This window comes from Bradyrhizobium sp. P3_C3 (genome assembly GCF_056402655.1).
Genome location: NZ_JBFUGY010000028.1, coordinates 1 through 112,095 on the forward strand (window position 1 = coordinate 1; position 112,095 = coordinate 112,095).

103 protein-coding genes, 1 tRNA gene and 1 pseudogene (1 of these 105 only partly in view) are annotated in these 112,095 nt (G+C 65.1%); 54 read left to right on the forward strand and 51 right to left on the reverse strand.

Annotated elements, in window-relative coordinates; genetic code table 11:
* On the forward strand, positions 1-283 hold a 283-nt coding region (locus tag AC1DW2_RS27515), incomplete at its 5' end, for a hypothetical protein (protein ID WP_477007576.1).
* A gap of 21 nt (positions 284-304) precedes the next feature.
* Complete coding sequence (locus tag AC1DW2_RS27520) at positions 305-1,843, forward strand: peroxidase family protein (RefSeq protein ID WP_477007577.1); 1,539 nt, start codon at positions 305-307, stop codon at positions 1,841-1,843.
* A 95-nt stretch (positions 1,844-1,938) separates the two neighbouring features.
* Here AC1DW2_RS27520 and AC1DW2_RS27525 read toward each other — a convergent pair whose 3' ends face one another.
* Together AC1DW2_RS27525 and AC1DW2_RS27530 are read right to left on the reverse strand one after the other, a co-directional pair.
* Positions 1,939-2,457: a hypothetical protein gene (locus AC1DW2_RS27525; RefSeq protein WP_477007578.1), complete on the reverse strand. Its 519-nt coding sequence runs from the start codon at positions 2,455-2,457 to the stop codon at positions 1,939-1,941.
* Positions 2,458-2,495: 38 nt separating this feature from the next.
* On the reverse strand, positions 2,496-4,043 hold the full coding sequence (locus AC1DW2_RS27530) for an acetolactate synthase large subunit (protein ID WP_477007579.1): 1,548 nt from the start codon (positions 4,041-4,043) through the stop codon (positions 2,496-2,498).
* A gap of 269 nt (positions 4,044-4,312) precedes the next feature.
* Between AC1DW2_RS27530 and AC1DW2_RS27535 the strand changes: the two genes are divergently transcribed.
* A complete protein-coding gene (locus AC1DW2_RS27535; RefSeq protein ID WP_063985416.1) occupies positions 4,313-4,891 on the forward strand; it encodes a L,D-transpeptidase in 579 nt (192 codons plus the stop codon).
* A gap of 84 nt (positions 4,892-4,975) precedes the next feature.
* Positions 4,976-5,791: a DUF2927 domain-containing protein gene (locus AC1DW2_RS27540; RefSeq protein ID WP_477007580.1), complete on the forward strand. Its 816-nt coding sequence runs from the start codon at positions 4,976-4,978 to the stop codon at positions 5,789-5,791.
* Between the two features lie 185 nt (positions 5,792-5,976).
* Here AC1DW2_RS27540 and AC1DW2_RS27545 read toward each other — a convergent pair whose 3' ends face one another.
* Complete coding sequence (locus AC1DW2_RS27545; protein WP_477007581.1) at positions 5,977-7,104, reverse strand: threonine synthase; 1,128 nt, start codon at positions 7,102-7,104, stop codon at positions 5,977-5,979.
* A gap of 383 nt (positions 7,105-7,487) precedes the next feature.
* Between AC1DW2_RS27545 and AC1DW2_RS27550 the strand changes: the two genes are divergently transcribed.
* The 3 genes from AC1DW2_RS27550 to upp are packed head-to-tail and all read left to right on the forward strand — an operon-like array spanning position 7,488 to position 10,677.
* Positions 7,488-8,744 (forward strand): GTP cyclohydrolase II, encoded by a 1,257-nt coding sequence (locus tag AC1DW2_RS27550; RefSeq protein ID WP_477007582.1) that lies wholly within the window; start codon positions 7,488-7,490, stop codon positions 8,742-8,744.
* Positions 8,745-8,751: 7 nt separating this feature from the next.
* Positions 8,752-9,990, forward strand: a complete 1,239-nt coding sequence (locus AC1DW2_RS27555) for a URC4/urg3 family protein (RefSeq protein ID WP_477007583.1) — start codon at positions 8,752-8,754, stop codon at positions 9,988-9,990.
* A 57-nt stretch (positions 9,991-10,047) separates the two neighbouring features.
* Complete coding sequence (gene upp, locus AC1DW2_RS27560) at positions 10,048-10,677, forward strand: uracil phosphoribosyltransferase (protein ID WP_014492299.1); 630 nt, start codon at positions 10,048-10,050, stop codon at positions 10,675-10,677.
* Positions 10,678-10,742: 65 nt separating this feature from the next.
* Here the strand turns inward: upp and AC1DW2_RS27565 are convergent, their stop codons facing one another.
* Together AC1DW2_RS27565 and AC1DW2_RS27570 are read right to left on the reverse strand one after the other, a co-directional pair.
* Positions 10,743-11,855 (reverse strand): M48 family metallopeptidase, encoded by a 1,113-nt coding sequence (locus tag AC1DW2_RS27565; RefSeq protein ID WP_477007584.1) that lies wholly within the window; start codon positions 11,853-11,855, stop codon positions 10,743-10,745.
* A gap of 3 nt (positions 11,856-11,858) precedes the next feature.
* The gene (locus AC1DW2_RS27570; RefSeq protein WP_477007651.1) at positions 11,859-13,004 is read right to left on the reverse strand and encodes a YjgN family protein; all 1,146 of its coding nucleotides are present in this window, start codon (positions 13,002-13,004) and stop codon (positions 11,859-11,861) included.
* Between the two features lie 399 nt (positions 13,005-13,403).
* Between AC1DW2_RS27570 and AC1DW2_RS27575 the strand changes: the two genes are divergently transcribed.
* Positions 13,404-14,669 (forward strand): cytochrome P450, encoded by a 1,266-nt coding sequence (locus AC1DW2_RS27575; protein WP_063985422.1) that lies wholly within the window; start codon positions 13,404-13,406, stop codon positions 14,667-14,669.
* Positions 14,670-14,723: 54 nt separating this feature from the next.
* Entirely contained in the window at positions 14,724-15,998 is a 1,275-nt protein-coding gene (locus tag AC1DW2_RS27580; protein WP_477007585.1) for a cytochrome P450, read from the forward strand.
* Positions 15,999-16,232: 234 nt separating this feature from the next.
* Here the strand turns inward: AC1DW2_RS27580 and AC1DW2_RS27585 are convergent, their stop codons facing one another.
* Positions 16,233-17,153 carry a LysR substrate-binding domain-containing protein gene (locus AC1DW2_RS27585; protein ID WP_063985424.1) on the reverse strand — a complete coding sequence of 307 codons (921 nt, stop codon included), beginning with the start codon at positions 17,151-17,153 and terminating at the stop codon, positions 16,233-16,235.
* Between the two features lie 125 nt (positions 17,154-17,278).
* On the opposite strand from AC1DW2_RS27585, the gene AC1DW2_RS27590 reads away from it, so the two are divergent.
* The 4 genes from AC1DW2_RS27590 (at position 17,279) to mdlC (ending at position 22,220) form a co-directional block, all read left to right on the forward strand.
* Positions 17,279-18,448, forward strand: a complete 1,170-nt coding sequence (locus AC1DW2_RS27590; RefSeq protein ID WP_071909679.1) for an acyl-CoA dehydrogenase family protein — start codon at positions 17,279-17,281, stop codon at positions 18,446-18,448.
* A 9-nt stretch (positions 18,449-18,457) separates the two neighbouring features.
* Complete coding sequence (locus tag AC1DW2_RS27595) at positions 18,458-19,561, forward strand: CaiB/BaiF CoA transferase family protein (RefSeq protein ID WP_477007586.1); 1,104 nt, start codon at positions 18,458-18,460, stop codon at positions 19,559-19,561.
* Between the two features lie 15 nt (positions 19,562-19,576).
* Positions 19,577-20,428, forward strand: coding sequence for an HTD2 family dehydratase (locus AC1DW2_RS27600; RefSeq protein WP_477007587.1), 852 nt, complete (start codon positions 19,577-19,579; stop codon positions 20,426-20,428).
* A 169-nt stretch (positions 20,429-20,597) separates the two neighbouring features.
* On the forward strand, positions 20,598-22,220 hold the full coding sequence (mdlC, locus tag AC1DW2_RS27605; protein ID WP_477007588.1) for a benzoylformate decarboxylase: 1,623 nt from the start codon (positions 20,598-20,600) through the stop codon (positions 22,218-22,220).
* Between the two features lie 57 nt (positions 22,221-22,277).
* Here mdlC and AC1DW2_RS27610 read toward each other — a convergent pair whose 3' ends face one another.
* A complete protein-coding gene (locus AC1DW2_RS27610; RefSeq protein ID WP_477007589.1) occupies positions 22,278-23,054 on the reverse strand; it encodes an SDR family NAD(P)-dependent oxidoreductase in 777 nt (258 codons plus the stop codon).
* Between the two features lie 75 nt (positions 23,055-23,129).
* Between AC1DW2_RS27610 and AC1DW2_RS27615 the strand changes: the two genes are divergently transcribed.
* Positions 23,130-23,591, forward strand: coding sequence for a MarR family winged helix-turn-helix transcriptional regulator (locus AC1DW2_RS27615; protein WP_477007590.1), 462 nt, complete (start codon positions 23,130-23,132; stop codon positions 23,589-23,591).
* Positions 23,592-23,730: 139 nt separating this feature from the next.
* Here AC1DW2_RS27615 and AC1DW2_RS27620 read toward each other — a convergent pair whose 3' ends face one another.
* Positions 23,731-24,525, reverse strand: coding sequence for an SDR family oxidoreductase (locus AC1DW2_RS27620; RefSeq protein ID WP_063985431.1), 795 nt, complete (start codon positions 24,523-24,525; stop codon positions 23,731-23,733).
* Positions 24,526-24,618: 93 nt separating this feature from the next.
* Positions 24,619-25,314, reverse strand: coding sequence for a PAQR family membrane homeostasis protein TrhA (gene trhA, locus AC1DW2_RS27625; RefSeq protein WP_028151267.1), 696 nt, complete (start codon positions 25,312-25,314; stop codon positions 24,619-24,621).
* A 180-nt stretch (positions 25,315-25,494) separates the two neighbouring features.
* On the opposite strand from trhA, the gene AC1DW2_RS27630 reads away from it, so the two are divergent.
* The 3 genes from AC1DW2_RS27630 to AC1DW2_RS27640 all read left to right on the forward strand — a co-directional run bounded on the left by AC1DW2_RS27630 (position 25,495) and on the right by AC1DW2_RS27640 (position 29,224).
* Entirely contained in the window at positions 25,495-26,964 is a 1,470-nt protein-coding gene (locus tag AC1DW2_RS27630; RefSeq protein ID WP_477007591.1) for a YcjX family GTP-binding protein, read from the forward strand.
* Positions 26,961-27,986: a YcjF family protein gene (locus AC1DW2_RS27635; RefSeq protein WP_354121216.1), complete on the forward strand. Its 1,026-nt coding sequence runs from the start codon at positions 26,961-26,963 to the stop codon at positions 27,984-27,986. The genes AC1DW2_RS27630 and AC1DW2_RS27635 overlap by 4 nt, the downstream gene beginning before the upstream one ends.
* Positions 27,987-29,020: 1,034 nt before the next feature.
* A complete protein-coding gene (locus AC1DW2_RS27640) occupies positions 29,021-29,224 on the forward strand; it encodes a hypothetical protein (RefSeq protein WP_063985435.1) in 204 nt (67 codons plus the stop codon).
* A gap of 12 nt (positions 29,225-29,236) precedes the next feature.
* On the opposite strand, the gene AC1DW2_RS27645 is transcribed toward AC1DW2_RS27640, so the two are convergent.
* Complete coding sequence (locus tag AC1DW2_RS27645; RefSeq protein ID WP_063985436.1) at positions 29,237-29,479, reverse strand: hypothetical protein; 243 nt, start codon at positions 29,477-29,479, stop codon at positions 29,237-29,239.
* Between the two features lie 287 nt (positions 29,480-29,766).
* Positions 29,767-31,296 (reverse strand): glycosyltransferase family 39 protein, encoded by a 1,530-nt coding sequence (locus AC1DW2_RS27650; protein ID WP_477007592.1) that lies wholly within the window; start codon positions 31,294-31,296, stop codon positions 29,767-29,769.
* A 417-nt stretch (positions 31,297-31,713) separates the two neighbouring features.
* Here AC1DW2_RS27650 and AC1DW2_RS27655 point away from each other — a divergent pair, with 417 nt between their 5' ends.
* The 4 genes from AC1DW2_RS27655 to AC1DW2_RS27670 all read left to right on the forward strand — a co-directional run bounded on the left by AC1DW2_RS27655 (position 31,714) and on the right by AC1DW2_RS27670 (position 35,591).
* Positions 31,714-33,444 carry an adenylate/guanylate cyclase domain-containing protein gene (locus tag AC1DW2_RS27655; protein WP_477007593.1) on the forward strand — a complete coding sequence of 577 codons (1,731 nt, stop codon included), beginning with the start codon at positions 31,714-31,716 and terminating at the stop codon, positions 33,442-33,444.
* Positions 33,445-33,661: 217 nt separating this feature from the next.
* Positions 33,662-34,861 (forward strand): SorA family sulfite dehydrogenase catalytic subunit, encoded by a 1,200-nt coding sequence (gene sorA / locus AC1DW2_RS27660; protein WP_477007594.1) that lies wholly within the window; start codon positions 33,662-33,664, stop codon positions 34,859-34,861.
* Between the two features lie 12 nt (positions 34,862-34,873).
* Positions 34,874-35,182, forward strand: a complete 309-nt coding sequence (sorB, locus tag AC1DW2_RS27665) for a SorB family sulfite dehydrogenase c-type cytochrome subunit (protein ID WP_028151514.1) — start codon at positions 34,874-34,876, stop codon at positions 35,180-35,182.
* A gap of 208 nt (positions 35,183-35,390) precedes the next feature.
* A complete protein-coding gene (locus AC1DW2_RS27670; RefSeq protein WP_008134691.1) occupies positions 35,391-35,591 on the forward strand; it encodes a cold-shock protein in 201 nt (66 codons plus the stop codon).
* A gap of 170 nt (positions 35,592-35,761) precedes the next feature.
* Here AC1DW2_RS27670 and AC1DW2_RS27675 read toward each other — a convergent pair whose 3' ends face one another.
* On the reverse strand, positions 35,762-36,223 hold the full coding sequence (locus tag AC1DW2_RS27675; protein WP_038954741.1) for an Lrp/AsnC ligand binding domain-containing protein: 462 nt from the start codon (positions 36,221-36,223) through the stop codon (positions 35,762-35,764).
* Between the two features lie 114 nt (positions 36,224-36,337).
* Here AC1DW2_RS27675 and putA point away from each other — a divergent pair, with 114 nt between their 5' ends.
* From putA to AC1DW2_RS27690, 3 genes are all read left to right on the forward strand, one after another.
* Complete coding sequence (gene putA, locus AC1DW2_RS27680; RefSeq protein ID WP_477007595.1) at positions 36,338-39,337, forward strand: bifunctional proline dehydrogenase/L-glutamate gamma-semialdehyde dehydrogenase PutA; 3,000 nt, start codon at positions 36,338-36,340, stop codon at positions 39,335-39,337.
* Between the two features lie 116 nt (positions 39,338-39,453).
* Positions 39,454-40,659: a CaiB/BaiF CoA transferase family protein gene (locus AC1DW2_RS27685; RefSeq protein WP_477007596.1), complete on the forward strand. Its 1,206-nt coding sequence runs from the start codon at positions 39,454-39,456 to the stop codon at positions 40,657-40,659.
* Positions 40,660-40,999: 340 nt separating this feature from the next.
* Complete coding sequence (locus AC1DW2_RS27690; RefSeq protein ID WP_477007597.1) at positions 41,000-41,647, forward strand: glutathione S-transferase family protein; 648 nt, start codon at positions 41,000-41,002, stop codon at positions 41,645-41,647.
* 11 nt (positions 41,648-41,658) lie between these two features.
* Here AC1DW2_RS27690 and AC1DW2_RS27695 read toward each other — a convergent pair whose 3' ends face one another.
* The 6 genes from AC1DW2_RS27695 to AC1DW2_RS27720 form a co-directional block, all read right to left on the reverse strand.
* The gene (locus AC1DW2_RS27695) at positions 41,659-41,826 is read right to left on the reverse strand and encodes a hypothetical protein (RefSeq protein WP_014492272.1); all 168 of its coding nucleotides are present in this window, start codon (positions 41,824-41,826) and stop codon (positions 41,659-41,661) included.
* Positions 41,827-41,906: 80 nt separating this feature from the next.
* Entirely contained in the window at positions 41,907-43,457 is a 1,551-nt protein-coding gene (locus AC1DW2_RS27700; RefSeq protein ID WP_477007598.1) for a hypothetical protein, read from the reverse strand.
* A 93-nt stretch (positions 43,458-43,550) separates the two neighbouring features.
* Positions 43,551-44,510: a hypothetical protein gene (locus AC1DW2_RS27705; RefSeq protein ID WP_477007599.1), complete on the reverse strand. Its 960-nt coding sequence runs from the start codon at positions 44,508-44,510 to the stop codon at positions 43,551-43,553.
* 351 nt (positions 44,511-44,861) lie between these two features.
* Positions 44,862-45,359, reverse strand: coding sequence for a TPM domain-containing protein (locus AC1DW2_RS27710; protein WP_477007600.1), 498 nt, complete (start codon positions 45,357-45,359; stop codon positions 44,862-44,864).
* A 5-nt stretch (positions 45,360-45,364) separates the two neighbouring features.
* Positions 45,365-46,261, reverse strand: a complete 897-nt coding sequence (locus tag AC1DW2_RS27715; protein ID WP_477007601.1) for a TPM domain-containing protein — start codon at positions 46,259-46,261, stop codon at positions 45,365-45,367.
* Between the two features lie 138 nt (positions 46,262-46,399).
* A complete protein-coding gene (locus AC1DW2_RS27720) occupies positions 46,400-47,008 on the reverse strand; it encodes a LemA family protein (RefSeq protein WP_063985447.1) in 609 nt (202 codons plus the stop codon).
* A gap of 171 nt (positions 47,009-47,179) precedes the next feature.
* Here AC1DW2_RS27720 and AC1DW2_RS27725 point away from each other — a divergent pair, with 171 nt between their 5' ends.
* The 3 genes from AC1DW2_RS27725 to AC1DW2_RS27735 are packed head-to-tail and all read left to right on the forward strand — an operon-like array spanning position 47,180 to position 50,390.
* A complete protein-coding gene (locus AC1DW2_RS27725) occupies positions 47,180-48,034 on the forward strand; it encodes an enoyl-CoA hydratase (protein ID WP_477007602.1) in 855 nt (284 codons plus the stop codon).
* A 4-nt stretch (positions 48,035-48,038) separates the two neighbouring features.
* Positions 48,039-49,178: an acyl-CoA dehydrogenase family protein gene (locus AC1DW2_RS27730; protein WP_477007603.1), complete on the forward strand. Its 1,140-nt coding sequence runs from the start codon at positions 48,039-48,041 to the stop codon at positions 49,176-49,178.
* Between the two features lie 15 nt (positions 49,179-49,193).
* A complete protein-coding gene (locus tag AC1DW2_RS27735; RefSeq protein WP_477007604.1) occupies positions 49,194-50,390 on the forward strand; it encodes an acyl-CoA dehydrogenase family protein in 1,197 nt (398 codons plus the stop codon).
* 238 nt (positions 50,391-50,628) lie between these two features.
* On the opposite strand, the gene AC1DW2_RS27740 is transcribed toward AC1DW2_RS27735, so the two are convergent.
* From AC1DW2_RS27740 to AC1DW2_RS27750, 3 genes are all read right to left on the reverse strand, one after another.
* Positions 50,629-52,953, reverse strand: coding sequence for a xanthine dehydrogenase family protein molybdopterin-binding subunit (locus AC1DW2_RS27740; RefSeq protein WP_477007605.1), 2,325 nt, complete (start codon positions 52,951-52,953; stop codon positions 50,629-50,631).
* Positions 52,954-53,180: 227 nt separating this feature from the next.
* The gene (locus AC1DW2_RS27745) at positions 53,181-54,059 is read right to left on the reverse strand and encodes a dihydrodipicolinate synthase family protein (RefSeq protein WP_477007606.1); all 879 of its coding nucleotides are present in this window, start codon (positions 54,057-54,059) and stop codon (positions 53,181-53,183) included.
* Positions 54,060-54,123: 64 nt separating this feature from the next.
* On the reverse strand, positions 54,124-55,089 hold the full coding sequence (locus AC1DW2_RS27750; RefSeq protein ID WP_477007607.1) for a VOC family protein: 966 nt from the start codon (positions 55,087-55,089) through the stop codon (positions 54,124-54,126).
* A 200-nt stretch (positions 55,090-55,289) separates the two neighbouring features.
* Here AC1DW2_RS27750 and AC1DW2_RS27755 point away from each other — a divergent pair, with 200 nt between their 5' ends.
* Together AC1DW2_RS27755 and AC1DW2_RS27760 are read left to right on the forward strand one after the other, a co-directional pair.
* Complete coding sequence (locus tag AC1DW2_RS27755) at positions 55,290-56,156, forward strand: S1C family serine protease (RefSeq protein WP_477007608.1); 867 nt, start codon at positions 55,290-55,292, stop codon at positions 56,154-56,156.
* Positions 56,153-56,524: a response regulator transcription factor gene (locus AC1DW2_RS27760; RefSeq protein ID WP_477007609.1), complete on the forward strand. Its 372-nt coding sequence runs from the start codon at positions 56,153-56,155 to the stop codon at positions 56,522-56,524. The genes AC1DW2_RS27755 and AC1DW2_RS27760 overlap by 4 nt, the downstream gene beginning before the upstream one ends.
* 12 nt (positions 56,525-56,536) lie before the next feature.
* Here the strand turns inward: AC1DW2_RS27760 and AC1DW2_RS27765 are convergent, their stop codons facing one another.
* The 4 genes from AC1DW2_RS27765 to AC1DW2_RS27780 form a co-directional block, all read right to left on the reverse strand.
* Positions 56,537-57,613, reverse strand: a complete 1,077-nt coding sequence (locus tag AC1DW2_RS27765; RefSeq protein WP_477007610.1) for a sensor histidine kinase — start codon at positions 57,611-57,613, stop codon at positions 56,537-56,539.
* Positions 57,600-58,292, reverse strand: a complete 693-nt coding sequence (locus tag AC1DW2_RS27770; protein ID WP_014492257.1) for a response regulator transcription factor — start codon at positions 58,290-58,292, stop codon at positions 57,600-57,602. Before AC1DW2_RS27770 ends, AC1DW2_RS27765 begins: the two co-directional genes overlap by 14 nt.
* A gap of 100 nt (positions 58,293-58,392) precedes the next feature.
* Positions 58,393-58,971, reverse strand: coding sequence for a hypothetical protein (locus AC1DW2_RS27775; RefSeq protein WP_477007611.1), 579 nt, complete (start codon positions 58,969-58,971; stop codon positions 58,393-58,395).
* A 339-nt stretch (positions 58,972-59,310) separates the two neighbouring features.
* Complete coding sequence (locus AC1DW2_RS27780) at positions 59,311-61,647, reverse strand: Tex family protein (RefSeq protein ID WP_477007612.1); 2,337 nt, start codon at positions 61,645-61,647, stop codon at positions 59,311-59,313.
* A gap of 248 nt (positions 61,648-61,895) precedes the next feature.
* Between AC1DW2_RS27780 and atzD the strand changes: the two genes are divergently transcribed.
* Positions 61,896-63,014 carry a cyanuric acid amidohydrolase gene (atzD, locus tag AC1DW2_RS27785; protein WP_477007613.1) on the forward strand — a complete coding sequence of 373 codons (1,119 nt, stop codon included), beginning with the start codon at positions 61,896-61,898 and terminating at the stop codon, positions 63,012-63,014.
* A gap of 112 nt (positions 63,015-63,126) precedes the next feature.
* Complete coding sequence (locus AC1DW2_RS27790) at positions 63,127-64,596, forward strand: amidase (RefSeq protein ID WP_477007614.1); 1,470 nt, start codon at positions 63,127-63,129, stop codon at positions 64,594-64,596.
* 38 nt (positions 64,597-64,634) lie between these two features.
* Here the strand turns inward: AC1DW2_RS27790 and AC1DW2_RS27795 are convergent, their stop codons facing one another.
* The gene (locus AC1DW2_RS27795) at positions 64,635-64,952 is read right to left on the reverse strand and encodes a hypothetical protein (protein ID WP_028151536.1); all 318 of its coding nucleotides are present in this window, start codon (positions 64,950-64,952) and stop codon (positions 64,635-64,637) included.
* 161 nt (positions 64,953-65,113) lie between these two features.
* Here AC1DW2_RS27795 and AC1DW2_RS27800 point away from each other — a divergent pair, with 161 nt between their 5' ends.
* Both AC1DW2_RS27800 and AC1DW2_RS27805 read left to right on the forward strand, forming a co-directional pair.
* Complete coding sequence (locus AC1DW2_RS27800) at positions 65,114-66,022, forward strand: PaaI family thioesterase (RefSeq protein ID WP_477007615.1); 909 nt, start codon at positions 65,114-65,116, stop codon at positions 66,020-66,022.
* Between the two features lie 68 nt (positions 66,023-66,090).
* The gene (locus AC1DW2_RS27805; protein WP_038942774.1) at positions 66,091-66,456 is read left to right on the forward strand and encodes a hypothetical protein; all 366 of its coding nucleotides are present in this window, start codon (positions 66,091-66,093) and stop codon (positions 66,454-66,456) included.
* Here AC1DW2_RS27805 and poxB read toward each other — a convergent pair.
* From poxB to AC1DW2_RS27820, 3 genes are all read right to left on the reverse strand, one after another.
* Positions 66,453-68,189 (reverse strand): ubiquinone-dependent pyruvate dehydrogenase, encoded by a 1,737-nt coding sequence (gene poxB, locus AC1DW2_RS27810; protein WP_477007616.1) that lies wholly within the window; start codon positions 68,187-68,189, stop codon positions 66,453-66,455. The two genes, AC1DW2_RS27805 and poxB, sit on opposite strands and share 4 nt — an antisense overlap.
* A gap of 80 nt (positions 68,190-68,269) precedes the next feature.
* The gene (locus AC1DW2_RS27815) at positions 68,270-68,902 is read right to left on the reverse strand and encodes a 2-dehydro-3-deoxy-6-phosphogalactonate aldolase (RefSeq protein ID WP_477007617.1); all 633 of its coding nucleotides are present in this window, start codon (positions 68,900-68,902) and stop codon (positions 68,270-68,272) included.
* Positions 68,903-68,915: 13 nt separating this feature from the next.
* Positions 68,916-69,830 carry a 2-dehydro-3-deoxygalactonokinase gene (locus AC1DW2_RS27820; RefSeq protein WP_477007618.1) on the reverse strand — a complete coding sequence of 305 codons (915 nt, stop codon included), beginning with the start codon at positions 69,828-69,830 and terminating at the stop codon, positions 68,916-68,918.
* 240 nt (positions 69,831-70,070) lie between these two features.
* Between AC1DW2_RS27820 and AC1DW2_RS27825 the strand changes: the two genes are divergently transcribed.
* Together AC1DW2_RS27825 and AC1DW2_RS27830 are read left to right on the forward strand one after the other, a co-directional pair.
* On the forward strand, positions 70,071-71,168 hold the full coding sequence (locus AC1DW2_RS27825) for an LLM class flavin-dependent oxidoreductase (protein ID WP_063985464.1): 1,098 nt from the start codon (positions 70,071-70,073) through the stop codon (positions 71,166-71,168).
* 56 nt (positions 71,169-71,224) lie between these two features.
* Positions 71,225-71,779, forward strand: coding sequence for a flavin reductase family protein (locus tag AC1DW2_RS27830; RefSeq protein ID WP_477007619.1), 555 nt, complete (start codon positions 71,225-71,227; stop codon positions 71,777-71,779).
* A gap of 202 nt (positions 71,780-71,981) precedes the next feature.
* Here AC1DW2_RS27830 and AC1DW2_RS27835 read toward each other — a convergent pair whose 3' ends face one another.
* The 3 genes from AC1DW2_RS27835 to AC1DW2_RS27845 form a co-directional block, all read right to left on the reverse strand.
* Entirely contained in the window at positions 71,982-73,835 is a 1,854-nt protein-coding gene (locus AC1DW2_RS27835) for a sigma-54-dependent Fis family transcriptional regulator (protein WP_477007620.1), read from the reverse strand.
* Positions 73,836-73,930: 95 nt separating this feature from the next.
* Entirely contained in the window at positions 73,931-77,233 is a 3,303-nt protein-coding gene (locus AC1DW2_RS27840) for an acetyl-CoA carboxylase family protein (protein WP_477007621.1), read from the reverse strand.
* 194 nt (positions 77,234-77,427) lie between these two features.
* Entirely contained in the window at positions 77,428-79,110 is a 1,683-nt protein-coding gene (locus AC1DW2_RS27845) for a methyl-accepting chemotaxis protein (RefSeq protein ID WP_477007622.1), read from the reverse strand.
* A 122-nt stretch (positions 79,111-79,232) separates the two neighbouring features.
* Between AC1DW2_RS27845 and AC1DW2_RS27850 the strand changes: the two genes are divergently transcribed.
* Together AC1DW2_RS27850 and AC1DW2_RS27855 are read left to right on the forward strand one after the other, a co-directional pair.
* Positions 79,233-79,907 carry a hypothetical protein gene (locus AC1DW2_RS27850; protein WP_477007623.1) on the forward strand — a complete coding sequence of 225 codons (675 nt, stop codon included), beginning with the start codon at positions 79,233-79,235 and terminating at the stop codon, positions 79,905-79,907.
* 11 nt (positions 79,908-79,918) lie between these two features.
* Complete coding sequence (locus AC1DW2_RS27855; RefSeq protein WP_477007624.1) at positions 79,919-80,392, forward strand: hypothetical protein; 474 nt, start codon at positions 79,919-79,921, stop codon at positions 80,390-80,392.
* 142 nt (positions 80,393-80,534) lie between these two features.
* Here the strand turns inward: AC1DW2_RS27855 and AC1DW2_RS27860 are convergent, their stop codons facing one another.
* Positions 80,535-81,134 (reverse strand): TetR/AcrR family transcriptional regulator, encoded by a 600-nt coding sequence (locus tag AC1DW2_RS27860; RefSeq protein ID WP_477007625.1) that lies wholly within the window; start codon positions 81,132-81,134, stop codon positions 80,535-80,537.
* A 171-nt stretch (positions 81,135-81,305) separates the two neighbouring features.
* Between AC1DW2_RS27860 and AC1DW2_RS27865 the strand changes: the two genes are divergently transcribed.
* On the forward strand, positions 81,306-81,683 hold the full coding sequence (locus AC1DW2_RS27865; protein WP_477007626.1) for a tautomerase family protein: 378 nt from the start codon (positions 81,306-81,308) through the stop codon (positions 81,681-81,683).
* Between the two features lie 117 nt (positions 81,684-81,800).
* Positions 81,801-82,196 carry a GFA family protein gene (locus tag AC1DW2_RS27870; protein WP_071917132.1) on the forward strand — a complete coding sequence of 132 codons (396 nt, stop codon included), beginning with the start codon at positions 81,801-81,803 and terminating at the stop codon, positions 82,194-82,196.
* Between the two features lie 48 nt (positions 82,197-82,244).
* Here the strand turns inward: AC1DW2_RS27870 and AC1DW2_RS27875 are convergent, their stop codons facing one another.
* Entirely contained in the window at positions 82,245-83,174 is a 930-nt protein-coding gene (locus AC1DW2_RS27875) for a CobW family GTP-binding protein (RefSeq protein ID WP_477007627.1), read from the reverse strand.
* 4 nt (positions 83,175-83,178) lie between these two features.
* Positions 83,179-84,669 (reverse strand): amidohydrolase family protein, encoded by a 1,491-nt coding sequence (locus AC1DW2_RS27880; RefSeq protein WP_477007628.1) that lies wholly within the window; start codon positions 84,667-84,669, stop codon positions 83,179-83,181.
* Between the two features lie 324 nt (positions 84,670-84,993).
* Between AC1DW2_RS27880 and AC1DW2_RS27885 the strand changes: the two genes are divergently transcribed.
* Complete coding sequence (locus AC1DW2_RS27885) at positions 84,994-85,950, forward strand: tetratricopeptide repeat protein (protein ID WP_477007629.1); 957 nt, start codon at positions 84,994-84,996, stop codon at positions 85,948-85,950.
* A gap of 80 nt (positions 85,951-86,030) precedes the next feature.
* Here AC1DW2_RS27885 and AC1DW2_RS27890 read toward each other — a convergent pair whose 3' ends face one another.
* The 4 genes from AC1DW2_RS27890 to AC1DW2_RS27905 all read right to left on the reverse strand — a co-directional run bounded on the left by AC1DW2_RS27890 (position 86,031) and on the right by AC1DW2_RS27905 (position 87,828).
* The gene (locus AC1DW2_RS27890; protein ID WP_071909631.1) at positions 86,031-86,564 is read right to left on the reverse strand and encodes a 2'-5' RNA ligase family protein; all 534 of its coding nucleotides are present in this window, start codon (positions 86,562-86,564) and stop codon (positions 86,031-86,033) included.
* A 62-nt stretch (positions 86,565-86,626) separates the two neighbouring features.
* Positions 86,627-86,701 (reverse strand) — tRNA-Glu (locus AC1DW2_RS27895).
* A 141-nt stretch (positions 86,702-86,842) separates the two neighbouring features.
* Positions 86,843-87,385: a DUF2846 domain-containing protein gene (locus AC1DW2_RS27900; RefSeq protein WP_477007630.1), complete on the reverse strand. Its 543-nt coding sequence runs from the start codon at positions 87,383-87,385 to the stop codon at positions 86,843-86,845.
* A gap of 98 nt (positions 87,386-87,483) precedes the next feature.
* Positions 87,484-87,828: a hypothetical protein gene (locus AC1DW2_RS27905; RefSeq protein WP_477007631.1), complete on the reverse strand. Its 345-nt coding sequence runs from the start codon at positions 87,826-87,828 to the stop codon at positions 87,484-87,486.
* On the opposite strand from AC1DW2_RS27905, the gene AC1DW2_RS27910 reads away from it, so the two are divergent.
* The 4 genes from AC1DW2_RS27910 to AC1DW2_RS27925 all read left to right on the forward strand — a co-directional run bounded on the left by AC1DW2_RS27910 (position 87,827) and on the right by AC1DW2_RS27925 (position 91,362).
* Positions 87,827-88,834 (forward strand): RluA family pseudouridine synthase, encoded by a 1,008-nt coding sequence (locus tag AC1DW2_RS27910; protein WP_477007632.1) that lies wholly within the window; start codon positions 87,827-87,829, stop codon positions 88,832-88,834. The genes AC1DW2_RS27905 and AC1DW2_RS27910 overlap by 2 nt on opposite strands.
* A 216-nt stretch (positions 88,835-89,050) precedes the next feature.
* Entirely contained in the window at positions 89,051-89,950 is a 900-nt protein-coding gene (gene rpoH / locus AC1DW2_RS27915; RefSeq protein WP_014492123.1) for an RNA polymerase sigma factor RpoH, read from the forward strand.
* Between the two features lie 389 nt (positions 89,951-90,339).
* Positions 90,340-90,681, forward strand: coding sequence for a hypothetical protein (locus tag AC1DW2_RS27920; protein ID WP_063985480.1), 342 nt, complete (start codon positions 90,340-90,342; stop codon positions 90,679-90,681).
* 288 nt (positions 90,682-90,969) lie between these two features.
* Positions 90,970-91,362, forward strand: coding sequence for a hypothetical protein (locus tag AC1DW2_RS27925; protein ID WP_028150707.1), 393 nt, complete (start codon positions 90,970-90,972; stop codon positions 91,360-91,362).
* Between the two features lie 111 nt (positions 91,363-91,473).
* Here AC1DW2_RS27925 and AC1DW2_RS27930 read toward each other — a convergent pair whose 3' ends face one another.
* The 4 genes from AC1DW2_RS27930 to AC1DW2_RS27945 form a co-directional block, all read right to left on the reverse strand.
* Positions 91,474-92,100 carry a peptidoglycan recognition protein family protein gene (locus AC1DW2_RS27930; protein ID WP_354121172.1) on the reverse strand — a complete coding sequence of 209 codons (627 nt, stop codon included), beginning with the start codon at positions 92,098-92,100 and terminating at the stop codon, positions 91,474-91,476.
* A gap of 34 nt (positions 92,101-92,134) precedes the next feature.
* On the reverse strand, positions 92,135-93,346 hold the full coding sequence (locus tag AC1DW2_RS27935) for a GGDEF domain-containing protein (RefSeq protein ID WP_477007633.1): 1,212 nt from the start codon (positions 93,344-93,346) through the stop codon (positions 92,135-92,137).
* 643 nt (positions 93,347-93,989) lie between these two features.
* Positions 93,990-94,601: a LysE family translocator gene (locus AC1DW2_RS27940; protein WP_063985483.1), complete on the reverse strand. Its 612-nt coding sequence runs from the start codon at positions 94,599-94,601 to the stop codon at positions 93,990-93,992.
* A gap of 55 nt (positions 94,602-94,656) precedes the next feature.
* A complete protein-coding gene (locus AC1DW2_RS27945; RefSeq protein ID WP_477007652.1) occupies positions 94,657-95,031 on the reverse strand; it encodes a response regulator in 375 nt (124 codons plus the stop codon).
* A 120-nt stretch (positions 95,032-95,151) separates the two neighbouring features.
* Between AC1DW2_RS27945 and AC1DW2_RS27950 the strand changes: the two are divergent.
* Positions 95,152-95,976: pseudogene (locus AC1DW2_RS27950) on the forward strand (SDR family NAD(P)-dependent oxidoreductase); the annotation flags it as partial.
* Between the two features lie 117 nt (positions 95,977-96,093).
* On the opposite strand, the gene AC1DW2_RS27955 reads toward AC1DW2_RS27950, so the two are convergent.
* Positions 96,094-96,900: a lytic murein transglycosylase gene (locus tag AC1DW2_RS27955; protein ID WP_477007634.1), complete on the reverse strand. Its 807-nt coding sequence runs from the start codon at positions 96,898-96,900 to the stop codon at positions 96,094-96,096.
* Between the two features lie 167 nt (positions 96,901-97,067).
* Between AC1DW2_RS27955 and AC1DW2_RS27960 the strand changes: the two genes are divergently transcribed.
* From AC1DW2_RS27960 to AC1DW2_RS27970, 3 genes are all read left to right on the forward strand, one after another.
* Positions 97,068-98,000: an OmpA family protein gene (locus AC1DW2_RS27960; RefSeq protein WP_477007635.1), complete on the forward strand. Its 933-nt coding sequence runs from the start codon at positions 97,068-97,070 to the stop codon at positions 97,998-98,000.
* Between the two features lie 114 nt (positions 98,001-98,114).
* Positions 98,115-98,390 (forward strand): hypothetical protein, encoded by a 276-nt coding sequence (locus AC1DW2_RS27965; RefSeq protein WP_477007636.1) that lies wholly within the window; start codon positions 98,115-98,117, stop codon positions 98,388-98,390.
* Positions 98,391-98,634: 244 nt separating this feature from the next.
* Positions 98,635-98,871: a hypothetical protein gene (locus tag AC1DW2_RS27970; protein ID WP_028150700.1), complete on the forward strand. Its 237-nt coding sequence runs from the start codon at positions 98,635-98,637 to the stop codon at positions 98,869-98,871.
* Between the two features lie 109 nt (positions 98,872-98,980).
* Here AC1DW2_RS27970 and rpoD read toward each other — a convergent pair whose 3' ends face one another.
* Both rpoD and dnaG read right to left on the reverse strand, forming a co-directional pair.
* Positions 98,981-101,140, reverse strand: coding sequence for an RNA polymerase sigma factor RpoD (rpoD, locus tag AC1DW2_RS27975; protein ID WP_038942760.1), 2,160 nt, complete (start codon positions 101,138-101,140; stop codon positions 98,981-98,983).
* 379 nt (positions 101,141-101,519) lie between these two features.
* Positions 101,520-103,538: a DNA primase gene (dnaG, locus tag AC1DW2_RS27980; protein WP_477007637.1), complete on the reverse strand. Its 2,019-nt coding sequence runs from the start codon at positions 103,536-103,538 to the stop codon at positions 101,520-101,522.
* Positions 103,539-103,741: 203 nt separating this feature from the next.
* Between dnaG and AC1DW2_RS27985 the strand changes: the two genes are divergently transcribed.
* Complete coding sequence (locus tag AC1DW2_RS27985) at positions 103,742-104,305, forward strand: chlorite dismutase family protein (protein ID WP_028150697.1); 564 nt, start codon at positions 103,742-103,744, stop codon at positions 104,303-104,305.
* A 76-nt stretch (positions 104,306-104,381) separates the two neighbouring features.
* Here the strand turns inward: AC1DW2_RS27985 and AC1DW2_RS27990 are convergent, their stop codons facing one another.
* The gene (locus AC1DW2_RS27990) at positions 104,382-104,780 is read right to left on the reverse strand and encodes a gamma-glutamylcyclotransferase family protein (RefSeq protein ID WP_028150696.1); all 399 of its coding nucleotides are present in this window, start codon (positions 104,778-104,780) and stop codon (positions 104,382-104,384) included.
* A 205-nt stretch (positions 104,781-104,985) separates the two neighbouring features.
* On the opposite strand from AC1DW2_RS27990, the gene AC1DW2_RS27995 reads away from it, so the two are divergent.
* Entirely contained in the window at positions 104,986-105,789 is an 804-nt protein-coding gene (locus AC1DW2_RS27995) for an N-formylglutamate amidohydrolase (protein ID WP_477007638.1), read from the forward strand.
* Between the two features lie 80 nt (positions 105,790-105,869).
* On the opposite strand, the gene AC1DW2_RS28000 is transcribed toward AC1DW2_RS27995, so the two are convergent.
* The 4 genes from AC1DW2_RS28000 to AC1DW2_RS28015 form a co-directional block, all read right to left on the reverse strand.
* Positions 105,870-106,853 carry a DUF3592 domain-containing protein gene (locus AC1DW2_RS28000; RefSeq protein ID WP_477007639.1) on the reverse strand — a complete coding sequence of 328 codons (984 nt, stop codon included), beginning with the start codon at positions 106,851-106,853 and terminating at the stop codon, positions 105,870-105,872.
* A gap of 84 nt (positions 106,854-106,937) precedes the next feature.
* Positions 106,938-107,558 carry a LysE family translocator gene (locus AC1DW2_RS28005; RefSeq protein WP_080586526.1) on the reverse strand — a complete coding sequence of 207 codons (621 nt, stop codon included), beginning with the start codon at positions 107,556-107,558 and terminating at the stop codon, positions 106,938-106,940.
* 45 nt (positions 107,559-107,603) lie between these two features.
* On the reverse strand, positions 107,604-108,140 hold the full coding sequence (locus AC1DW2_RS28010) for a hypothetical protein (RefSeq protein ID WP_477007640.1): 537 nt from the start codon (positions 108,138-108,140) through the stop codon (positions 107,604-107,606).
* Positions 108,141-108,142: 2 nt separating this feature from the next.
* Positions 108,143-109,591 carry an LVIVD repeat-containing protein gene (locus tag AC1DW2_RS28015; RefSeq protein ID WP_477007641.1) on the reverse strand — a complete coding sequence of 483 codons (1,449 nt, stop codon included), beginning with the start codon at positions 109,589-109,591 and terminating at the stop codon, positions 108,143-108,145.
* A gap of 116 nt (positions 109,592-109,707) precedes the next feature.
* Here AC1DW2_RS28015 and AC1DW2_RS28020 point away from each other — a divergent pair, with 116 nt between their 5' ends.
* From AC1DW2_RS28020 to AC1DW2_RS28035, 4 genes are all read left to right on the forward strand, one after another.
* Positions 109,708-110,022, forward strand: coding sequence for an ArsR/SmtB family transcription factor (locus AC1DW2_RS28020; RefSeq protein WP_008544842.1), 315 nt, complete (start codon positions 109,708-109,710; stop codon positions 110,020-110,022).
* Positions 110,015-110,485 (forward strand): SRPBCC family protein, encoded by a 471-nt coding sequence (locus AC1DW2_RS28025; protein ID WP_477007642.1) that lies wholly within the window; start codon positions 110,015-110,017, stop codon positions 110,483-110,485. The genes AC1DW2_RS28020 and AC1DW2_RS28025 overlap by 8 nt, the downstream gene beginning before the upstream one ends.
* Positions 110,482-110,994 (forward strand): SRPBCC family protein, encoded by a 513-nt coding sequence (locus AC1DW2_RS28030; RefSeq protein WP_477007643.1) that lies wholly within the window; start codon positions 110,482-110,484, stop codon positions 110,992-110,994. Before AC1DW2_RS28025 ends, AC1DW2_RS28030 begins: the two co-directional genes overlap by 4 nt.
* A 592-nt stretch (positions 110,995-111,586) precedes the next feature.
* Positions 111,587-112,095: the 5' portion of a transglutaminase-like domain-containing protein gene (locus AC1DW2_RS28035; protein WP_354244414.1), read on the forward strand. It continues 298 nt past the right edge of the window; 509 of the gene's 807 nt are visible here — the first part of the coding sequence; its start codon is at positions 111,587-111,589; its stop codon lies beyond the right edge, outside the window.

Below are 112,095 nucleotides of genomic sequence, written 5' to 3' on the forward strand. Positions count from 1 at the left end.
CCGCGACACTTATTGCGTGAAGACGATCCACTTCGCCGACAGTCCGGCCAAGTCACTTGCGCGAAGCCGCTCGCGCATGCCGATGACGAGAATGTTATCCGTCATCGCTCCGGGAAAAATTTGCAAAGCGCGGCCGCAGCTTGCTCGTAACGCTCCCTTTCGGAACAACATCGATGTCGCGCAGTGTGTGAAGCAGATCGCTTGTGGCACCCAATCGCCTGATCTAGCGTCGCATGCATATTCTGTTGCGAACAACTTTAGCTTTATTCGTTGCACGTCGTGACTTTTCAGGGAGGTGTTTTCAATGAGCAGCCGCCACAGCATTGTTCCGCGCGGTCTGAACGCAACGCGTTCGCCGCTTTCCCAGGGCCGCTTCGGACGCATGTTCCGCAAGCTCACGCCGGCGAAATTCGGTCCGAACGACGCCGACAATGTCGCGAACCTTTCGGCGCTGGCCGACAAGATGGTCGCCGACTTCGATGGTCCGAAGGACGGGCCGGACGCGGAGGAGAGCGGCATTCCCGCGCTCTACACCTATTTCGGCCAGTTCATCGACCACGACATCACCTTTGATCCGGTCAGCTCGCTGACCAAGCAGCAGGATCCCGACGGGCTCGTCGACTTCCGCACGCCGTCGCTCGATCTGGACAATCTCTACGGCCGTGGTCCGAACGATCAGCCCTACATGTATGAAGGCATCAAGTTCCGGCTCGGCGAGAAGCTGACCGGCGCGGGCGTACCCGATGCCAGCGACCTGCCGCGCTTCAAGGGCCGCGCCCTGATCGGCGACCCCCGCAACGACGAGAACAGCATCGTCTCGCAGTTCCAGGCCTTGATGCTGCGCTTTCACAACCGCATGGTCGACGACAACGACAGCCTGTCGTTCGAAGAGGTGCAGCAGCGTGTCCGATTCCATTATCAATACGTCGTGCTGAACGACTTCCTGCCGCGCATCGTCCACGCCAGCGTGCTGGACGAGCTGAAGACCGCGGGCCAGTACGACCGCAGCAAGCTCGCCCACTACCACTGGAAGACTTATCCGTTCATGCCGGTCGAGTTCTCGGTTGCGGCCTACCGTCTCGGCCATTCCATGATCCGCCCCGGCTATCGGCTGAACGATGCGGACAACATGCTGTTGCAGATCTTCCCCGACCCCCACAATCCCGACAAGAACGCGCTGACCGGCTTCCGCGCCATGGGCCCGGGACGCGCCATGGATTGGGGCCGCTTCATCGATCTGGACACGCGTCCCTACGGCGTCGAGGACGACGACACCAACCCCGACAACAAGAAGCGGCTGCAGTTCGCCTATCGCATCGACGCCTCGCTGGTCGATCCGCTGCGCAAGCTGCCGCCGGAGGTCGCATCCAATCCGTCGTCGCTGGCGCTGCGCAATCTCGAGCGCAGCTGGCGGCTCGGCCTGCCCTCAGGCCAGGCCGTCGCCAAGGCGATGAACCTGACGCCGCTGACGGATGATCAGATCATCGTCGGCAAGGCCGTCGACGAACCCGGCGCGGGCGATCCGCAAACTGGGATCGCGACCATCGCGAACGGGGTGTTTGCCAGCAATTGCCCGCTCTGGACCTACATCCTGGCCGAGGCGCGGCAATTCCAGACCGCCGTGACGATCCCGGCCACCGGCGCGCCGGCAACCGGAATCAACACGCCGCAGCTCGGCCCCGTCGGCGGTCGCATCGTCGCCGAGGTCTTCCTCGGCATGATGTTCGGCGACCATTCCTCCGTGCTGTCGCTCGACCCGCAATGGACGCCGGTGACCGGCTCCAGCTTCGCGCTGAAGGACCTCGTCGCCTACGCGCTCGGCCAGGGCGATCCGCTGCACTGAGCTTGATACGATGAGGCTGGACTGACGCTTAGAAAAAGGTGCGTTCCCTCCCTGCAAGGGGGGAGGGAACGGAGAGAGCGGTGCTCGTGACCGCTCTAATGCGCAGTCCCTAGACCGCTCTCCTCCAGCCGCGCCGCAAACCATAGCGACAGCGGCTGATCGACCAGGCCGCTGACATAGACTTCCGAAATCGTCACATGCTGCCTGTCCAGCACCAGCAGCAAGCCGATCCAGTACGCGAACCAGACATGCGCGTCGGTCAGCGCCATCAGCTTGTGCTGGTCGTGGTCGAGCGAGGTGTGATTGCTCGCCTTGCGGATCTCGACGGCGAGCAGATTGTTCGGGATCTCGCGCTGATGCACGACAACATCGGGGTAGATCGACTTTCCCAGATGATCGTCGGTGGAGACGATGGTGCCGTGCGGCAGATGCAGCGTGCGCTCGCCGAGGCGGTCGTAGTTGCAATCGACTGACCAGCCGGAGAATTGCCGCTCCAGATAGACGGCGAAGCGGTGCGTCACCGCCCGCTCGCCGACGTCCTTCTCGAACAAGAATCCTTCGTGGGCGTAGAAGTCCCGGAGCGCCGCGATCACCTTGTTCAGCTCGGTCTGCATCTTGCCCCCCAGCCCTCGGCGCTCCCTGATGCTGCGCCCTACATCTGGACTTCGATCAGCCGCGGCCCGGGCTCGGCGACGGCTTCGGCCAGAGCCTTGTTGAACTCTTCGGCATTGGTGACGGCGCGGCCGGGCACGCCCATGCCCTTCGCCAGCGCGACGAAGTCCAGTGTCGGACGGTCGAGCCGCAGCATGTCGTTGGCACGCTGGCCGGGCTCGCCGGCACCGACATTGTCGAACTCGCCGCGCAGGATCTGGTAGATGCGGTTGGCGAACACGATGGTGACGATGTTGAGGTTCTCGCGGGCCTGCGTCCACAGCGACTGGATCGTGTACATCGCGCTGCCGTCGCCGACCATGGTGATCACCTTGCGGTCCGGACATGCGATCGCGGCGCCGATCGAAAGCGGCGTGGAGAAACCGATCGAGCCGCCCATGTTCTGGAGCCAGTCGTGCGGAGCGGCCGCCGCCGTCGGCGGGAAGAAGCCGCGGCCGGTGGTCAGGGATTCGTCGACCATGATCGCGTTCTCGGGGATGGCGCATGCGATCGCCTGCGCAATCGAGGCGAAGGTCAGCGCGCCGGTCGGCTTCACCAGCTCAGCCAGGGCCTGCGGCTTGACGTCCTTCGCGCTCGCCTTCACCGCGCCGGCCAGTGCTTCGAGCGCCGCGACCGAATTCTCGCCCCAGGAGGTCATGCGATGCACCTCGCAGCCCTCGGGCTTGAGCATGCTCGGCTTGTTCGGATAGGCGAAGAACGCCACCGGATCATCGGACTCGACCAGCACGATGTGCCGGAACTTCGCCAGCATCGGCAGCGCGTTCTCGATCACGTAATGAATGCGGTCGATCGAATAGCGGCCGCGGCCGCGCGCCATCTTGGGACGGAAGGTCGGGCCCATCACCGTGCAGCCGGTCTTGCCGGCGATACGCTCGGCCAGCGCCAAGCCCTGTTCGCTCAGCGCGCTGCCGGTCATCAGCAGCAGCGTACCCTCGCCGTCGCCGTGCAGGATCTTCGCGGCCCGCTCGACCGCCTGTGGCGAATAGCCCACGCGCTGCTGCTCGGCCGGTACCTCGGCGATGCCATCGGCCTCGTTCCAGGCGGTGTCGGCGGGCAGGATCAGGGTCGCGATCTGTGGCGGTGCGCTCTTGGCGGCGGCGATCGCCGCGGCGCCGTCAGCTGCAACCGATTTGGAGTCCGGCGAGGTGCGGACCCAGGACGACATCGGCCGGGCCAGGCCCTCGATGTCGGAGGTCAGCGGCGCGTTGTAGTCGATGTGGTAGACCGCATGCTGGCCGACGATGTTGACGATGCCGGAATTCGCCTTCTTGGCGTTGTGCAGATTGGCCAGGCCATTGGCCAGGCCGGGGCCGAGATGGAGCAGCGTCGAAGCCGGCGTGCCCTTCATGCGGAAATAGCCGTCGGCGGCCCCCGTCACCACGCCTTCGAACAGGCCGAGCACGCAGCGCATGCCCGGTACGCGATCGAGCGCCGCGACAAAATGCATCTCGGAGGTGCCTGGGTTGGTGAAGCAGACATCCACCCCACCCTTGACCATCGTCCGCACCAGGCTTTCCGCACCGTTCATCCCAAAGCTCCCTGCAACCGGCAATATTCAAATGTCCCCTCGATCAATCATTGTTCGCCGCCTCCGTCAAAGCAATAGCCGGCGTCGCTGGCCTGCCCCGCGCGACGATGCGCTTGTTTGGCTAATGCTTTCAGGCAAATTAGCGTGGTTGCCGGTTTGGTAACGCCAAACGTTAAGGATGATCTCCCTCACGGGCCCGTGGCTTGCGAAATGCCCGCAAATATGGCCTGTGACTTCAGTTGAATCCGATTTTTTTGCTGGGGGAAACAATGATCCGATTTTTTGCCGCGCCGATTGCCGCCATCGCACTGCTGTCGGCCACCGCCGGCGGCGCATTCGCCGAGGGGTTCGACTCGCGCGAGATCATGGGCTTCGGCCCGAGCTTCTTCCGCGGCGGCTCTAGCCCGATCCCCCGCACCACCATCATGTACAACGGCAATTACGCCCCCGGCACGATCGTGGTGAACACGAGCGAGCGCCGCCTGTATCTGGTGCTCCAGAACGGCCAGGCGCTGCGCTACGGCATCGGCGTCGGCCGCGACGGCTTCCGCTGGGGCGGAGTGCACAGGATCACCGCCAAGAAGGAATGGCCGGACTGGACGCCGCCGTCGCAGATGCTGGCCCGCCGGCCCGACCTGCCGCGCCACATGAAGGGCGGCATCGAGAATCCGCTCGGCGCGCGCGCGATGTATCTGGGCTCGACGCTCTACCGCATCCACGGCTCCAACGAGCCGGAGACGATCGGCCAGGCCGTGTCCTCGGGCTGCTTCCGCATGACCAACGAGGACGTCAGCGATCTCTACAGCCGCGTCTCGGTCGGCACCAAGGTGGTCGTGCTCAACAACTAGCCGTCGGCGAACTGCGGGAACCCGCAGGGCGCGTGAATATGCGGTCTTGTGCGTCGCTGCCGAATACGGCAGCGTCGGGACGCAATGAGCGCATTGGCCCCGCCTTCGTCAGGCTTTCGCATCGCCCTGCTGGCGCTCGCCACTTTCGCGTTCGCCCCTGACACCGCTACCATCGCCGTCGCGGGCGAWTTGCCCGCGATCGCCTCGCGCCAGCGCGCCGAGAAGAAGAGCTTCACCGACGGCGAGATCGTCGAAGGCTTTCTGAAGACGGCGTTCGGCGCCGAATACCACCTCGCCGGCCGCGTCGACCGCATCCGGAAATTCGACGGGCCGGTGCGCGTCTACGCCGAGAGCGAGCGCGCCGACCGCAAGACGCAGCTCGCCAAGGTCGTGGCCGACATCGGCAGGCGCGTGCAGCATCTCGACATCGCCATGATCGACACCAGCGAAGCCGCGAACGTGCGGGTGAAGCTGGTTCGCGACCGCGACCTGTTTCGGACGATTTCCAGCTTCTACGGCGCGGAGAAGGCGCGCGAGATCCGCACCTCGCTCGATCCGCAATGCCTGTCCGGCTTCCGCAAGAACGACAATTTCGAGATCGAGCATTCCGACGTGATCCTCACCGTCGACAACGGCGATTTCACCTTCCTCGATTGCGCCTATGAGGAACTGCTGCAATCGCTCGGCCCTATCAACGACACCGCGAGCGTGCCGTGGACCATGTTCAACGACAATGTGTCGATGGGCTATTTCGACGTCTACGACCAGTACATCCTCAACCTGCTCTACGATCCCCGCATCAAACCCGGCATGACCGTGCAGGAGGTCAGGGCGGTGCTGCCCCAGGTGCTCGCCGATGTGCGCGCCTGGGTGAAGCGGGTGAATGATCTGAAGGAGTGAGGTGCCGTTACCCTCCCCTGGAGGGGGAGGGTCGGCTCGCAGCGCGTCAGCGATGCGAGACGGGGTGGGGTGAAAGTCTCTCCACCGAAGCGCTGCCCGTGTGGAGAGATCACCCCACCTCGCTCGCGCTGCGCGCGATCGACCCTCCTCCTCCAGGGGCGGGTAAGCGCGCGCCTCCTCCGCCTCTACTGCACGAGATCGGCGACGGTGGTCGCGGCTTTCAGGCCGGTGCCGGTGAGGACCGCGACCGTGGTCTCGTTCGCCTTGATCGATCCGGCGCCGGAGAGTTTCTCAAGCGCAGCGGCCGCGCTGGCGCTGGTCGGTTCGGCAAACAATCCCTGCCGCGCAAGACGCCGCAACGCGGCGACGATCTCGTCCTCGGTCAGCGCAACGGTGCCGCCGCCGCTCTCGCGCAAGCTCCCGATGATCTCGCGCAGGCGCAGCGGATTCTTGATGGCGGTGCCTTCGGCGACGGTCTTGTTCACCTCGCGGGCGACGGGCGTGTCGACACCCGCCTTGAAGCTGGCATCGATCGGCGAGCAGTTTAGCGGCTGCGCCGCGAACAAGCGCGGCAGCTTCGCGATCTGCCCGGCTTTCAGCAGCTCGCGGAAACCGAAGGCGCAACCGAGCAGGCTGCTGCCGGCGCCAACGGGTACGATGATGTTGTCGGGCGCGCGAAAACCGAGGTCTTCCCAGATTTCATAGGCGAGCGACTTGGTGCCTTCGAGGAAGAACGGCTGCCAGTTGTGGCTGGCATAGAAAGTCTGGCTCGACTGCCGGATGGCCTCGGCCTCCGACTCCTCGCGCGGGCCCTCGACGAGTTGCACCGCGGCGCCATAGGCGCGCACCTGCGCGATCTTGGCCGGCGACGTCGACGCTGGCGCCAGGATCTTCACGCGCATCCCGCCGGCGGCACCTAACCCCGCCATCGACGAGCCGCCATTGCCGGAGGAGTCCTCCAGGATCGCGTCGACGCCGATCTGCCGCAGGAACGACAGCATCACCGCAGAGCCCCTGTCCTTGAAGCTGCCGGTCGGGTTGAACCATTCGAGCTTGAAGAACGGACGCAGATCGCCCCAGTCCTGCTGGACCAGCGGTGTGCAGCCTTCGCCGAGCGTGATCGGCTTTTTGATCTCGACCGGCAGCGCCGCCCGGTAGCGCCAGAGCGAGCGCGTGGCGCCGTCAATGTCCGCGCGCGATATGCTTGGTCCCGGCGTCACCAGCAGCGGCGTGCGCTCATCCGAGCACCAGCGCGGCTGGTCCAGCGGATAGAGCTGTCCGTTGCGGGGGTCGATGTAGCTGGCGGTGGGCATGGCAGTCTCCAGGCGAGAGGCGACCTATTTGTCCGATTATGTGGGTCCGGTCCAGCCCAAGGCACCGCGGTGGCGCAACCGCCGCGCCGCCCTCTTGAAAACATGAAAAATATAACTACTTCAAATCCTTAGACCTATCGCGCGGATCGAATAGCAAGGTTCGGCCGGGGCGAAGGAGCGGCATCCAGGCGAGCCGGACCTGCCCGTCGGTGACGGGAATTTGGCCAGGGTCGCCTGCCCGGCGCGGAACCATTAACTTGTCTGTCGTCGCCAGCCGCTACAATATGTTGGATTGAGCTTGCATCGCCGGTGTTCGGCACCGGCAACGCAGGTGAGCCAGGCCCGTCCGAGCGGCGGGCCGTCGGCTTTTTGGGAGCCTGGACATGAGCCGCGCGAACCGTACCGATCACATCCGCCTTACCTCCCATCCGGAGCCGGGCAAAAAGGCCGCGTTTCCGATTCACTGGGGCGCAGCCGACGCGCGCGCCCGGGGGCCGATCATCGGCACGGTATCGCGCGCTGGGGATCGCAACGTGATCGGCAGCCATGGCGGCTCCTACGCGATGTACCGGGCGCTCGCGGTGTCCGCAGGCGCGCTCGATCCGATCCGCCGGCCCGACCTCACCAACACCTTTCCGGCCGCGACCATCGGGCCGTTCGAGCAATGGCGCGATGCCGACAAGATCGTCGCGCTCGATCCCTGGGGGCATCTCGTCGCGGAGAATTTCGGCAAGGACATCGCCGAAGGCGTCGACATCCGCCCGAGTATCGCGGTGACGCGGGCGCGGCTCGACTTGCCTGAGATCCGTGAAGCGCTGGCCGCAAAACGGCTGCGCGCCGACGGCGAGGTCGTGCATGCCAATGGCAGCGTGTCGGTGGTGAAGATCGCGATCGATCCGGTCTGGTACCTGCCGGGCCTTGCGACGCGCTTCGGCACCGGCGAGACCGAGCTGCGGCGCACGCTGTTCGAGCAGACCGCCGGCATGTTCCCCGAGTTGGTCACCCGACCGGACATGAAGGTGTTTCTGCCGCCGATCGGCGGCACCACCGTCTACATGTTCGGCGATGTAACAAAACTGCCGGACCACCGCACCAAGATCACTTGCCGCGTGCATGACGAGTGCAACGGCTCCGACGTGTTCGGCTCCGACATCTGCACCTGCCGGCCCTATCTCATTCACGGCATCGAGGAATCCGCGCGCGGCGCGCAGGAAGGCGGGCTCGGGCTCGTCATCTACAACCGCAAGGAAGGCCGCGCGCTCGGCGAGGTCACCAAATTCCTGGTCTACAATGCCCGCAAGCGCCAGGAGGACGGCGATGCGGCCGCCGCCTATTTCGAGCGCACCGAATGCGTCGCCGGCGTCCAGGACGCGCGCTTCCAGCAATTGATGCCGGATACGATCCACTGGCTCGGCCTGAAGCGCATCGACCGTTTCCTGTCGATGAGCGACATGAAATACGACGCGCTGACCTCGCAAGGCATCGACATCGTCGAGCGCGTGCCGATCCCGCTGGAGCTGATCCCGGCCGACGCCCATGTCGAGATCGCCGCGAAGAAGGCCGCCGGCTACTACACCACCGACATCGCGCCGGAGAAGGACGTGGACGGCGTGGTCGGGCGCTCGCTGGAAAAGTACTGATCGCGCGATGGCGGAGGCTTTGGAACAACAAGCCCGCTCCCTGCTCAGCGCAGGAGCGGTTCGCGCGCGTGCCGCAAAAATGCTCGAGATCGGCCTCGCCGGCGGGCTCCGGCACTTCACGATCGACCTTGACCGCATGGACGGCGTCGCGGAGGCCGTGATCGCGGTCACGCGCAAGGCCTATCCGACGCTGGAGATTCCCTTCCATGCCCGCTGGCGGCATTTCGTGCTCGGCGGCGTCGATCGCTGGGCGAGGCTTGCCAACGTCGCATCGTGGCCGGATCGCGCGGCACGTGCGCGCGCCGAGTTCGACCTCGCCATTGTCAGCGTGCTGCTCGACGCAGGTGCGGGAGCCACGTGGCGCTATCGCGACGCCGGGACCGGCGAAAGTATCGGCCGATCGGAGGGGCTTGCCATCGCAAGCCTCGACATGTTTGCAGGCGGCCTATTCTCCGGCGATGCGCGCGCGCCGTTCAGGGCCGATGCAGACGTGCTAGCGAAACTACCGCTCGCCTCCCTCACCTCCGCCTTTCAGGTGAGCGATGCCAATCCGCTGCTCGGTCTCGACGGACGCACTGATCTGCTGCGGCGTCTGGGCAAGCTGGTTGCCGAGCGCGCGGACGTTTTCGGCCTGCACGATACGCCACGGCCAGGGGGCCTGTTCGATCACATCGCGGCGCAGGCTGTGGGCGGCGCGGTCGCCGCGCCCGCCATCCTGTCCGCAGTGCTGAACCAGCTTGGACCGATCTGGCCGTCACGGCTCGAGCTCGCCGGGATTCCGCTCGGTGATTGCTGGCGTCATCCTGCCATCGAGGCGGACGACGCAACGGCGGGCCTCGTCCCCCTGCACAAGCTGTCGCAATGGCTGAGCTATTCGCTGATCGAACCGCTGCAGCGCGCCGGCTTCGACGTCACCGACATCGACGGCCTGACCGGACTTGCCGAATACCGCAATGGCGGCCTGTTCGTCGATCACGAGGTGCTGCGCCTGCGCGATCCCGCCGATGCCGAGCGTGCGCATGCGGTGGATTCCCTGCTCGTCGTGGAGTGGCGCGCGCTCACCGTCGCGCTGCTCGACCGGCTTGCGAGCAGCATCCGCGCCAAGCTCGGCCGCACGCCCGAGACCTTGCCCCTCGCGAGCATTCTCGAAGGTGGCAGCTGGGCTGCCGGCCGCGCCATCGCCTTCGCGCGCCGGCCCGACGGCGCACCGCCGCTCAAGGTGATCAGCGACGGCACGGTTTTTTAATCCATTCGTCCGCAGCGTAGTCCATTGCGTATCGATGAATTTCAGGAGCATCCCATCATGGAAGGCGTCACGATCGTCGATCATCCACTGGTGCAGCACAAGCTGACGCTGGTGCGGGACAAGTCTATCTCGACCAAGTCCTTCCGCGAGCTGATCAAGGAGATCGGCATGCTGCTGTGCTACGAGATCACGCGGGATCTGCCGCTCGCCGATACCGTCATCGAGACGCCGCTGGCGACGATGCATTCGGCCAAGATCGCCGGCAAGAAGCTGGTGTTCGTGCCGATGCTGCGGGCCGGCACCACCTTCGTCGACGGCATGATGGATCTGGTGCCGACCGCGCGCGTCGCCCATATCGGCCTCTACCGCGAGCCGCACAGTTTTGCCGCGGTCGAGTATTTCTTCAAATCGCCGTCCGACCTCAGCGAGCGCCTGGCGATCGTGGTGACCCCGGTGGTCGCCACCGCCAACACGGCCGTCGCCGCGATCGACCGGCTGAAGGAGCGCGGCGCCAGGGATATCCGCCTCGCCTGCCTGATCGCGGCCCCTGAGGGGCTCGAACGGCTGCGCGGACTGCATCCCGACGTTCCGATCTGGACGGCTGCAGTGGACGAAGGTCTCGACGAGAACGGCTTTATCCTGCCGGGCCTCGGCGATGCCGGCGACCGCGCTTACGGGACGCGGTAGGCGAAAGCTCTTTTTTTGACGCGTTTTCTTCACGCGAACCGGTCGCCACTTCGCTCGAAAACGCTCTAGATCTTCCCGCTGCCGCAAATCAGCTTGAGCGACTGCCATTCCTTGTCCGTCAGCAGCGGCGGGCCGCTGGCGGGACGATCTTCCTTCGTCATGCGCGCGAGGCGGTCTTCGGTGAGCGGGTGGCTCGCCAGGATCGTGGTGAGGCCGGAGCCGCCTTCCTTGCCGGTGATGCGGAACATCAATTCGGCCGCGGGCTTCGGCGAGCGGCCGAGCTTGTGCATGATCTCGATCGCAAACGTATCGGCAGCGGTTTCGGCCTCGCGCGAATAGGAGGCTTCGACCACGCTGCGCGAGGCGAAGATCACGGCGCTCGAGCCGGTGACGTCGCCGAACAACAGGCCGATCAGGAACGATGTGCCGCCGTTGTAGATCAGCCCGCGCATGTTGTCGTAATGCTTGAGATGGCCGAGCTCGTGGGCAAGGATGCCGGCGAGCTCGTCGGGGTTTTCGGCCTTGTCGACCAGGCCCCTCAGTACGTACACCTTGCCGCCGGGCAGCGCGAATGCATTCGGCACCGAGGTCGGCAGCACGCCGGCCGTCATAGAATCGCCGTCGAGGCCGGCGGCATCGCGCAGACGATTGACCAGTTTTGTGAACGCGGCCTTGCCCGCGGGGTCTTCGCACGCTTTGCGGCCGAAGATGGTTTTCACCTGGACTTCGGAGGCGTCGCCGATGCGCCGTTCGATCGGCTTGGGCACCAGCGGCGCGAGCCGGTCGGCAGCGAGCGGCACACCGAACAGCACGACGCAAACGATGGAGACGGCGGCGGCCACCGACCAGCCGACGATTTTTGCGACACCACGGCGCGACGTCTGGTGCTCGTCGAGACGCATGCAGCGGGCGGTCACGTCGGCGGCGAGCGCGGCGTCGCGAATTTCAAGCCGCGCCAGCGGCGGCGCGGATGTCGAGGCCAGGCGCAATATCCCGGCCGGACTGTCGGCGCGGCGAATGTCGGCATAGGTCCAGCGAACCGGCGCTCCGCCCTCCTCGACGATATCGAGCGCATCCCCGAGCGCCAGCGACACCTCCCGCCTGCGGCTCGACACGCCGTCGAAGAAGATCGTCGGCTTGGCGGACTGCGCCGGAACCTCGGTGGACAACTCACTCACAGATCAGAATCCCGCGACATCGAGCCCGTCGGCAAAGCCTTCGCCGAGCGCGCTGGCAAGCTCACCGCTACCGCGTACATCCGCCGCGGCCCCGATGTTGTGCACCTCGACGGTTTCCAGCACCTTGGCCCAGAGATCGCGCTGCAGATAGACCCGCATGACGATGTTGATCGCCAGCGCCACGGCGAAATAGCCGATGACCATCATGACCAGCATCGGGATGCTCTTGCCGGCATTTCCGGGGCCGAAGACCTGATCAGCCGGAACGCCACTCAGCTGGACGACGAGTAAGGCGCCACCGCCCATATAGGCGGCGAAAACGGCCGAAAGCAGCATCCACCAGCCGATCACTTTCCAGTACAGGCCGTAGAACGCGTTGTGCGGCAACTCCGAGGACAGGCTGACACCGCCGATGCGGATGCCGTCGAGCCACCAGCGCCATTCCCGCGCCTTGAACTCGGCATAGAAGAACGGGGCGAGCGGGAAGATCACGATTGCGATCGGGCTCAAGAGCCACAGCCACCAGCCGCGCTTGAAGAAGGTCCAGCCGTCGCCTTCGAAATCGCCGGAGAGATCGCCGTAATGGGTGTGCCGCATCTTGTAGCGTTCGAGCGACGCCTCGCGCCAGGGCAGCGCCAGGCCGAGGGTGAGGAACACCAGCAGGCCCCACGCCATGKCGCGGAACGAATAGGCCCAGCCCGAACCGTCCATCCAGAACCGGACGCCGCGCCAGACCGTGCGCGTCAGGCGATAGCGCCGCGCGCGAAAAATCGCGAACTGGCCGAAGGCATAGAAGCTGATGAACAGCGGCGTCGAGGCAAAGCCCTGCCAGCGCTCGAACTCGATGCCAATGAGAAAATAAGCGAGGTAGATCGGCACCAGGATCGCGAGCGCGAACAGGAAGCCGACCAGCAGCTCCTTGGCTCGCCCGGTGTATTCGGCCGCATCGCCGTCGACCGCGGTGTTCGTCCACAAATGACGGCGGATGTCGGTGACCAGCCAGAACCGATAGAAGCCGAAGGTGACGAGCTCAAGCATGGCACCCTTGGTGACCAATTTGCGGAACTCGGAGCGGTTGCCGGTGAAGTCGACCCGCGTGGGCGGTAGCGGCGGGGGTAAGGGTTCGGAGCCGATGGGGGCCCATTGCATGTCGTTCACGGCGGCAACCTCGGGGTGCGGACCTGATACGGTCAAACTATAGATCAGAGATTTGGTCGATCCCCAAGATGGCTGGGTTCGATTTACCTCGATTTCTCGCATGATTCCGCAGGCGCGGGGGTGCGGGAGATCACGTTGACACATCTGCGTGACGGTTGCTGATCCGTAGCCCGGATGGAGCGGAGCGTAATCCGGGACAGCGCCAATGGCGGCCCGAATCCCGGATTTCGCTCCGCTCCATCCGGGCTACGCGTCTAGCCACCTCTCGCAAAGGTTGGATGTGGCAAAAGTCTCCCTTGCTCCGACGCAGACAACCGGCTGTAATTGCAAATCAAATACCGCAGCGCAGAATTCAACGAGAACGCGCGGTTCATGTCAGGGAGAGCGGTCATGCATGGGACCATCGAGAGCGCGGCGAAGCTCGACGAGCTACGCGCGCGCGCCACGTCACTGCCGCTGGAGCAGTTCGATCCGGGCGATCCCGAGTTGTTCAGGACCGATACGTTCTGGCCCTATTTCGATCGGCTGCGCCGTGAAGATCCCGTGCACTATTGCAAGGACTCGATGTTCGGGCCGTACTGGTCGGTGACGCGCTACAACGACATCATGGAGATCGAGACCAACCATTCGGTGTTCTCCTCGGCCTCCGCGCTCGGCGGCATCACCATCCGCGACATCGACCCGGACCTGCGCCGCGAGAGTTTCATCTCGATGGATCCGCCGCGCCACGCGGCGCAGCGCAAGACCGTGGCGCCGATGTTCACCCCGACGCATCTGGACAATCTCGCGCTCAGCATCCGCGAGCGCTCCGCCGAGTGCCTCGACAATCTGCCCGTGGGCCAGGTGTTCGACTGGGTCGACAAGGTCTCGATCGAGCTCACCACGCAGATGCTGGCGGTGCTATTCGACTTCCCCTGGGAAGACCGCCGCAAGCTGACGCGCTGGTCCGATATCGCCACCACCATTCCCGGCCCCGACGGCCTCGTCGCGACCGAAGACGAACGCCAGGCCGAGCTGACGGAATGCGCGGGCTATTTCGCGCGGCTGTGGAAGGAGCGCATCGAGCAGCCGCCGAAGAGCGACCTGCTCTCGATGATGGCGCACGGCGCCGCGACGCGCGACATGGATGCAAAAAACTTCCTCGGCAATCTCATCCTTTTGATCGTCGGCGGCAACGACACCACCCGCAACACGATGTCGGGATCGATCTACGCGCTGAGCCAGCATCCGGAGCAGTATCGCAAGCTGCGCGAGAACCCCGGCCTGCTCGACAGTTTCGTGCCGGAGGTGATCCGCTGGCAGACGCCACTGGCGCATATGCGGCGCACCGCACTTGCCGACTTCGAGTTCCGCGGCAAGCAGATCAAGCAAGGTGACAAGGTCGTGATGTGGTACGTCTCGGGCAACCGCGACGAGGAAGCGATCGAAAAGCCCTACGATTTCATCATCGACCGCGCCCGCCCGCGCACGCATCTGTCCTTCGGCTTCGGCATTCACCGTTGCGTCGGCTTGCGGCTTGCCGAACTTCAGCTCAAGATTATCTGGGAAGAGATCCTCAAGCGCTTCGACCATATCGACGTGGTCGGCGAACCCAAACGGGTCTATTCGAGTTTCGTAAAGGGACTTGAAACCTTGCCGGTGAAGATCACGGCGTGAGATCACTCCCTCTCCCCGCTTGCGGGGAGAAAGAGAAACACTGGAGCTACGACCATGAACATCCAGACTCCGGTCAAAACCGACAACGCCGAACGCATGCGCAGGGCCCGCGAGGAGGCCTATGCGACGCCGCTGGCGCAATTCCACCCCGGCGCACCCAGGCTGTTCCAGGACGACACCCTCTGGCCGTGGTTCGAGCGGTTGCGCAAGGAAGAGCCGGTGCATTACTGCACCAATGCGCCGATCGAGCCGTACTGGTCGGTGGTGAAGTACAACGACATCATGCATGTCGACACCAGTCACGGCATCTTCTCCTCGGACTCGACGCTCGGCGGCATCGGGATCCGCGACGTGCCGCAGGGCTATGACTGGCCGAGCTTCATCGCGATGGACCAGCCGCAGCATTCGGCGCAGCGCAAGACGGTGTCGCCGATGTTCACGCCGACGCATCTGGACGAGCTGGCAAAACTGATCCGCCAGCGCTCGCAGACCGTGCTCGACAATCTGCCCCGCAACGAGACCTTCAATTTCGTCGAACGCGTCTCGATCGAGCTGACGACGCAGATGCTGGCGACCCTGTTCGACTTCCCCTGGGAAGAACGCCGCAAGCTGACGCGCTGGTCTGATGTCGCGACCGCGCTGCCCAAGAGCGGCATCGTCGCCTCCGCCGAAGAGCGCCGCCGCGAGATGGACGAATGCTACGCCTACATGTCCAAGCTCTGGAACGAGCGCGTCAACTCCGCGCCGCGCAACGATTTGCTGTCGCTGATGGCCCATAACGACGCGACGCGCTTCATGGACCCCGACAATCTCATGGGCAACATCATCCTGCTCATCGTCGGCGGCAACGACACCACGCGCAACACCATGAGCGGCTCGGTGCTGGCGCTGAGCGAGAACCCGGACCAGTTCGACAAGCTGCGCGCCAATCCGGAGCTGATCGACTCCATGGTGCCCGAGGTGATCCGCTGGCAGACGCCGCTGGCGCATATGCGGCGTACCGCGCTACAGGACACCGAAATCGGCGGCAAGCATATCAAGAAGGGCGACCGCGTCGTGATGTGGTACGTCTCGGGCAACCGCGACGAGGAGATGTTCGAGAAGCCGAACGACTTCATCATCGACCGCCCGCGGCCGCGCACCCACCTCTCCTTCGGCTTCGGCATCCACCGCTGCGTCGGCATGCGCCTCGCCGAATTGCAGCTGCGGATCGTGTGGGAGGAGATGCTGAAGCGCTTCGACCGCATCGAGGTGGTCGGCGAGCCCAAGCGGATCTATTCGAGCTTCATCAAGGGGTATGAGTCGTTGCCGGTGCGGATACCGGGGTAGGCCCCATTGTCATGCCCCGCGAAGGCGGGGCATCCAGTACGCCGCGGCCTCTCGGCTCGAGCACTGCAGCCTCTGGAATACTGGATCGCCCGCCTTCGCGGGCGATGACACTGAGGGTGAGGCTGGGAGCGCACGCTCACGCATCGTCCAGCCCAGCTATAAAATTCCGGCATGACAGGTCGCGCCAGATGCGAAGGCAAGTTGGCGCGCGGCTGTTCTAGGACACGCGTGCATCTAACTCAACTTGATGTCCCACAGGCCTTCCTTGCGGCAGGCCGCGACTTCCTCGCGCAATAGCGTCGTGATGGCGAGCGACGCCGTCGAGGCCGGACGGTCGATCGGAGAGGCGAAAATGAGCTCGCGCGTCATCGGCTTGGATACGGGCGCGGTCTCCAGCCGCCCGTCGGCGACCTCGCCGTGGACCGACGAGGGCGGCAGCAGCGCGAAGCCGAGGCCTTCCTCGACGAGGCTCGTCAGCACGCGGAACGAATCCGCCTCGAGCTGGACGTTGAGCTTGATCTTGCGCTGGGCGGCGGCGTGCTCGATCAGCGCGCGGAGACCGTGGGAATGACTGGGCAGCACCAGCCGCTGCCGCAGCAGCCAGCCGACATCGACGCTCTTCTTGCGCGCGAGGCCGCAGCCGCGCGGACCAACTGCGACGATATTGTCGCGGCCGAGGCTCTCCACGTTGAGATGCAGATCGGCGGAGCGGCCGTAGAGAATGGCCAGATCCATCTCGCCGCGATGCAGCCATTCGACGAGATGGCCGCTGTAGCTCTCGACGATGCGCAGCGAAATGCCGGGAAACTTTTCGACGCAGCGCCGCGCGAAGCGCGCCGACAGCACGCAGCTCACGGTCGGAACCAGTCCGAGCACGACCTGACCCGACGGCGGCCCCTTGGTCGACTGGATATCGTCGCGGATCTGGTCGATCTGCCGCACGATGCCGGAGGTGCGTGCCAGCAGGAGACGGCCGGCTTCCGTCAGCACCATGCCGCGTCCGTTGCGGGTGAACAATTCGGTGCGCAGCTCGTGTTCCAGCAGCTTGATCTGCCTAGAGAGCGCCGGCTGCGCCACGCGCAACGTGTCGGAGGCCTTGGAGAGGCTGCCGAGCTCCGCCACGCAACTGAAGGTCCTGAGCTGCCGGAAATCCATGCTTGCCAATCCTCGAAGGCTACTTCATACGCTATAGCAAATGAGCATAGGGGGCTGGCGATGTTTTCACAACGCCAGGGGATCGGCCGGCGTTATCTTGACTGCCGCTATCGATGGAAAACGCCATGAGTGAAGAACACCACACCGAAGATCACGCCGACATCCGCGAGGCCGTCGCAAAGCTCTGCGCGCAGTTTCCCGGCGAATACTGGCGCAAGCTCGACCGCGAGATGGCCTATCCCAAGGCGTTCGTCGACGCGCTGACGCAGGCCGGCTATCTCTCGGTGCTGATCCCCGAGGAATATGGCGGCGCGGGCCTGAAGCTTTCCGCCGCGGCGGCGATCCTCGAAGAGATCCAGCGTGCCGGCTGCAACGGCGGCGGCTGCCATGCCCAGATGTACACGATGGGCACCGTGCTGCGGCACGGCAATGACGAGCAGAAAGCAAAGTACCTGCCGAAGATCGCCAGCGGCGAATTGCGGCTTCAGGCGTTCGGCGTCACCGAGCCGACCAGCGGCACCGACACCTCCTCGCTGAAGACCTTTGCGCGCAAGGAAGGCAACGACAGCTACATCGTCAACGGCCAGAAGATCTGGACCAGCCGGGCCGAGCATTCCGACCTGATGGTGCTGCTGGCGCGCACCACGCCGAAGGAGCAGAGCAAGAAGCGCACGGATGGTCTCTCGGTGTTCATCGTCGATATGCGCGAGGCCAAGAACAAGGGCCTCGAGATCCGCCCGATCCGCACCATGATGAACCACGCCACCACCGAAGTGTTCTTTACCGACATGAAGGTGCCGGCGGAGAATCTGATCGGCGAGGAAGGCAAGGGGTTCCGCTACATCCTCTCCGGCATGAATGCTGAGCGCATCCTGATCGCGGCTGAATGCGTCGGCGACGCCAAATGGTTCATTGCCAAGGCCACGAACTACGCCAAGGAGCGCGCGGTGTTCGGCCGGCCGATCGGCCAGAATCAAGGCATTCAGTTCCCGATCGCCAAGGCCTACGCCTCGATGCGCGCGGCAGAACTCATGGTGAAGGAAGCCACGCGCAAATACGAAGCCGGGCTCGACTGCGGCGCGGAGGCCAACATGGCCAAGATGCTCGCCGCGGATGCGTCGTGGGAAGCGGCAAACGCCTGCATCCAGACCCATGGCGGCTTCGGCTTCGCCGAGGAGTACGACGTCGAGCGCAAGTTCCGYGAGACGCGGCTCTACCAGGTGGCGCCGATCTCGACCAACCTGGTGCTGTCCTACGTCGCCGAGCACGTGCTCGGCATGCCCCGCTCGTACTGAGGCCGCATCATGGGAGCATTGGACGGGATCAGGGTGATTGCGGTCGAGCAGGCGGTCGCAGCGCCGTTCTGCTCGTCGCGGCTGGCGGATGCCGGCGCGGAGGTGATCAAGATCGAGCGGCCCGAGGGCGATTTCGCTCGCGGCTATGACGCGGCGGCCAAGGGCCAGAGTAGCTATTTTGTGTGGCTCAACCGCGGCAAGCAATCGGCGGTGGTCGATCTCGCAACGAAAGAAGGCTGCGCCGAGCTCGAGAAGCTGATCGCAAGCGCGGACGTGCTGATCCAGAACCTCAAGCCGGGCTCGATGGACAAGCTCGGCTTTTCACGCGAACGGCTGCTGAAGGACTATCCGAAGCTGATCTCGTGCACGATCACCGGCTATGGCGACGAAGGCCCCTACGCCCACCGCAAGGCCTATGACCTGCTGATCCAGGCCGAGAGCGGCCTCGCCTCGATCACCGGCAACCCTGACGGCGCCTCGCGCGTCGGCATGTCCATCGTCGATGTCGCGACCGGCGCGACTGCGCATGCGGCGATCCTGGAAGCGCTGATCGCGCGCGGGCGCACCGGCAAGGGCTGTGACATCCGCATCTCCATGTTCGACGTGATGGCGGACTGGTGCACCGTGCCGCTGCTCAATTCCGAAGCCGGCAATCCGCCGAAGCGGATGGGCCTGCGCCATCCCTCGATCGCGCCCTACGGCGTGTTCACCTCGAAGGACGGCAAGGACATCCTGATCTCGATCCAGAGCGAGCGCGAGTGGAAGACGCTGTGCATCAAGGTGCTCGACCAGCCCGATTTGCCGGCCGATCCGCGCGTCGCCAACATGGTCGAGCGCGTGCGCAATCGCGACTTCACCGACAAAACGGTCGCAGATATCTTCGGCAAGATGACGCGCGACGAGCTGTTGAAGCGGCTGTCGGATGCCGACATCGCCTTTGCCGAGGTCAACACCATGGCCGACCTCACCAATCATCCGCATCTGCGCCGCATCGAGGTCGACACGCCGCAGGGACGTGTCAGCTATCCCGCGCCGGCGCCGATCATCGTCGGCGAGACCCGCAGCTATGGCGCCGTGCCAGGCATCGGCGAGCGGCCGGCCAAGAAGTCATAACAAGAGCGAGGCGTCATGACCGAGAAGCTCGACATCGATCATCTCAGGCAATGGATCGGCCGCAGCACCGAGGCCACCGACATCGTCACCGCGCAGCTCGTCAAGGGCCTGCGCGCGACGCTGTTCCAGGAGGTCGGCGAGCCCAAAAAGGGTGACGCCGCGCCGTTCACGGTACACTGGTGCCTGGCGCAGCCGGTGTTTCCGATGTCGATGCTCGGCCCCGACGGCCATCCGACCCGCGGCGGTTTCCTGCCGCCGGTGCCGTTGCCGCGCCGAATGTGGGCCGGCGGCGAGATCGAATTCCTGCAGCCCTTGCGTGTCGGCGATGAATCGACGCGGACCTCGCGCATCGCCGATGTCCAGGTGAAGACCGGTTCGACGGGCACGCTGTGCTTCGTCTCGGTCGAGCACAGCATCTCCTCGCCGAGGGGCGTTGCCATCCGCGAGCGGCAGGACATCGTCTATCGCGAGATGACGGCCACCGCGCCCGCCGGCGCCAAGGCCCCGCCCCCGCCGCCCAAGGCACAGCACCGCGAGACGCATGTGTCCGATCCCGTGCTGCTGTTTCGTTATTCCGCGCTGACCTTCAACGGCCACCGCATCCATTACGACCGTGACTACGTCACCAAGGTCGAGGGTTACCCGGGGCTGATCTTCCACGGGCCGTTGCAGGCGGCGCTCATCGTCGAGATGGCGGCAAAGCTGCACGATGGCAAGGCGCCGAAGAAGTTTTCGTATCGCGGACTTCAGCCGCTGTTCGAGGGCACCGAGTTCTCCATCAACGCCAACGCGACCGAGGCGGGCCTGGAGCTGTGGACCGCGAATGCGGAGGGACAGCCGACGATGAAGGGCACGGCGGTGTGGTGACGCTCTCTCCTCGTCATTGCGAGGAGCTCGTGACAAAATTGCGGAGCAATTTTGCACTGAAGCGACGAAGCAATCCAGACTGTCACCGTAGAGGCAGTCTGGATTGCTTCGCTTCGCTCGCAATGACGGGCGAGGCTAGTAGCGGCAATCAATAACAGGGACGGAAACCATGGCCAAGAACGGCAAGAGCGGCAGCAAGTCCGTCACCGTGAAGCAGGCGACGCTCGATCTGCTGCGCTCGCTGGGCATCGACAGGGTGTTCGGCAATCCCGGCTCGACCGAGCTGCCGTTCCTGAGCGACTGGCCTGATGACATCGACTACGTGCTGGCGCTGCAGGAGGCCTCCGCCGTCGGCATGGCCGATGGTTACGCGCAGGCGACGCGCAATGCCGGCTTCGTCAATCTGCACTCGGCGGCCGGCGTCGGTAACGCGCTCGGCAATATCTACACCGCGCACCGCAACCAGACGCCGCTCGTGATTACCGCGGGCCAGCAGGCGCGCTCGATCCTTCCCTTGCAGGCGTTCCTCTATGCCGAGCGCGCCTCCGAATTCCCGCGGCCTTACGTCAAGTACAGCGTCGAGCCGGCCCGGCCCGAGGACGTGCCGGCCGCGATCGCGCGGGCCTATTACACCGCGATGCAGCCGCCCTGCGGACCGACCTTCGTGTCGATCCCGATCGACGACTGGGCGCATGCGACCGCACCGGTCGAGGCACGCAAGGTCAGCCGCGAAATCGGGCCCGAGCCTGACGCGATGAAGACCCTCGTCGCGGCGCTCGGCTCTGCAAAACACCCTGCCCTCGTGGTCGGCCCTGGCGTCGACCGCGCCGGCGCGGTCGATCTGATGGTGCGCGTGGCCGAGAAGGCGAAGGCCAGCGTCTGGGTCAGCCCGTTCTCCGCGCGCTGCTCCTTCCCCGAGCGTCATCCCCAGTTCGCGGGCTTCCTGCACGCCTCGCCGGCACAACTGTCCGACGCGCTGCGTGAGCACGATGTGGTCGTCGTCGTCGGCGCACCGGTGTTCACCTTCCATGTCGAGGGCCATGCCGCGATCTTCGATGGCGGCGCGACGATTTTTCAGATCACCGACGATCCGGACGCGGCGGCGGTGACGCCGGTCGGCACCAGCATCATCGCGACCATGAAGCCGGCGCTCAGCCTGCTGCTCGACTTGCTGCCGGAGAGCAAACGCGCGACGCCGAAAGGCCGCACGCTGCCGCCGGCGCCACAAGCCGCCGATCCGCTGCCGGTGGAATTTTTGCTGCACTCGCTGTCGCAGGCGATGCCGGACGACGCGTCGCTTGTCGAGGAAGTGCCCTCGCACCGGCCGGCGATGCAGAAGTTCATGCCGATGCGCGGCCAGGACAGCTTCTACACCATGGCGAGCGGCGGCCTCGGTTACTCCCTGCCCGCGGCGGTCGGCATGGCGCTCGGCAAGCCGAAGAGCCGCACCGTGTGCCTGATCGGCGACGGCTCGGCGATGTATTCGATCCAGGCGCTGTGGACCGCCGCGCAGCGAAAGCTGCCGCTGACCATCGTCGTCATCAACAATTCCGGCTACGGCGCGATGCGCTCGTTCAGCCAGGTGATGCAGGTGAGGAACGTGCCGGGATTGGAGCTGCCGGGGATCGATTTCGTCAGGCTCGCCGAGGGCATGGGGTGCCATGCGGTGCGGGTGAGCAAGGCCGCGGAGCTGGGCGAGGCGCTCAAGCGCGGAATGGCGTTCGACGGGACGAGCCTCGTCGAGGTCGTCGTGGATTCGGCGGTGCCGGTGCTGTACGGGCAGAAGCATTAGCTTTGTCGTCCCTGCGAAGGCAGGGACGACACCGAATTTGCCGCGACATCGCGCCAACTACGACGCCAAAAATCCCCCGTCCGCCGCCAGCACGTGCCCGACGACATAGGATGACGCGTCGGACGACAGCCACACCACGGCCTCCGCCACTTCCTCCGGGCTCCCCATCCGCCGCAGCGGCAGGCCCGCACTGACGGTCGCGACATCGCCGACGCCGGCGCGCAGCATCATGTCGGTGACGACGCGGCCGGGCGCGATGGCGTTGATGCGGATGCCGCGCGGGGCGTTCTCCATCGCGGCCGAGCGTGTCAGCGAGATCGCAGCCGCTTTCGAGGCCGAGTAGAGCGAGAAGCCGGGATTGGGATTGCGCACGCCGCTGACGGAGGCGTTGACGACGATGCTGCCGCGGCCCTGCGCCAGCATCGCCGGCAGTTGATGGCGCAGGCACAAAAACAACGCACGGACATTGGTGTCGAACACCGTGTCGTAGATCTCCGTGCCCTGCTCTTCCAGCGGCGCGCGGCGCTCCTGGAATCCGGCATTGTTGAAAGCGACATCGAGCCGACCGCAGCGCTCGACCGCCGTGCGAACCAGGCGCGCGACGTCGTCCTCTCGCGTGATGTCGGTTTGGATCGCGATCGCGTCAGCGCCGAGCTCCCGGCACGCTGCGGCGGTGTCTTTGATTTCGGCTTCGCGCCGCCCCGCAACGACGATCGCCTCGGCGCCTTCCGAGGCCATCCGCAGCGCCGTGGCGCGGCCGATGCCGCTGCCGCCGCCCGTGACGAGGCAGACCTTGCCTCTCATCCGCATCCCGGCCGGCAAAGTTCCGCTCATGGCTCACTCCAAAACGCTTGCGCGCGACGTTGCGTGCATTTAGTTGTATGATACAACTATATGCCGGGAGTCAAGATGGCCGAGCTTGCGTTGATCGACGACATCCGCGCCGCCTCGCGGTTGATGGTGCGGGAGCTCGGCTTCATGGATGCGACGGTGGCGGCCTCGGACTATCCGCCCTCGGCGGTGCACACCATTTTGGAGATCGGGATTCGCGGCCCGATGAATTCAGGCGAGCTCGGCGATTACCTGCGGCTGGAGAAATCCAGCGTCAGCCGCATGGTGCGCAAGCTGGTCGATTGCGGCGAGCTGCGGGAGACGCCGGATGAAGCCGACGCGCGCAGCAAGCTGTTGTCGCTGACGGCGAAGGGCCGGCGCACGCTGGAGGCGCTGCACGCGTTCGGACGCCAGCAGGTGCGCGGCGCGCTGGCCGCGCTGACAGAGGCCGAGCAGCGCACGGTGCGCGAGGGCTTGATGCTCTATGCCCGGGCGCTGCGGCAGAGCCGGATGGACGATGAGGGGGAGTCGGCGGCGTAGCCGCATTCTCAGTGTCATCGCCCGCTAAGGCGGGCGATCCAGTATTCCAGAGACCGCTGTGATTCCTCGACAGGCCGCGGCGTACTGGATTCCCCGCTTCCGCGGGGAATGACAGCGGTGCGGGTGGCACCAGCCTACCCTACTTCCCGAACTCCTCCCGCATCTTCGCTTGGATCTTGGCCATGCCGCCGATCCAGCGGTCGTAATTCTCGGTCTTCTTGCGCATGTAGCCGAGAACCTGGGGGTGCGGCAGGATCAGGAACGTCTCCTGCGCGAGGCCGGCGAGCACGTCTTTCGCGACCTGCTCCGGCGTGAGATCACCGTCGCCGGATTGCGGCCCCTTCGGGATCGAGCGCAGCATGTTGGTGTCGACGCCCTGCGGGCAGAGGATCGAGACCTTGATATTGTCCGCCTTGTGCGAGATCGCGAGATTTTCGGCAAAGCCGACCGCGGCGTGCTTGGTGGTGGAATAGGCCGGGCTTCCGACCTGCGACAGCAGACCTGCCGCCGAGATCGTGTTGAGGAAATAGCCGCCGCCGCGCGCCTTCATGCGGGGAATGAGATACCGCGCCGCATAGACATGGGCCATGACATGGATCGCCCAGCTCCGCTGCCACGGCTCGTCGGAGGCGCCGCCGGCATTGACCGACATCGGATCGAAGCCGCCGCCGATGCCGGCATTGGAGCAGAACAGTTCGATCGGGCCGAACTGCCGTTCGGTCTCCTCGATGACGTGGGCGATCTCCTTTTCCTGCGCGACGTCGCATCTGAAGGCCGCGCCATCCACCGTGGCGGCGACGGCTCTTGCATTGGCGGCGTCCATGTCAGCGACGACGACCTTGGCGGCACCCGCCTTGTGGAAGGCCTCGCACAGCGCCTTGCCGATGCCGTTTGCGCCGCCCGTGACGACCACGACCTTGCCGGTCACCTGCATGCGACGTCTCCTCTTTGCCTTGTAGCGCTTCTCTTTTCGGATAGCGCTTCGCTATCTTATACCGCTTCGCTTATTCCGCTTCGCGGATCTTGCTCAGCTCAACACGAGGTCGAGCACCGCGGTATAATGGCACGCCGCGCCGGCCAAGACAAAGCCGTGCCAGATCGCATTCTGGAAGCGCAGCCGCCGCCAGGCATGGAAGATCACGCCAAAGCTGTAGAGCAGGCCGCCCGCAAGGATGAAGCCCAGCACCAGCGCAGGCAGCGCCTTGACCACGGCGTCGTAGACCATCACGCCGCTCCAGCCCATCGCGAGATAGATTCCGACTGCGACGCGGTCGAACCGGCCGGGATAGAGAAGTTTCAGCACGATACCGAGGATCGCGACGCACCAGACGCCGCCGAGCAGCACCAGCGCGAACACACTGTCCCTCACCTCGAGGATGAACGGCGTATAGGTCGCCGCGATCAGCAGATAGATCGCGCAATGGTCGAACCGCCGCAGCAGCCATTTGGCCGGCGAGACCGGCCAGAGATTATAGGTCGCCGACAGCACCAGCATCGAGAGCAGGCCGGCGACATAGATCGAGACCCCGACGATGTTGGTGGCGTCGGCATAAACCGCCGTCAGCACCACCAGGACCGTGGCGGCGACGATGCCGCAGAACACGCCGATCGCGTGGATCACGCCGTCCGCGATCAATTCGGCACGGTCGTAGTTCCAGCCGATCGCGTCGGCCGCGGCGTGGACGGAGGTGGATGCGAGCTGTTTCAGCTGAAAGACGGTCATGGCAATCCGCAAGGGCTCAGACAATGCCCTCTTGTAGGGTCTTTCGCGATCGGCGCATCGTTCAAACGGCTGATTTGCCGATAAAGGCGGTGGAAGTATGAAGCTTGATTTTCCCTACGCAATTGCCACTTTTGTGAACGGCTTCACTGTTCCGCCCGCCCCGAGATCAATCACGTTCATATGGCATTCAGTTTCCAGGATATGGTCGAAGAAGCGCGGCTGTCGGCAAGGGCGCTGATCGACTATGGCGAGCACTTCTTCAACCCGACGGTACGTCTCGGGGTCACCGGCCTGTCACGGGCCGGTAAGACCGTATTCATCACCGCGCTGATCCACGGCCTCACCCGCGGCGGCCGCTTTCCGGTGTTCGAGGCCTATGCCTCCGGCCGGATCGCGCGGGCGCATCTGGCGCCGCAGCCGGACGACGCCGTGCCGCGCTTCGCCTATGAGAACCATTTGCGCGCGCTGCTCGAGGAGCGGCGCTGGCCGAACTCGACCGTCGACATCAGCGAACTCAGGCTCGTCATCGACTATCAGCGCCAGAACGGCGCCGATCGCACATTGACGCTCGACATCGTCGATTATCCCGGCGAGTGGTTGCTCGACCTGCCGCTGCTCCAGAAGAGCTATGAGCAATGGTCGGCCGAAAGCCTCGCGCTGTCGCGCGAGGCGCCGCGCGCGCATCTTGCGGGGGATTGGCACGCGCATCTCGCGACGCTCACGCCCGAGGCGCGCGAGGACGAGCAGGCGACGCTCACCGCGGCAAAGCTCTTCACCGGCTATTTGCGCGCCTGCCGCGACGAGCGCTTTGCGATGAGCCTGCTGCCGCCCGGCCGCTTCCTGATGCCCGGCAATCTCGCCGACACGCCGGCGCTGACTTTTGCGCCGCTCGACGTACGCGAGGGCGGCCATGCACCGGACGGCTCGCTGTGGGCGATGATGGTCCGCCGCTTCGAGGCCTACAAGGACGTCGTGGTGCGGCCGTTCTTCCATGATCATTTTGCCCGGCTCGATCGCCAGATCGTGCTGGCCGATGCGCTCGCCGCCTTCAACTCCGGCCCCGAAGCGCTGCACGATCTCGAAGCCGCGCTTGCCGGAATTCTCGACTGCTTCCGCATCGGCCGCAGCACGTTCCTCTCCAGCCTGTTCCGGCCGCGTATCGATCGCATCCTGTTCGCGGCGACCAAGGCGGACCATCTGCATCACTCCAGTCACGACCGGCTCGAGGCGGTGCTGCGCCGCGCCGTCACCCGCGCGGTGGTGCGCGCGGAAGATACCGGCGCAGACATCGACGTGGTGGCGCTCGCCGCCGTTCGCGCCACGCGCGAGGCCCAGGTCGCGCATGGCCGCGACAAATTGCCGTCGATCCTGGGAACGCCAGCGGCCGGCGAAAGCGCCGGCGGCGAGTTTTTTGACGGCAACACGGAGGTTGCGACCTTTCCGGGTGACCTGCCGCCGGACCCCGAGCCGCTGTTCAACGGCACCGACGCATTCCGCGGCCTCTCGACCGAGGCCGCCGAGAAGAGCGATTTTCGCTTCCTGCGCTTCCGTCCGCCAAAGCTCGAACGCGAGGGCAATGACGAGCCGGCGCTGCCACACATCCGCCTCGACCGTGCCCTGCAGTTCCTGATCGGAGACAAGCTGTCATGAACGACCGATCCAAGCCGCGGCGGCCGGCGACGTTCCGGCTCGACGATCCCGGCGTCGTCGTCACCGAAGCCGACGAAGCGGCGCGGCTTGGCCGCACCACGATCCAGATCACGCCCGAGCACGATCCGCAGGCATTGCCGGTGCCGATCGAGGCCGCGCTCCCGGTGCGTCGCGGCTTTCCCTGGGGCACGCTGTTCTGGTCCGGGCTCGGCGGGCTGACGCTGCTCGGCACCGGGCTCGGCGTGGTCCGTCTGATCGAGGATCTGTTTGCGCGCAGCGAAACGCTCGGTTTCGTCGGCCTTGCATTCGCCTTCGTCACCGCACTGGCGCTCGCGGTGGTGATCGGGCGCGAGGCCTTTGGTCTGGCGCGCCTTGCAACCATCGAGAAGCTGCATGCGCGCGCCGCGGCAGTCCTTGCCAGTGACGACCGCAAGGAGAGCCGCGTCATCGTGCAGGACCTGCTCAAGATCGCGCACCAAAATCCGCAGCTTGCACGCGCTCGCGCGACGCTGGAGAGCCACACCGGCGAGATCATCGACGGCGCCGACATGATCCGGCTTGCCGAGCGCGAACTGATGTCGCCGCTGGATGCGGAAGCGCGGCGGCTGGTGTCGTCGGCCGCGCAAAAGGTCTCGATCGTGACCGCAGTTTCGCCGCGCGCGGCGATCGACGTGTTATTCGTGTTCGTGGCCGCGTTGCGCCTGATCCGTCAGCTCGCTTTTCTCTATGGCGGCCGCCCCGGCGCGCTCGGCATGATCCGCCTGCTCCGCCACGTGATCGCCCATCTCGCCATCACCGGCGGCATGGCCGCGAGCGACAGCCTGGTGCAGCAGATGCTCGGCCATGGGATCGCGGCAAAGCTGTCGCAGCGGCTCGGCGAAGGTGTGCTGAACGGATTGCTGACCGCGCGGCTGGGTCTGGCCGCGATCGACGTGACACGTCCGCTGCCGTTCGCGGCGCTGCCGCCGCCAAAACTGTCGGACCTCGCGACGGATCTGCTGCGGAAGAAGGACGAGGAGTAGCGGCGCTATCCGCGCCATCGTTCGCGCCATTCGCCGGACCGACCCATGGCGCGCCGTCTGAATGAGCGAAGCTTAAGCTCGCGGTTCATCGGGAAAGTCAAAGCTGACAATGATAAAGCCGACCGCACCAACCACCAACAGCGCCAGGAACAGTGCCGCAACAGCAAAGGACCACACAAAAGGCTCCGAGCAGCTGAGTGCCATCCAATCGAGCCAACGAGCGGAATATCATCCCTCGCCGGCTGATCTGAGGCAGACCCGGACGGGTTAAAGGGCAATTGTCCGGTCAAATGACCTTGCTCAGTCAAGCCGCGCCTCGCAAGCGAACTATCGAGTTAGCCCTTTCGAGTATTGGAGGATTATCTGCCGCGGTTTATGGCAACTGAGCACAAGGAGGCGGCAATTCAAATCGTCGCTCTTAAGTCAGCCTCTGGCCGCCCCATACCACGGCGCATCAACCCGTTAAGAAACTGGTTACCAGTCGATGTCACCATTTGCATATTAGGCCGCCATATGCGGCGCGCATTCTGAGAACGTCTCAATATTTCGACACGCCCGGTTGGCGGTCTCTTTCAGGAGAGGCCCAATGTTTAAGGGCTTAATGGCAGCGCTTGTGGCGCTAATCAGCACACTGCAACTGGATCGATACCTGACCAACGGTCGGTACACCGACGCGGCCATGGATATGCTGCGGCAAATCAGGCGCGCGTTTGGATTTTGAGGTGCACTGGACGATTTGAGGCCGGTGATGAAGGGCATCCCATGGACTGATCTCGACGCGGAGGAGCAACGCGCCATTGCGATATTGGGCGCCGGGCTCTCCATCGAGCTGTGTGACCCCGTCGCTCTCCCAAGATTGAAGCGGCTCGGGCTGATCGCAGGGTCTCATTTGACCGCTGCTGCGCACGAGCTGCGCAGGCGCGTTGTTCTGGAAGAACTCAGTGCGCGGGATTGAGCCGCGTAACCAATTGGCACGATCGATCCTCGCCTGGTCGGGAGTGCCTTGACGGGGCTAACAAGGCGTGGGGAGTTTGATGGCGGCAGGTGCAATTGAGCTGATCGTGGAGGGCTACGTTTCCCTCAAGGACCAAGCAGCTCTTGATGAGCTTCGGACACAGCGTCGCAAACTTATCGCAGATCTCGATGCATGTACCGGGATCGACTGCAGGAGTACCATCCGGCAGATCGAGGAAGACATCGTCGTGATTGAGGCCGGGCTGGCGCGGTTGCCGACCTAGTCGGCCGGATGTTCAGAGATTGCCCGGTGTCGTATCGGCAACGGTGCACCCGGTGTGGATCAGGTCCTTCTTGGTCACCCGCACGCTGCCAAGATAATAACCTCGCTCCTGGACGGCTGCCCTGATCTCGTCGCTGACCTTGAGAACTCTCGCTCTGCTCTTGCGCCATTTGTTGGAAGAGTAGAGCGCGGGCATCGGAGAGCCGTTGCTGACGACGAGGAAGTCCCGCTTGCCATTGCGATAGACATCAAACATGTCCTATCCCCGTAGATAATATCAATAGGAGAAAATATGTTTCGTCACGATAGCTCCAGCTTAGTGGCTTAAATGCTTGAGCGGGTGGTAATCTGGGATGGCGGCCTGTGAATGTCGGGACAAATGCTGGTTGCAGCTAAGCGATCAGCTCAGATTTCTGGTCTATGTTGTTATCATGCCACGCCAAGCCGCTTCAACGCGTGGCCTCGATTGCACTTGGGACATTTGCAATGCCTGGCGACGGTGGTGGTCAGCCGCTTCTCCCGCAAGGGAAGAAGGGTGCCTCGCTAGGCGAGCGTACGCTTCTCGAATTCCCCCGCCAGCACCCGCCATTGAAACAGCGGCGAATCCGTTGACGGCGAGAGTTCCGGCGTCCAGCCGGTGAGCTTCTCAATCACGTAGGTATCCGTCAGGACGCCGCGCCAGCGACGTTCGACCTGGCTGAGCTGCTCGCGCTTCGCCGGGATCGATCCCCACACCGGTGCACGATTGTCCGGCTCTCGCCCGACATAGATGCCCGCATGCCCGCTGATCCGATCCATGCCGGGATCGCGAAAACCCTGGAAGCGGCCGCGTTCGTTGATCTCGACGACGGGCACGCGGCCCCTGAACAACCAGCGCATCATCGCGTAGGTGCGATAGTCCGTGGTCGCGATCCAGGTCGCGCCGGTCTCGTCGAGCGCGGCCTGCGCACGCGCAGCTACCTGCTCGTAGCCGGCCTCGGCGCCGATCGGATCGATCTTGCCGAGGAGATTCCAGGGCGCGGCGACGTAGTACAGGAACACGATGACGACGAAGGCGATCCCCGTGACGACCGCCGTGTTGAGCCAGAAGATGCTCGACCGGATCATCCGCGCCGACCAGTGCTCGCGCGACAGCATGACGAGGTTGACCGCGGCGGCGGCAAAGCCGACCGGCCACATGAACATCGGCCAGGTGTCGCCGACCCTGAGCGTCGTCGACTTGAAGAAGAAATAGAGGAACGGCACCAGCACCGCGGTGGACAGCAGGATCGCGATCGGCTCGCGCGTGCGATAGCCGCGCCACGCCGTCATCACGAGGCCTGACAGCACGACCGGCAGCATGACGAAGCCGACCAGGCCGAATTGCAGGCCGATGTAATCGCCGATCGTGCGCAGCGAGATGCCGTAATTGGCGGTGGCCCGCACGCCCTGGAAACGGAACGAGGCCCAGTCGTGCTGCGCGTTCCAGATCAGCACCGGGGAGAACACGGCAATCGCGATCAGCACCGCGAGATAGGGGTAAGGACTGCGCAGCCAGCGCCAGCGCCAATCCGGCACCAGCAGAAACGCGGCGACCGCCGGCGCGAACATGATCGCGGTGAATTTCGACAGCATCGACAGTCCGGCGAACAGGCCCGCCGCCAGCCACCAGCGTCCATCGCCACTCTGCGCGAGCCGCACCAGGGCCCACATCATCGCCACCGCGAACGGGATCATGGCAACGTCCGGCGCGACCTTGGCCATCAGCAGACCGTAATAAAGCGCAGCCTCCGGCATCAGCACCGCGAACATGATGGCGCGCGCATCGTGAGTGAGGCGGCGGACGATGTCGKCGAGCAGCAGCTGCGTCACCAGCATCGCGACGATGCCGCCGAAGCGGACACCGAGCACGGTGTCGCCGAAGATCGCGGTGCCAAAACGGATGAACCAGGCGATCATGGGAGGATGATCGAGGAAGCTGAGCGCTCCCTCCTTCGACCAGGTCCAGTAATAGGCCTCGTCGGTGCGCAGCTCGATGGCGGAGGCGTAGACGATGCGCAGCAGCGTCATCGCGGCAATGACGAGCACGGCCATAACGAGGGGTCGGCGCGCGGCGCCGGCTGGGGACACGGTGATATCAGGGGCTGTCGTCACGGCCGCGCTTTTCGCCAACCTGGGAGGGGGAGTCAATGCAGGGGGTGGTGCCGCAAACACCGATGTCGTCCCGGGGCACGACGAAGTCGCGAGCCCGGGACCCATAGCCACAGGGAGGAGTCTTGGCGCGAACTGGTAACCACGAGTCTTCGTCAAATCCGTTCCTGTGGCTATGGATCCCGGATCGGCGCGCCGCTTCGCGTCGCTTGTCCGGGACGACAGCGGTGGGTGTGGCGCGCGCCTTTGCCCACCCTACGATATCGTAACCTTGCCGCGCATGTGATCAGGCCAGCTGTCCGCCCCTGGAATTAAACGCTACGCTGGCTGTTCTCCTTCATGAACTGATACAACCGAATCATGGCCACTGCATCCTCACGATTGTCCGAACTTTCCCGCGCGACCAGCATGCGGCAGGTTCGGCTGGTCTGCGGCGTCATCCTGTTCTCCTACGTCGTGAGCCATTTCCTCAACCATGCGCTCGGCAACATCTCGGTCGATGCCATGGAGATCGGGGTCTACTATCACACGGCGTTCTGGCGGTTCCTCCCGATCGCGATCGTGTTCTATACGGCCGCGCTCACGCATATGGGGCTCGGCATCTACGCACTCTATCAGCGCCGCCAGTTCCGCTGGCGGACGATCGAGCCGCTCCAGCTCGTGCTGGGCCTGAGCATCCCCGCCCTCGTCATGGCGCATGTGATCGGCGTCCGGCTCGGCTACACGCTGTACGGACACCAGAAACTCTATCCGCAGGAACTCTATCTGTTCTTCGTCACCTCGAACCGCATCTGGACCATGACGGTCCTGCTGATCATCGCCTGGGTCCATGGCTGCATCGGCATCTACTTCTGGCTGCGCCTGAAACCGTTCTTCGCGCGCGCCGCGCCCTATCTGCTCGCCGCCGCCGTGCTGATCCCGACGCTGTCGCTGCTCGGCGTCTACCAGGGCGGACGCAGTGTGCAGATCGAGGTCGACGACGGCGAATGGCGCACGCACAATCTCACCCGCCGCCAGCTCGGCTCGACCGCGGAAGCCGCGACGCTCGACCGCATCACCGGCGGCCTCACCATCGGCTATGTCGGCTTGCTCGGACTGGCGCTGGCGGCGCGCGGCGTGCGCGCCTTGCGCGAACGGCGCCGCGGCATGATCGCGCTGTCCTACGGCAACGGCAAGACGGTGCGCGTACCGAAGGGTCTCTCCGTGCTGGAGGCGAGCCTGCGCCACAATGTGCCGCATGCCAGCGTCTGTGGCGGCCGCGCCCGCTGCTCGACCTGCCGCATCCGCATCATCGGTGACCATGCCGCCCTGCCCGAGCCGTCGCAACGCGAGGCCTTCGTGCTCGCGCGCGTCGGCACCGCCGATCCCTCGATCCGGCTTGCCTGCCAGCTGCGGCCGGACTCCGACCTCTCCTTCTTCCAGCTGTTCACGCCCCACACGCATTCGGCGGACGGGCAGGCCTCGACATCAGCCAGAATCGGCCAGGAGCGCTACCTCGTCAGCCTGTTCGTGGACATGCGCGGCTCGACGCAGCTTGCCGAGAAGCGGCTGCCGTTCGACACCGTTTTCATCGTCAACCGTTTCCTCGGCGCCGTCTCGCGGGCCGTGATCGAGAATGGCGGCCAGCCGAACCAGTTCGTCGGCGACGGCATGCTGGCGCTGTTCGGGCTGTCAGCCGATCCGGAAACGGCCTGCCGGCAAGCGCTGAAGGCTGCCGCCAGCATCGCCACGCATATCGACGAGCTCAACGAGCTCCTGAGCCACGATCTCCGCCAGCCGATCCGCTTCGGCATCGGCATTCACGGCGGCGAGGTCATCATAGGCGACATCGGCTATCGCGATCACATCGTCTTCACCGCGCTCGGCGATGCCGTCAACGTCGCGGCCCGGCTCCAGGACATGACCAAGACGCTGGCCTGCGAAGCAATCGTCTCGGAGGAGGTCCGCCGTACCGCGGGCCTTGCCGACGATGCGCTGCCGCAGCAGGAGGTCGCGATCCGCGGCCGCGACGAGCCCCTGGCCGTGCGTGTGGTTGCGGACACGAGGCAGCTGTCGGCACTGGTTGACCGAAGCGAGCGCGTCGCAGCTTGATTCTTCACCTCTCCCCGCTTGCGGGGAGAGGGAGTGCACTGTCGCTGCGGCTACAGCTCGGCAATCTCGTTACGAACGTAACACCGCCTTGCTGCAACGCAGCGACATGGGCCTGCTGCGAAAGCACGAATTGACTTCATCTCAATCGTTGCGACAGATGAGCGCGGGATCGCGGTGATGACCGCTGTCCAACGAAAAGCTCCGGGAGGAGACGAGAATGTTCGATCGACGCGACCTGCTCAAAGGAGCGGGCCTTGCCGCTATGGCGGCCACACTGAATTCCACCAAGGCGCTGGCACTCGACACCGTCACGCTTCCCTTCGCCAATGGCGAACGGCCGCTGGTGAAATATCCGCAGAAGCGGCCGATGATCGGCCTGACCAGCCGGCCGCCGCAGCTCGAGACGCCGTTTGCGATCTTCAACGACGGTCCGATCACGCCGAATAACGCGTTCTTCGTGCGCTACCACCTCTCGGACCTGCCCTACAATCTGGATCCCGACAAGTTCACGCTCGAGGTCAAGGGCAAGGTCGACAAGCCGCTCAAGCTGTCGCTCAAGGACATCAGGAAGATGAAGGCGACCGAGATCGTCGCCGTCAACCAGTGCTCCGGCAACAGCCGCGGCTTCTCCGAGCCGCGTGTCGCCGGCGGCCAGCTCGCCAATGGCGCCATGGGCAATGCGCGCTGGCGCGGCGTGCCGCTGAAGGCCGTGCTGGAGATGGCGGGCGTGCAGAGCGGGGCCAAGCAGGTCACCTTCAACGGCATGGACGGCCCCGTCAGCGACAAGACGCCGGATTTCGTCAAGGCGCTCGATCTCGAGCACGCCACCGACGGCGAGGTGATGCTGGCCTATGGCATGAACGGCGAGGACCTGCCGTTCCTCAACGGCTTTCCACTGCGCCTGATCGTGCCCGGCTATTACGGCACCTACTGGGTCAAGCACCTCAACGAGATCACCGTCATCGACAATGTCTATGACGGCTTCTGGATGAAGTCGGCCTATCGCATTCCGGACACGCCGAACAATGCGGTCGAACCGGGCACCGCACCGAAGGCGACGATTCCGATCAACCGCTTCACCATCCGATCCTTCATCACCAGCGTTCCCGACGGCGCCAAGCTGAAGGCCGGCGGCACGACGCTGCGCGGCATCGCCTTCGACGGCGGCAAGGGCATCAAGGATGTCCAGGTTTCAACCGACGCCGGCAAGACCTGGACCAGCGCCAAGCTTGGCAAGGATCTCGGCAAATACTCATTCCGTGAATGGAAGCTGCCGGTGAAGCTCGCGGCGGGCGCCCACGAGCTCAAGGTGCGCGCCACCGGCAATGGTGGCGAGACCCAGCCGGATGCGCCACGCTGGAATCCGGCGGGTTATCTACGCAACGTCGTCGAAACCGTCCGCGTGACCGTGGCCTGAGGGAGAATGATCATGCAGCGCACCGTTCTCCTCGCCATCTCACTCGCCGTCGCCGCAATGGTCGGTTCGGCACTTGCAGCGCCGATCAACTACAAGACGCCCGACGAGGTCGCGGCCTTCAAGCCAGGCCCCAATCTCGAGGTGGTGCAGGGCAATTGCAGCGCCTGCCACTCGGCCGATTACGTCAACACGCAGCCGCCGATGAAGGACAAGAAGGGTTTTTGGCAGGCCGAGGTGACCAAGATGATCAAGGTCTATGGCGCCCCGATCGACGATGCCGATGTCGGCAAGATCGTCGATTATCTGGCCGCGACTTATTGACGGATGGCGCGCGGCGTGCCGATCAATTGACCGCGAAACGGGCAAAATCGGCAAAAACGCTGCGAAGTTGAGCGGAATTCGGCGAAATGCCGATATGGTTTGAGCTACCAAGCCGGCCACATTCCGCGTATCCTGTTAGGACCGAACCGGCCGGTTGGCGGGGACTGGCGGTTCGAGATCTCGGAGGAAGACCCGCGGAGAAGACGTGATGGCTAAAGGTACGGTCAAGTGGTTCAACCCGACGAAGGGTTATGGATTTATCCAGCCTGCGTCGGGCGGCAAGGATGTGTTCGTGCATATCTCGGCAGTGCAGAAAGCCGGTCTGTCGTCCCTGAACGAAGGACAGACGGTGGAATACGAAGAGATCGCAAACCGGGGCAAGACCTCCGCAGAGAACCTCAAAGTATAAGCCCGGCAGCCTTTGCTGCCTCCCGGATCTGTCCGGGAGCCGGGCCAAAAAAATCTTAGAAGACGGCCAGTGCATTCGACGACAGGCGTTGCGATTGCACACGGAGAACTATTTTCCCGCGAAGACCGCGCGTTCAACGCCACAGCAATGACAATCGCGACGGCCCTTCGTTAGTCCACCGGCAATGGTGCGTCGCGCTTGATCTCTTCCATCACCGCATAGGTTCGCGTCTCGCGCACGCCCGGCATCGACAGCAACGTCTCGCCGAGGAAGCGTCGATAGGCGGTCATGTCCGCAAGCCGCGCCTTCACAAGATAGTCGAAGCCGCCTGCAACCATGTGACACTCCAGCACCTCGGGCGCGAGTTTCACCGCGCGCGCGAACCGCTCGAAATTGTCCGGCGTGGTCTTGTCGAGCAGCACCTCGACGAACACCAGAAGCCCGAGGCCGAGCCGGTGCGGATTGAGCCGCGCGCCGTAGCCCTCGACAAAGCCCTCCCGCTGCAACCGCTTCAGCCGCTCGCCGACCGAGGTCGGCGACAGCCCGATGCGTTCGGCGAGCTCGACATTGGCGATGCGCCCGTCCTGCTGCAGAATTGAGAGGATCTTCCGGTCGATTCGATCGAGTTCCATATTTTGTGTGGCCAATGCACCAATGATCTTCATTTCCTAAGGCAAAATGGCTAATTTGTCTATCGAACTACGGTCTAGCGGGCCTTATCCTGAATTTGAGCCACAGGACACGCCATGCCGAACATCCCGCCGCCCTTCACCGCCCCCTATGCGCCCGATGATGCCGAGATTGCCGCGCGACTCTTGCCCGCTTCGCATCTCGGCCCGCCGCAGGAGGCGCGGATCGACCGCACCGCGACGCGGCTGATCGAGGCGATCCGCAAGCGCGACGACCGGCTTGGCGGTGTCGAGGACATGCTGCGGGAGTTCGCGCTCTCGACCATGGAGGGGCTCGCCCTGATGGTGCTGGCCGAGGCGCTGCTCCGCGTGCCCGACGCGCGCACCGCCGACCAGTTCATCGAGGACAAGCTCGGCGAGGGCGACTTCATCCACCACGAGACCAAGTCCACGGCCTTCCTGGTCAATGCCTCGGCCTGGGCGCTCGGCCTCTCGGCGCGGGTGATCCAGCCCGGCGAGACGCCCGACGGCACCATCGGCCGGCTGGTGAAGCGGCTGGGCGCGCCGGCGGTGCGCACCGCCACGCGCCAGGCGATGCGGCTGATGGGTAACCATTTCGTGCTGGGGGAGACCATCGAGCAGGCGCTGGAGCGGGGTAAGCCGCGCTCCGGTCAGAAGACGCGCTACTCCTTCGACATGCTCGGCGAAGGTGCGCGCACCGCGGCGGACGCCAGGCGTTATTTCGACGCCTATGCCAGTGCGATCGAGACCATCGGCAAGGCGGCGGGCAGCCATCCCCTGCCCGACCGTCCCGGCATCTCGGTCAAGCTGTCGGCGCTCCATCCGCGCTTCGAGGCGATCAGCCGCGCGCGCGTGATGGCCGAGCTGGTGCCGCAACTGCTGGACCTGGCGCAGCGCGCCAAGGCCCATGATCTGAACTTCACCGTCGACGCCGAGGAAGCCGACCGGCTGGAGCTGTCGCTCGACGTGATCGCGGCGACGCTCGCCGACCCCTCGCTCAGCGGCTGGGACGGCTTTGGCCTGGCGATCCAGGCCTATCAGAAGCGCGCGAGCGCCGTGATCGACTATGTCGACGCGCTCGCCCGCGCGCATGACCGCAAGCTGATGGTGCGGCTGGTCAAGGGCGCCTATTGGGACACCGAGATCAAGCGCGCGCAGGAGCGCGGGCTGGACGGCTATCCCGTGTTCACGCGCAAGGCGATGACGGATCTGAACTACGTCGCCTGCGCTTCGAAGCTTTTGAGTCTGCGGCCGCGCATCTTTCCGCAATTCGCCACCCACAACGCACTGACGGTCGCGACCGTGCTGGAGCTTGCCCAAGATGGCGGCGGCTTCGAATTCCAGCGCCTGCACGGCATGGGCGAGGCGCTTTATGAACAGCTCGCCAAGGATCATCCTGATATCGCCTATCGTACCTATGCCCCGGTCGGCAGCCATCGCGACCTGCTCGCCTATCTGGTGCGGCGGCTGCTGGAGAACGGCGCCAATTCGTCGTTCGTGGCGCAAGCGGCCGACTATCGCGTGCCGGTTGTGGCGCTGTTGCAGCGTCCGGCCGATGCCATCGTCCGGCCGCAAGCGGCGGCCCATCCCAAAATTCCGCTGCCGGGCGATCTGTTCGCGCCGGAACGGCGCAATTCGCGCGGCGTTGAATTCGGCGCGCGCGCGGCGCTCGACCGGTTGCTGGCAGACGTGAAAGCCGAGGCAGCCGGCCTCAAGTCGATCGCGGATGCAACGGTGGGTCAGGCCAATGCGGCGGTGACTGCTGCACGCGCCGGCTTTGCCGCCTGGAGCCGAACGCCGGCGGCCACGCGCGCGGCCGCACTGGAGCAGGCCGCGCATCTGTTGGAGAGCCGAAGCGCCCATTTCATCGCGCTGCTGCAAGCCGAGGGCGGCAAGACGCTGGACGATGCGCTGTCGGAGCTGCGCGAGGCCGCCGACTTCTGCCGCTACTATGCCGCGCAGGGTCGAAAGCTGTTCGGCGTTGATGCCGCCATGCCGGGCCCGACCGGTGAGAGCAACGCGCTCGCCATGCGCGGGCGCGGCGCCTTCGTCGCGATCTCGCCGTGGAATTTCCCGCTGGCGATCTTCCTGGGCCAGGTCACGGCGGCATTGATGGCCGGCAACAGCGTGATCGCAAAACCCGCCGAGCAGACGCCGCGCATCGCCCGCGAGGCCGTAGCGCTGCTGCACGAGGCCGGCATTCCCAGGAGCGCGCTGCATCTCGTCACCGGCGACGGCCGCATCGGCGCCGTGCTGACCGCGCATGCCGACATCGCCGGCGTCGTCTTCACCGGCTCGACCGAGGTCGCGCGCCTGATCAACCGGACGCTCGCCGCCAAGGACGGGCCGATCGTGCCGCTGATCGCGGAGACCGGCGGCATCAACGCCATGATCGCGGATGCGACCGCGCTGCCCGAGCAGGTCGCCGACGACGTCGTGACCTCGGCCTTCCGCTCCGCCGGCCAGCGCTGCTCGGCGCTGCGGCTGCTGTTCGTGCAGGAGGATGTCGCCGACCGCATGATCGAGATGATCGCGGGCGCGGCGCGCGAACTCAGGATTGGTGAGCCCGCAGATGTCGCGACCCATGTCGGTCCGGTGATCGACGCCGAGGCCAAGCAGCGCCTCGATGCGCATATCGCGAGGATGAAGAGCGAGGCGCGGCTGCACTTTGCCGGCACTGTGCCCGACGGCCGGTTCGTCGCCCCACACATTTTCGAGCTCAAGGACGCCGGCCAGCTCACCGAGGAGGTGTTCGGCCCGATCCTGCACGTCGTGCGCTATCGCGCGGAAAACCTCGACCGCGTCCTGCAGGCGATCGAGCGCAGCGGCTATGGACTCACGCTCGGCATTCACTCCCGGATCGACGACACCATCGAGGCGATCATCGATCGCGTCCAGGTCGGCAACATCTATGTCAACCGCAACATGATCGGCGCCGTGGTCGGCGTGCAGCCATTCGGCGGCAACGGGCTGTCCGGAACCGGCCCGAAAGCGGGCGGCCCGCATTACCTCGCACGCTTTGCGACCGAGCAGACCGTGACGATCAACACCGCGGCAGCCGGCGGCAATGCCGCGCTGCTTGCGGGGGAGGAGTGAAGCCCTGCGCCTGGCGCCGTTGCATCCCGCCGAGACATCGGTCTAATGCTGCCATGACTTGGCCTGCGCCAATTCCAGCGCGCGGGAAACAACAAGAGCGAGGGAGCTACGCCGCGATGGAAAAGGGCATTTTTGCAGGGCTCAAGGTTCTGGACTGCGCGAGCTTCATCGCAGCGCCCGCGGCCGCGACCGTGCTGTCGGATTTCGGCGCCGACGTCATCAAGATCGAGCCGCCCGGCGCCGGCGACCCCTACCGCAATCTGCCCAACATTCCGGGCTATCCGACCAGCGAGCACAATTACGCTTGGCTGCTGGAGGCCCGCAACAAGAAGAGCATCGCGCTCGACCTCGCAAAGCCGGAGGCGCAGGCCGTGCTCTACAAGCTGGTCGAAGAGGCCGACGTCTTCATCACCAACATGCCGCCGCCGGTGCGCGCCAAGCTCGGCATCACCTATGATCATCTCGCCCATCTCAACGACCGGCTGATCTACGCCTCGTTCACCGGCTATGGCGAAAAGGGCGAGGAGGCCAACAAGCCCGGCTTCGACAGCAACGCCTACTGGGCGCGTTCAGGCCTGATGGACCTCGTCCGCGCCGATACCCACACGACGCCGGCTCGCTCGGTCGCCGGCATGGGTGACCATCCCTGCGCCATGGCGTTCTATGGCGCCATCGTCACCGCGCTGTATCAGCGCGAGAAGACCGGCAAGGGCTCGCATGTCGCCTCCAACCTGATGGCCAACGGCGTGTGGGCGGCGAGCGTGCTGGCGCAGGCCAAGCTCTGCGGCGCCAAGTTCGCTGAGCGGCGGCCTCGCGAGCGCGCGCTGAATGCGGTCGCCAACCACTACCAGTGCAAGGACGGCCGCTGGCTGATCCTGTCGCTGCTCAGCGAGGAGAAGCAGTTTCCGACGCTCGCCAAATGCCTGGGACGCGAAGACCTCATCACCGATCCGCGCTTCGCCACCAAACCCGACCGCCACGCCCGCTCGGTCGAGCTGATCAAGATTTTTGACGAGACGTTTGCCACCAGGGATCTCGCCGAATGGCGCAAGATTCTCGACGGCAACGGCCTCGTCTTCGGCATCGTCGGCATTCTCGACGACATCCCCAACGACAAGCAGATGCTCGACAACGAGGTGCTGGTGCCGTTCGAGAACGACACCATGCTCACCATCTCCAGCCCGATCTGGATCGACGGCGCCAAGAAGGTCCAGCCGCGCAAGCCGCCCGCCGTCGGCGAGCACAGTGACGAGATTTTGCGCGGGGCGGGATACGACGAGAAGGCAATCAAGCAGCTGCGGGGTTCGGGGGCGGTGGGGTAAGGCGGCGCCACAAACTCCCCTGTCGTCCCGGGGCGCGCATAGCGCGAACCCGGGACCCATAACCACAGGGAGCGGTTGTGACACGAGCTGCCAACTCCGAGTCTTCGCCAAACACCTTCCTGTGGTTATGGGTCCCGGATCTGCGCTCCGCTTCGCTGCGCTTGTCCGGGACGACGTTGAGGAGATAGCTCGCCCTACAAACTCCGTCATTGCGAGCGCAGCGAAGCAATCCAGAATCCCACCGCAGACGCATTGCTGGATTGCTTCGCTGCGCTCGCAATGACGACGAGGGACCATCTCGCTATAACAATCGGCAGAACACAAATGCCGTGAGGCCCTCATGCCCAGCTACCGCCTGCACTACTTCCCGGAGTCCGGCAACAGCTACAAGCTGGCGTTGATGCTGACGCTTTGCGGCGAGACGTTCGAGCCGGTGTGGACCGATTTCGGCGGCGGCGTCACGCGCACGGCGGAATGGCGCAAGGCCGTGAACGCGATGGGCGAGATTCCCGTGCTCGAGGTCGACGGCGTGAAGATGACGCAGACCGCACCGCTCCTGCTCAAGCTTGCCGAGCAGTACGGCCGTTTCGGCGCGGAGACCGAGGAGGAAAAGTTCGAGCTGCTGCGCTGGCTGTTCTGGGACAACCACAAGCTCACCGGCTACATGGCGACCTATCGCTTCATGCGGGCGTTCACTGAGAAAAACGATCCGCAGGTGCTGAAGCATTTTCGCCGGCGGCTCGAGGACTTCCTCAGCATTCTCGACGGACATCTCCAGCACAATGCCTTTGCGATCGGGGCGAAGCCGACGGTCGCCGATATCTCGATGATGGCCTACCTGCACTATCCGAGCGACGAGCACGGCTTCGATTTCGCGGCGAGCCATCCTGCCATCCACGCCTGGCTCGGTCGCATGGCCGCGCTGCCTCACTGGAAACCGGCCTATGAGCTCTTGCCCGGCAAACGGATGACGAATTACGCGAAGTGAGAGCGCTGGTACTAACCCCTCAGCGCCAGCCAGCCGAGCGTGAACAGAATCCCGCCGACGATGACGACCACCGCGACCGCCCAGGTGCTGACGCGGATGCTGCCGGTGACCTGCTTGGCTTCCTCATTGCGCGCGATCTCGCGATTGCGCTCCTTGTCGGCGTCGCTGGTCTCAGTCATGGGTCATCCAAATCGGTTGCTGGCTTTATCTGGCGCGTGATCTTTTCGAAAAACCGCTACACACTTTTTCGGATCACGCGCTAACGCGTCTTGATGAAGCACATGCCGATGCGGCTCGATGCCGCGGCAGCCTGACAGGTGAGACCTTTAGCACAGCTCCATGACGTAAAACTCTTATCCGGCGCTCCCGATCCCGCATTTTGAAGGGAACAATGGGCACCCCAACCATCCTGATATTCGGTGCCGGCCAGTTCCCCGCTGCCGCGGGTCTGCGGCCGGCTGGCAAATCCGCGTGAGAAATCAGGGCGTTTGCCCGCGGCGAATGCGGTCAGGATGTCGCGGCGGCGGACCTGGTCGCCGAAGAAGTGCGGCGAGGCCGGCACGATGGTGGAATTCGACGGCTTGTCCGCCAGCCAATCGACGCCCGGAAAATGGAAGCCGCCGATGCCGCGGGTCTGGTGGCAGCCGGCGCAGGTGACGTCGTTGAGGCGGCGCTGGAAGCCCGCGACCGAGCGGATGTTCTGCATGTCGATGCCACGCGCCGCCGCCTGCTTCAGCGCGCCGACCACGTCGTTGTCGGTGAAGACCGGCTCGCCCTTGTTGCTGTCCCTGTCCTCCCCTTGCACCATGCCGAACTCCGGCTGCAACGGCGAAGCATCGAGGCCGGCGGGCGTCGGCACCACCGCGGCCTTGGCCAGGAATGTCTCGGGGATCAGCACCGTGCCGCGATCGAACTCGCGGAGATTTTCCGGCGCGAGCAGCCAAGCCTTGAAGTCACGTCGAAGATCGTTGTCGGCGAGGATGCGGTCGCGGTCGATCTGGTTCTCCAGCGTCGATTCCTCGAACGTCTTCGTCGCGGCGTTATATTTGAACACCTTGAGCAGATAGTCGGAGCGGAAATCGTGCAGTGCCGATTTCGGCGCGATCGAGATCTGGATATTGGTCTCGATGCGATCGAGCATGGCGTCGGAAGGGAAGATGCTGCTGCCGATCAGCCCCTGCCAGTCGCCATTGTCGAGCCAGCGCCGCGCGACCTCGGCGCAAGTAACAGGCTTTCCGTTCGCATCGGTCTGGCGCGCATCGCGTGCCTTCATCACCAGATTGAACGTCATCGGCAGGCGCGTCGCGGTCTTGCCACCTTCCGGCTTACTCTCGAAACGCACCAGCCGATAGATCAGCCTGATCTCACCGCACGCCTCCTCCGAGACATAGGCGCGGTCCATGCGATTGACGATGCCCGCCAGCACGAAGCGGGTGTCGCGGGATTTGAGATTGGCCCGATCGAACAGCTGCACGTCAAAGCCTTCGCCGACGCCGATGGTCTCGGTCGGGTACGCCGCCTTCTGCCTGATCATGTAGCGGTCGAACTCCGCGTCGATCGCGGGTGGAATTCCCTTGAGCTGCGACAGCGACGAGAACAGCAAATCGGTCGTCAGCGGAACGTTTGCGTTCCGCTCCGGCCATAGCAGGCGCGAGATCGTAAGCGAATCGTTCTGGTCGAGCTTGCGGAGCAGATCGGGATCGATGATCGCCGTGCCGCGCGTCAACGGCGCGTTCTCCGCTGCGAAAAGCGAAACAGTCCCGCCAAGCAAGACGGCGGCAGCAAAGAGAATTCGCAACGCGCGGCTCATGCCTTCAGTAACACCGCCTGAGCCGGCCTATTCAAGTCAAAAGGCGCCTCACATGGTGGTGAAGCGCCTTTTCGAAAGTAGAATGTCCAGCGCTCAGCGCGCGACGATCAGGCCCTTGCGGGTGACGACGACCCAGCGGCCGTCCTGACGGCGGATCGCATCGACGCGGCCAATTCCGGGGATGGGGTCACCGGCATAGACCTCGTAGAGGCCGCCGCGGCCCTCGATCAGCGCACCGCCATTGGCGACGTCGCGCAGCACCCAGCCGTCGATCGTCGGCAACCGGCCGACCTCGGTCTTGGGCGCGGCAGGGGCCGGAACCGGTGCGGCGGCGGCGGTCGCAACCTGGGTCGGCGCGATCGAGCCGGTGGTCTCCTTCGCGGCGGCGGCTGCGGCCTGCGTGGGGGCCGCGGGTGGCGTGGCGCGGAGCTTGTCGACGGTCTCGGACAGTTTTGCGATTTTGGCCATCGGCTCGGCCTGAGCCTTCTCGAGCTTGTCGAGGCGGTCATTGGCCCGGTTGAACTGGCTGAGGCCAGTCTTGGATGTGTGCTCGACATTCGCCTTCAGTGCGACGACATCGGCATCGATCCGGGCAACCGAGGATTCCAGCGCGCTGGTGTCGGCGACCTGCGCCGGCGCGGGGGCCGGGGCCGCGAAGTGCATCATGCCCGCAGTCGCGAGCGCGCCGCTGATGGCGCCGACGCTGGCAGCAATCGCCACCACCGCGGCCATCGCCGACAGGCGGCGCTTGTCGCCGGTCTCGCGCGGCTCGTCCGCCTTCACATGCGGGGCAAACTCCTCGCGCTCCCAGGAGCGCTCCGACGGGGCCATGACGATGAGCTTGCCGGGCTTCGGCTCGGGCTTGGTCTCGAACTTCGGCACTTCGATCCGGGGCGGCTCGACCTTCGGCGCCTCTGCCTTGACTGGATCAGGCTTGGGCGGCGACTCATGGTCGGGGGCGATCGAGGGGGCCTCGATGCCGGCAGCCTCGACGGCCTGCGGCGCGGTCGCAGCTTCCACGACGCTCGTATCCTGGGCAGCCTGCTCAGCCATTGGTTCGCTCACAGTTCGAATACTCCACTCTGGATTGACCTTTTGGTAACTTTCATTGCTTGCGAAATCCTTACTTCGGGACCCGCTTACCGAAGTTTTAGGAAGTCATCCGGGGCCGAATTTGGCCGGGAACGTGGAACCGGTGTGGCGGGCGTGAAACAAATTGTAAGCGGGGGAAGATGAACGGCCGCGGAATGGCTGCCTCCACACCGTCATTACGAGCGTAGCGAAGCAATCCAGGATCTTTCCAAAGCCGCAGTCTGGATTGCTTCGTCGCAAGAGCTCCTCGCAATGACGGAGTGGGCGGCGCCCACTCCGTTCACGTCACCGCTCCGCCCACATCACTATCCGTCACATCACCACCGGCGTATCCGGCAGCGCATTCGCAGGTGGCCCCTGCGGCGGAAAATGCCGTGCCAGCTCGCGCGACACCGCCGCGATGCCGCCGATCACGCCGCGCTCGAACTGGCCGGAGGCGAACTCGGCCTCCATCGCGCGGCAGATGTTCTCCCAGCCCTCGTCACCGACCTTCGCGTGAATGCCGCGATCGGCGACGATTTCGACATCGCGATCGGCGAGCAGGAGATAGATCAGGACGCCGTTGTTGTGCGCGGTGTCCCAGATACGCAAGAGAGAGAACACATCGAGCGCGCGCTCTCGGGCCGGCTGGTTGCGGAACAGCGGTCGCCCGTCGAGCGCGCCTTCGACGACGAAGCGGACTTGGCCGGAATGCGTGCTCTCACCCTGCCTGATCGCCTGCTCGATGCGGGCGAGCACGGCTGGCGGAAAGATCTGCTTCGCCCGCCAATGATGTTGCACGAGATGTCTGGCAATGCGCTTGATGCTCATGACCGCTACCAGCTCCCCGAGGCGCCGCCGCCACCAAAGCTGCCACCACCGCCGCTGAAGCCGCCGCTGTCGCTGGACGACGATCCGCTGCTCCAGCCACCTCCCGAGGAGCCGCTCGACCACGAGCCGCCGCGCGACGACCCCGAGCTTGGCGCCATCGCCGCAAACAGATCGGCGATGAAGCCGATGACGAAGCCCAGCGCTCCGAGCGCGAGCGCGATTGCAAAGGACCCGAGAATGAGCCAGGTCAGCGCTGCGATGATGCCGCCGGTCGCCAATGAGCCAAGCAGCCGCCCCAGCATAGCCCGGAAGAAGCCACCGACCCCGATCGAGGCGAACAGCGTCACAATGAACAGCGGCGCAATATCGTCCAGATTGCCGAAATTCACAGTCGGCGAAGGTACTGGCAGCGGCTCGCCGTCGATCACCCGCATCATGCGATCGACGCCATCAGTAATGCCGCCGGCGAAATCGCCCGTCCTGAATTTCGGCGTGATGATCTCGTCGATGATCCGCCGCGATGTGACGTCGGTGAGCGCGCCCTCGAGGCCGTAGCCGACCTCGATGCGCAAATGCCGGTCGTTCTTGGCGACGACGAGGATCGCGCCGTCGTCCACCTTCTTGCGGCCGATCTTCCAGGCGTCTGCGACGCGGATCGAAAACTGCTCGATCGTCTCCGGCTGGGTCGTCGGCACGATCAGGACGGCGACCTGGCTGCCCTTGCGCGTCTCGAAATCACGCAGCTTTTGCGACAGCGCGGCGATGTCGGCGCTCGACAGCGTGCCGGTCTGGTCGACCACGCGACCGGTGAGTTGGGGGATGGCGACATCGGCGAAGGTGGGTAACGAGCAGCCAATCAGCAGCACGAATGCGATAAGCGCCCGCCACACATTCGCTGTCATCGCCCGGCTTGACCGGGCGATCCAGTATTCCAGAGACGCCAGAGGACTACGGAGGAGCCGCGGCGTACTGGATTCCCCGCCTTCGCGGGGAATGACGGCGGTGGGTGGGGCTGGGCGCATTCGCAAAATCGAACGCACTTACTTCGACGGCGCAGGCGCCGGATTGAAATCGACCTTCGGCGCGGTCGAGATCTCCTTTTCGTTCTCGACCGCGAAATTCGGCTTCTCCTTGTAGCCGAACATCATTGCGGTGAGGTTGCTCGGGAAGGAGCGAATGGTGACGTTATAGTCCTGCACCGCCTTGATGTAGCGGTTGCGCGCGACCGTGATGCGGTTCTCGGTGCCTTCGAGCTGCGACATCAAATCCTTGAACAGCGCATCGGACTTGAGCTGCGGATAGTTCTCGGTGACGACCAAGAGACGTGACAGCGCGCTGGAGAGCTCGCCCTGGGCGGCCTGGAACTTCTGGAAGGCGGCGGGGTCGTTCAGCACCTCAGGCGTCGCCTGGATGCTGCCGACCTTCGCGCGGGCATTGGTGACGCCGAGCAGCACGTCCTTTTCCTGCTGCGCAAAGCCCTTCACCGAGTTGACCAGATTGGGCACGAGATCGGCGCGGCGCTGATACTGGTTCACGACCTCGGACCAGTTGCCCTTGATCTGCTCGTCCTCGCTCTGGATCGCGTTGTAGCCGCAATTGGTCAGGCTCAGCGAGGCCAGAGCCGCCAGCACGGTCAGGATCTTGCGCATCAAATTCCTCCCGGTGAAATCTGGCGTAAACTATCAGATTGAACGCGCGCGGCACCAGACATCTTGTGCCGGCGGCGCGAAAAGCAACCGACTGACGCAAGCCCCTTGCCTATCCCTGGCCGACATAGTCAACTTGAGCAAAACAAGAACGGAAACGCCAAGGGGAACGCGATGAGCTCGTTCGAGACCATCCTCGTGGAGAGGCCCGAGGCGGCGATTGCCCGGGTCGTGATGAACCGGCCCGAGGCGCGCAACGCGCAGAACCTGCAAATGACCTACGACCTCAATGCCGCGTTCGACGCCGCGGTGCAGGACGACGCGGTCAAGGTGATCATCCTCGCCGGCAACGGGCCGCATTTCTCATCGGGCCACGATCTGCGCCCCGGCGGCAAGAACGCCGCAGGCGTCGATTTTCCGCCGATCGGAAATTGGGGTGGCTTCGCCGAACCGAACGCGCATGGCCGCTTCGCGCGTGAGCAGGAAATCTATCTCCAGATCACGCGGCGCTGGCGCAACCTGGCCAAGCCGACCATTGCCGAGGTGCACGGCAAGTGCATCGCCGGCGGATTGATGCTGGCCTGGGCCTGCGACCTCATCGTCGCCAGCGACGATGCTCAGTTCTGCGATCCCGTGGTGACCATGGGCGTCTGCGGGGTCGAATGGTTCGTGCATCCCTGGGAGCTCGGCCCGCGCAAGGCGAAGGAATTCCTGTTCACGGCCGACGCATGGAGTGCGCAGGAGGCGCATCAGCTCGGCATGGTCAACCGGGTCGTGCCGCGCGCGGAGCTCTCAGCGTCGGTGCTGGAGCTGGCGCGCCGGATCGCATCAAAGCCTTCCTTTGCGCTGAAGCTGACCAAGGAGGCGGTGAATCGCTCGGTCGATGTGATGGGCCAGCCCGCCGCGATCGACCAGGCCTTTGCGCTGCATCAGCTCTGTCACGCCCATAACCTTCAGGAGTTCGGCATGGTGGTCGATCCATCCGGACTGCATCCCACCGTGCGCAAGCCGCCGGCGGCCGCGGAGTAACGATATGGACCTCAACCTGAGTGACGAGCAACGGTTGCTGCGCGAGAGCGCGGAGCGTTTCGTGGCCGAAAGCTACGATGCCGACCATCGCCGCAAGATGGCGAACGATCCGTCCAGCTTCAGCCCTGCGGTGTGGAAGCAGTTCGCCGAGCTTGGCTGGCTGGCGCTGCCGATTCCGGAGGAGTTCGACGGTCTCGGCGGCGGCGTGGTCGAGATCGGCATTCTGATGGAAGCCTTTGGTCGCGGGCTGGTGTCGGAGCCGTATATCGCGACGGTCGTGCTCGGTGCGGCGCTCATCGACAAATGCGGCAGCACCGCGCAGAAGCGGGCGAGGCTGCCGAAGGTCGCGGATGGATCGCTGAAGCTCGCCTTTGCCCATTCCGAGCGCGCCGCGCGCTTCGATCTCGCCAAGGTCGCGACCGTCGCCCACAAGACGGCGCAAGGCTGGCGCCTTGCCGGCAGCAAGATCGCGGTGCTCGACGGCCACGCCGCCGACGAGATCATCGTCTCCGCGCATATCCACGATCACAAGGGACCTTCGGGACGGATCGGCCTGTTCCTGGTGCCGGCGAAGACGCCCAGCGTTGTCATCATCGACTATGAACGTCTCGGCGGTGGACGGGCCTGCAATATCGAGCTGTCCGGCGTCGAGCTGCCGGAGGATGCCCTGCTCGGCGACGGACACGACGCCCTGCCCGCGATCGAATGGGCCGTCGATCGCGCCATGGCTGCGCTTGGCGCGGAAGCCGTCGGCATCATGCAGACGCTGCTCGACACCACGCTGGAATACACCAAGATCAGAAAGCAGTTCGGCCGGCCGCTCTCGGCCAACCAGGTGATCCGCCACCGCCTCGCCGACATGGCAATGCAGGTCGACGAGGCGCGCTCGATGGCGCTGCGCGCCGCGCTGAAGGCAGACAGCACGCCGATCGAGCGCGCACGAGCTGCGTCGGGTGCAAAGGCGAAGATCGGCAAATGCGCGCGCTTCGTCGGCGAGCAGTCGATCCAGCTCCACGGCGGCATGGGTGTCACCGAGGAGCTTGAGGTCGGCGCCTATTTCAAGCGGCTGGTCACCTTCGACACGCTGTTCGGCGGCAGCGCGCATCATTTTAGCCGCCACGCCCAGCTCGGCCGCACAGCCTGACACAAGGAGCGCATCATGGACCTCTCGTTCAACACCGAGGAGCGCGCCTTCCAGGACGAGGTACGCGGCTTCATTGCGAAAAACCTCACCGAGGAGATGAAGCGCGCAACCGCGCTGACGCCGTCGGTGTTCTCCGACCCTGATATCGGTATGGCTTGGCAGCGCGCGCTGCACCGGCAGGGCTGGGGCGCACCGGGCTGGCCGGTCGAACATGGCGGTCCGGACTGGACGCCGGCGCAGCGCTGGATTTTCGAGACTGAATCGGCACGAGCCGGCGTGCCCAATGTCAACGTGATGGGCGTGAAGATGGTCGGGCCCGTCATCATCGGCTTCGGCTCGCCCGAGCAGAAGAGCTTTTATCTGCCGCGCATCCTCTCCGGCGAGGATTATTGGTGCCAGGGCTATTCCGAGCCGGGCTCCGGCTCCGATCTCTCGTCGCTGAAGACGCGCGCGGTGCGCGACGGCGACGACTACATCATCAACGGCACGAAAATCTGGACCACGCATGCCCACCACGCCAACCGCATGTTCGCGCTGGTGCGCACCAGCGACGGGCCGCGGCAACAGGACGGCATCAGTTTTATTCTCATCGACATGACGACGCCGGGCATCACGACACGCCCGATCCTCACCATCGGGGGCGACCACGAAGTCAACCAGGTGTTCTTCGACGACGTGCGCGTGCCCATGGCCAATCGCGTCGGCGAGGAAGGCAAGGGCTGGACCTACGGCAAATATCTGCTCGAGTTCGAGCGCGGCTCCGGCATTGCGTCAGCGAAGCTTCGCGAGGGACTGAAGGCGATCGCGGAGCTGGCCGAGTCGGAGCTGACGGGCCGCGCGATCGACAGCCCCGATATCGCCGTGCGCATCTCCGAGGTCGAAATCGACATCGACGCGCTGGAGATGACCGAGCTGCGCGTGCTCTCGGCGCTGCAGACCGGACAAAATCCCGGCGCGGTGTCGTCGATCCTGAAGCTGCGTAACAGCGAGATCCGGCAGGCCGTGACGCGGCTCGGCGCCGACGTGATCGGCCACGACGCGCTCGCGGTCGAGCCGATGCGCCCGCTCTACAAGCTCAACCACGCGCCGGCGACGCCTGAGGAGATGCTGACGGTGGTGCCGGAATATCTCAACGGCCGGGCCTACACGATCTTCGGCGGCACCTCGGAGATCCAGCGCGACATCATCGCGAAGATGATGCTGGGGATTTAGAGGGCGTGGGGATTTAGCCAGAGCTGGCGCGGCATTCTCCGCTGTCGTCCCGGACAAGCACAGCGAAGCGAAGCGCAGATCCGGGACCCATAACCACGGGGTGAGGTTATGGCGCGAGCTGGTCACCACGAGTCTTCGTCAAACAACGTCCTGTGGTTATGGGTCCCGGGCTCGCGCTGTGCGCGCCCCGGGACGACAGTTGGGTATGAGGCGGCAGCTAGCGCAACAACGCCTTCCGCTAACCCACCACCTTCGCGTCCCGGATCGCCTTCCAGATCTTCTGCGGCGTCAGGGGCGTATTCAGCTGGGTGATGCCGAGCTCGGCGAGTGCGTCCATCACGCCATTGGTGACGCAGGGCGGGCCGCCGATGGCGCCGGATTCGCCGCAGCCCTTGGCGCCGAGCGGATTGGTGCGGCAGGGCGCGGAGTCGTCGAGCGTCACAACGATCGGCGGCACGTCGTCGGCGCGCGGGATGCAGTAATCCTGGTAGCTCGCGGTGAGGAGCTGACCGTCGGCGTCGTAGGAGACGCCTTCATACAGGGCCTGACCGATGCCCTGCGCGACGCCGCCATGGATCTGGCCGGTGACCAGCATCGGGTTCACGGCAACGCCGACGTCGTCGACCGTGGTGTAGCGCACGACCTTGGAGACGCCGGTCTCGGGGTCGATCTCGACCTCGCAGATATGCGTGCCGTTCGGCCAGCTCGGGCCATCGACCTCACCTTCGGAATCGACGCTGAGCTTGGCGCCGCCCTCCTTCTCGGCGAGATCGAACAGGCTGATGCGGCGGTCGGTGCCGACCACGGTGAGCATGCCGCCCTGATATTCGATATCCTCGACCGAGGTCTCCAGCACGTTGGCTGCCTTCTCGCGCGCCTTCTGGATCAGATCGTTGGACGAGACCGCGACCGCCGTGCCGCCGACGAACAGCGAGCGCGAGCCGACGCTGCCAAAGCCCATGGCGAGATCCGTGTCACCCTGGACCACGTCGATCTTGTCTATGGCAATGCCGAGCGTGTCGGAGATCATCTGGGTGTAGGTGGTCTGCAGCCCCTGCCCCATCGCCATGGTGCCGGAATGCAGCACGACGCGGCCCTGCGAGGTCGCGTGCAGGCTGACCTTCTCGGTGTGCGCGCGGCCGCCGGTCCACTCGATGTAGGACGTGAGCCCGCGACCGTAGAGCAGGCCCTTCTTCTTCGCGGCTTTCTTGCGCGCGGCAAAGCCGTCCCAGTCGGCCAACTTCACGGCGCGATCGAGCATGTGGGCGAAGGCGCCGGAATCGTAAACCTGACCGGCGGCGTTGGTGTAGGGCAGCTGCGCCGGCTTGATGTAGTTCGCTTTACGGATCGCACGCGGATCCATGCCGATTTTTCGTGCAGCGGCGTCGAACAGGCGCTCGACGATGAAAACGGCTTCAGGCCGGCCCGCGCCGCGATAGGCGCCGACAGGCGCGGTGTTGGTCATCACCGACTGCACCTCGAAATGCACCAGCGGCAGATCGTAGACGCCGGTCTGCACGAACGGCCCGAGCACCAGCGGAATGATGTTCGCCGCACCCGAGGAGTAAGCACCGGTGCAGCCGATCGACTTGACGCGATAGGCCAGCACCTTGCCCTTCTCGTCCAGCGCAAAGGAGGCCGTCGAGGTGAGATCGCGGCCATGGGTGCCGCCGACGAATTCGTCGGTGCGGTCGCCGCGCCAGCGGATCTTCCGGTTCAGCTTGGTCGCGGCATAGGCGACGATGCCGTCTTCCGGATAGAGGTTGGTCTTCTGGCCAAAGCCGCCGCCGATGTCGCCGACCAGCACGCGGACGCTGTCCTTGGGGCGCTTGAGCACGGCTTCCGCGAGCACGTCGCGGGTCGAGGCCGGGGTCTGCGACTGCACATGCAGGAGAAGACGGCCGGTCTTCTTGTCGATCTCGGCAATGGTCGAGCGCGGCTCCATCGCGGAGGGCACCAGACGCTGGCTGACGATGTCGAGCTCGACCGTATGCGCAGCCTTGGCAAACGCCTCGTCCGCCTTGGCGGCATCGCCATAGCTCATCGCACCGACGATGTTGTCGGGCGCCTCGGGCCACACCACGGGCGCGCCGGGCTTGACCGCCTCGACGGGATCGACCACCGCGGGCTGCACGTCGTATTCGATCACGATCGCTTCGGCCGCGCTCTGTGCTTCCGCGCGGGAGGAAGCAACCACCGCCGCAATCGCTTCGCCGGCGTAGCGGACGATCTCATGGGCGAGCAGGCGGCGCGGCGGCACCGTCATCGGCTTGCCGTCGGGGCGCTTGAAGATGCTCAGGGTCGGAATGGTGCCGATATCGTCCTTGACGAGGTCAGCGCCGGTGTAGATCGCGGTGACGCCCGGCATCGATGCCGCAGCGCCGGTGTCGATCGAGACGATCTTCGCGTGGGCATGCGGCGAGCGCAGCACATGCAACCACAGCGCGCCTTCCTCCGGCTTGTCGTCGATGAACTGCCCCTTCCCGGTGAGCAGCCGCTGGTCTTCCAAACGCTTGACGGGCTGGCCCGCTCCGAAACGCAAAKTGCCGGGAAGAATGTTCATTCCGTGGGGTCCTCAGGGTCTTTTCGAAACTGCGGGCAGCCTTTTAGCGGATCGATCAAGGGCATGCCAGCCGCGGTTTTGGGCGGGATATCCACGATTTCGGCATGCCGTCCCGCAAATCCACGATTCCGTAGGGTGGGCAAAGGCGCGCTTGCGCCGTGCCCACCCTCTCTCAACGGATGATCGGGATGGTGGGCACGCTACGCTTTGCCCACCCTACGGCACTGCTACGGAGAAAGCTCCCTCAACGCCGCTTCCACGACCTTGCGCGCCTCCACGGTCAGCGCGGCCTGCGGCGGGACGGGATCGCCGACGTCGTAGCCCTGGATCGCCAGCCCCGCCTTGATGCAGGCGGCGAGGTTGAAGCGAGCGAAAGCCTCGTTGATCCGCCACAGCCTGCGCTGGAGCGCCATGGCCTCGTCCCAGCGGCCGGCCTTGCAGAGGTCGTAGAGCGCGACGCTCTGGCGCGGGATGATGCAGGCCGGTCCCGCCATCCAGCCGAGCCCGCCGATCAGCATCACCGCCGCCGGGATATGGGCGGAGGCCGAGAACACGCGCAAGGCATCGCCGCAGCGGTTCATGATCGAGAGCAGCCGGCCGGTATTGGTCGAGGCGTCCTTGATGTAGCCGATGCGCGGATGTTCAGCGAGGCGCGCGATGATGTCGAGCGTGAGATCGGAACGCTGGAATTGCGGATTGGTGTAGATGACGACCGGGATGTCCACGGCATCCGCGATGGCGCGGAAGTACGATTCGACCTGGGCATCGGCGAGCGGGAAGTACGCTTCCAGGATCGCCAGAATGCCGTTGGCGCCACACTTCTGATAGGCCTTCGCCTGCGCCACTGCGTCCGCCGTCGAGGTGGATGCGACGCCGGCCACAACCGGCACGCGGCCCTTCGCGGCCTGGATAGTGGTCTGCACGATCTCGGTGCGTTGCGCGGCATTGAGATAGGCGAACTCGCCAGTCGAACCCAGCGGCGTCAGCCCGTGCACGCCTGCGCCGATCAAATTGTCGCAGAGCCTGCCGAGGACTTCGGTGCGCACCGTGCCATCGGAATCGACGGGCGAAACGAGATAGGGAAAGACGCCGTGAAAATCGGGCATGTCAGGCTGAACCCCGGAAAATTGGCTAGCGCCTGACCGGTCATAGCAACGCCCGAGCCGGCGATCAAACCCTGATCAGGCGCACCCGCGTGCCCCAGGGATCGACGGCCTCCACACCGTTGGCGAGCGCCGTGACCTGCGCGCCGCCCTTGCGCAGGCGTTCCTCCTGCGCGGCGAGAATGTCCTGCTTCGCCATCACCAGCGAGAACCAGGCGAGCCCCGTGGTCTGATCGTCGCGTTGGCCGGCCCCCTGGCTCTGCCAGATGTTCATGCCGAGGTGATGGTGATAGCGGCCCGACGACAGGAACGCGGCGCCGCCACGGCGGCGGGTGGGATCGAGGCCGACCGTGCCGTGATAGAACCGTTCGGCCTCGGCGAGATCGCCGACACGCAGATGCATGTGCCCGACGCGCAGACCGTCCGGCGCCTTGGCGTAGTCTGCCACGCGCGTGTTGGTCAGCGACAAGAGGTCAGGGATGTTGAGCTCGTCGCTCGCCATCTTCACGCTGCCCTCGCTCCACTGCCATTGCGAGGGATCGCGGTCGGCATAGACCTCGATGCCGTTACCTTCGGGGTCGTCGAGATAGACGGATTCACTGACGAGATGATCGGCGAAGCCCGACAGCGGCACGCGATGCGAGGCTGCGTGCACCAGCCAGCGCGCGAGATCTTTTCGCGACGGCATCAGGAAGGCGGTGTGGTAGAGGCCCGCGGCGTTGCGCGGCTCGATCGCGGCCTCGGGACGGGCTTCCAGCACGAGCAGCGTGATGCCGGCCGTGCCGAGCGTCGCGGCGCCGGCGGAGCGCTCCATCACGGTCAGCCCGATCACGTCGCGATAGTAGTCCGCGACCTTGTCGAGGTTCTTGACCCGGAGCGTCACCATGCCCACCCGCATCGGCGTACGGCTGGCATAGGTCGGCCCGCCGCCTTGCGGCATGCCCTCGGCCCGAGCGGCGGCGGCGGCCGCCATCGCGAGCGAGGTCGCACCGGCGAGTTGAAGCAGAGTGCGGCGGGTGAAGTCGACGGTCATCGGTCGGGGCTCGCTGGAAGCGCTGGAGGTCGTACAGTGCAATTCCTGGATTGCTACACGTTCCCGTGAAGGCGTCCCAATCACATGTTCGTCGGCCGTGCCCCTGCGGAGGTCGGTCCGCCCCGTCTGTCCTGGCCACCCGGCCAGTTTCGCAATCGCCCGCGACATCCCAGATTGAGGACAATTTACAGGAGCCTTCCATGACCGACCCCACTCCTCTGTCGTCCCTTTCGTCCGCGCTCGCGGATGTCGTGACGCGCACCGCGCCATCCGTCGTCGCCGTGCATTCGCATCGCTCCCGCGCCACCGGCTTCGTCTGGAAACCCGGCTTGATCGTCACCGCCGACGAAGCGCTGGCCGACGAGGGCGATATCCAGATCGGCCTCCCCGACGGCAGCACCGCGGCCGCCACGATCGCTGGCCGCGACCATACGACCGACATCGCGCTGTTGCGCACCGATGCCAGTCTTGCGCCGGTCAAGCTGGCCGCGACCGTTCCGGCCCTCGGCACGCTGTCGGTCGTCGTCGCCACCGATCGCGATGCGCCGAGCGCGGCGCTCGGCATGGTATCACTGTCCGGCAAGAGCTGGCGCTCCTTGCGCGGCGGCGACATCGATGCGCGGATCGAGCTCGACGTACGCCTGCGCTTCGCGCAACAAGGCGGGCTCGCGCTCGATGCATCAGGCGACGCCTTCGGCATGGCCGTGCTCGGGCCGCGGCGGGTCCTGGTGATCCCGACGGCGACAATCGAGCGGGTCGCGGCACAGCTCGAGGCGCGCGGCCGCGTCGCCCGCGGATATCTCGGCCTCGGGCTCCAGCCGGTGCGGCTCGACGATGGCATCGGCGCGATGGTGATGAATGTCGACAAGGCCGGTCCTTCGGCTGCGGCCGGCATCCGCCAGGGCGACGTCATCGTGGCGGTCAACGACCAGAAGCTCTCCGGCGTGCGTGCGCTGTCGCGGACGCTGGGACCTGCGAGCGTCGGCACGGTGGTCGATGTCGCGGTGCGCCGCGGCGGCGAGCCAGTCAGCTTCAAGGTCACGATCGGCGAGAGGCCGGAGGCGTGAGCGAGGACAACGCGCCCGAGATCGTGCTCGCCCTGGAGATCGACGATCCCGCCCTCGCCGATCGCCTGGCGGTCCTGCTMGGCAACATCGCCGGGCTTCGGCTCGCCGCGCCCGGCGAGGCCGCCACGGCGACGGTCATGGCCCGCGATCCGCGCATCATGCCGGAAGACATCGCACTGACGCAGCGCGAGCTCGATGTCCTGGCGCTGATGGCGGAAGGCGCGTCCAACAAGCTGATCGCGCGCCAGCTCGGCATTTCCGTGCACACGGTCAAATTCCACGTCGGCTCGCTGCTCGACAAGCTGGATGCCACCGGCCGCACCGACGCGGTCGCGCATGCGGCACGCCGCGGCGTGATCGAGCTATGACGCCGTCAGCTCCTATCGCGTTGATGTCGCCGGGAAGCTGAGCCGGACCGTGAGGCCCGGCGCATTGTCGTGCAGCGCAATCTCGGCGCCATGGAGACCGGCAACGGCCGCGACCAGGCTCAAGCCCAGACCGTTGCCCGGCGTGTAACGGCTCTGTTCGAGCCGGTAGAAGCGCTTGAACACGTGATCGCGCTCTCCGGTGGGAATGCCCGGACCATCGTCGGCGATCGCGATCACCGCCCCGGCGCCGGCGCTGCGACAGGTCACCGTGACCTGCCCGCCCGCGCGGCCGTGCTTGATCGCGTTGTCGACCAGATTGGCGATGGCGTCGAACAGCAGGTCGCGGTCCCCCGTAATCGCAACCTCGCGGTCGCCGTCAAGGCTGAGGCGGGTCGCGACCTGCTCGGCCGCGGCGTCGTAGAGCTCGACGACCTCGCCGGCAATCTCGGTGAGGCTCAGCGTGCGAAACGCGCTCCGGCGGGCGCGGGTCTCGATCTCCGAGATCCGGGTGATGGAAGCGAACATGCCGAGCACGGCGTCGAGATCGGCGATGGTATCGCCAATCAGCGTCGCATCGGCCTCGCCATTTCGCGGAGTGTGATAGGCCTTTTCCAGCCGGCCGCGCATGCGTGTCAGCGGCGTGCGCAAATCGTGGGCGACGTTGTCGCTGACCTGCTTGACCTCGCCCATCAGCGTCTCGATGCGGTCGAGCATCTGGTTGAGGTTTTCGGCGACGCGGTCCCACTCGTCGTGACTGCCGCGCAAGGGAATGCGCCGGTCGAGCCCCGACAGCATGATGGCGCGGCTGGTCGCATTGATCTCCTCGATCCGTCCGACCGTGCGCCGCGTCACCAGCACGGCGGCGAGCCCGGCCAGCACGGCCAGCAGCACGGCGACGGCGACCATCGCGAGCTGGATCATCGCGGTGAAGCCGCTGTGATCGCCGGCGTCGCCGACCCGACCCTGCACATAGGCGATCGTGCCGAAATAGACATAGGCCATGATCGCCGCGACGATCAGGCCGAACGCCGCGATCGCGATCAGTGCCAGACGGAAGGTCGAGGAGCGGAGCGTCTTAGCCAGGAGCACGGAGGCAATATCCGATGCCGCGGATCGTATGGATCAGCGGATAGGCCTGGGCATCGTCGACCTTGCGGCGGACGCGCCCGACATAGACGTCGATGATGTTGGTGGAGGGATCGAAATGCAGGTCCCAGACATGCTGGAGCAGCATCGCCCGGGAGACGACGCGGCCTTCGTTGCGGACGAGATATTCGAGCAGCTGAAACTCGCGCGGCAGCAGCGGAATTTTCCGGCCGCGCCGGCTGGCGTTGCGCGCGATCAGGTCGATGGCGAGATCGCCGACCCGCAGGATGGTTTCCTTGGCGACGGTCTCGCTGCGGCGGCCGAGCGCCTCGAGGCGCGCCAGCAGCTCGACGAAGGAGAACGGCTTGACGAGATAGTCATCGCCCCCGGCGCGCAAACCGCGCACGCGGTCGTCGACCTCGCCGAGCGCGGAGATGATCAGGAAGGGTGCGGCGATGCCGTCGTCGCGCAACTGGCGCATCACGGCGATGCCGTCGATGTCAGGCAGCATGCGGTCGATGGTGATCACGGCATAGTCGCGGGCGACGCCGTGGCTCAGGGCTTCACGACCCGTCGCGGCAAGATCGACGTCGTAGCCCGAGGTGGTGAGTTCCTCGACGAGCTGGCCTGCGGTTTCCGGATCGTCCTCGACGACCAGAATGCGGCGGTGACCTCCGGTCATGCAAAACTCCGCGCGACGATCGCCACCAGACTATCCCGTTCCGGGGCTGAGCGGAACCGCCCGGTGGCGATCGCGACAATGGTGCGGTACCGCGATGCGACTACCAATAGTCTCCGCACACATTGACCCATTGCCATCCATAGGCTGTCCAGCTCCTTTGCCAGCAGCCATCGTCGTAATAGTTGCCATAGTTGGCATAGAAGAACGGCGCGCCGACGAAAGCGAACCGGTTGAAGCGGTGACGGTGGAAGAAGGCATGGCGACCAATGAACGGCCTGCCGTGCCAGCCCGGGCCAGCAAACCGCGGGCCGAAAGCGGCGCGGGTCGCCAATGGTGCACCGACAAAGCGCGGCCCCATGGCAGCACGGGCGGCCATTGGCGAACCGGCGAAGCGGGCGCCACCGAAGCCCGAGCCGCCAGCAAAGCGCGCGCCGCCCATGCCACCGAAACCACCCGCGCGCATACCGCCGAAGCCGCCCGCATGCATTCCGCCGCCGCCGAAATGCCCGCCGCCGCCAAAGCCACCGTGACCGCCACCGCCGAAGCCGCCACCGCCGAAGCCGCCACCGCCGTGGCCTCCGCCACCGCCACCGCCGCCACGGGCAAGCACAGGTGAAGCGAGCGCCATCATTGCGGCGAGCGTCACCGCAGTGACGCCTTTGAGAAGCCTGTTGTCCATCGAAGCATCCTCCGTGCTGCGCGGCGATCTTTCTGCCGCGCGAGGAGGATCAGATGAGAGGAACGGACAGGCACCTTCAACTTACAAACGCGCCAGATTCTGACGCAGGTGTTAGGGACGAACGCTCTTTCGCTCTCTCGCCCCGCTCTGACGGGGAGAAGGTGGGGTGAGGGGCAGCGTCCGCGAATGCGATCTAAAAAGTGATCGCAACGCTTGCCCCGTGCACCATCAAGTTACGGGCCGGAGGGGCCTTTGATCCGGTCAGCCGCATGCCTTGCCTCACCCGGATCGCTAGCGCGATCCGACCTCTCCCCGCAAGAGCGGGGAGAGGTTAAAGTATCACGCCCGCTTGCCGCCGTTCTTCTCGGCCGCCCGGCGCATGGCCTCCGCAAGGGCACCGCCGCCGGAGGATTCCTGGTTGCGCGGGGCCGACGACGTCATGCGCGCGGGGTTTCGCGAGCTGTTGTCCCGCTGCATGCCGGGCGCGTCCTTCTTGGCGCCTACCTCGTCGTCGAGGCGCAAGGTTAGCGAGATGCGCTTACGGGCGACCTCGAAGTCCAGCACCTTCACCTTGACGATGTCGCCGGGCTTCACCACCTCGCGCGGATCCTTGATGTAGGTCCTGGACATCGCGGAGATGTGAACCAGACCGTCCTGGTGCACGCCGATATCGACGAAGGCGCCGAAGGCGGCGACGTTGGTCACGGTCCCCTCGAGGATCATGCCCTTCTGGAGATGCTTGATCTCCTCGACGCCCTCCTTGAACACTGCAGCCTTGAACGCGGGACGCGGATCGCGGCCGGGCTTCTCGAGCTCGCGCAGGATGTCCGTGACGGTCGGCAGACCAAAGGTCTCGTCGACGAAATCCTTGGGCTTCAGCGTACGCACGATCTCGCTGCTGCCGATCAGCGCCTTGATGTCACTCTTGGTGGCACTGAGAATCCGCCGCACCACGGGATAGGCTTCCGGATGCACGCCGGACGCATCGAGTGGATCCTCGCCGCCGAGAATGCGCAAAAAGCCCGCGCATTGCTCGAACGCCTTCGGCCCGAGCCGCGGCACGTCCTTGAGCGCCTTGCGCGACTTGAACGGGCCGTTGGCGTCGCGGTGTGCCACGATGCTCGAGGCAAGGCCGGAGCCGACACCCGACACGCGGGCCAGCAGCGGCGCCGAGGCGGTGTTGACGTCGACGCCGACCGCGTTCACGCAGTCTTCGACCACCGCATCGAGCGACTTGGCGAGCTTGGCCTGGCCGAGGTCGTGCTGATACTGGCCGACGCCGATCGCCTTGGGCTCGATCTTGACGAGCTCGGCGAGCGGGTCCTGAAGACGGCGGGCGATCGAGACCGCACCGCGCAGGGTGACGTCGAGACCCGGCAACTCCTCCGAGGCGAAGGCCGAGGCCGAATAGACCGACGCGCCGGCTTCCGACACCACGATCTTGGTCATCTTCAGCTCGGCCAGGCCCTTGACGAGATCGCCTGCGAGCTTGTCGGTTTCGCGCGAGGCGGTGCCGTTGCCGATCGCGATCAGCTCGACACGATGCTTCAGCGCAAGCTTGCCGAGGATCGCGAGTGCCTCGTTCCACTGCCGCTGCGGCTCGTGCGGATAGATCACGGCGGTATCGACCACCTTGCCGGTCGCGTCGGTGACGGCGACCTTGACGCCGGTGCGGTAGCCGGGATCGAGCCCCATGGTGACGCGGGTGCCGGCGGGTGCCGCGAGCAGCAGGTCGCGCAAATTGGAGGCGAACACGCGCACGGCCTCGGTCTCGGCGGCGTTCCACAGCCGCATGCGCAGGTCGATGTTGAGATGCACCTGGATCTTGGTACGCCAGGCCCAGCGCACGGTATCGATCAGCCAGCGGTCGCCGGCGCGCTTGAGGTCGGCGATGCCGAACCGCTTCATGATCTTCAATTCATAAGCGCTCGGCACGCCCGGCGGCGGCGCTTCGGCCTCAGCCTGCATCTGAAGGTCGAGGATTTCCTCCTTCTCGCCGCGGAACATCGCGAGGATGCGGTGCGACGGGAGCTTCGTCAGCGGCTCGGAGAACTCGAAATAGTCGGCGAACTTTTCGCCCTCGGTCTTCTTGCCCTCGCGCACCTTGGAGGCCATGCGCGCGTTGGTCCACATCTCTTCGCGCAAAGCACCGATCAGGTCGGCGTCCTCATCGAAGCGCTCGACCAGGATGGCGCGGGCGCCATCGAGCGCGGCGGCGGCATCGGCGACGCCCTTCTCGGCGTTGATGAAGGTTTCGGCCACGACCTTCGGATCGTTGCCCGGCTCCGCCATCAGCTGATTGGCGAGCGGCTCGAGCCCGGCTTCCTTGGCGATCTCGGCCTTGGTGCGGCGCTTCGGCTTGAACGGCAGATAGATGTCTTCCAGACGCGCCTTGCTGTCGGCGGCGAGAATGGAGGCTTCCAGCGCGGCATCGAGCTTGCCCTGCTCGCGGACCGATTCGAGGATCGCCTTGCGGCGGTCTTCGAGCTCGCGCAGGTAGCCCAGGCGCTCCTCCAGGGTGCGCAATTGCGCGTCGTCGAGCGCACCGGTCGCTTCCTTGCGGTAGCGGGCGATGAAGGGAACCGTGGCGCCGCCGTCGAGCAACGTCACCGTCGCCTCGACCTGCTCCGCCCGTACCCCAAGCTCCTGCGCAATTTTCTGGTTGATATTTGCCACGCGAGAATCCCTCTATCCAAGCACGCGACGCGGGGGTGAACCACCGGCAGCGGGACGCCGCTTATGGACCAACCGAGGTTGATTCATCAAGGTGCGGCGCGCAACCGTCGACAGAGGATTTTTTTGTTGAACCGGATGCGATCTCGCCACATTCGTGGGTGCCTGCACCCCCGCTTGTGCCTTGACATGCGCGTCCGTTCCACGGCTGGTTGACCCGCCGGACCACCGAACTCCACACGAGGACTGCAATGCGGACAGCATCGGTCGGCGTCTTCAGGGTCGCCACCAAGGGCCCCGGCGACGTCTCCGGCCTCATGGCCATGATCGGCTCCGGCGCGATCGACCCGACAACGATTTTGGCCATCCTCGGCAAGACCGAAGGCAATGGCGGCGTCAACGATTTTACGCGGGAATATGCCGTTGCTGCGTTGTGCACCGCGCTGGCGCCAGAACTCGGCCTTTCGCCAGAGGCGGTCGAGCAGCGCATCGCCTTCGTGATGTCGGGCGGCACCGAAGGCGTGCTCAGCCCGCATATCACGGTGTTCACGCGGCGCCAGGCTGAGCGCCCGGCAGGCATGTCCGGCAAGCGCTTGAGCATCGGCATGGCGCACACCCGGGACTTCCTCCCCGAAGAGATCGGCCGCTCCGCGCAGATCATGGAAACGGCCAAGGCGGTGACTGCCGCGATGGCGGATGCCGGCATCACCGATCCCGCCGACGTCCATTTCGTGCAGATCAAATGCCCGCTGCTCACCAGCGACCGCGTCGAAGCGGCAAACGCGCGCGGCAACAAGACGGCCACGACCAGCGCCTACAGCTCGATGGCCTATTCGCGCGGCGCCTCCGCGCTAGGGGTCGCGGTCGCGCTCGGCGAGATCGCTTCCGATGTCAGCGACGACGACGTGCTGCGGCGCTACGATCTGTTCTCGTCGGTTGCGTCCACCTCGTCAGGGATCGAGCTGATGCACAACGTCATCATCGTGCTCGGCAACTCGGGATCTTCAGCGAGCGAGTTCGAGATCGAACATGCCGTGATGAACGATGCGATCGATGCCCCGGCGGTGGTGTCGGCGCTGAAAAGTGTTGGCCTTGGTGTTGGGCTTGGCGTCGCGCCGCTAGCCACCGAGGGCCGCGAGCTCGTCAATATCTTCGCCAAGGCCGAGGCCTCGCCTGATGGCAGCGTGCGCGGCTTCCGCCACACCATGCTGGAGGATACCGACATCAGCTCGACGCGCCACGCCCGCGCGGCCGTCGGCGGCCTGATCGCAGGCCTTGCCGGCACCGGCGCGGTCTATGTCTCCGGTGGTGCCGAGCATCAGGGGCCGGCCGGCGGCGGCCCGGTTGCGGTGATCGCGCGGCTGTCTTAATGACGCGGCGACCTCTCCGCCCGGCGCAACCCTGCCCTTCGCGCCGGCTCAGTTGATTCACGCGGGCCCTTGCGAAAAAGGTGACGCCGCTACCCACGGGGATTTTGACTTCATGACTTTGCCGATGAGCTGGAACGAATGGGCGCAGCACGATGGCGTCGGACTGGCAGCGCGCGTCCGCAAGGGCGAGCTGACGGCGAAGGAACTGGCGCGCCAGGCCGCCGCGGGCGTGGCCAAGGTCAATCCGGCACTGTCGGGCGTGGTCGAGCTGTTCGAGGACGTGATCGCCGATCCGGCCAAGGACGGCGCCAATCTCGCCGGCCCGTTCGCCGGCTTGCCCTTCCTGATGAAGGACCTCGGACCGACCATGAAGGGCCGACTGCAGGAGATGGGCTCGCTGCTGATGCGCGGCAATCGCGCCGCGGCCGATACGTTCCTCACCGGTAAATTCCGCCAGGCAGGGCTCAACCTGATCGGACGCACCACGACGCCGGAATTCGGCGTGTGCAGCTCGGCCGACAATCCCGCCGTCTACGTGACGCGCAATCCCTGGAATACCGACTACACCACCTGCGGCTCGTCCGCGGGCAGCGCGGCGATGGTCGCGGCCGGCGTCGTCCCGATCGCGCATGCGACCGACGGCGGCGGCTCGATCCGCATTCCCGCCGGCGTCAACGGCAATATCGGGCTGAAAGTGTCGCGCGGCGTATTCTCGCTGGCCCCGCACATGTCCGACCTCACCGGCCTCGTCTCGATCCAGGGCTGTCAATCGCGCTCGGTGCGCGACACCGCTGCCTTCGTCGATCATGCCCGTGGACCTGCGCCCGGCGAGTTCATGCCGTTCTGGACCACGGCGCAGCCCTATTCCGAGATGATCAAGCGCGATCCGTCAAAGCTTCGCATCGCGCTGTCGCACACCTGGGGCGACTACACCGCAACGCCGGAGATCGCCGCCGCGCTGGAGAAGACCGGCCGCTTCCTCGAAGGCCTCGGCCATCACGTCGAATACGCGCTGCCCGAGCTCGACTTCCGCGCCGCCTTCGCGGCACAGACCACCTGCTACATCAGCAATTTTGCCGTGGTGATCTCCAACATGCTCGCCGCGCGCGGGCTGGAAAAGCCGCCGGAAGATCTGATCGAGCCCATGAACATCAGGATCTGGGAAGCCGGCCGGCACACGAGCTTCGCCGAGCGGGCGAAGATGCAAGGCGTGTTCAACACCACGTCACGCGGCTTCGGCGCGTTCTTCGAGCAGTGGGACGTGATCCTGACGCCGATCACCGCATTGCCGACGCCAAAGGTCGGCACCAGGGAATATCTCACCATCTCGGACAATCCTGACGTCCTCGACTGGTTCGGCAATCTCTGGCGCTTCTTCGCCTTCACGCCGCTGGCCAATCTCTGCGGCATGCCGGCGATCTCGATGCCGATGGCAGAGCAAGACCACGGCCTGCCGCTCGGCATCCAGGCCATCGCCAAGCAGGCCAATGACGGCCTGCTGCTGCAGCTGGCCGCCCAGATCGAGCGTGTGCTCGACGGCAAGTGGAACGGCGGCAAGAAGCCGAAGGTGCATGTGGGCTGAGAGATTGCGATCGCATTCACAAGCGATCGCCCGCGATCTCAGTTCTTCACCGTCGGGATCACCTCCGCCGGCTGCTGCTGCCCCTGCCTGTACATCGCCAGCGCCTTGTCGAGGGCCTCGCGCAGCGCCAGCGCTGCGGCCACGCTGCAACGCAAGTGCGCGGTCTGGACCACGTCGACCCTGACGGCGGCACCGACCGGCATCAGCAGGTTCGCGGCGAGCTCGATCTGGATCGCGCCGTTGTGGTGTCCGAAGCAGGATGCGCCGTCGAAATAGATGATCGGTGCCCGTTCCGAGCTGGAGCTCGAAATGGTCACGGGCCCCTGATTGGTGGCGGGTGTTTCGGGGTCGGCCATGGGCACTCCTTGGGGCTAGTCGACGGACGAAGCGCCCACCATCGTTGCTTCGGCACGCCGTGTCGAGGCCAAACCGGCCCAGACAGACCTGCCTGCGGACCTGCCTGATGAGCCCCTTTCGGGGTTTTGCGCGGCGCCCGACACTGGTCTAGAACGTCGTCATGTCCACTTCACCCACCACGCTGCCGTTCGAGGAACTCGCCGAGGCGATCAAGGGCCGCCGCTCCGACTACGGCCATATCAGCGGGCTCCAGCTCGACCGCTTCGCCCCCGCCGAGGCCTGGTCCAGCCTGCCCTATCGTCCGGTCTTCGTCGGCGACACCGAGACCGGCGTGCTGCATGGCGGCGTCGTCACTGCGATGCTGGACGAGAGCTGCGGCATGGCGGTGCAACTTGCACTCGACGGCACGCGCGCGATCGCAACCCTGGATCTGCGCATCGATTATCAGAAGCCGGCGACGCCGGGCCTCGACATCAAGGCGCATTCGGTCTGCTACCGCACGACGCGCTCGATCGCCTTCGTGCGCTCCACCGCCTATCAGGACTCCGAGGACGATCCGGTCGCAACCGCGACAGCCTGCTTCATGATCGGCGCCAACCGCACCAACATGCTCGCGGACCGCAGGATGGACTCGCGCAGCATTCCGACGCTGGAGGCGCCCGACGATCCGGACGGCCCGTTCGCCAACAGCCCGTTCGCGCGTTGCCTCGGCATTCGCGTCAATAACGATGGCACGCTGACGATGCCGTTCTCGCCGCAGATCATCGGCAACCCGATCCTGCCCGCGATCCATGGCGGCATGACCGGCGCCTTCCTCGAGACCACCGCGATCCTCGGCGTGAGGCGCGAGCTCGGCATCGCGGCGCTGCCCAAGCCGATCGGACTCACCGTCAACTATCTACGATCCGGGCGTGCCCTCGATACCGTCGCCAATGTCTCGATCGTGAAACAGGGCCGGCGTATCGTCGCCTTCGAGGCGCGGGCCTGGCAGGACGATGCGAACAAGCCGATCGCCACCGCTTTCGGCCATTTCATGCTGCGGCCAACGCCTGGAAGTGACGAGGAATAGGCGTATTTTCCCTTGACGATCGGAGTTCCGGCCACAACGATAGCGCGGTTCCTGCGAGAGGTATTGGATTGCGGCATCCGCTCGACATCATCGCCATGTTCGCCGCGCTCTGGCTGCTGGCGTCGATGGTGCTCGACGCGCTGACGCCGAAGGAGCTGACCGCGGTGATGATCGGCATCGCGATCGGGCCCGCCATCGTCATCACCGCTGTGTTCTATTATTTGCGCTGCCCGCGCACCGATTTCGCGGTGATGTTCGCAGCGCTCTGGCTGATCTCCGATATCGCCATTGCATTCATCTCGCCGACGCAGCTGCCGTATTTCCTGATCGCACTCGGCTTCGTGCCGGCCCTGCTGATCGGCATCGTGCTGCACTGGCAGCGCTTCCAGCACCGCCACGAGAGGCTGCCCGCGCCTTCGGTGAAGCGCGGCTAGCGCGGCAACAGGTTGGTCTTCGCGAGATCCAGCACCTCGTCACCACGCCCGTTCATCACAGCGCGCAGCACCCAGAGGCTGAAGCCCTTGATCTGCTCGGGCGTGATGGTCGGCGGCATCGACAGCTCCTGCTTCGCCGTGACGACATCGAGCAGCGCGGGTCCGTCATGGGCCAGCATCTCCTTCACGGCGCCGGGGAGCTCGCCGGGGTCCTCGACGCGTTTGGCGAAGATGCCCATCGCGCGCGCCATCGCCGCGAAATCGGGATTCTCAAGATCGACATTGGTGTCGACGAACCCGGCCGCCTTCATCTCCAGCGCGACGAAGCCGAGCACGCCGTTGTTGAAGACCACGATTTTCACCGGCAGCTTCATCTGGGTCAGCGTGATCAGGTCACCCATCAGCATGGTGAAGCCGCCGTCGCCGGAGAGCGAGATGATCTGGCGGCCGGGCTGCGAGGCCTGCGCGCCGATCGCCTGCGGCATGGCGTTGGCCATCGAGCCGTGCACGAACGAGCCGATCAGCCGGCGGCGGCCATTCATGTCGAGATAGCGCGCGGCCCACACCGTGGGCGTGCCGACATCGGCGGTGAAGACGGCGTCGTCGGAGGCATTGTCGCTGATGACTTTTGCCAGATATTGCGGATGGATCGGCTTGCTTCCCGGTGTCCCCTTCGCAAGCGAGTCGAGCCCTTCGCGCGCCTTTTTGTAATGCGCGATGGCGTCGTCGAGATGTTTCCGCTGGGTCTTGGTCTTGAGCAGCGGCAGCAGCGCCTCGATGGTCAGCTTGACGTCGCCGACGAGGCCGAGATCGATCTTGCAGCGCCGTCCCAGATTTTCCGGGCGGATGTCGATCTGCGCGACCTGCGCATCGGTGGGGAAGAACTGCTTGTAAGGGAAATCGGTGCCTAGCATCACCAGCGCGTCGCAGGCGTGCATGGCGGCATAGCCTGAGGAGAAACCGATGAAGCCGGTCATGCCGACGTCGTAGGGGTTATCGTACTCGACATGCTCCTTGCCGCCGAGCGCATGCACGATCGGGCTCTTCAGTGCTTCGGCCAGCTGCATCAGCGGCGCATGCGCGCCGGCGCAGCCGCGGCCACAGAACAGGGTGATGCGCTCGGCACCGTTCAGGAGGTCAGCGAGCGCCTTCAGCTCGTCGGCCTGCGGCACAACCTTCGGCGCCGACAGCGCAAGGCCGCGCGTCGTCGACAGCGCGCGCTTGGGCGGGCTGCGGAACGCGACGTCGCCGGGCATCGCGATAACCGCGACGCCGCGCAGGCCGACCGCCGCACGAATGGCGTTCTCGATCACGTAAGGCAGCTGGCTCGCATCCGACACCAGCTCGCAATAATGGCTGCACTCCCTGAACAGGTTTTGCGGATGGGTTTCCTGGAAATAGCCGCCGCCGATCTCCGCCGAGGGGATCTGCGCGGCGATCGCGAGCACGGGAACACGGCTGCGATGCGCGTCGAACAGCCCGTTGATCAGATGCAGATTGCCCGGGCCGCAGGAGCCTGCGCACACTGCAAGGCTTCCGGTCATCTCGGCTTCGCCGGCAGCCGCGAAGGCCGCCACCTCCTCGTGGCGGACATGAATCCATTCGATGGTGCCGCGGCGGCGCAGCGCCTCGGTGAAAGCGTTCAGACTGTCGCCGACGATGCCGTAGATGCGCTTGACGCCGGCCTGTTCGAGTGTTGCCACGAACAGATCGGCCACGTTGTTGATCGCCATGTCAGTCTCCTGATCTCGCTGGTGCAGCAAGATAGGATAAAGCGCGGCTATGACGAGATCACGGCTTGTTTATTGCTGCGTCAGTCTTTCGCAATCGCCCGATCGTAGGCCGCGATTGTCACCTTTGCGCGAGCGGCGACATCGGCGGCCGTCATGCCGGGCTTGTAGAGGCTGGAGCCGAGCCCGAAAGCGGTCACGCCGCCCTTCATGTACTCGGCAAAATTCTGGTCGGAGACGCCGCCGACGGCGGCAATCATCACACCCGCCGGCAGCACGGCGCGGATCGCGGCAATACCGGACGCGCCGAGCACGCTGGCCGGAAAGAATTTCAGGCCAGATGCGCCGGAGCGCGCCGCGAGCAGCGCCTCGGTCGGCGAGAACACGCCCGGCAACGTCACCATGGCGTACTGGTGTGCACGCGTGAGCACCTGCGTATCCACATTCGGCGAGACCATCAACTTGCCGCCGACGTCATTGAGACGATCGACATCTGCGGCGGCCAGCACCGTGCCGGCGCCGATCAGGACTCCGGCCGGCGCGAGCTTCGCGGCAGTCGCGATCGAGCGGAACGGCTCCGGCGAATTCAGGGGGATCTCGATCGCGGTCATGCCGGCCTCGATCAGCACGCCGACGATCGCCTCGGTCTCCTCGGGCTTCACACCACGCAGGATCGCGACCAGCGGACGCTGCATCGGCGGAAAGGGAACGCTCATCTCAAGATTCCTCTCATTTCGTCCAGATCGCGGCAGCAGCCATCGACAGGCCGCGGCGAACGGCTTCATCGGCATCGATCGGCTGCACGGTGACCGACAGCGCATCGAAGGCCAGCCGGTACAGCATCGCGAGCCGCCCGGAGGCAATCAGCGTGATGCCCGCTTTCGGCACCGTGCCGGAGAGCCCTGCCGCCAGCTCGACGCCGATCAACGTGCCCGACAGCGTCTCGCGCGCGGCGGCCGGCGTGCCGCCGAACAGGAGCTGCCGCGACCGCGCAGTGAACAGAAGGTTGGCCGCGAAGGCCGGCGCTTCATACGCGGCTTTCACGGCCGCCTTGAAGCTCGCGACATCCTCGGCGTCATCGGCACCGGCGACCGCGAGCGACAAGATCGTCTCGCGCGAGACCACGCTGAAGAGCTCGCCGGTCATGAAAGTGGAGAAATGCGCGACCGTGCCGTCCTTCACGCGCACCCATTTCGAATGCGTGCCGGGCATGCAGACCAGCGCTTCGCCTGCGGCCTCGAGACCGAGTGCACCGAGCAGCTGCGTCTCCTCGCCGCGCATCACGTCCGGCGCCTTGGTATCGCGTTGCGCGATGCCGGGCAGGATGCGAATATCGCGCGTCTCGCCGGGCACAAGCGCGGCCTGCTTCAGCACGGCAGAGAGCGGCGCAGGCGTGTCAACATAGCCGGCCTCGACCCAGCCGGTCTTGGCGCCGGCCATGCCGCAGACAAGCACCGGCAGCTGGCCCGGGGCCTCGACTGCCTTGAGATGCGACTGCAGCACGCCGGCAAAGCCGGCCTTGGCCGCCGCCAGCATGCCCTCATCGCTGCGACGTTCAGCCAGCACCTGGCCGGCGCGGTCGATCAGCCAGAGCCGAAAACTGCTGGTGCCCCAGTCCACCGCGACATAGGCGGGTTCGCTCATCTCAACGGGTATCCTTGGTCTCACGGCTAAGACGCCGTCTCGCGACAATGAGACGGACGCCCGCAAATCCGCCCCGGGATATCGGCTATTGCCGCCTCAAACCAGCGATTTTTCGCAGGTCTGAGGCGCTCGTCGCGCTGGCACACGGCTTGCGATGCGGTGGCACACCGCTTGCTAAAGCTGTCCTGTTCAAGTCCAGGAACGCGCAACAAGACGCGTCAACATCAGATGAGGAAACCCATGGAGATCGGCTATTTCACGATGCCTTCGCATCCGCCGGAGTGCGGCCTGAAGGAAGGAAACGACTGGGACCTGCAGGTCATGCGCTGGCTCGACGAGCTCGGCTACCAGGAAGCCTGGGTCGGCGAGCACCACACCGCGCCCTGGGAACCCAATCCCACGCCGGACCTCCTGATCGCACAGGCGCTGATGCAGACCAAGAATATCCGAATCGGGCCGGGCGGCTTCCTGCTGCCCTATCACCACCCGGCCGAGCTCGCCAACCGCGTCGCGATGCTCGACCATCTCTCCGAGGGCCGGCTCAATTTCGGCGTCGCAGCTTCGGGCCTGCCGAGCGACTGGGCGATGTTCAACGTCGACGGCATGAGCGGACAGAACCGCGACATGACCCGCGAGGCGCTGGAGATCATCCTGAAGCTGTGGTCCGATCCCGCGCCCTTCACCTACAAGGGCAAGTTCTGGACCGTGACCAAGCCGGACACGATGTTCGACTTCCTCAAGCCCCACATCAAGCCGCTCCAGGCCCCGCATCCGCCGATCGGCGTTGCCGGGCTCTCGAAGAACTCGGACACGCTGAAACTCGCCGGCGAGCGCGGCTTCATTCCGATGAGCCTCAACCTCAATCCGGCCTATGTCGGCAGCCATTGGGATTCGGTCGAGATCGGCGCCGCCAAGACCGGCCGCAAGCCGAACCGCGCGGATTGGCGCCTCGTACGTGAGGTGTTCGTCGCCGACACCGACGAGGAGGCCTGGAAGCTCTCGACCGGCGACATGATGGGCCGGATGATGGGCGAGTACTTCCTGCCGCTGCTCGGCCATTTCGGCTTCAAGGACTATTTGAAGCACGCGCCCGACGTGCCCGATAGCGACGTCACCGTCGAATATTGCGCCAAGCGGAACTGGATCGTCGGCTCGCCCGCAACCGTCGCCGAAAAGATCGAGAAGATCTACGACGAGGTCGGCGGCTTCGGCGTGCTGCTGGTGTTCGGCTTCGACTACAAGCACAAGCCGGAGGCCTGGCGCCATTCGCTCTCGCTGCTCAGCAAAGAGGTGATGCCGCGCCTGAAGCATCTCGGCTCCGCGAAGAAGGCCGCTTGACGCGCGGCGGGTGCGGCGCAATCGTGTCGCACCCGCCCCGTTTCGGAGATTTCGGCGTGAGCGTCGACGCAAAGGATTTCAAACTGGCAATGCGCCAATGCGCCGGCGCGGTTGCGCTGGTCACGGTTGGCGCCGAGCACGGCAAGCGCACCGGGCTGACGGTGACATCAGCCTGCTCGCTATCGGACAATCCGCCGTCCCTGATCGTCTGCGTCAACCGCAACGCCAGCGCACATACGCGCATCCGCGAGGAAGGCGCCTTCGCGATCAACTTCTTGCACGAGGACCACGCCCTGCTCGCGCTCACCTTCAGCGGCCAGAAGGGCGTCAATGGCGACGACCGATTTGCGTTCGGACAGTGGACGCGCGGCACAACCGGCGCACCGGTGCTGACGGATGCGGTCGCCGCATTCGACTGCGTGCTGGCGCAGGAGTTCGAGACCAAGACGCATTCGATCTTCGTCGGCGAGGTGCGTGGCGTCTCGCATTCCGACGAGGCCGCACCGCTGGTGTATCTGCGCAGCAGCTTCCACGTCCCTCACGAGAGCCGCGGCACCGTTTCAGTCGGCGACCTCGATTCGCGGCATCTGAGCTGGAGCGATTTTTCGTAAGCTTCTCGCCTGCTGCTTTTCCTTCTCCCCTTGCGGGAGAAGGTGGCGCGAAGCGCCGGATGAGGGGTATCTTTCCGCGCACGCAAATGGCGAAGTGAATCCGCGGAGGCAGACCCCTCACCCGTCTCGCCGCTACGCGGCGATCCACCCTCTCCCACAACAAGGGGAGAGGGGAAGAAAGAACGCCGCATGCGACTGGGCGCTACTGCGTCGTCTCGATCTTCAACAGCTTGATCTTCCGATACAGCGTGGCACGACTGAGCTTCAGCGCACGCGCTGCCTCCGTCACGCGGCCGCCATGCTTGCGTAGCGCCTCGACGATCGTCGCGCGCTCGGCCGCCACCAGATCCGGCTCCGTCCTTCCACCGAACGGAGGCAGATCGAGATCGGCATCCGTGATGACGCCGTCCTCCGCCGTGCAGCCGGCAAGCCGCAGGACGTGGCGGAGCTGGCGCATGTTGCCGGGATAGGGATAGGCCGAGAGCAACGCCCAGGCCTCGTCCGACAGGCGGCAATCCGGCGCCTCCTCGCGCGCGATCTGGCGGATAATATCGTCTCTGTCGGCGCGCTCGCGCAACGCCGGCAGTCGCACCTCCATGCCGCGCAGGCGGAAGTAGAGATCGGCGCGGAAGGCGCCCTCCTCCGCCATGCGGCTGAGATCGCGATGGGTCGCGCTGATCAGGCGGATGTCGACGGGCACCGGCTTGAGCGCGCCGAGCGGCCAGACCTCGCGGTTTTCGAGCACGCGCAAGAGGCGCGTCTGCAGCGCGATCGGCATGTCGCCGATCTCGTCGAGAAACAGCGTGCCGCCGTTGGCCTGCACGATCAGACCCTTTGAGCCGTCGCGGCGCGCGCCGGTGAAGGCGCCGGCCTCATAGCCGAACAGCTCGGCGTCGATCAGGCTCTCCGGCATCGCCGCACAGTTCAGCGCGACATAATGGTTGCGGGCGCGGTTGCTCGCCGCGTGAATGGCGCGCGCGAACACATCCTTGCCGACGCCGGTCTCGCCATGCAGCAGCACCGGCAGATTGTGGTCGCCGATGCTTCTCAGCCGTTTGACGCTTTTGATCAGGCCGGGATCGCGACCTGCGAGCCGATGCAGCGAATCGAAACGATCGACGGGAACGTCACGACGCTGAGTGGACGGCCTCGCCCGCAGCGGCGGCGCGACATGTCCCTGCCCGAGCGCGCTGCCGTCGGCGCGGCGCAGTTCGACGACCTCGTCCGCACCACGCGCCGCGTGATGATCGAACTTGATATAGCGCGACAGATCGATGCCCGATGCGATCAAGCCGTCTGTGAGGCCCAGCAGCGCGCGCGCCGAACGGCAGGCGCCGACGATGCGGCGATCGTCGTCATAGGCAAGCAGGCCGCTGCCGCCGTCGCCCGGCACGGTGGCGATCCAGGCGTTGTGGAAATGGCCGCGGAAGATCGCGCCCTCCATCCGCCGCGTCGCCTCCATCGTCACCGCGAGCGCGAGCTGATGCCCGGCGCGTTCGAGATCCTCGCGGCACGAGGTGATGTTCACGGCACCGGCGAGCCGGCCGGCCTGATCGAACAGTGGCGCCACGGCGCAGGAGAACATGTGCCACTGCGCGCGAAAATGCTCGTCGCGATGCACCAGGATGGGCTTCTCTTCGGCAAGCGCAGTGCCGAGCCCGTTGGTGCCCTCGAAGGTCTCGGCGAAATTCGAGCCGGTGTAGATCTTCCAGTCCAGAAACATCTTTGCGTCGGCTTCGCCCGGCAGGCGGCTAAACAGCATGGTCGCGTTCACGTCAGCGAGATTAACGCAGTAGCCGGCGTCGCGAAGCACGCGGGCGAGATCGTCGAGCTCGGGCGTTGCCAGCCTGATCGTCTCCTCCATGGGCCCGGCGACGTGGCGAATCTCGGCTTCGGTGAGCGTCTGCGGCGGGCCCTGGCGGGCGGGGTCGAGCTTGTGGCTCACCAGGCAGCGCCGCCAGGAATTGGCGATGCGCGAAGAGGCATCGACGTCGGCCACGTGATTGGCGACGGACAAGACACGGGCGACATGGTTCGAGGCCGAAAGGCTGGCCATCGCGGACGTCTCCACCCTGCATTATTGTGCAAAGTCTGGCAGCACAGGCGGGGATGTCAATCGGGAACCGGGACGCAGCTATTGCTGCACTGCGCTCACCACGTATCGATGCAGGGTCGCTTCTTCTTCGTCCTTGCGGGCGGCTTCGGCACCGAGCGCACGCCCGCCATGATCCAGCGCCGCGTCTCGGCGGGGTCGATGACGTTGTCGATCTCGAACACCGAGGCGATCGAGACCGCCTTGCCGTTGGCATAGAGCTCGGCGACCTTGTTCCGATAATAGGTCTCGCGCTCCTCGGGGTCGGCGATCGCCTCCATCTCCTTGCGGAAGCCGAGGCGGACATACCCCTCCAGGCCCATGCCGCCGAATTCGCCGGTCGGCCAGGCCGCGGTGAAGAAGGAGGCGTGGAAGCCGCCGCCGATCATCGACTGCGCGCCGAGCCCATAGCCCTTGCGCAGCACGATGCCGAACAGCGGCACGGTAAGGCTCGCGCCTGTCACGAACATGCGCGAGACGTGGCGCACGATCGCGGTCTTCTCGGCCTCCGGGCCGACCATGAAGCCGGGCGTGTCGCAGAGCGAGACGATCGGCAGATCGAAGGCGTCGCAGAGCTGGAGGAAGCGCGCGGCCTTGTCGCCGGCGTCGGCATCGATCGCGCCGCCGAGATGGCGCGGATTGTTGGCGATCAGGCCGAACGGCTTGCCCTCGATACGGATCAGCGCGGTGATCATGCCGACGCCGTAGTCGCGGCGCAGCTCCAGCACGGAATCCTTGTCGGCGACGAGATCGATCACGCTGCGGATGTCGTAGACCCGCAAACGGTTCTCCGGGATCGCACGACGGAGCAGGCGCTGATCGGCGGCCTGCCACTCCGTCACCGCGCCCTGGAAATAGGACAGGTATTTTTGCGCCACCCGCGTCGCCTCCTCCTCGTCCTCGACGAGGATGTCGATCACGCCGTTCGGTGACTGGAACGTAACCGGGCCGACCTCGGCCGGGTGATAGACGCCGAGACCGCCGCCTTCGATCATCGCCGGACCGCCCATGCCGATCGAGGCGTTCCTGGTGGCAATGATGACATCGCAGCAGCCGAGCATCGCGGCGTTGCCGGCAAAGCAATAGCCGGAGACCACGCCGATAACCGGCACGAGACCGGAGAGCTTCGCGAACTGCACGAAGGACGGGCCGTCGAGGCCGGTCATGCCGAGCCGGTCGGTGTCGCCGGGCCGGCCGCCGCCGCCTTCGGCATAGAACACCAGCGGCACGCGCCAGTCTTCCGCAAGCGTCAGCATGCGGTCGATCTTCTTGTGGTTCATGTGGCCCTGCGTGCCCGCGAGCACGGTGTAGTCGTAGGCCACGACGATGCAGCGGCCACCCTCGGGGCCGAACTTCTCGGCATTCACCGTCGCAACACCCATCACGAGGCCATCGGCCGGTGTGCTCTTGATGAGATCGTCGAGCTTACGGCGGCGCCGCTGCGCTGCAATCGCAAGGCTGCCATATTCCATGAACGAGCCGTCGTCGACGAGCTGCGCGACGTTCTCGCGCGCGGTGCGCTGGTTGGTGTTGCGGCGGCGCTCGACCGAGGCCGGCCGGTTCGCATCGAGCGTATTGGCCTGGCGCGCGATCAGCTCGGCAAGATCGGGGCGGATGTGGTCGAGATCGACATCGGCTTCCGCCGCCGACGCATCGGCCGCGACGTCGAGCGGCTCCAGATACATGATCGGTTCGCCATGCATCAGGGTAACGCCATCGCCGGCGACGAGCTTCATGACGCGGCCGCCCTGTTCGGCCATGACCAGATGCTCCATCTTCATGGATTCGATCACGGCGAGCTGCTGGCCCGGGCGCACGATCTCGCCTTCCTTCACCTGGATGGTGACGATGGTTCCCTGCAAGGGCGCAGCAACCATCACCGTGCCTTCGGGCACGATCTGCGCGACGTGCGTCTCCGCGCCATGGCCGCTTCGCTCGGTCGCGGCAAAATAGAGCGGCTTTGCCGCGCCATCGGCCGCCTCGACCAGCTTTGCGATGTTGCGATCGATGAAATCGGTCGCAATGCGGTTGGTCCTGAAATCGGGATGTGCGAGCACGGCCTGGAGGAAGGCGATGTTGGTGACGACGCCGTCGATCCTGAACTCGCGCAAGGCGCGGGAGGCTTTTGCCACGATGTCGTGCCAGGCTTCGCCCGGCGTATGCACGATGACCTTGGCCAGCAGGGAGTCGAACGCCGCGCTGGTCTTGTAGCCGGCGTAACCAAAGCTATCGACGCGGACGCCGGGCCCCGACGGCGGCTCGAACACGGCGAGCACGCCGCCGGTCGGATGCGTCGCCCCCAGCTCGTCCAGCGTCTCCATGTTGACGCGGAGCTGCATGGCGTAGCCGCGCGGCTTTGGGATGGAGCCCTGCGCCAGACCAAGGGAGGCCAATGTTGCGCCGGCGGCGACCGCGAGCTGGGCGCGGACGAGGTCGAGGCCGAGCACTTCCTCCGTCACGGTGTGCTCGACCTGAAGCCGCGGATTGGCCTCGATGAAGGCAAAGCTGTCCTCGGCCGTGCCGTCGACCAGGAACTCGAAGGTGCCGAGATTGTCGTAGGACGCCGCGGTCGCGAGCTGCTTCGCAGCTTCGATGATGCGGCCGCGCAAGGCCTCGCTGAGCGACGGGCTCGGCGCCACCTCGATCAGCTTCTGGTGCCGGCGCTGGATGGTGCATTCGCGCTCCCAGAGATGGGAGATCGCGCCATGGCGATCGCCGATGATCTGCACCTCGATGTGGCGGGCCTGGCGGATCAGGCGCTCGGCATAGACGCCGTCGAAGCCGAACGCCGCCTTGGCCTCGGACTGGCAGCGCGCATAAGCTTCCGCGAGATCGGCGGCATTCTCCACGACGCGCATGCCGCGGCCGCCGCCACCGGCCATCGCCTTGATCACGATCGCCGCGCCCTTGTCCAGGGATTCGAAGAATGCCGTGATGTCCTCGAGGCCCGACGGCCCGCTGGTGCCGGCGATGATCGGCACGCCGCAGCGCTTGGCCAGTTGCCGGGCCGCAACCTTGTCGCCGAACAGTTCAAGCGCGGCCGCCTTCGGCCCGACGAAGGCGATGCCCGCATCCGCGCAAGCCTTGGCGAACGCGGCATTCTCGCTGAGGAAGCCATAACCGGGATGCACCGCGTCGCAGCCGGCGCGCTTCGCCGCCTTCACCACCGCTTCGATATCGAGATAGGCCCGCGCGCCGCGGCCGGGGATTTCGATCGCCTCATCGGCAACGCGTACGTGCAGCGACAGCGCGTCATCGGCCGGATGGATCGCGACCGTCGCGATGCCGGCATCGGCCGCCGCGCGCGCGATGCGGATGGCGATCTCGCCGCGGTTGGCGATCAGGAGTTTCTTGAACGACATGCGGCGTCTCCATGCCCGCGGGCCGAGGCGCGGGTCGGCAGGTTCGATGATCCTGCTTCTTCACTTTAACCGCGCTCGTCAAGGGCGAGAACGCCCGTCGCAATAGCCGGTCCCGCGGGCCGGAATATCAGTTGCCGGCGCGCGCCGTAACGAGGCGCATAATCCGCGCCACGGCAGATAGTATGAGCGCGATGTCAGGCCGCCCGCACGCCCGCAACGAAGGTGCTGACCTCGTTCTCCAGTGATTGCAGCTTCTGCGACAGCCGGCCGCTCGATTGCAGCACGAGGCCCGCGGCCTGGCCCGTTTCTACCGTAGCGTCGGTGACGCCGGAGATGTTCTGCGAGACCTGGTCGGTGCCGGAAGCCGCCTCCTGCACGCTGTGGGCGATCGCCTGCGTCGCGGCGCCCTGCTCCTCGACCGCGGCCGCGATCGACGAGGAGATCTCGTTGACCTCCATGATGGTCTTGCGGATGCTCTCGATGTTGCCGACGACCTGGTTGGTCTCGGCCTGGATCGCGGTGATCTGCGCGCCGATCTCGTCGGTCGCCTTCGCGGTCTGGCTCGCCAGCGATTTCACCTCGCTCGCGACCACGGCAAATCCCCTGCCGGCCTCACCGGCGCGCGCCGCCTCGATGGTGGCGTTGAGCGCGAGCAGGTTGGTCTGCGAGGCGATCTGGTTGATGAGGTCGATGACCTCGCCGATCTTGTGCGCGGCGGCGGCCAGCCCCTGCACGGTGTCGTTGGTGCGCTGACCGTCGGCGGCCGCCTTGTCGGCCACGCTTGCAGCCTGTGCGACGCGCTGGCTGATCTCGGTGATCGAGGACGACAGTTGGCCGGCGGCGGACGCCACCGTCTGCACATTGCTCGACGCCTGCTGGCAGGCGGTCGCGACGAAGCTCGCGCGGTCTGTCGCCTTGTTCGCGGTCTCCGACATGCCTTGCGCGGCCTGCTGCATCGCGCGCGCCTCGGTGAAGACGTCGCGGACGACGGCCTGAACGCTCGCTTCGAACCTGCCGGCGAGATCGGCCATCGTCTTGCGTTTCTCGTCGTCGGCCCTTTGCTTCGTCTCCTGCTGCTCCGCATGCATGCGGCTCACCGCCGACGCATTGTCCTTGAACACGGCAAGCGCCTTGGCGAGCCCGCCGACCTCGTCGCTGCGGCCGGTGTAGGGCACCTCGAACGCGCTGTCGCCGGCGGCGAGCCGCTCGGTCAGCGCGGTGATGTTCGCGAGCGGCCGGGTCACGCTGCGGCCGATTACGAAGGAGCAGGCCAGCACCAGGACCAGGACGGCCAGACAAATGTAGGCGAATGTCGTCGCATTCTGGCGAAAAACGGCATCGACGTCGTCGAGATAAATGCCGGTACCGATGATCCATCCCCAGGGCGCAAAGCCCTTCACATAGGAGATTTTTCCGACCGGCTGCTCGAAGCCCGGCTTCGGCCAGAGATAGCTGTAGAAGCCCGCGCCCTGCTTGTTGACGACGTCGACGAAGCCCACGAACAGCGCATTGCCGGCAGGGTCCTTCATGCCGGAGAGATCCTTGCCGTCGAGCTCGGGCTTGATCGGGTGCATGACCATCTTGGGCGCCATGTCGTTGATCCAGAAATACTCGACCTTGTCATAACGCAGGCTCTTGATCGCTGCGATCGCGGCGACCTGCGCCTGTTCGCGCGGCAGCTTCCCCTCGCTCTCGAGCTTCTGATAGTGCGCCAGGATGCCGTAGCCGACATCGACCATGTGCTGCGTCTTGGCCTGGCGGTCGGCGATCATCTGCGCGCGCAGGGTCGAGAGCGCGATCGGCGCCAGAGCGATCATGCCGAGGAGGCTGATGCCGACAATCAGGACCAGCTTGAAACTGATGCGGGAGAAAAACATCGGTGCTCGCAAGAATTGGAAGGGCTGATATGCCAGTTTATCCCGCACCCCTTAGCGAAGCTTTAAGCATTCGGGTTCTCCAAATCCCCGCAAAATTGCGTTGGAGGCCGCCGGCGTAATGCGTGCGGCTTGGCAGGCTGGCGAGGCTTGGCTGCATCCGGGATCCCGGCTCTTTAGATCTAGAAGACCTCGATATCGCGGCTCCGAGCGTTGACTTGCGGTCGGCTCTGGCGGAACGATCGGCGCAGATCATCAGCGTCAGCTGTGGCGTGAGTGCACAGAAGGCCAGAGGCTCAATGCATCAATCGACATATGGCAAGTCCCTCGACCTTCCCGCGCTGTGCGCGGCGGAGCGGCTCTTCATCTGGGGATTTCGAGCCAAGGCACGCAGCGGAAGCGCCGTTCCGACCGCGGCGGATATCCAGCAAGTGTACGACCACTTTCGCGTCGGCGACGCCGTGCCGTCGCTGGAATCCATCATCGAGATCTTCGCGTGCACGGCGCATACGGCCATCGAAGTCCATTGCCCGACCTGTCCGAAGATGTCGGACAGCGAGCAGGGGATCTTGCGGGCGATCGCCGCGGCACAGCAGGAACGCATCGACGTCGCACGCGAGCAGTTCGAGAGCTGGTTGCCGCCGGTCGGTGCCGATTGGGCTCTCGCGCCCGTGCGGGGGCTTGCAACGATCTTCCGCATGGCTGGCCTCATCCTGCCCGACCGACACGTTCAGTCTTTCGACCATGACCGGACGATGGCGATGAAGAGCTGGCTGGTCGGAAGTCCCACGCTGCACTGACGGGATCGTTCATGCTCCACGATACGTGCGGGTCTGCACCAGTCGAGAAAGCCGGCCAGCCGCGGCTCTGTCCGCTCCAGGCCGCGCTTGCGGCGCGTCCCTGCGTCGAGAGCTACGATGAATTTTCCCGCGTCGCGCTGTCGCTGTTCCGATTTATCGGAGCGGCCTATGCGACCGGCGCCTCCGATTGCTGGGAGGCGGCCTATCGCTTCGCCGACGAGGCGCCGGGCATCGCCGACAGTCCGCTGCTGGTGGCGCGCGCTGCTGCGCTCGTCAGGATCCTGCGCAGCGGCCGGCCGTGCGAACTGTGCTTCATGCCGCCCTCGTGCCGGCGCCTGTCGAAGGACGAGGCGGAATTGATGCGACTGCTGGCGGTGGCGCGCCGCAACCAGCCGGGCGAACTCGAATCAATCGTTTGCCAGTTCGTCGGGAACGAGAACGAGATCGCGACGACGCGGGCGGTCAACGCGCTTGCCTTGTGCTGACGCTTTGATGGGTTCTAGTCGCATCTCAAGCGACCTTGCGCTATCAACATCGCCATGGAGACGCAGTGCTCGATGCCCTCCATAAAACCTCCAGACGGCCCCAGGGATCACCACCGCTGGGGTCGTCGTTTTGCGGCCTGACCTAACCGCCCTTCCTGCCGAGCACGAGATCGATGGTGTGAGCCGCGATCTTGCGCAGCTGCGGCTCGTCGCCGAAGGCACGTTCGAGCACGCCAAGGCCGCGCGTCACCGTGATGATGTGCAGCGCTGCGGCTGCAGGATTGCCATTGAACTCGCCGCGCTCTGCGCCTGCCGCCAACGTCTCTTGAACCAGCATGGTGATGCGCGAGATGAGGCCCGCAAAGGCCTGACGCGCGTCCTCGTCCAGGCCCTCCCCTGCGGCCGCGCCGAGCTCCATCAATCCGCGCGTGGTCGGACATCCCCGCGGCGGCGAGCCCGAGCGGAAGTTGGTGATGGTCAGGTCGAAGAACGCGGTAAGGCGTTTTCGCAGTGAGCCCGCGCCGAGCGCCTTTTGCAGGGCGAGGAGATAATCGCCCGCATAACGCTCATAGGCCTGGAGGAACAGCGCCTCCTTGCTGCCGAAGGCATTGTAGAGGCTGCCGCGCTGAACACCGGCATCGCGCGCGATGTCCGACAGCGACGTGCCGCGCACGCCCTTGCGCCAGAACTGGTCGAACGCGATACGCAGGACGTCGTCGTGGTCGAATTCGCGCGGCCTCAAATCCTGCTCCTCTGCCCGGCAAAAATATTTGACACGATGTCAATAACGTGTTTTCTCGACATCGTGTCAAAAACTGATTGAGATTGATAGCCCGTTTCGTCAATGGGCCCACGGCCGGCGCTTTGCGTGCGCCTTGGCCGATCGGGCCCGCATGCCAAAAGGGACCTGCTCATGCCTCTCCTTCACATCTCGATGCGCGCCGGCAAACCAGAAGCCTACCGGCAGGCGATCCTCGATGGTTTGTACCGCGCCATGCGCGAGGCGCTGAACGTGCCCGAAGGCGACGAGTTCATGACCATCAGCGAGCATGACGCCTCGAACTTCCGCTGCGGCAATGCCTATGGCGTCAAACGCAGCGACGACGCCGTGCTGATCCAGATCACCGTGTTCGCTTCGCGCACGGCGGAGCAGAAAAAGGCGCTGTACCGGCGGATCGCAGACCTACTCGGCGAAAACCCGGGCATCCGCTCCGAGGACGTGTTCGTCAACGTGCTCGATACCCCCGCGGAGAACTGGTCCGTCGGCCACGGCATCGCGCAATTTGCCTGAGCCAGACCTGCAGATATCCTCTTGAGAATTCCCGGCCCGGAGGGTCTGATGAAGTCCGGAGCAAACCTCCGCTGAAGGAAACGATCGCGAAGCCGGCTGAGCCGGATGGAGAGTGAGATGGCCGCATTTCGCGGAAGCTGCCTCTGCGGCGAGGTCGCGTTCGAGGTCGAGGGTCCGTTCGATCGCTTCCTCAACTGCCATTGCTCGCGCTGCCGCAAGGCGACCGGGACGGCGCATGCCTGCGAGGTGATCGTGAAGGCAGGAGCGCTGCGATGGTTGCGCGGTGAAGCATCCGTCGTGCGCTTCGACCTGCCCAACGCGCGAAGCTTTGCGACCGCGTTCTGCAAGATTTGCGGCAGCCCGATGCCACACCTCACACGCAGCGGGCGCGAGGCGATCATCCATGCCGGCGCATTCGACGAGCCGCTGGGGATGACACCGGACCGGCATGCGCATTGGACGTCGCGCGCGGAGTGGTATGTGCACGGGGACGGGCTGCAGGTGGAGGATTGAAGCGCCGCCCGATTTGATCGGGCGCGCCTATGCGCGCTGCAAAGCACGCTACCCATCGGCAATGCACGCCGCCATGATCCCGTCGAGCTCGGCCTTCGAGAGCACGCCGAGCTCGGCGATGAAGACGATCCGCGATCGCGGCACGCCTTCCGCCGGTGCATCGCCCGGCGCGAGCGTCGCGCGGCCGGCGGCGAACTGAAGCACCATCTGGCGCCCGGGTTGCTCGACGGTCTCGAACAGGCCTTTTGCGCGCGCAAGCTTTGGCGCCAGGCGGCCGATCGCCTGCTGCAGGCGCCGCAGCGACAGCGGCTGGTCCGAGGTCCAGCTCAGCGTCTCGAAGCGCTCTTCTGCCGGGCGCTTCGGCCCCGGCTCGCGCGGCGCGGGCGCGCGATCGATAGCCGCGGGGAACAGCAGCGCGGACGGAATCTCGCCGTGCCTGGCATCGACCACGACGGCGGGGACGCGCTGCGCGCGGATGGCTTCGCGCATGCGGGCGCCTGCGCCCTCGTCCGCCAGATCCAGCTTGCTCAGCGCCACGATATCGGCGACGCGCAGCTGCGACCGCATCAGCGCATCATCCAGGGCCGCCGGTAGCGTCGCCGCATCCATCACGCAGAGCACCGTCTCGAGCGGCGCCTCGCGCAGGATCACGGGGTCCATCAGGTTGCGGACGATGTCGGCGGGATCGGCGACGCCGCTGGTCTCGATGACGATATATTCGGGCTTGGGATCGCGCCGAAGCAGCGTCGAGAGCGTGCGCAGGAGATCGCCTTCGAGCGAGCAGCAGATGCAGCCATTGGCGAGGCTGACCACGCCGTCGCTCGCACCCGCGATCAACTCCGCGTCGATGTTGATCGCGCCGAAATCGTTGACGATTGCCGCGATCCGCCGTCCCTCCGCGTTCGCCAGCAAATGGTTGACGACCGTGGTCTTGCCCGCCCCCAGAAAACCCGTCACCAGGAGAATGGGGACCGGCATGGGATCAGCCTTCGACGACGGGACGGCGCACGGGGCGGCCGGGCCGCGCTGCCACGTCCAGCACACCATCGCTGATCAGCGGCTGGCCGCTGACGATCAGATGCCGCACGCCTTCCGAGGGGCGGTTCATCGCCGTGAAGGTCGCGCGGTCCGAGAGCTTCTCGTAGTCGAACACGACGATGTCGGCATCGGCGTCCTTTGCGAGCCGGCCCTTGGCGCGCATCGCCGGCGTGCTCTGCGACAGGATCTCCGCCGGGATCAGCGCGCATTTGCGCACGCCTTCGAGCAGCGACACGGCCTTGCGCTCGCGCACCCATTCGCGGATGAACTTCGTGAAGCAGCCGGCCGAGCGCGGATGCGAGGTGGCGTCATCCGGCAGCGGCCAGGCGTCGCCGGTGTAAGTCTTGCCGTCCGACGTCGTCCACGGCATCGCATCGGATGCGATCGCGCCGCCGGGATACAGCACCGACATATCGAGCAGATCGCGATGATGCGCATTATTGTCGGTATCGAGGATGTGCCAGAGCACCAGCGAGGACGGCTCCTCGGCCTGCGCCTTCAGCAGCTCATCGCGATCGCGGAAGCGGTGACCGTCGGTCACGCGCTGCACTGAATCGTAACCGGTGCCGTTGCGCTCGACGAACTGGGGATCACTGAAGAAGGCCGCGGCCAGCACGGTCGAACCGGTGCCGTAGGGATAGGCTTCGACCGTGATGGGCAAGCCCTGCTCCTGCGCCTTCTCGACCAGCACACGGCAGCGCTCGATGTCGGTCTTGCTCGACGAGTTGAAATGGCAGATGTGCATGTGCGCGCCGGTGGCGCCGGCATAGCCGATCAGGCGGATATAGGCTTCCGCCGCACTTTCGGGGTCGACGCGCGACATGTAGGCGACGTGGGTGAAGGTCGGCACGTCCTGCCTCGCCGCAAGCTGGCAGACCGCGGTCAGCTCCTGCACGCCGGCGCCCGGCGCATAGGCGTTCAGGATGCCGATGCCGATGCCGCCCTCGTTCAGGCCGCGCGAAAGACGCTCGAGGATGCCTGCGACCTCCGCATCGCTCGCCACGTTGTCCATCCAGCGGCGATCGCGCATGGCGTTGCCGAACGCCTCCAGCGAGCTCTCCGCATTCGAGCCCGTCATCGCGCCGATGCGCGCAAACGCCCAGTTGGTGGCGGCGCCGTAGTTCAGCACGCGTCCCTTCCGCGCCTGGCGCTCATACCAGGAGGCGACCGGCAGCACGCCGGCCTCGAGATCGAGCGTCGTCGTCACGCCGTCGAACGCCTGCATGCGGTCGGCCGGGATCGACTGGCCATGCGCGTGCAGATCGATGAAGCCCGGCGCGACCACGAGCCCCGTCGCGTCGATCACCCGCTCGGCGCCGCCAAGGCCGATGCCGACCGCRGCGATCTTGCCGTCCATCACCGCCACATCGCCAATGGCATCCATCCCGCTCGCGGGATCCACCACCCGGCCGCCAGAGATCACCAAGCCGCTCATGTCGTCACTCCGCATGCTATTGCCAGGACCTCCGAAGGCCCGGCAGCAGCTCCGGAGGCGCGGAGCGCATAGTGCAGATTTTGGGGAGAACGACTACCGCCACTGATGCCGATGCTGCATGCGCTCGCGACCTCGCGGCATGTCTTGCCCGAAGGGCAACGGCCCAACAAGCTTCCGGTAGAACGATGGAAAAGATCGCTATAAGGTTGCCGTCGCGGCCGGTCGCGTTGCTTGCGTCGGGATCATCGGCCAAGTGGTGTCGTGCAAGGGGGCGAAATGTCGACAATGTCAAATCGAGGCCTGCGCATCGGCTGCAGGGCAGCTTTGATCACCTCCATCGTCGCTTCGGCAGCGAGCGCGTTTGCGGCCACCCCACAAGACCTGAACGATTGTCAGGACAACAGCAATGTCCCGCGCATGATGGCAGCGTGCAGCAGCCTCTCCCAGGACGCCAGACTGCCTCCCGGTGCAAGATCCATGGCGCTGCTCAAGCATGGCTTCGGAAATTTTGCACTCGGCAACATGGATGCGGCTCAAGCCGACTTCACCGAGGCGGTCAGGCTCAACCCGAAGAACAACTACGCTCATCACGAGCTGGGACTGACCTTGGCCAAAAAGGGCGACACCACACGCGCAATCGCTTCGCTCACCGAGGCCATCAATCTTGATCCTTCAGGTGCCGCAAGCCGGTTCATTCGCGGGCAGATTTATATGTCCGAGGACAGGTTGGACGAGGCGATCCGGGATTTCACCGATGCCATCAGGCTTGGGCCCGACAAGAACACCACCTTTGCGAAAGACCAGGAGGTGAGTCGTCCGGAGGCCGATCGCGTCGCGGCTGACTACTACGCGGCCCGGGGAGATGCGTACTATCGGAGAGGCGATTTCAGGGATGCCGCTTCGGACTACGACCGGGAGGCGCGGTTTTCCGATCTCGATGGCTACGGCGTGATTTGGGGATCGGTGGCGCGGATGCAGGGACGATCTGCCGATGCGGGCATCGCGCTGTCTGCTGCACTCGACAAGGGCCAGCTCAGGGATTGGCCGAGAACCGTTGGCGAATTGCTCGTCGGCCGGATCACTCCCGCCGCAGCCCTGGCTTCGGCCAGGAATTCAGATCAAACCTGCGAGGCCCACTACTACGCGGGGATCGCTCAGCTCAAGGGCAAAGATACAGTTGCGGCCCTGAAAGAATTTGCGACTGCGCGAGACGGATGCCCGACCTCGTTTCGAGAGTATCGTGCCGCCATTGCCGACCTGAAGCGATTGCAGTCGCAGTGATCGCGCCTTCGCCTGCAACATGTTTGCTAGCGACTTGGCGTCGAAGCTACCGACCTTGCCCACCGTGGCCGTGCCATCGACTACGGGGGCAATCGCTGCTCAGCGATTACCTGAACCGGCGGAAAGGCAACGCAATCTGCCACGTCGAACAGCACTTCCATGCTTCGATCAAACGATCGCGCAAAAGCAATCGCGTCATCACGCCGCTCATCGGCGATGCGCAAGCCGAGCGTACAATGCGGCGTCCATGCCCCGGGCCGGTAATGAGGGCGGCAATGCGCCGGGTCGATTGCGGCGCTGACCGAGCTGTGGATGCGGGTTAGCGCCTCATTGGAGCTCGGCTCCGCCCAGAGAACGAGAGGCGAGCCTGCGAACCAACGAATCCGTTTGAACTCGATGCGAAATTGCGCTTCGCCAGCGACGGCCGCCAGCATGGCCGCCCATGCTATCTTTTCGTCGATCGCAGGCGAGTCGTAGATCGCAAATGTAAAATGTGGCCGGTAGCCAAGGGTGCGCATCGAAGGCTCGACTTCGAACGCTACGACCTGATCCCACAGCCGCTCGATCTCACTTGCTGAATTGTTATCGGCTCGAACGTTGATCGCCAATGCCACAAGTGCTCACCCAGCGGGGGGAACAATCAAATCGAGATCAAGGGAAGGTAGCTTCAAGGCAATGGCGCTCCCTAGGGGAATCGAACCCCTGTTTCAGCCTTGAGAGGGCCGCGTCCTAACCGCTAGACGAAGGGAGCGTGAGGGACAGGACATAGCCGCGAATTTTGTCGGCGGCAAGCCTCGATCGGGGGCGAAAACCCCGGATATGCACGGTCAATGCGGCTTAGGCTTAATTGCGCGGCGGGCCGCCGCGCGCCCTACGAAACCGCCGGGAACACTCACGGCTGCTTCAGTTTCTCGATCGCCGCAGCGCCGGCGGCCGGCTCCAGGCGGAACAGGCCCGCGCCCGCAAAGGCGGATTTGAACGGCGAAGAGGAGCGGATCTGGTGGCCGCGGCTGCCGGCGACGGCMTGGTTGAGCAGATCCTGGCCGATGGCGCCTGTCCGCTGCGTCCCGACGCCAAAATAGTAGGTCTTGCCGGCCTCGACGGGGACTTCGACCTCATAGTCCGTCATCGACATCTTCATGTGGGAGGCGATCTTGTGGACGCCCGGCGGCCGGTCGACGAAGAAGAACGTCCCCATGTCGACCTTTCCGACGGACTTGCCGTCGATCAGGATTTCCGACGAGGCCGCCATTCCGCCCATCGCGCCGAAAATGCCCTTCTCGCGCAGGAAATAGAGCCGTGCGTTCCGCGAGCCGGTTGGCTTGGCCTGCGCCGTGGGTTGTTTGGCCGGCTGTGCGAGCGCCGCAAATCCAGCGCATCCGGACGATCCGACAACGAGTGCAATTGCGACGACGCGCGACTTGATACGTCCCATTCCCAGTCCCAGCCCAACTTCCCAAGCCCAAGAGCTAAATCAGAAGTTGCGTGGCAAGACAAACTGGACCGGAGAACGATCAACAGCCGTGGCCAGCCTTACGGCTCATTGGCAAATTTCAGCTTTCCGGCCGGCTTCAGGGTGTGGGCGTCGAAGGTGCGGATCTCGATGAGGCCGCCCACGTCCAGCGTGACCACGAGGCGGTCGCCGGCGACCCCGGTCGAGACGATCTTGGCGCCCTTGGGCAGGGCGGCGGTGACGTCGCCGGCCATTTCGGACGCCCTTCCCTCCGACTTGAAAAGGCGGTAGCCCACCGCAATCAGGACGGCGCAGATTGCCAGCGCCGTGGTCAACCCCGCGATCAGCATCATCCGCCGCACCCGCGCGAACAGCGCGGCCTGCTCGGGGCTCGGTTCGGGAACAGCGGTATCAGACGTCGTCATGGATAGCTCAGGCTCTGCGCAAAGGTTGGAGGTGGTGGTCGCCGGTGACGAGGGCTCGGCCCGGCTCGACCGCGTGCTGGCGGCGCACCTCACCGACCTGTCACGATCGAGGCTGAAAGCCCTGATTTTGGCGGGCGCGGTGAGCCTCAAGGACGCCGCGATCCGCGACCCCGCTTATCACGTCACATCCGGCGATACGATCACAATCGACGTGCCGGAGGCGGCCCCACCGGAGCCCAAGGGTGAGGATATCGCCCTCGATATCGTGTTTGAGGACGACGACATCGTCGTCCTCAACAAGCCGAAGGGCCTCGTCGTGCACCCCGCGGCCGGGCACGAGACCGGCACGCTGGTCAACGCGCTGATCGCCCATTGCGGCGGCTCCCTCTCCGGCATCGGCGGGGTGCGCCGGCCCGGCATCGTGCACCGGCTCGACAAGGACACGACCGGGCTGATGGTGGTCGCCAAGAACGACCTCGCCCATGCCTCGCTCACCGCGCAATTCGCCGATCACGGCCGGACGGGTGCGATGCGCCGCGGCTACATGGCCTTCGCCTGGGGGCTGCCAGGACGCCACCGCGGCACCGTCGATGCGCCGATCGACCGCCACCCGTATGCGCGCGAGAAGATGGCGGTGCGCCAGGGCGGCCGCGAGGCGGTGACGCATTGGGAGCTTCTGGAGAGTTTTGCGGGGCGTGACGGCAAGCCGATCGCCTCCCTGCTCGCCTGCGAGCTCGAGACCGGACGCACCCACCAGATCCGCGTCCACCTCGCCCATATCGGCCATCCCCTGATGGGCGACGCCGTCTATGGCCCGCACTTCAAGACCAAGGCGAACCACCTCGGCCCGGAGTCGCACGCGACTCTCGCCACGCTTGGGCGGCAGGCCCTGCATGCCTATTTGCTGGTATTGGAGCACCCGAGAACCGGAGAATTACTCCACTGGGAAGCGCCGCTGCCGAAGGATTTGCTTCTCCTTCAGGGTGCCCTGAAAGCGGCGCTATGACGCAGGCCACCTTGGAAAAGCGTTACATTACAAAAAGTTATAGCTGCCACACGGGGACGTGACGTCAGCAATCCTTCCCTTTTTGACCCCCCATGGGGTATATTGCGCTTGCGTTGGAAATGACCAACGGAACATCGCAGCTACGGCCGGCTTTAACACAGCGGTCGTCTGCCTGGCCCGCCGCTATCGGGGGCCTGAACCTTGGAGGGCTTCATCATGGCCCGTACCGCTGCTTTGCCGGTCCTTAATGGAGAATCCGGCCTTTCTCGCTACCTCGCCGAGATCCGCAAGTTCCCGATGCTGGAACCCCAGCAGGAATACATGCTCGCCAAGCGTTGGCGTGAGCATGACGATCGCGACGCGGCGCACCAACTCGTCACCAGCCATCTCCGACTCGTGGCCAAGATTGCCATGGGCTATCGCGGCTACGGCCTGCCGATCTCCGAGGTCGTCTCGGAAGGCAATGTCGGCCTCATGCAGGCGGTGAAGCGTTTCGAACCCGAAAAGGGGTTCCGTCTCGCCACCTACGCGATGTGGTGGATCAAGGCGTCGATTCAAGAGTACATCCTGCGTTCCTGGTCGCTCGTGAAGATGGGCACCACCGCGAACCAGAAGAAGCTGTTCTTCAACCTGCGCAAGGCGAAGAGCAAGATCAACGCGCTGGACGAGGGCGATCTGCGCCCCGACCAGGTGAAGATCATTGCCAAGCGCCTCGGCGTCACCGATCAGGACGTGATCGACATGAATCGTCGCCTCGGTGGCGACGCGTCGCTCAACGCACCGATCCGCGATGACGGCGAAGCCGGCGAGTGGCAGGACTGGCTGGTCGACAACACGCCCAACCAGGAAGCCATGCTGGCGGAGCACGAGGAGTATGACGAACGCCGTGACGCGCTGAACGGCGCCATGGGCGTGCTCAACCCGCGCGAACGCCGCATCTTCGAGGCTCGCCGCCTCGCCGACGAGCCGATGACGCTGGAAGACCTTGCCGCCGAGTTCGGCGTGTCGCGCGAGCGCGTCCGCCAGATCGAAGTCCGCGCCTTTGAAAAGGTGCAGGCCGCGGTCAAGGGCACGATCGCACGGGCGGAACAGGCCGCGCTGGAAGCCGCGCATTAAGCGGGCTTTTCTCGCGGTAGATATTGGCGGATCGACAAGAGACAGAAAGCCGGCGGCAACGCCGGCTTTTTTGTTTGCACCGACGCTCTGTCTGAGTGATCCGCCGTGCCTTCTCTGCGCGATGCGAAGCGCGCCGCACTCGCTATCATGCCCCGGCTTGAACCGGTACCGGCAGCGAGATCTCGAACGCAGGCCTCTGGAATACTGGATCGCCCGGTTGAACCGGGCGATGACAGCGGGGGTTGTGGCGGAGAGCCCTGCCAAGTGAGACCGCCATCACAGTCTCCTTCTCCTGGCCGACCTAGAACCGGGCTTGCCTTGAACCCGCGCGTCCGGTCGACCGACCCAGAATTATCGGGCCGGCGGCCTCAACCGAACGGACACCAACCGTGTCGATCATCCTGCAATCCACCGTCGGCGGCTTCTCCGCCCAGTTCATGCGCAAGCTGCCGCTGGTCGAGCAGGCGATGCGCGAGCACGGGCTCGATCCCGCGGAGTTCGTCATCTCCAAGGACTATGCGTCGACCGCGACGATCCCGCTTATGGGCCCGTTCTTCTATAATTACAGCGTGTTCTTCGGCGACGAACAATTCACCGTCACCGAGCCGAACGACATGGTGTTCCTGGATTACTTCTTCAAACGCGTGCTGGCGTCGGACGGCCCGCCAGAATTGCCACGGCGGCCGGGATTGATGCGGCGGCTGTTCGGCTGGATGGCGCAGCCGGTTTAGCTCGTCATTCCGGAGCGCGTCATGAATGCTTCCCGCTCAATCGTCCTTGTCGATCACGCTTGCCGCAGGACGCTTGCTGATGTATGTGCTGCCGCCCGGCGCGATATCGCGCCTTTGTTGTTCAGCGCAACCAAGGGAGGCGACATGAAAAGTAGATCGATACGTTCTGACCGCCGACCTCTTTGATCGGCAATCGGTCATAAGCTGAACGCCGCTTCGCGGCTGTTCTCCATTCATTGCATCTGGCTGCGAGGGGCGCGACGCAACAAGGCGTCGCGCCGTGTCGTCATGTATTTGCGGTTCGTTACACCGCTCATCCACCCGCACAGTCGCGTGGAGAGCGGCTTCTTTCGTGCGTCCTGGTATGTCCAGCGAAACAACTGTCCGGACTGGATCCGGCATGAGCTCTCGGACCAGTTCAATTGGTTCGCGCAGCATCTGCCGCTTCCTGGACGCATCGCGCGTCACTTCAAGCGGCGCGATTCGATCTGGGGCATTTGCTGGTTCGATCCTCAAGCCCGCGAGGCTGTCAGCCGCGCGCGCTACTGCGCTTGGCTGCTCGAGGAGGGTGGCCTGCCGGTGCGCACGATTACAACCTCGCGCCAGCGCGAAGTGATCTGGCGCGACGCGCACCAGATCGTCACGAAGCCTTCCGCCGATCTTCCCAAGGCATTCCCCTGAGCCTGGGAAGACCGGTGGACTTAGGATGGCGATGAGAGCCGATAGCGATCGCTCTCGACGGCCGTCCGGCACCGGAGGTTTCGGCCTTCGGTTGCCGGACGCGGCTGCTCGTCACTCCCCCCACGTCCGCGCCAGCGTCGCGAGCCAGCAGCCTTCGCAATAGCGGGCGTCCTTGTAGTCGATCCAGTTGTGCGCATAGACGTGGTCGAGCGGGATGCCGTAGCGCGCGCGCAGCACCTTCACGAGGATCTTCCAGGCCGCGACCTGCGCCTCGGTCGGGCCCGCGGTGACATCCGGATAGTTGCCGGCGAACTCGACGCCGATCGAGTTGTCGCGCACCACTTGGCGATAGGTCGATCGGTTGTCGATATACTTGTTGTCGTTGCGGTTGGCGCCGTCGCCATGGGTCGGCACCAGGTTCTCGGCAACCGCCCAATAGACCGTGCCGTCGGTCTCGACCCACACAGTGACGCCGCGGCGCGTCGGGTTCTTCGACTGCTCCGCCGCGCCGCCGCGCGCCGAACCTGTCGGCCCCTCGGTCTGGTGCACGATGATGTTGCGCCAGGGATGGGCGTCGCGGACATCGCCCCATGGTGCGAGCCAGACCATTTTCAGGCCGGGAATGTCAGGCGTGCCGGAGACGCGCGCGATCTTCGCGAGCTCGGCGTCCGTTGCGGCGGCTGGGGTGAGCAGAAGAAGGGCGGCGAGAAAAGCCGCGAGCAGGCGGAGGATCATCATACGGGTCCAGGGCGGGCCCAAATCGTAGCAGGCTTTATGCGAATTTGCGCGTGGCCTCGCCGAGCCCGGGCCGCTCAGGCGAGAGCGGCGGGGCCGGATCGTAGACGGCAAAGTCGTTCTTGCCGTTTTTCTTGGCGGCATAGAGGGCGTGGTCGGCATGGGCGATGAGGCGGTCCGGAAACTGGCCGATGCCGCGGTCCCATTCGGCAACGCCGATCGAGATCGCGATCGGGATGTCCCTGGTTGTACAGGCCGCGGCGTCCAGGCGGCAGACCTCGAGCACGCGGCGGGCGATCGCGGCAGCCTCGCGCAGGGACGAGGACGGCAGCACGACGCAGAACTCGTCGCCACCGGTGCGGGCCAGCATGTCGCCCGGCCGCAGCCGCGTTTGCGCCATCAGGGTGAAGTGCTGCAGGCAGGCATCGCCCGCGGCATGACCATGGGTGTCGTTGATGGCCTTGAAGCCGTCGAGATCGATCACCATCAGCGAGAACGGCTCGCCGCTGCGCTCGGACCGGGCGCATTCCTCAGACAGGCGCTGCAACAAATGCCGCCGGTTGGCGACGCCGGTGAGATCGTCGAGCAGCGCGAGGTCGGCGACCTCGTTGCGCAGGCGATCCATCGCCATCAGCAGGAAGCCGAAATTGAGCGTCATCGACAGGAACAGGAGGCCCAGCACCATGACGCCATGAGCCTGACCGCCGGCGCGCGCCGAGAAATCGTGGCCGAGCAGATTGCCCAGCGTGCGAACCGCAAGGATCCCGATGATGGTGAGGATGACGATGCCGGACAGCCGTGCGCCCGGGCTGACGCGGCCTTCCGGCGGTGCCAGGAGCAGACGCAGCGCCAGCACCAGCGGCAAGGCCTGGCCGAGCGTGTAGCTGAGCATGCGCAGCTGCATGTGCTCGAAGCCGACCATGAAGAACACGACGCCGGCGAGGCTTAGCACCCCCGTTGCGGTCATGACGCGCCATGCGACCGGCCGGTCATAGAAACGCTGAATGCCCATGGCGGCAAGGCAGCTCGCCGCGATGACGCCGGCAGCGCCGACAAGAAGGGGCAGGGGAGAGGCGACGAACAGGCGGACCAGGGCCGTCATCGCGCCGGTGGCGCCGATGAACGACGATGCCATCCAAAACCGCGCGGCCGCAAATTTCGGATAGGAGCGCGTCACGTAGGCCCAGATCAGGCCAAGCGCCAGGAAGTTGACGACGAAGACCGTCCAGAGTGTCGGTACGTTCAGCATGGCGCGTGCGGCACGCGCAGCGTCGCACCCCCCATCTCTGGCAGCCGTTCGTCCATGACCCTTCCCCGCGTTCTTGCGGAGAAGAATGCGCGGATTGCACTTAACGGAACCTCACTGCGATCTGCGAAAGCTCGTCCTTGGTTTTGGATTCATGAACAGTGCGCCGCGATTATCGGATCGTTAGGCATGTCGCGGCCTCCCTGCGCAGCCACGCCGATGCGCATCGCGATGCGGATTCGTGGGCAAAAATCACCCGAAAATGCATCTGAGCTGTGGATAACGTAATGACACAGATGTGACAGCACGGGGCAGCCGCCCGCGAATCTGCTGAGTTTGTGGTCGAGGATGTTGCGAGGCTGGCCCTCCGCCGAGCATCCCTCGTGTCGCGTTTAACCATGAACCCTTGAGAGGATACTATGGCTAAGAAAGCGAAGAAGGCGAAGAAGGCGACGAAGAAAAAGGCCAAGAAGGCCGCCAAGAAGAAGTAGCCAGCATGTTCTTTGCCCGGGTGGAGCCTCGCTCCGCCCGGGCGTCGGGTAAGGGTCGAGAGAGTCTAGGGATGGCGGGCGCAAGGCCCGCTTTTTTATTGCTCCACGCTCAGTTGCGGCATCTCCCCGCAAGCGGGGAGAGATGAAGGCGAAGCCTACCGCTCCGCAAACGCCAGCTTGGCACCAAGCGCGGCAAAGCCGGCGGCAAAGCTGCGACGCAGCCAGGCCATGACGCGCGGCCGGGAGATGACGCGATCGCGCACCGACGCCGCACAGAGACCGTAGAGGACGAACACCGCAAAGGTCATCGCCATGAAGGCGCCGCTCAATTCCAGCATCCGCGCCAGCACATGGGCTTCATCCACCGCGATGAACTGCGGCAGGAAGGCCAGGAAGAAGATCGACAGTTTCGGATTGAGGATGTTGATCAGAAAGCCGGTGACGATGACGCGGCGGCTCGACCGCTCCTTGATCTCGCCATCGACCGCGAGCGCTCCGGTCTCACGCAGCGCCTGCCAGGACATGTAGAGCAGATAGGCGACGCCGCCCCATTTCAGCGCGGCAAAGGCGAGCGCGCTGGTGTGCAGCACCGCGGCAAGCCCAAGCATCGCAGCTATCATGTGCGGCACGATCCCGAGCGTGCAGCCGAAGGCGGCAGCGATGCTGGCGCGCGAGCCGCGGGTCAGCGCCGCAGCCAGGGTGTAAAGCACGCCGGTGCCGGGCGAGGCGACGACGATGAGCGAGGTGAGCAGGAAGGACAAGGTCATGAGCAGACCCTATCACCGCGCCTCACGGCAAGAAAGCGAGCCCCCGGATCAACCGTCAGGACAGCTGCGCGAGCTCGGCCTCGCGGAGCACGTCGAGCGGCGCCCATGGCTTGGCCCAGAATTTCGCGCCATCGGGCAAGGGCTGCGCCAAGGGGCGGCCGGAGGTGACGACGATGTCGAGCTTTGGATTGCGGTCCTTGGCGACGTGCGCGAGCTCGACCCCGGTCATGCGCCCCGCAAGCTGGACGTCCGTCAGCATCAGACAGAGCGCGCCGGCGCTTCTGTCGAGCACCCGTTGGGCAGCCTCGGCGCTATCGCACTGGATGACCTGATAGCCGCTCTCCTCCAGCAGAAGACTGAGCATCTCCCGTTGCATGACGTCGTCTTCGACGATCAGCGCCGTCGCGCAAAATGGTTCTGCCTGTCCCATGGGGCTGCTCCAGTGCTTGCTTGCGTAACCTATGTTAAGGAGCCAGTTCGCCGGTGGTTCAGTTCCATCATGAAAAATGTAGATCATAGTTCCACACGACCGGCTTGACGGGGGGACATCATGACTGCAATTCGCGGCGCCGCCGCCATCACTGGAGCGGCGAGCGGCATCGGGCGCGCGCTGGCAATCGAGCTCGGAAATCGCGGCTGCGATCTCGCGCTCGCCGATCGCGACGAGGCCGGATTGAAGACGCTCGCCGCCGAGATCGGTGCCACACGCAAGGTCAGCGTGCATCGCGTCGACGTCAGCGAGCCCGGCGACATCGCGGAGTTCGCGCGTGATGCGATCGCGGCGCATCCCGCGCTCGGCATCGTCATCAACAATGCCGGCGTGGCGTTGATGGGATCGTTCGAGGAGATCGACCAGGCGCAGATGGAGTGGCTGTTCGACATCAATTTCTGGGGCGTGGTGCACGGCACGCGCGCTTTCCTGCCGCATCTGAAGACGCTGGCAGAGGCGCACATCGTCAACGTCTCCTCGATCTTCGGCATCATCGCGCCGCCAGGACAGTCGGCCTATGCCGCCGCCAAGTTCGCGGTGCGCGGCTTTTCCGAGAGCGTGCGGCACGAGCTTGCGGTCGCGGGCAGCCCCGTAAAACTGTCGGTGGTGCATCCCGGCGGCGTCGCCACCGCCATCGCGCGCAATTCGCGCACCGGGGTCGGCGTCACCGACAATGCGCGCCGCGCGCAATCGATCGAGCGGTTCGAGAACGCGGCAAAGACCACGCCGAAAGACGCCGCGCTGCGCATCATCAAGGGCATCGAGAACAACCAGCCCCGCATCCTGATCGGCAACGACGCCCGCTTCATGGACTTGTTGCAGCGCTTCCGCCCGGGCACCTATTGGGCGCCGTTGCAGCGCAAGCTGGAGAAGATGGCGAAGGGGACGCGAGATCGTAGGGTGGGCAAAGCGAAGCGTGCCCACCACTTCCGACGACACGAAGGATGGTGGGCACGGCGCTACGCGCCTTTGCCCACCCTACAAACTATGTGCCGGCCCGCTTCACTGCCCCGCCAGCCGGTCCGCAAAATAGCCGATCGTCTTGCGGTAGATCACCGCCCTGTTCCACTCCCGCATCGCCTCGAAATTGGCGGTGCCTTCGCCGTAGGGCTGGCCCATCTTGAAGCCGCTGGTGTGAAGCAGGTTCGCGGTCGAGGCGAGTACGTCGGACACGCTGTGGCGCAGATCGACGTGGCCGTCGCCGTCGAAATCGACGCCGTATTTGATGTAGGACGACGGCAGAAACTGGGTCTGGCCGATCTCGCCGGCATAGGCGCCGATCAGGTCGCGCAGCGGCAGGTCGCCGCGCTGCACGATCTTGAGCGCGGCGAGCAGCTCGCCCTGGAACAGCTCGGTGCGGCGGCAATCATGCGCGAGCGTGGCGAGCGTGCGGATCACCGGCAGCTTGCCGATGTCGCCCTTGCCGAAATCGCTTTCCAGCCCCCAGATCGCGACCAGGATATAGCGGGGCACGCCGAACTGCTGCTCGATGCGCGAGAGCAGCGCCGCGTGGCGCTGCAACAGTGCCTTGCCGCCATTGATGCGGCCAGGGCCGACGCGGGTCGAGACATACTGCTCGAAGCTCTTGTTGAAGGTGTAGCGCTGGCGCCGGTCGAAGGCGAGCACCGCGCCATCCTGGGCGATACCGCTGAAGGCCGCGCTGGTCACGCTCGCCGAGACGCCGGCTCCTTGCGCCTCCGAGCTCATGCTGGCGACGAAGCTGTTGAAGTCGCCGCCGCAACGCGCGGCCTGCGCCGATCCGCCGGCCAGACAGAGGATGAAGGCGGCGGCCAGGGCGAGTCTCGACATGCGGGAAAATCCTTTGAAGAATGAACGCGGAAGCGCGCGATCATGCCCGGGAACCGGATTCGCGTCAAAGCGGCAGATCCTCGCCAGAACCGATCGTCAGAACCGATCGTATCTTGGCCGCGACAAATGAATTGCGCTCGCCCCGTCCCCAACCGATCGAGATGACCATGCCCATTCCGCACCGGATGTTCGCTGTCCTCGCCCTGCTCTCCTTCACCGCCACGGCCGCCGCCGCGCAGACCCGCGATGTCGCAGGCAGCCGCGACTATCCCGGCATCGGCCGCTTCACCGGCAGCGTCATCACCGGCTACGTGACGAAGGATTTTGACGCGGCACGGATGCAGGCGGCCGCCTTTAGGGACGGCCAGCCGGCTGATGCGCGGCGGCTCGAAGGCCGCATCTTCCGCATCGCCTATCGCACCAATCCCGGCCCCTCGATCCTGGAAGTGTCGCGCAATTTCGAGACGCAACTTGCGAAAGCTGGCTTCGAGACCTTGCTCGCCTGCGACACCGACGCCTGCGGTGCCATTCCCTTCACGGAAAGCATCGACACGCTACCGGTCCCGCAGATGTGGGTCGACGGCTTCAACTACCGCTATTTTTCCGGCCGCAAGACCGAAGGCGGGCGCGAGACCTATGCCAGCGTCATCGTCAGCCAGAACAACCAGGACATTTATGCGCAGGTCACGGTCGCCGAGCTCGGCGCGATCGCGAACAAGATGGTCGATGCTGCCGCGATGGCGAAGGGCCTTGGCGAGACCGGCCACATCGCGCTCTACGGCATCTATTTCGATACCGACAAGGCGGTGCTGAAGCCGGAGAGCCGCCCGACGCTGGAGCAGATCGCAAAGCTGCTGACGAGTCAGCCGCAGCTCAACGTCTTCATCGTCGGCCACACCGACGGCCAGGGCGCTTACGAGTACAATCTCGATCTCTCGAAGCGCCGCGCCGAAGCGGTCGCAGCCGAACTCGTGAAAAGCTTTCGGATCGCGCAGACGCGGCTGCGCACCGCCGGCGTCGGATTGCTGTCACCCGTCGGTTCCAACGCTACGGACGCCGGCCGCGCGCTCAACCGGCGCGTGGAGCTGGTGGCGCCGTGACGGCCTCACTCATCTTCCCACCTGCGCTCCGAGTATCTGTTGAATGGCGTTGTCGGTGGAGAAGTGGCTCGTCGTAGCGGAACTCGTCACGTGTACGCAGTGAGATGTGCAACCGTGGACATGGAACTCGTTCGCACAATGGAACACAACCTGTGCACGCGGACGGAAGACGTGCAGGCGAACGCGCTTTTTTACAAAGCACGCACCTCTTCGTTGCGTTGCGAGAGCGGGAAATATGAACAAAGTGATTTGGCCGTCCAAACAATTGCTTTGATGCGCATCAAAACCAGACATCGCGACCAGCGCATATCTGACGCGCTCGATGCGACATCACAGCGTCAACGATTTGCCTTGCCACGGCATGTCGCAGATTATAGTCTTCTATTCTAGGTTGTCGCCCCGCCAGCCCCGGGCGACGCTGAAGACCAAAAATAAACGGCGGGCTTTGCGGCCCGCCGTTTATTGAGCGAAGGGTCGCATCGGATTTTACGAAGCGCCGGACGCATCCGAACATCCCGCAACGGACTTCATCGATCGATTGCGCAGCCGATACCGCCGCGACAGGTCCGTGTGACCACCGGAAAACCCGCCAAAGTCATTTGACTATGGCGCCCTGATCGACGACAAGCCCGCCATGGCCAAGAAACCTGGAACCAATCCCAAGGGCGAGTTCGCCTTTTTCAACGTCTTCTACGAAGACGGCTCCCAACGCTCCAACCGGCGCGTGCCTGCGGAGCTGCTCGGAGGCCTGGACGGCGACGAGCCCGCGCGCGGCTTCATCATGGAGCAGGACCGCGAGATCGCGGAAAAGTCCGGCCGCCCGCCGCTTGCAATCAAGACCCTCGACCGGGTCGGCGCGAAGAAGAAGTAGGCTCCGTCCGACTTGCGAAGCGTCGGCACAAATAGAAAACGGCGGGCTTTCGGCCCGCCGTTTTCGTTTGGATGAATGCCCGGGACTGGCCCGGGCACGACGATCCGAATTAGTTGTCCAGGAACGACCGCAGCTTCCGCGACCGCGACGGATGCTTCAGCTTGCGCAGCGCCTTCGCTTCGATCTGACGGATACGTTCGCGGGTGACCGAGAACTGCTGGCCGACTTCTTCCAGCGTGTGGTCGGTGTTCATGCCGATGCCGAAGCGCATGCGCAGCACGCGCTCTTCGCGCGGCGTGAGCGAGGCGAGCACGCGCGTCGTGGTCTCGCGCAGGTTCGACTGGATCGCGGCGTCGATCGGGAGGATCGCGTTCTTGTCCTCGATGAAATCGCCGAGATGTGAATCCTCTTCGTCACCGACCGGGGTTTCGAGCGAGAGCGGCTCCTTGGCGATCTTGAGGACCTTGCGGACCTTCTCCAAGGGCATGCCGAGCTTCTCGGCGAGCTCTTCCGGGGTCGGCTCGCGGCCGATCTCGTTGAGCATCTGGCGCGAGGTGCGCACGATCTTGTTGATCGTCTCGATCATGTGCACGGGGATGCGGATAGTGCGCGCCTGGTCGGCGATCGAGCGGGTGATCGCCTGCCGGATCCACCACGTGGCGTAGGTCGAGAACTTGTAGCCGCGGCGGTATTCGAACTTATCAACGGCCTTCATCAGGCCGATGTTGCCTTCCTGGATCAGGTCGAGGAACTGCAGGCCGCGGTTGGTGTACTTTTTGGCGATCGAGATCACGAGACGGAGGTTGGCTTCCACCATCTCCTTCTTGGCCTGGCGTGCCTCGCGCTCGCCCTTCTGCACGGAGTGCACGATCTTGCGGAACTCGACGATCTCGAGGCCGGTGAGCGCGGCGAGCTGGTGCACCTCGTGACGGAGGTCCTTGATCCGGTCCTTCTCGATATGGACGAAGTTCTTCCAGCCCTTGGCCGAGAGCTTCGAGACGCGGTTGAGCCAGCGCGGGTCGAGCTCCGAGCCGGTGTAGTTGCGCAGGAAGTCCTCACGCGCGACGCCATGGCTGTCGGCAAGGCGCATCAGGCGGCCCTCGTGCGACACGAGGCGCTTGTTGATGTCGTAGAGCTGCTCGACCAGTGAGTCGATACGCGCCTGGTTCAGGCGCAGCGACTTCACCTCGACGATGATCTCGTCCTTCAGCTTGCGGTATTTGCGTTCCTGGTGCGGCGACAGCGAGGGCCCGTGCGAGGTGCTCTCGAGCTGGTTCTGGATGTCCTGCTCCTGAAGCTTGCGCAGCTTCTTGTAGCTGTCGGCGATCTTGTCGAAGATCTCGACGACCTTCGGCTTGAGCTCGGCCTCGATGGCCGCGAGCGACATCTGGTTCTCGAACTCGTCGTCCTCGTCCATGTCGGCTTCGGCGGCGGCTTCGCCCGGATCCTTCTCGCCTTCGCCGGCATTGCCGGGCGCAGGCGCGGCGCGGAACGGGGTCGGCGACGGCGGCGCGGCGGGCGGCGCGACATGCGCCGGCGCAGCTCCGTTCACGACAACGGCTTCGCCGCCTTCGGCGGACGCTTCGCCGTTCTCGCCGGTCGGACCGCCGATCATCGCGGTGTTCATGCCGCCCTTGGCGTCGGGCCCGGCATAGGTCGCTTCGAGATCGATGATGTCGCGAAGGAAGATCTTGCCTTCGTTGAGCTCGTCGCGCCAGATGATGATGGCCTGGAAGGTCAGCGGGCTTTCGCAGAGGCCTGCGATCATGGCCTCGCGGCCGGCCTCGATGCGCTTCGCAATCGCGATTTCGCCTTCGCGGGACAGGAGCTCGACCGTGCCCATCTCGCGCAGATACATGCGCACGGGGTCGTCGGTGCGCTCGCCCGGCTCGCTCTTCTTGACCTCGGTGACGGCCTTCTGGGTGACCTCGACGAGTTCGTTGTCGGTCTCGTCCTCGCCGCCCTCGTCCTTGTCCTCCTCGCCGTCGCTATCGTCGGCTTCGGTGACGTTGATGCCCATGTCCGAGAGCATGGACATGATGTCCTCGATCTGCTCGGGGGAGGTCTGGTCGGACGGCAAAACTTCGTTAAGCTGATCGAAGGTCACGAAGCCGCGCTTCTTGGCCTGCTTGATCATCTTCTTCACGGCCGCGTCGGACAGATCGAGCAACGGCGACGGCGCGTCCTGGGAGTCCTTCTCCGGCGCGTCCGCTGCCTTGTCGTCTTTCTCTTTGTCCTTCGCCTGCAGCGTCTTTGCCTTGGTGGCCATCCATTGCTCCTAAACGCGCTTCATGCAGAAGGCCGAACGGCCCGCCCGCCTGAATTCACTTGAACCTGTTGTTCGACGCTCTCGCTTCGCCAGATCGCGACACGGAAAGGGCGGCGCGGATATCTCTCGCCACCCCGACCTTTTCTCTCGCCGGATTTGCCTAACGCTTCGTGAGCCTCTTTGTCGCAGCGGATGCAGGTGTAGTGCCAACAGCGATTGCGCGGATTCATTCCTGACGCGTCTGTTCTGCCTGCGGCCGCCTGGTGGCCAAAGTGCTACAAGACCGTTAAGCCTCGATTAACCCTGTTTTTGCCGCCAAACCTTGGATTTGGCGAGTCTTTTAGCGGTTCCGGTCCCGGCCGTCCGCATGATTCTTTCATCACACGCTCTTCTGGAACCGGCCCGACAGCTCGCCAAAACCCTCGATCAGGGCCTCGGTACCGTCGACTTCTCCTATCCGAGCCTTGACGTCACGCAGCCACGCCAAATTGGCCTCGCTGGGGTCCTCCCCCAAGGCCAGCTCGGCGTCCTTCAGTTCTCTAAGTAGTGAATGGTATTGCCGATGCAAGGCAACGAGCTGGTGCCAGGTGGAGAGAACGTCGTCCCGGGCGGCGCCCTCGCGGGCACCCCACACCGCCGCGGTGGTGATGCCATTCTCAACCCTTTGAAGAAGCTGTGAAAATCCGCCCTTCTCGATGTCGGCTCGCATCTTCTCGGCCAGCTCGCCGGGGTCCGGCGAGTGGTGGTGGTCGTTGGCGAAGGCGGCGATGATGCCGGCCCGGAGCTTATGAGCCTCGGGATGGGCCAGCTCCAAGGCGGCGACCTCTTCAAGGTGGTCGTGCAGCAGCCAGGGGTGGTTGATCAGGATTTGCAGGATCAGGGCTTCGCGCCGGGATATGGCGCTGCGCTGGCCCTTCATGATCGGACTTGCCGCCAGCTGGGGGCTCGCCGCCTGGTAGGGGCCGGAGGGAATAAAGGCGGGACCGGGGGCCCCACGCCGCCCTTGGCTGCCGAATCCCTGCCCCCCGAATCGATTCGCCTGCCCCCCGCTGCGGGGCTGGAAGGAGCGGCCGGAATTGCCCTGGAAATTGCCCCGGCCGGCAAAACCGCCGCGCCCGCCCTCAGGCGCGAAGGTGCGTCGAAGCCGTTCGGCAAAATCGTCGCGATAATAGCGCCGCACCACCTCGTCGCGGATGCCGTTGGACAGCTCCTTGACGCGCGCCTCGAGCGCGGCACGGCGCTCGGGCGTGGCAAAGTTGCCGCCTTCGAGTTCGCGCGACCAGATCATCTCAGCGAGCGGCTTCGCCGCCGCGATGACATCCTCGATCGCGCCGCGGCCGCCCGAGCGGGCGAGATCGTCGGGGTCCTGCCCTTCCGGCAGCAGCGCAAAACGCAGGCTCTTGCCCGGCGCAAGAAATGGCAAGGCAAGGTCGGCGGCACGATAGGCCGCCTTCTGCCCGGCCCTGTCGCCGTCGAAGCAGAGGATCGGTTCGTCCGCCATCTTCCAGAGCAGCGCGAGCTGGTTTTCGGTCAGCGCAGTGCCGAGCGGCGCCACGGCACCTGCAAAGCCTGCCGTCACCATGGCGATGACGTCGACATAGCCTTCGACCACGATCAGCGCGCTACCATCGTGGGTGGCTTTGCGCGCGGTCTGGTGATTGTAGAGATTGTCGCCCTTGTGGAAGAGCGGCGTCTCCGGCGAGTTCAGGTATTTTGCCGGAACGTCCTTCTCCAGCGCGCGCCCGCCGAAGGCGATGACACGGCCACGCAGATCCGTGATCGGAAACATCACGCGATCGCGGAAGCGATCGTAGGGCACGGGAATGTCGTTGCCGACAACGAGCAGCCCGGTCTCGATCATGTCCTCGACGGAGACGCCGAGCTTGCCGAGATGCTCCTTCAGCGCGAAACGCTCGGGTGGCGGCGGCGCATAGCCGAGGCGGAACTGCACTTGCGTCGCCGGCGAGATCGCGCGATCGGCGAGATAGCCGCGCGCCTTGGCGCCGGCGCGCGAGGCCAGCGTCTCGGCGAAGAATTTTGCAGCGAGTTCCATGACGTCATGCAGCGTGCGGCGCCGCTGCTCGTGCCGCGCCGCATCCGGCGTCACCGCCGGCAGCGGCAGGCCCGCCATGCCGGCGAGCCGCTCCACAGCCTCGGCGAACGGCAGGCCGTCGGTCTCCATCACGAAGGTGATGATGTCGCCGTGCTTGCCGGAGGAGAAGTCGTGGTAAAATCCCTTCTGGTCGTTGACGTAGAAGGACGGCGTCTTCTCCTGCTGGAACGGCGACAGCCCCTTCCATTCCCGCCCCGCCTTCTTCAGCTTCACGCGCTTGCCCACGACTTCGGAGACCGAAAGCCGGGCACGAAGCTCGTCGAGGAACTGGGGCGTGAAGCGCATGGGCTCTGGGTCTGGCGCGAATCAACGTGAGTCGGGCGAAGGGTTACGGATATAGGCGCGGCCTGCCCAAAAGTCAGGTTTGTCCGGCTTATCCGGGTTATTCGACCTATGCACAGGCGTCATTCCGGGGCGATGCGAAGCATCGAGCCCGGAATGACCGCGGAAAGACTTGAACCCGGACCGGTTCCGCGCTTCCATAGGCCATGTTCAGGATGTTTCGCGGCGGCCACAGCGGGGGCTGGCGTGTGACCTCGATTTCACCCGTGGTGGGCGAGCCCCTGCCCTTCGTGCCGGCGCTGTCGGTGACCGACAGCGAGGCGATTTCATTGCCCCTGGTGCCCTCTCGCAATGCGTGGCGGCTGGTCGGCGTTGCGAGCACGCCGCGCTACACTGAGCGCGCCGAGAAGCAGCAGCTCACCGCGGTGCAGGCCGAGCTCGGCCGGTTAGAGGCCACTTCCGCGGCGCTGATTCCGATCCGCAAATCGGAGGCGTGGTGGGAGCTGACGCAGGAAGAGCGCCGCAAGATCTTCGAGGACAAGTCGCACCACATCGCCAGCACTCTTCGTTTCCTGCCCGCCATCGCGCGGCAGCTCTATCACAGCCGCGATCTCGGCGGTCCCTTCGACTTCCTGACATGGTTCGAGTTCGCGCCCCCCGATGCCTCGCTGTTCGAGGAGCTGGTGGCGATGCTGAGGCAGACCGAGGAGTGGAGCTACGTCGAGCACGAGATCGACGTGCGCCTGGTGAAGGAAGTGCTGTCGGCTTAGTGATCGAACGCCGGCCACGATGAAGGTGCGATCCCTCGCTCCGCTTGCGCGGGAGAGGTGAAGTCCGCATCCGCGCCTAGTGCTCGAGAAAGCGCCCGGACTCGATGCGCGGCAGATCGGTGACGGGCCAATTGTAGACGTAAGTCCAGGCCTTCTCCGTGGTGCCATCAGGCAGCGTCACGTCGATCAGCTTGCGCAGATATTCGGTCGGCTCCGGAAAGCCCTCGCCGCAGGCCTCGTACATGTCGAGCTCGCGCAGGAGCTCGTCGGGCACGCGCAATTGAAAAAGCTCACCATGGACGACATCGGACGCCGCGTTCGACAGCAGCAATCCGGGATAATGCTTCACCAGAACGAGCCGGCCGCGACACGTCGCGTCACCCAAAAAGTCCGCATGTCCTGCAAGCAGCCGCGCCATCGGATGGTCGAAGCCGCGCATCAGGGTGCCGTAGACGAAAAGACGATCGGAGGTCATGGGGTGTCTATAGCCGTCAATCGAGCGAAACGACAGCTGCACGTTTCCTCGTCCCAGCGAAGTCCCGGGGGCAAGCGAGATTTGGTCTTGTGATGAATCGCCGGCAACGGCATCGTCTGGCGATCATGATGATTTTGGGTGGACCGACCTGCAAGCGATTGCTGCCCAATTCAGACGGTAGCTGCTTTTTCCATAGGCAATCAGGATGGACTTGAACACGGCCGACGCGACCGATCAACTGCTCGGCGCGGGGGACATTCCGCCGGTGCATGAGGTCAATGCAGATGGGGCATCGCCCTTCCTGCTCACCTCGGATCATTACGGACGGATTCTGCCGCGCGCGCTCGGCGACCTCGGCGTCGCGGCAAGCGAGCTGACGCGGCACATCGCCTGGGACATCGGCATTGCCGGCGTCGCCGAGCGGCTGGCAAAAATGCTCGATGCGCATCTGATCGCGCAGCGCTATTCGCGGCTCGTCATCGACTGCAACCGCTCACCCGGCGTTGCAAGCTCGATCCCCGTGATATCCGAGGCGACCGCGATCCCGCGCAACGAAGGTATCACCGAGGGCGAGCGCGCGGCGCGGCGGCGCGAGATCTTCGAGCCCTATCACCGCCGCATCGATGCGGCGATCGACCGCCGCCTGCACGACAAGCGGCCGACGGTGCTGGTGTCACTGCACAGCTTCACGCCGGTTTATGCCGGCGTCGCCCGGCCCTGGCACATCGCCGCGCTGTATAACCGCGACACCGTGCTGCCGCAGCTGCTGCTGAAGCATCTGCGCGCTGAAGGCGATCTCGTCGTCGGCGACAACGAGCCCTATGCGGTGAGCGACCTCAGCGACTACACCATCCCCGTCCACGGCGAAGCCCGCGGCCTCGTCAACAGCGGCATCGAGATCCGCCAGGATCTGATCGCGGATCAGTCCGGCCAGCAGCAATGGGCGGAGCGGCTGGCGAGGATTTTTGCGGAGATCGAGCTGGAATTGAAGGCGGAGCTGTTGGTGTAGGGCACGCTGTGTTCCCTACCCCCTTGCGGGGGAGGGAGCGCAGCAGAGTACGACGAAGCTGCTAAGCATTTGTCTCAGGCTCACCCGCCCCGCGTCGCGACGAACACCGCGAGCGCAGCGAAAATCGCAGCGACACCCCACAGCAGCCAGGCGATGCGGACGGGACCGCTTGTATCGAGCGTTGCCTCGGCCGGGTTGTCGGGATTGACGCGCACCTCGACGGTCGCGCCGTGCTTGTAGCGCGACATCAGCTTCTTCAACATCTCGTCGGACCCGGACTGCGTCCCGGCCGCGACGCGCGCGCATTCATTGGTGTAGCTGATATTCTGATAGCGATAGGTGTAGGTCACGCGCTTGCCGAACATCTCGGTGCCGCGGCGCTCGCCCGGCTCGCTGGCCTCGTGATATTGCTCGATCCCCGACAGCTTGATCGTGCCCGGCACCACCGGCCAGCGCGCCGCCTTCAACGCCTGCCGCCGCACCCCATACCCCATCAGCGCGATGACGAGGCCGAACGCGCCGAAGCCGACGACGAGGCCCGCGAGATCGGGCCGCCCGATGTGGTGCGCAAGGTAGGCATAAGTCTGGTTGAGACCGAACGCCGAGCCGAACACGATGCCAAACGCGATCGACGTGCCGATGCCGAGGCAGCCCCACAGCCCCTTGGGCAGGTCGCGCTCGAGCACCGCCTGATCGGGATGGCGCGGATTGTAATAGACGGTGACGATGCTGCCGGCGGGATATTTTGCAAGCTTCTCGGCGACCTCGAAATTGCCGAGGTCCTCGCCGATCGAGATGCGGTTACAGCTCAGCTTGCGGCTGCCGACCGGATATTCGTAAGTCACGTTCGCAAAATTGCGGCTCTCGAGCCGATAGCCTTCCTCGCGGTCGCTGTCGGACACCCTGACCTCGCGCACCTCGGCGACCGAGCGGACGACCTTGCCCGATGCCTGCGGCCAGCTTCGCGCCTCGCGCACCTGCCAGGTCTTCACAACGGAGGCGACCAGTAACAGCCCGAGCGGTGCGAACAGCATCGCATAGACGAACCAGGGCAGATCGGGCACGGCCAAATTCCTTCGTCAGCGGCAATGCCCGATTGGACGCATCGCCGCCGCGAAGGGTTCAAGCGCGAACCGGTACGAGGGAGGTTATTTTGCCCGTGTCAGCGCCAGCCAGATACCGCCGCCGATCATGAAGCCGCCGGAGATGCGCGACATCAGCCGCGTCCGGCGGGCCGAGAAGAACTTTCGGGCACGCCCCGCGGCGAGAGCGTAGAGCGCATCCGTCATCGCCGCGGTGACCATGAAGGTTGCGCCCAGCACCGCGACTTGCGGGAAGTGGTCGCGGTTCATGTCCATGAACTGCGGAATGAAGGCGCCGAAGAAGATCAGCACTTTCGGGTTCGACAGCAGCACAAGGAAACCTTGCAGGAAGAACCCGCCGCGCGGCGGCGCCGGCGGCTCGTCGACATTGAGGCCTTCGACCGGCGCCCAGATCAGCTTGATGCCGAGCCAGATCAGATAGGCGGCGCCGGCAAAGCGCACCCAGTCGAACCAGTAGCCCATGGTCGCCATCAGCGAGGTCAGGCCGACTGCGACGATGCCGATGACGATGGCGAGCCCGGCCTGCGCGCCCGCGACATTGGTCAACGCCGCGCGCGTGCCGTGACGCAGGCCGTTGGCGACGACGAGGGTGACGATCGGCCCCGGCAGCAAGGCCAGCGCAATGCAGGCGGCGACGAAGGCGAAATAGGCTTGCATGGACATCATGGGGAGGACTCGCTGAGAGCGGTTTGGCGCATTAATGCATGACACTCACTGTCCGTCCAGCGCCGCGGTCGCCCATACCTTCATCTCCGGCGTCTCCAGGAACGCCAGCGCTGCGCGTTGCACGGCGCCTGCTTCGCCACGCCCCTGGGCCGCAGCGACGAAGAGATCGCAGCGGCGCGAGACGGCGATGCCGATCGCGGCATGACGGACGCGGTCGGGCATATCGAGATCATAGCGCCTGGCACGGCCGCGCATCTCGCCAAGACCCACCTCCTCGCCCGGCGCGACGGCGGCAAAGCGCGGGCTGATCAGATCGATGTCGGCAACGCGATCTACCTCGTCATCGTCGGCGACGCCGCGGTCGCAATTGCAGAAGCCACGCTTGGCGCGCACGTAGAGCTCGGTGCCCGCGCAGGCGCCGTCGCAGCGGAACGCGCGGCCGGCGGGCCAGCCGTCGCGCGGGAACGGCCAGGCGATTTCGCGCCAGCCCGCCGATTCCGCCGCCGGCGCCAGCCGATAGGCCCCGACGCCGGACACACCGAGCGCGATGGCCACGGCCGCAATCGCCGCCCCGCGCCGCATCGTCAGTTCCTCGGCAGGCCGGCGGCCGCGCGCGCCGGTCCGGTCAGTTCGAGGATATGCAGGCCGGTGTTGGCGCGGTCGACGATGTAGATGTAGCCGCGATCATCGGTCTCGACATTGTTGGTCTGGATCGCGACCTTGCAACGCTCGCCGCCCTCGACGGGAATGCAGCGTTTGTCGGTGGCTTGCGTGATCGCCGGGATGAAATAGCCGACCTCCTTCGGATGATAGGGATCGCGGATGTCGAGCGCCCGCACGCCCGCATTGAAGAAGGCGATGAAGGCCATCTTCTTGTAATAGACCGGCGCCATGCTCTCGTTCGAGGAGTGCGAGCCGAAGCGGCCGCCGCGCTGGCAGAACTGTCCACCCGCCTCCGGCACGGTGTAGCTCGAGATCATCATCGGCCGCGTCTCGGTGGTGACGTCGGCGAACCACACCATCTGCCGCGCCTCGCCGCATTCGTTCAGAATCGCCTCGTCGACGATCATGACGATGTCGCGGGTCTTGCCGTCCTTGTCCTCGGCGAATTCGGCGACCGGCATGTCGAGCATCGGGAACGTCGTATGCGCGCCGTTGAAGGCGGACATCGGCATGCGCGAAATCTCGGGATAGCGCAGATTGTCCGGCGTCGGCTCCTTCGGCCCGTTCAGCAACTTGTCGCGATCGACGATCTGCAAAATGCCGCCCTTGTTGGTGCCGTAGCCGAAGAACACGCGATTGCCGTCGGGCCCGGTCGAGATCGGCCCGTGCAATTCGGTCGGTACGGCGCCGGTCGAGCCGGGCTCCTGGCCGGGCAGGCCAAAGTCGCGGATCTTCTGCGGATGCGCGGGATCGCTGAGGTCGTACACCTGCGTCATGCGCCGCGTGCGCCAGTCCGGCGCGCCGGAGACGAGAAAGGCGATGCCGGTGTCGCACTCCCACCAGCTCTTGTGGGTGTCCTTCAGCCCGCCGATGCGGGTAACGAGCACGGGATTTGCGGGATCGGCGACGTTCCAGATCTCATGCGCCTCGCTGCCAAAGGTGCGGAGCATGTAGACCGCATTGGGATCGCCCTTCGGCAGCGACTTGCCGTCGCAAACCCTTACCATCTGCGCGCCGCCGGATTCGTACTTGCCGTCCTGTCCCGGCAGATGCCGCAGATATTTTGGACGCGCGGGATCGGTGACGTCGACGATGGACGTTCCGTTCGGTTCGGCCTGCCCCGTCATCGGGTTGACGGGCGCGGGCACGTCGTCGGTGCCGCCGTGATGGCCGATATAGGCGATCCAGCGATCGCCCTGGTGATGGATGGTCGGCTGGTACGCACTGCGCGCCTGCAGGTCGTTGGTGCCGACCAGCTTCATATTGGACGCTTCCGGCGGCGCGCCGATGGTCTGCTTCTGTTGTGCCTGGGCCGTGGTGCTGCAGGCGAAAAGGACAAGGCCTACAGCGAGTGAGAAGCAACGGAACATCAAAGCTCTCCCGGAACCAATCTGCGTTGGCTGAGCTTCAAGGCTAGCACAGCCATTTCCGGGCGCCAAAGACACCATCTTGACATGCAACCATTTGGTTGCATATTATCGCCGCCATGGATGAGGTCTTCAAAGCGCTCGCCGATGCGTCACGACGGTCGCTGCTGGACAGGCTTCACGCCAGGAACGGCCAGACGCTGAACGAACTCTGCGAGGGCCTCGCGATGACGCGCCAGGCCGTGACCAAGCACCTTGTCATTCTCGAAGAGGCCAACCTGGTCACGACCATCAGGCATGGCCGCGAGAAGCTGCATTACCTCAATCCGGTGCCGATCCATCAGATCGGCGAACGCTGGATCAGGAAATTCGAGCGCGGCAAGCTCGCCGCGCTCAGCGAGTTGAAACGTCAGTTGGAGAAGCGCGATGAGTAAGCCCCAATTCGTCTACGTGAGCTATATCGAGACCACGCCGGAGAAGCTGTGGGAGGCGCTGACGTCGAGCGAGTTCACCAGGCAATACTGGTTCGGCGCCGAGGTCAGGTCGGACTGGAAGGTCGGCTCACCCTTCGCGCTCACGCTCGACGGCGAGGTCACCGATTCCGGCGAGATTCTGGAGGCCGATCCGCCGCGCCGCCTGTCCTACAGCTTCAAGCACCAGAAGTTCGAAGAGCTGCGCGGCGAGCCGATATCGCGCGTCGTCTTCACGATCGAACCGTTCGGCTCGCTCGTGCGTTTGACCGTGTTGCATGACGGCTTCGTCGAGGGTGGCAAACATCTCGGCGCCGTCTCCAACGGCTGGCCGGCGATCCTGTCCCAGCTCAAGAGCCTGCTCGAGACCGGCAAGCTGCTCGGCATTCCCCGCGCCGCGCTCAACAAGGGATTCGACGCAAAATGAACCTCGATCAGTTCAAACCGCTGACGGTCTACACCATCTACATCGTCTCCACGCCGGAGAAGGTGTGGGAAGCGCTGACCTCGGCCGAGTTCAGCAAGAAGTACTTTTCCGGCTTTGCGGTGGAGATGGAACGGAGGCTCGGCGGCAGTTTCACCGTGCGCGCGCCTGACGGTTCCGAGCACATCTCCGGTGAAGTCTTCGAATACGATCCGCCGAAGAAGCTGACGGTGACGTGGAACGTCAACTGGCCCGACCTCGTCGCAAAGCTCGGCACCACGCTCGTCACCTACGAGATCGAGCAAGCCGGCGAGGCCGTCCGCCTCACCATGAGCGAACGTCACGACCGCCCGCTCAGCGACGACATCCTCTCCGGCGGCCGCACCGGCTGGCCCGCGATCCTGTCGGGACTGAAGAGTTTGCTGGAAACCGGCAAGGCGCCGCAGATCAAAATGACACCGCCAGCGCAGATGCTGGCGGCGTTGAAGGCGATGGGGATCAAGACGCCGTAGCAGCCGAAATCGGCGCTGTTATCGCTTCTTCTTCACCGGTGGTTGAATCTCGTCGATCTTGCGACGGCAATCCCCTTCCGAGTCGTGCGGGCCCGAGACGAAGGTCCCGCTGACCTTGATCGCGTACCAGCCTGACTCCACGCCGAGCCGGAGCGCTTCGTCTGTCTTGACGTGCCGTGGGGAGAGAGTTTGCATCATGTGCTTTCGGTTGACGTTCGATCTCGTATCGAACCGCTGTGGAATTTTTCAGGCGTCCGCGGCACGCCTGCTGCGTCCGGCTCGCCCGCGGGAAGTGGCAATAAGCGCGACGATCGCCGTTACGACGTCGCGATGAGAAGGCTCCGCCGGTGCGAAGAATGAGTCGTTTCAAGTCGCGCGCGGATCGTCGTGACGCAGCGTGTGCGCAGAGACGACCGCTCTTTCCGACATTGGCGCACCGTGCGCGCAATCGCCGCAATTAGCTATCGTTTTCTCGCCCGCGCCGCGCTTTTGAAGCGCCAAATGCCGCTCTCGATCGAATAAGGCCGTGAATGCCTTGTGTTCGATCGCTTCGTAGCCATGTTGGGAGCTTAGCCAAGAGAAAGAAGTTCGTATGAAGCTCCGCGTCGGGTTCGAGATGCTGTACGAGTTCCCGCAGCCGACGCCTATGATCATGGTGTTGGGCACGCACTTCACGCGCGCCTCGGATATCGTCGTGCCCGACCTGCTGACCACCCGACCTTCGGTGGCGATCAATCCCTATCGCGACCTCTTCGGCAATTGGTGCAGCCGCATCGTTGCGCCGGCCGGCACCTTCCGTCTTGCCGGCGATGGCGTCGTTCGCGACAGCGGCCTGCCCGACCCGGTGTTTCCGAACGCGTTTCAGCACGCCGTCGAAGCACTGCCGGCCGACACGCTCGTCTATCTGCTCGGCAGTCGCTACTGCGAGACCGATCGCCTGTCGGATATCGCATGGAAGTTGTTCGAACAGACGCCGCCGGGCTGGGCGCGGGTCCAGGCCATCTGCGATTTTGTTCATCGCCACATCACGTTCGGCCATGAGCACGCGCGTGCGACCAAGACAGCCCGGGAAGCCTACGACGAAGGCAAGGGCGTGTGCCG

Excerpts from the sequence above, each read along its gene's own strand:
- AC1DW2_RS27520 (WP_477007577.1), top strand. The coding sequence starts at position 305 with ATGAGCAGCCGCCACAGCATTGTTCCGCGCGGTCTGAACGCAACGCGT.
- AC1DW2_RS27525 (WP_477007578.1), bottom strand. The coding sequence starts at position 2,457 with ATGCAGACCGAGCTGAACAAGGTGATCGCGGCGCTCCGGGACTTCTAC.
- AC1DW2_RS27530 (WP_477007579.1), bottom strand. The coding sequence starts at position 4,043 with ATGAACGGTGCGGAAAGCCTGGTGCGGACGATGGTCAAGGGTGGGGTG.
- AC1DW2_RS27535 (WP_063985416.1), top strand. The coding sequence starts at position 4,313 with ATGATCCGATTTTTTGCCGCGCCGATTGCCGCCATCGCACTGCTGTCG.
- AC1DW2_RS27545 (WP_477007581.1), bottom strand. The coding sequence starts at position 7,104 with ATGCCCACCGCCAGCTACATCGACCCCCGCAACGGACAGCTCTATCCG.
- AC1DW2_RS27550 (WP_477007582.1), top strand. The coding sequence starts at position 7,488 with ATGAGCCGCGCGAACCGTACCGATCACATCCGCCTTACCTCCCATCCG.
- AC1DW2_RS27555 (WP_477007583.1), top strand. The coding sequence starts at position 8,752 with ATGGCGGAGGCTTTGGAACAACAAGCCCGCTCCCTGCTCAGCGCAGGA.
- upp (WP_014492299.1), top strand. The coding sequence starts at position 10,048 with ATGGAAGGCGTCACGATCGTCGATCATCCACTGGTGCAGCACAAGCTG.
- AC1DW2_RS27575 (WP_063985422.1), top strand. The coding sequence starts at position 13,404 with ATGCATGGGACCATCGAGAGCGCGGCGAAGCTCGACGAGCTACGCGCG.
- AC1DW2_RS27580 (WP_477007585.1), top strand. The coding sequence starts at position 14,724 with ATGAACATCCAGACTCCGGTCAAAACCGACAACGCCGAACGCATGCGC.
- AC1DW2_RS27585 (WP_063985424.1), bottom strand. The coding sequence starts at position 17,153 with ATGGATTTCCGGCAGCTCAGGACCTTCAGTTGCGTGGCGGAGCTCGGC.
- AC1DW2_RS27595 (WP_477007586.1), top strand. The coding sequence starts at position 18,458 with ATGGGAGCATTGGACGGGATCAGGGTGATTGCGGTCGAGCAGGCGGTC.
- AC1DW2_RS27600 (WP_477007587.1), top strand. The coding sequence starts at position 19,577 with ATGACCGAGAAGCTCGACATCGATCATCTCAGGCAATGGATCGGCCGC.
- mdlC (WP_477007588.1), top strand. The coding sequence starts at position 20,598 with ATGGCCAAGAACGGCAAGAGCGGCAGCAAGTCCGTCACCGTGAAGCAG.
- AC1DW2_RS27610 (WP_477007589.1), bottom strand. The coding sequence starts at position 23,054 with ATGAGCGGAACTTTGCCGGCCGGGATGCGGATGAGAGGCAAGGTCTGC.
- AC1DW2_RS27615 (WP_477007590.1), top strand. The coding sequence starts at position 23,130 with ATGGCCGAGCTTGCGTTGATCGACGACATCCGCGCCGCCTCGCGGTTG.
- AC1DW2_RS27620 (WP_063985431.1), bottom strand. The coding sequence starts at position 24,525 with ATGCAGGTGACCGGCAAGGTCGTGGTCGTCACGGGCGGCGCAAACGGC.
- trhA (WP_028151267.1), bottom strand. The coding sequence starts at position 25,314 with ATGACCGTCTTTCAGCTGAAACAGCTCGCATCCACCTCCGTCCACGCC.
- AC1DW2_RS27630 (WP_477007591.1), top strand. The coding sequence starts at position 25,495 with ATGGCATTCAGTTTCCAGGATATGGTCGAAGAAGCGCGGCTGTCGGCA.
- AC1DW2_RS27635 (WP_354121216.1), top strand. The coding sequence starts at position 26,961 with ATGAACGACCGATCCAAGCCGCGGCGGCCGGCGACGTTCCGGCTCGAC.
- AC1DW2_RS27640 (WP_063985435.1), top strand. The coding sequence starts at position 29,021 with ATGGCGGCAGGTGCAATTGAGCTGATCGTGGAGGGCTACGTTTCCCTC.
- AC1DW2_RS27645 (WP_063985436.1), bottom strand. The coding sequence starts at position 29,479 with ATGTTTGATGTCTATCGCAATGGCAAGCGGGACTTCCTCGTCGTCAGC.
- AC1DW2_RS27655 (WP_477007593.1), top strand. The coding sequence starts at position 31,714 with ATGGCCACTGCATCCTCACGATTGTCCGAACTTTCCCGCGCGACCAGC.
- sorA (WP_477007594.1), top strand. The coding sequence starts at position 33,662 with ATGTTCGATCGACGCGACCTGCTCAAAGGAGCGGGCCTTGCCGCTATG.
- sorB (WP_028151514.1), top strand. The coding sequence starts at position 34,874 with ATGCAGCGCACCGTTCTCCTCGCCATCTCACTCGCCGTCGCCGCAATG.
- AC1DW2_RS27670 (WP_008134691.1), top strand. The coding sequence starts at position 35,391 with ATGGCTAAAGGTACGGTCAAGTGGTTCAACCCGACGAAGGGTTATGGA.
- AC1DW2_RS27675 (WP_038954741.1), bottom strand. The coding sequence starts at position 36,223 with ATGGAACTCGATCGAATCGACCGGAAGATCCTCTCAATTCTGCAGCAG.
- putA (WP_477007595.1), top strand. The coding sequence starts at position 36,338 with ATGCCGAACATCCCGCCGCCCTTCACCGCCCCCTATGCGCCCGATGAT.
- AC1DW2_RS27685 (WP_477007596.1), top strand. The coding sequence starts at position 39,454 with ATGGAAAAGGGCATTTTTGCAGGGCTCAAGGTTCTGGACTGCGCGAGC.
- AC1DW2_RS27690 (WP_477007597.1), top strand. The coding sequence starts at position 41,000 with ATGCCCAGCTACCGCCTGCACTACTTCCCGGAGTCCGGCAACAGCTAC.
- AC1DW2_RS27695 (WP_014492272.1), bottom strand. The coding sequence starts at position 41,826 with ATGACTGAGACCAGCGACGCCGACAAGGAGCGCAATCGCGAGATCGCG.
- AC1DW2_RS27700 (WP_477007598.1), bottom strand. The coding sequence starts at position 43,457 with ATGAGCCGCGCGTTGCGAATTCTCTTTGCTGCCGCCGTCTTGCTTGGC.
- AC1DW2_RS27705 (WP_477007599.1), bottom strand. The coding sequence starts at position 44,510 with ATGGCTGAGCAGGCTGCCCAGGATACGAGCGTCGTGGAAGCTGCGACC.
- AC1DW2_RS27710 (WP_477007600.1), bottom strand. The coding sequence starts at position 45,359 with ATGAGCATCAAGCGCATTGCCAGACATCTCGTGCAACATCATTGGCGG.
- AC1DW2_RS27715 (WP_477007601.1), bottom strand. The coding sequence starts at position 46,261 with ATGACAGCGAATGTGTGGCGGGCGCTTATCGCATTCGTGCTGCTGATT.
- AC1DW2_RS27720 (WP_063985447.1), bottom strand. The coding sequence starts at position 47,008 with ATGCGCAAGATCCTGACCGTGCTGGCGGCTCTGGCCTCGCTGAGCCTG.
- AC1DW2_RS27725 (WP_477007602.1), top strand. The coding sequence starts at position 47,180 with ATGAGCTCGTTCGAGACCATCCTCGTGGAGAGGCCCGAGGCGGCGATT.
- AC1DW2_RS27730 (WP_477007603.1), top strand. The coding sequence starts at position 48,039 with ATGGACCTCAACCTGAGTGACGAGCAACGGTTGCTGCGCGAGAGCGCG.
- AC1DW2_RS27735 (WP_477007604.1), top strand. The coding sequence starts at position 49,194 with ATGGACCTCTCGTTCAACACCGAGGAGCGCGCCTTCCAGGACGAGGTA.
- AC1DW2_RS27745 (WP_477007606.1), bottom strand. The coding sequence starts at position 54,059 with ATGCCCGATTTTCACGGCGTCTTTCCCTATCTCGTTTCGCCCGTCGAT.
- AC1DW2_RS27750 (WP_477007607.1), bottom strand. The coding sequence starts at position 55,089 with ATGACCGTCGACTTCACCCGCCGCACTCTGCTTCAACTCGCCGGTGCG.
- AC1DW2_RS27755 (WP_477007608.1), top strand. The coding sequence starts at position 55,290 with ATGACCGACCCCACTCCTCTGTCGTCCCTTTCGTCCGCGCTCGCGGAT.
- AC1DW2_RS27770 (WP_014492257.1), bottom strand. The coding sequence starts at position 58,292 with ATGACCGGAGGTCACCGCCGCATTCTGGTCGTCGAGGACGATCCGGAA.
- AC1DW2_RS27775 (WP_477007611.1), bottom strand. The coding sequence starts at position 58,971 with ATGGACAACAGGCTTCTCAAAGGCGTCACTGCGGTGACGCTCGCCGCA.
- atzD (WP_477007613.1), top strand. The coding sequence starts at position 61,896 with ATGCGGACAGCATCGGTCGGCGTCTTCAGGGTCGCCACCAAGGGCCCC.
- AC1DW2_RS27790 (WP_477007614.1), top strand. The coding sequence starts at position 63,127 with ATGACTTTGCCGATGAGCTGGAACGAATGGGCGCAGCACGATGGCGTC.
- AC1DW2_RS27795 (WP_028151536.1), bottom strand. The coding sequence starts at position 64,952 with ATGGCCGACCCCGAAACACCCGCCACCAATCAGGGGCCCGTGACCATT.
- AC1DW2_RS27800 (WP_477007615.1), top strand. The coding sequence starts at position 65,114 with ATGTCCACTTCACCCACCACGCTGCCGTTCGAGGAACTCGCCGAGGCG.
- poxB (WP_477007616.1), bottom strand. The coding sequence starts at position 68,189 with ATGGCGATCAACAACGTGGCCGATCTGTTCGTGGCAACACTCGAACAG.
- AC1DW2_RS27815 (WP_477007617.1), bottom strand. The coding sequence starts at position 68,902 with ATGAGCGTTCCCTTTCCGCCGATGCAGCGTCCGCTGGTCGCGATCCTG.
- AC1DW2_RS27820 (WP_477007618.1), bottom strand. The coding sequence starts at position 69,830 with ATGAGCGAACCCGCCTATGTCGCGGTGGACTGGGGCACCAGCAGTTTT.
- AC1DW2_RS27825 (WP_063985464.1), top strand. The coding sequence starts at position 70,071 with ATGGAGATCGGCTATTTCACGATGCCTTCGCATCCGCCGGAGTGCGGC.
- AC1DW2_RS27835 (WP_477007620.1), bottom strand. The coding sequence starts at position 73,835 with ATGGCCAGCCTTTCGGCCTCGAACCATGTCGCCCGTGTCTTGTCCGTC.
- AC1DW2_RS27840 (WP_477007621.1), bottom strand. The coding sequence starts at position 77,233 with ATGTCGTTCAAGAAACTCCTGATCGCCAACCGCGGCGAGATCGCCATC.
- AC1DW2_RS27845 (WP_477007622.1), bottom strand. The coding sequence starts at position 79,110 with ATGTTTTTCTCCCGCATCAGTTTCAAGCTGGTCCTGATTGTCGGCATC.
- AC1DW2_RS27855 (WP_477007624.1), top strand. The coding sequence starts at position 79,919 with ATGCTCCACGATACGTGCGGGTCTGCACCAGTCGAGAAAGCCGGCCAG.
- AC1DW2_RS27865 (WP_477007626.1), top strand. The coding sequence starts at position 81,306 with ATGCCTCTCCTTCACATCTCGATGCGCGCCGGCAAACCAGAAGCCTAC.
- AC1DW2_RS27870 (WP_071917132.1), top strand. The coding sequence starts at position 81,801 with ATGGCCGCATTTCGCGGAAGCTGCCTCTGCGGCGAGGTCGCGTTCGAG.
- AC1DW2_RS27875 (WP_477007627.1), bottom strand. The coding sequence starts at position 83,174 with ATGCCGGTCCCCATTCTCCTGGTGACGGGTTTTCTGGGGGCGGGCAAG.
- AC1DW2_RS27910 (WP_477007632.1), top strand. The coding sequence starts at position 87,827 with ATGGATAGCTCAGGCTCTGCGCAAAGGTTGGAGGTGGTGGTCGCCGGT.
- AC1DW2_RS27905 (WP_477007631.1), bottom strand. The coding sequence starts at position 87,828 with ATGACGACGTCTGATACCGCTGTTCCCGAACCGAGCCCCGAGCAGGCC.
- rpoH (WP_014492123.1), top strand. The coding sequence starts at position 89,051 with ATGGCCCGTACCGCTGCTTTGCCGGTCCTTAATGGAGAATCCGGCCTT.
- AC1DW2_RS27925 (WP_028150707.1), top strand. The coding sequence starts at position 90,970 with ATGTATTTGCGGTTCGTTACACCGCTCATCCACCCGCACAGTCGCGTG.
- AC1DW2_RS27930 (WP_354121172.1), bottom strand. The coding sequence starts at position 92,100 with ATGATGATCCTCCGCCTGCTCGCGGCTTTTCTCGCCGCCCTTCTTCTG.
- AC1DW2_RS27935 (WP_477007633.1), bottom strand. The coding sequence starts at position 93,346 with ATGCTGAACGTACCGACACTCTGGACGGTCTTCGTCGTCAACTTCCTG.
- AC1DW2_RS27940 (WP_063985483.1), bottom strand. The coding sequence starts at position 94,601 with ATGACCTTGTCCTTCCTGCTCACCTCGCTCATCGTCGTCGCCTCGCCC.
- AC1DW2_RS27945 (WP_477007652.1), bottom strand. The coding sequence starts at position 95,031 with ATGGGACAGGCAGAACCATTTTGCGCGACGGCGCTGATCGTCGAAGAC.
- AC1DW2_RS27955 (WP_477007634.1), bottom strand. The coding sequence starts at position 96,900 with ATGTCGAGACTCGCCCTGGCCGCCGCCTTCATCCTCTGTCTGGCCGGC.
- AC1DW2_RS27960 (WP_477007635.1), top strand. The coding sequence starts at position 97,068 with ATGCCCATTCCGCACCGGATGTTCGCTGTCCTCGCCCTGCTCTCCTTC.
- AC1DW2_RS27970 (WP_028150700.1), top strand. The coding sequence starts at position 98,635 with ATGGCCAAGAAACCTGGAACCAATCCCAAGGGCGAGTTCGCCTTTTTC.
- rpoD (WP_038942760.1), bottom strand. The coding sequence starts at position 101,140 with ATGGCCACCAAGGCAAAGACGCTGCAGGCGAAGGACAAAGAGAAAGAC.
- dnaG (WP_477007637.1), bottom strand. The coding sequence starts at position 103,538 with ATGCGCTTCACGCCCCAGTTCCTCGACGAGCTTCGTGCCCGGCTTTCG.
- AC1DW2_RS27985 (WP_028150697.1), top strand. The coding sequence starts at position 103,742 with ATGTTCAGGATGTTTCGCGGCGGCCACAGCGGGGGCTGGCGTGTGACC.
- AC1DW2_RS27990 (WP_028150696.1), bottom strand. The coding sequence starts at position 104,780 with ATGACCTCCGATCGTCTTTTCGTCTACGGCACCCTGATGCGCGGCTTC.
- AC1DW2_RS27995 (WP_477007638.1), top strand. The coding sequence starts at position 104,986 with ATGGACTTGAACACGGCCGACGCGACCGATCAACTGCTCGGCGCGGGG.
- AC1DW2_RS28005 (WP_080586526.1), bottom strand. The coding sequence starts at position 107,558 with ATGATGTCCATGCAAGCCTATTTCGCCTTCGTCGCCGCCTGCATTGCG.
- AC1DW2_RS28010 (WP_477007640.1), bottom strand. The coding sequence starts at position 108,140 with ATGCGGCGCGGGGCGGCGATTGCGGCCGTGGCCATCGCGCTCGGTGTG.
- AC1DW2_RS28015 (WP_477007641.1), bottom strand. The coding sequence starts at position 109,591 with ATGTTCCGTTGCTTCTCACTCGCTGTAGGCCTTGTCCTTTTCGCCTGC.
- AC1DW2_RS28020 (WP_008544842.1), top strand. The coding sequence starts at position 109,708 with ATGGATGAGGTCTTCAAAGCGCTCGCCGATGCGTCACGACGGTCGCTG.
- AC1DW2_RS28025 (WP_477007642.1), top strand. The coding sequence starts at position 110,015 with ATGAGTAAGCCCCAATTCGTCTACGTGAGCTATATCGAGACCACGCCG.
- AC1DW2_RS28030 (WP_477007643.1), top strand. The coding sequence starts at position 110,482 with ATGAACCTCGATCAGTTCAAACCGCTGACGGTCTACACCATCTACATC.